The organism is Streptomyces sp. ISL-99, from assembly GCF_018614005.1.
In the GTDB taxonomy this organism is placed as follows: Bacteria; Actinomycetota; Actinomycetes; order Streptomycetales; family Streptomycetaceae; genus Streptomyces; species Streptomyces flavidovirens.
The window spans coordinates 56,252-167,341 of record NZ_JAGGPC010000029.1 but is presented as its reverse complement, the minus strand read 5'-3'; the positions used below and the strand labels follow the sequence as shown (position 1 = coordinate 167,341).

The window sequence follows — 111,090 nt, the reverse complement described above, 5'->3', positions numbered from 1 at the left end:
GTCTGCTGGACGACGGACAGGGCGGTCTCCAGGCCGACCATGCCCATGGCCGCCGCCGCCCACTCGCAGTCCTTGTCCTCGTGCGGGTGCGGGGCGTGGTCGGTGGCGACGCAGTCGATGGTGCCGTCGGCGAGGGCCTCACGCAGCGCCATGACGTCCGCCTCGGTGCGCAGCGGCGGGTTCACCTTGTAGACCGGGTTGTACGTACGGACCAGCTCGTCCGTGAGCAGGAGGTGGTGCGGGGTGACCTCGGCGGTGACGTTCCAGCCCTTGGACTTGGCCCAGCGGACGATCTCCACCGAACCTGCCGTGGACAGGTGGCAGATGTGCACGCGCGAGCCGACGTGGGCGGCGAGCAGCACATCGCGGGCGATGATCGACTCCTCGGCGACGGCGGGCCAGCCGCCGAGACCCAGCTCGGAGGAGACGATGCCCTCGTTCATCTGGGCGCCCTCGGTGAGGCGGGGCTCCTGGGCGTGCTGGGCGACGACGCCGTCGAATGCCTTCACGTACTCCAGCGCTCGGCGCATGATCACGGCGTCGTCGACGCACTTGCCGTCGTCGGAGAAGACCTTCACCCCGGCGGCGGAGTCGTGCATGGCGCCGAGCTCGGCGAGCTTCTTGCCCTCCAGGCCGACGGTGACGGCGCCGACGGGCTGCACGTCGCAGTAGCCGGACTCCTTGCCGAGGCGCCAGACCTGCTCGACGACGCCGGCGGTGTCGGCGACCGGGAAGGTGTTCGCCATGGCGTGGACGGCGGTGAAGCCGCCGACGGCGGCGGCCTTCGTACCGGTCAGGACTGTCTCGGAGTCCTCACGGCCGGGCTCGCGCAGGTGGGTGTGCAGGTCGACGAGGCCGGGCAGCAGGATCTTGCCCTCGGCCTCGACGACGGTCGCGCCCTCGGCGCTCAGCCCGGTGCCGACCGCCTCGATGGTCTCGCCGTCGATCAGGACGTCCTGCGGCTCGCCGCCCAGTACCTTCGCACCGCGGATCAGGATCTTGCTCATAGTTATTTGCTCTCCTCGGTGCGTGCGGGGGTCGGGCTGATGGCGGACTCGTTGCCGCCGAGAAGCAGGTACAGGACGGCCATCCGGGTCGAGACGCCGTTGGCGACCTGCTCGACGGCCGTGCAGCGGTCGGAGTCCGCGACCTGCGCGGTGATTTCCATGCCCCGGTTCATCGGGCCGGGGTGCATGACGATGGCGTGCTCGGGCATGCGGGCCATCCGGTCGCCGTCCAGGCCGTAGCGCCGCGAGTACTCGCGCTCGGTCGGGAAGAAGGCGGCGTTCATCCGCTCTCGCTGCACACGCAGCATCATCACCGCGTCGGACTTCGGCAGCACCTCGTCGAGGTTGTACGAGACCTGGCAGGGCCAGTGCTCGACGCCGATCGGGACCAGGGTGGGCGGCGCGACCAGCGTCACCTCGGCGCCGAGGGTGTGCAGCAGGTGGACGTTGGAGCGGGCGACCCGGCTGTGCAGTACGTCGCCGACGATCGTGATCCGGCGTCCGTCCAGGTCACGCCCTATTCCGGCGTCGGGACCGACGAGCCTGCGGCGCATCGTGAAGGCGTCGAGCAGCGCCTGGGTGGGGTGTTCGTGCGTACCGTCGCCCGCGTTGACGACCGCGCCGTCGATCCAGCCGGAGGTCGCGAGGCGGTAGGGCGCGCCGGAGGCGCCGTGCCGGATCACGACGGCGTCGGCGCCCATCGCCTCCAGGGTCAGCGCGGTGTCCTTGAGCGACTCGCCCTTGGAGACGGACGAGCCCTTGGCGGAGAAGTTGATGACATCGGCGGAGAGGCGCTTGGCGGCGGCCTCGAAGGAGATGCGGGTGCGGGTCGAGTCCTCGAAGAAGAGGTTGACGACCGTACGTCCGCGCAGGGTCGGCAGCTTCTTGATCGGCCGGTCCGCGACGCGGGCCATCTCCTCGGCGGTGTCGAGGATCAGCACGGCGTCGTCGCGGGTGAGGTCGGCGGCCGAGATGAGGTGACGCTTCATCTGGTGCTCCGTGGTTCGTGAGGGGCGCGTGTGTGGAGGCGGGCAGGAGGGCAGGCCGGAGCACGGTCCCGGCGGTCCGGGTCCGTACAGGAGGCCGCTACTGCTCGCCGACCGGAGCGGTCTGCTGGAGGCCGAGCAGCACGGCGTCGCGGCCGTCCTCCTCGGAGAGCTGGACCTTGACCGTCTCCCGCAACGACGTGGGGAGGTTCTTGCCGACGTAGTCGGCGCGGATCGGCAGTTCGCGGTGGCCGCGGTCGACGAGGACCGCGAGCTGTACGGCGCGGGGGCGGCCGATGTCGCCGAGCGCGTCGAGCGCGGCCCGGATCGTGCGGCCGGAGAACAGCACGTCGTCGACGAGGACGACGAGCCGGTCCTCGATGCCGTCGCCGGGGATCTCGGTACGGGCGAGGGCCCGCGCGGGGCGCATGCGCAGGTCGTCGCGGTACATGGTGATGTCGAGGGAGCCGACCGGCATTTTCCGGCCGGTGATCTCTTCGAGCCTGGCGGCCAGCCGACGGGCCAGGAAGACACCGCGGGTGGGAATGCCGAGGAGCACCACGTCGTCGGCACCCTTGGCGCGTTCGACGATCTCGTGGGCGATGCGGGTCAGTACCCGCTCGATGTCAGGGCCCTCAAGCACAGGGCGCGGAGCATCGGAATCAACCGTGTCCATTGGAAACGGACCTCCTTCTCCGCCTCACGGGACGGACCTTAAAGGACGTCGGAATTGCGTCACCACGGTACCAGCACTATTCGGCAACCCTTGCGATACCCCTCGACTAGGCGGTCTGGACCCATTCGGCTTGACGCATCCAAGTAACGCTGCGTAACCTCACAGTGAGTTACCAGTCTGCGTCCGGGGAGCCATATGTCCAGCGAATACGCAAAACAGCTCGGGGCCAAGCTCCGCGCCATCCGCACCCAGCAGGGCCTTTCCCTTCACGGTGTCGAGGAAAAGTCCCAGGGCCGCTGGAAGGCCGTCGTGGTCGGCTCGTACGAGCGCGGCGACCGCGCCGTGACCGTGCAGCGCCTCGCCGAGCTTGCGGACTTCTACGGCGTCCCGGTCCAGGAGCTCCTGCCGGGTACGACGCCCGGCGGCGCCGCCGAGCCGCCGCCGAAGCTCCGCCTTGACCTGGAGCGCCTCGCCCATGTCCCGGCCGAGAAGGCGGGCCCGCTCCAGCGTTACGCCGCGACGATCCAGTCGCAGCGCGGCGATTACAACGGCAAGGTCCTGTCGATCCGCCAGGACGACCTGCGCACGCTGGCCGTCATTTATGACCAGTCGCCCTCGGTCCTGACCGAGCAGCTGATCAGCTGGGGTGTGCTCGACGCGGACGCGCGCCGTGCGGTCGCTCACGAGGACGTCTAGTCCGAGCGCCACCAGCAGAAACGTAACGCCGGGACCGGCGGAAGCTTTCGGGCTTCCGCCGGTCCCGGCGTTTTCCGCGTGCTGAAAGGGCCCGCAGCACGCCGTGAAGCGTACTGCGGGCCCTTTCAGCCGTGGAACAGCCCAGCTCGGGCTACTCGCGACGCAGATTCGGCTTGAGCTCCTTGAAACGGCCGAGGAGGCCGTTCACGAAGGACGGTGAGTCGTCGGTGGAGAACTCCTTGGCGAGCTGTACCGCCTCGTCGATCACCACCGCGTCGGGCGTCTCGTCCATCCACACCAGCTCGTACGTGCCGAGCCGCAGGATGTTCCGGTCGACGACCGGCATCCTGTCGATCTCCCAGTCGACCGCGTACGTGGCCATGAGGTCCTCGATGCGGTCCGCGTACGTCGCGTAGCCCTCGACGAGTTGCATCGTGTACTCGCTGACCGGCGGCTGGCGGGTGTCGGTCCTGGCGTGCCGCATCCAGTCCGCGAGGACCGTCTGCACGGACTCACCGCGCTGGTCGGCCTCGAAGAGGATCTGGAAGGCGCGCTTGCGCGCCGTGTTCCGGGCAGCCACGGTTAGCTGTTCACCCGGCCGAGGTAATCGCTCGTGCGGGTGTCGACCTTGATCTTCTCACCGGTGGTGATGAAGAGCGGGACCTGGATCTCGTGGCCGGTCTCCAGCGTCGCGGGCTTGGTGCCGCCGGTGGAGCGGTCGCCCTGGACGCCCGGGTCGGTGTGCTGGATCGTGAGCTCGACGGCGGCCGGCAGCTCGACGTAGAGCACCGCGCCCTCGTGCTGCGCGACGGAGGCGGTGAAGCCCTCGACCAGGAAGTTGGCGGCGTCGCCGACGGCCTTGCGGTCGACCATGAGCTGGTCGTAGGTGTCCATGTCCATGAAGACGAAGTACTCGCCGTCCATGTACGAGAACTGCATGTCGCGCCGGTCAATGGTGGCCGTCTCGACCTTCACGCCGGCGTTGAACGTCTTGTCGACGACCTTGCCGGAGAGCACGTTCTTGAGCTTGGTGCGCACGAAGGCAGGGCCCTTGCCGGGCTTGACGTGCTGAAACTCGACGACGGACCAGAGCTGGCCTCCGTCGAGCTTGAGCACCATGCCATTCTTGAGGTCGTTCGTGGAAGCCACGGTTGCGGAATCTCCTGGACTGAAGGCTGGTGGGACTGCTGTGACCCGGGGGTCGCGCTGCGGCTCAGGTGCTACAGCGCGAGCAGCTCCTTGGTCGTGATGGTGAGTAGCTCGGGTCCGCCGTCCGCCTCGGGGCGCACGACGAGCGTGTCATCGATCCGGACACCGCCCCGGCCCGGGAGGTGGACCCCCGGTTCGACGGTGACCGGCACACAAGCGTCCAGTTTACCCATGGCCGCAGGTGCCAGCTGCGGGTCCTCCTCTATTTCGAGTCCGACACCGTGCCCGGTGCGTGGCGCGACGGCCTCGCCGTGGCCCGCGGCGGCCAGTACATGGCGTGCCGCGCGGTCCACTTCGCGGTACTCGGCGCCCGGTACGAGAGCCTCCCGGCCCGCCCGCTGAGCGGCGAATACGACGTCGTACAGCTCGATCTGCCACTCGGCGGGCGTCGTGCCGATGACGAAGGTACGGCCGATCTCGCAGCGGTAGCCGCGGTAATTGGCGCCGAGGCAGACGGAGAGAAAATCACCCTCCTCCACGCGCCGGTCCGACGGCCGGTGCCTGCCGAGGCCCGAGTTCGGCCCGGTGGCGACCGAGGTGGGGAAGGCCGTCCCGTCCGCGCCGTGGTCGACCAGGCGGCGCTCCAGTTCCAGCGCGAGGTGCCGCTCCGTGCGGCCCACCAGGATCGATTCGAGCAGCTCACCGAGGGCCTGGTCGGTGATCTCGGCCGCGATCCGCATGGACGCGATCTCTTCCTCGTCCTTGACGATGCGCAGCTGCTCGACAGCGCCGGCGAGATCGCCCAGGCGCAGCCGGGGGGCGACCGAGCCGAGCGCCCGGTGCCTGGCGACGGTGAGGTGGTTCTCCTCGACGGCGAGCGACTCCGCTCCGGCCGCAGCGGCCGTCCTTGCCGCCGCGACCACGGCGTCGCCGCCGGGCGCGGGCAGGACCATGATCCGCAGCTGTTCGTCGGTGCGGCCGTCGGCGGGGTCCGCGGTCGGCGCACCGGGGCAGATCAGCACGTCGGCCTCCCCGGCGGACGGCCCGAGCAGCAGCACGGCGCCGGGTGGCGCTCCGCCCGCGAGGTAGCGGACGTTGGCGGGACGGGAGACCAGTGCGGCGCCGCTGCCGGCAGCGGCGCACCGGTCGCGCAGTCGTCCACGACGGGCCGCATACAGCTCTGACATGTTTCGAGCGTACGAGCGCGGGCACCGTCCGGCCGGTTCAGCGCGTCCGACCGGGGCGGCGAGGCCGTCTGTACGAAGCCCCTCTGTACGAAAAGGCACGAGAAGGCGCCGCGCCGCTACCAGGCGGGCGGGCTGGCTATGGAGCGGGCGAGCACCTCGTCCAGTACGCGGGCTGTGGTCGGTACGTCGTACTGCGAGTTGTCGATGATCGGCAGCCCCGAGCCGTACCACCCGGCCATCCGGCCGTGGATACGGGCGACTTCCTCGTCGGACAGGCGCCGGTTGCCGCTGCGCTGGGCGTTGCGCTCCAGCACGATCTCCAGGCCGGGAAGGATGACCACGGGCAGCAGCCCGGGCCCCACATGGCGCTTCCAGCCGCCGAGCCCGACGACGGGACGGTCCGGGAAGACGGCGTCGTCGACGATGCACGAGATGCCGTTGGCCAGGAAGTTGCGGGCGGCGAAGCCGCAGGTGCGGCGGGCCAGGCGGTACTGGGCCTCCGACTGGTCGTTCCAGCCGGACTGCGGGTCGGCGAACCCGGAGCACACCCATTCGCGTACGTCGTCGAGGCTGATGTGCGCGGTCGGCACGCGGCGGTGCCGCGCCCAGTGCTTGGCGACGGTCGTCTTGCCCGCGCCCGCGGGGCCGATGAGCAGCACCGCGAGCGTCGTGCCGCCGGTGTCCGTGGGCGCGGCGGCGCGCGGCGGCGCGGGGACCGGGACCGGACCGCCGGGCGGCAGCTGGATGTGCCCGGTGGTCTCGCGGGACGGTGGCCGCTGGGCGTGCTGCGGGACCGGTCCGCTCCAGCCGGGAGCCGCCGGGGCGTGTCCCGGTGCCTGAGGCGCCTGGGGCGGGTGCGGGGGCTCTTGGGGCCCGGGGGGACCGGCGTGGGGCCCGGCGGGCCCGGCTTGGGGCCCGGCGGGCCCTGCAGGCGGCCCTGCGTGCGGTCCGGCGGGGTGCGGGGCGCCGTGCGCCCACCCTGCGGCGGGCCCGTGGGGCGGTGGCAGCGGAGCCCCCACTGCGTGCTGCATCCGGTGCGACTCCGTCTCGTACAGGCGACTCTTGGCGGACCAGGACGGCCCGGGCCTACCGAAAGGTACCTGCCCCCGCCGTTCTACTGTGAACGGCGGGGGCAGGTCCAGAGTGCCCGCTCAGCCGTCGAGTTCCTCGGCGAGAGCGCGCAGGGCGAGCCGGTACGAGCCGATGCCGAAGCCCGCGACCGTACCGCTGGCCACGGCGGCGACCACCGAGGTGTGCCGGAATTCCTCGCGTGTGTACGGGTTCGAGATGTGCACCTCGATCAGCGGCGCGGTGCGCTGGGCCGCCGCGTCCCTCATTCCGTACGAGTAATGCGTGAAGGCACCCGGGTTGAGAACGACCGGAATTGACCCGTCCGCGGCCTCGTGGAGCCAGCGGATCAGTTCGCCCTCGTCGTTCGTCTCGCGTACGTCCACGTCGAAGCCGAGTTCCTTGCCGAGCCGTCCGCATTCCTCGACGAGCCCGGCGTACGACGTCGCGCCGTACACGTCGGGTTCGCGCGAGCCGAGACGGCCCAGGTTGGGCCCGTTGAGAACGAACACCCGCCGGGCGGCAGTCACTTGGACACCTCGCCGTACGCGGCGAGCAGCACCGCCGGGTCGGGGCCTTCGAGCACGGTCGGCTTGGCGAGCCCGTCGAGGACGATGAAGCGCAGCAGGTTGCCGCGCGACTTCTTGTCGACCTTCATGTTCTCAAGGAGCTTGGGCCACTGGTCGGCGCGGTAGGTGAGCGGCAGCCCGACCGACTCCAGCACCGTGCGGTGCCGGTCGGCGGTCGCGTCGTCGAGACGGCCCGCGAGACGGCCCAGTTCGGCAGCGAAGACCATACCGATGGAAACGGCCGCGCCGTGGCGCCAGTTGTAGCGCTCGTTCTTCTCGATGGCGTGCGCGAGCGTGTGACCGTAATTCAGGATTTCGCGCAGACCGGATTCCTTCAGGTCGCTCGACACCACGTCGGCCTTGACCCGGATGGCGCGCTCGATCAGCTCGGCGGTACGCGGACCCTCGGGCGTACGGGCCGCCGCCGGGTCCTCCTCGATCAGGTCGAGGATCACCGGGTCGGCGATGAAGCCCGCCTTGATGACCTCGGCGAGACCGCTGATGTAGTCGTTGACCGGCAGCGAGTCGAGCGCCGCCAGGTCGCAGAGCACACCGGCCGGCGGGTGGAAGGCGCCGACGAGGTTCTTGCCCTCGGCGGTGTTGATGCCCGTCTTGCCACCGACGGCCGCGTCGACCATGCCCAGCACGGTGGTCGGTACGGCGATCCAGCGCACGCCGCGCAGCCAGGTGGCGGCGACGAAACCGGCCACATCGGTGGTGGCTCCGCCTCCGACGCCGACGATCACGTCCGTACGCGTGAAGTTGGTCTGCCCGAGAGCCTTCCAGCAGTACGCCGCGACCTCGACGGTCTTGGACTCCTCGGCGTTCGGCAGCTGGATCGCGATGGCCTCGTAGCCCTGGGCGGCGAGGTCCTCGCGGATCGCCTCACCGGTGCCGGCGAGCGCCTCGGGGTGCAGGACGGCTACGCGCTTGGCCCGGTCGCCGATCAGCCCGGGCAGCTCACCGAGCAGCTGCCGGCCGACCAGCACCTCGTAGGGCTCCGCGCCCTCGCTGCCGCCGATCTGGATACGGGTGACTGCCTGCTCCGTCATGCTTCCTTCACTTCGAGTGCGTCGAGGACCGCCTGCGCGACCTCTTCGGGGGTCCGGTCGTCCGTCTCGACCACCGCGTCGGCCACCTCGGCGTACAGATGCCGGCGCGCTTCCATCAGCTGCTTCCACTGCTGGCGCGGGTTGACTGCCAGCAGCGGGCGGGCGGTGTTGAGCCCGACGCGCTTGATCGCCTCGGTCACGTTCATGGAGAGGTAGACGACGGGCAGCCCGGCCAGGTCCGCCCGGGTGCCGTCGTCGAGCACCGCGCCGCCGCCGAGCGACAGCACGCCCGTGTGCCCGGCGAGCGCCGCCTTCACGGCCTCCCGCTCCAGCTCACGGAAGCGCGCCTCGCCCTCGTCGACGAAGATCTCGGCGATCGGCCGGCCCTCGGCCGCGACGATGTCGGCGTCGGTGTCCCGGTACGCCACTCCCAGCCGCTCGGCGAGCAGCGCACCCACCGTGGACTTGCCGACCCCCATGGGCCCGACAAGTACGACGACCGGCCCGCCTGTCGCACTCACCGGACGACCAGGTTGTCGAGGTAGCTCCGCACATTGCGCCGGGTCTCGCCCACGCTGTCGCCGCCGAACTTCTCCGCGACCGCGTCCGCGAGGACGAGCGCGACCATGGCCTCGGCCACGATCCCGGCGGCCGGAACGGCGCACACGTCGGAGCGCTGGTGGTGCGCGGCCGCGACCTCACCGGTGGCGGTGTCGATGGTGGCGAGCGCACGCGGCACGGTCGCGATGGGCTTCATCGCGGCCCGTACGCGCAGCAGCTCACCGGTGGACATGCCGCCCTCGGTACCGCCGGCGCGACCGGACGTACGACGTACGCCCTCGGCGGTCGGCACGATCTCGTCATGGGCCTTCGAGCCGGGCACGCGCGCGAGATCGAAGCCGTCACCGACCTCGACCCCCTTGATCGCCTGGATGCCCATCAGCGCGGCGGCGAGCCGGGCGTCGAGCCGGCGGTCCCAGTGCACGAACGAGCCGAGTCCGACGGGCACGTTGTACGCCAGCACCTCGACGACACCGCCCAGCGTGTCGCCGTCCTTGTGGGCCTGGTCGATCTCGGCCACCATCGCCTTCGACGCGTCGGCGTCCAGGCAGCGCACCGGGTCCTCGTCGAGCTTCGCCTCATCGGCGGGCACGGGCAGCACACCGTACGGCGCCTTGGCGGAGGCCAGCTCCACGACGTGCGACACGATCTCGACGCCGGTCGTCTGCTTCAGGTAGGACCGGGCGACGGTGCCGAGCGCGACACGGGCCGCGGTCTCGCGGGCACTCGCCCGCTCCAGGACCGGCCGGGCCTCGTCCAGGGCGTACTTCTGCATACCCGCGAGGTCGGCGTGTCCGGGGCGCGGGCGGGTCAGCGGCGCGTTACGCGCCAGCTTGGCCAGCTCCTCGGGGTCGACCGGGTCGGCCGACATGACCTGCTCCCACTTGGGCCACTCGGTGTTGCCCACCATGATCGCGACGGGGCCGCCCATGGTCAGGCCGTGCCGTACGCCGCCGAGGAAGGTCACCTCGTCCTGCTCGAACTTCATCCGCGCACCGCGCCCATAGCCGAGCCGCCGCCGGGCAAGCGCGTCCGCCACCATCTCCGTGGTGACGGGGACACCGGAGGGAAGGCCCTCCAGCGTCGCGACGAGTGCGGGGCCGTGGGATTCCCCCGCGGTCAGCCAGCGCAACCTGCTCAACGGTGCTCCTCATGCTCGCGCCTGGAACTGCGACGGCGCGACCGGGTGCGCGGCCCTGGCCCGCCACCCCTGATCCTCCCACGACCGGACCGGTGACCCGGCAGCCGGTCCATAAGACGGACGGCATTCTCATTTCGCGGGACGCGCCGGCCCGGTCTGCCGCGCCGCCGTCCGGCGCCACAGCTTGCGTACGCCGTACGTCAGCAGCATGAAGAGAACGGCCGCGCCGAGCGCGATACGGAGCCACTCGGGCAGGAAGTAAAACGCCAGCTTCAGCAGGTCGGGCGCTGCCAGGACCTGCCCCGTCGCCATGCCCATGATCGATCTTCCTCGCCCTGTGACCTCCGGTTCTCCGCGGATCCTACGAGGCGGCGAGCGCGTGTTCCCCGGCAGCCCGCATGACGGCGAGCGGCGCGGTGGGGCGGCCCGTCATCTGCCGCACTTGAAGCACGGCCTGGTGCACGAGCAGGTCGAGGCCGCCGACGACCGCGCCGCCGCGCGCGGACCACGCGGCGGCGAGTGCGGTCGGCCACGGCTCGTACAGCACGTCGAAAAGCGTGCCGGGGCTGTCCGGCACGGCCTCGGCGAGGGCGTCAGTGGTGCCGGCCGGGGTGGTGGCGACGACGAGCGGCGCGTCGAACGCCCGGTGCGCCTGCGCCCAGTCGGCGACGCGTACGTCGACTCCGAGCCGCTCGCCCCACTGCCGCATCTCGTCGGCGCGGGCGGAACTGCGGACGTACGCGGTGACCGGGCCGGTGCACAGGCGGGAGAGCGCGGCGAGGGCGGACGAGGCGGTGGCTCCGGCGCCGAGGATCGCGGCGGAGCCGACTTTCTCGATGCCGCGCTCGCGCAGGGCGGCGATCATGCCGGGGATGTCGGTGTTGTCGCCGGTCCGCCGGCCGTCCTCGGTGAAGACGACCGTATTCACCGCCTCGACCGATGCCGCCGTGTCGCTGATCTCGTCGAGCAGCGGGATGACGGCCCGCTTGAGCGGCATGGTCAGGGACAGACCCGCCCAGGACTCGTCGAGCTCCGCGAAGAAGCCGGGCAACCCGGCCTCGTCCACTTCGAAACGGTCGTACGACCAGTGGGCGAGGCCGAGTTCCCGGTACGCCGCGCGGTGCAGCACCGGGGAGAGGGAGTGGGCGATGGGCGACCCGAGGACCGCTGCCCTGCGGGCGTCAGTCGCTGCCCTGGCTTGCATCGAACTTTTCCTTCAGCGTCAGGAACTCGGCGTGCGTCTTGGCGAATTCGGTCTTGTTCAGGCCGTCGGTCGCCACGAAGTACAGCCAGCCGTCCTTCGTCGGATTCAGTGCGGCCGCGAGAGCTTCGTGGCCGGGGTTGCTGATGGGCCCGGGGGTGAGGCCCCTCTGCGTGTACGTGTTGTACGGATCCATGTTGCTGTTGATCTCGGATTCGCTGATCTTGATTTCGCTCTGACCCTTCAGGTAATTGAAGGCCGAGTCGAACTGGAGCAGCTGATTCGTTTCCGTATTGGTGGGCTTGAGGCGGTTGTACACGACCTCGCCCATCTTGCGGAAATCGTCGTGTGTCTTGCCTTCGACCTGCACAAGGCTGGCGACCGTGACGAGATCCAGCGGAGATTCGAGACCGAGCCTCTCGGCCTCCGCCTCGACGTTCGCGGCAGCGTATTGCCCTTTGGCCCGCGTGACCATTTCCTTGAGTACGGATTTCGGCGTCGACTTTCCGCCGATGTCGTAACGCGACGGATAAAGGAAGCCTTCCAGCGGGTCCTTGATGTCGGGGTCGTCATTGGCCCATTCGGGCAGCCCGAGATCCTTGAACTCCTTCTTGGCCACGTCCTCAGTGGTACCGCGATCGACCTTCAGCTTCTTGTCGATCTCCTCGTAGACCACGACATTCCGCTGGCCCTCCTTGACGATGAGGGCGTTCAGGTTCGACGGGTTGATCATGAGATCGACGGCCGCCTTGCCGGACATCTCCTTCTTCATCGGGTAGACGCCGGGCTGAATTCCCTGACTCTTCGGGTTCGCCGTCGCCGCCGAGACGAAGGCGCCCGAACTCTTGACCACACCCTTGCGGGCGAGAATGCTGCCGATCTGGCCCAGCCCCGCACCCTTGGGGATCTCGACCTCGACGGAACCGGTGCCGGTGCCCGAATAGTCGGCCGGGGCTCCGAACTGGTCCTGGTAGAACTGGTATCCGAAGTAGCTGATGCCGCCCACGCCGCCGGCCAGGACCACCACGACGAAGAGGCAGGCCGTGCCGTTGCGGCTTTTCTTCTTTTTGGACTTGCCGCCTCGGCGGTCGCCGCCGCGCCGGGACTCGCGTGGCTCGTCGGGGTCGTCGTCGCGGTCGCCGCTGCCCGTGAAGAACGGGTGCTCCTCGGGGGCTTCCGGCTCGGGTTCCCACTCGGGAGCCTGGTCCGGCTCGGGCGCCCGGCGCTGGTTCGGCGGCTGCGGCGGGGGATAGGCGTCCGGCGCGGCGTAGTAGTCGCTCTCGCCGGCGCCGTAGGCGGGCTGCTGGCCGGCGTACGGGTCGGCCGCCGGATTCATGCCGTACGGCACCGGCTCCTGCTGCTGGGCCGTGTCCCAGCCGACGTTGTGGCCGTACTGCTGCTGGTCCGGGTGCCCGGGCTGCTGCTCGTGCTGATGCGGGTGCTGGTGCTGCCGGCCGTCGTAATACGGCTGCTGCTGTTGCGGCTCCTGCTGGTAGTGCTGTGGCTGACCACCGTACGGAGCCTGCTGCCCTGCCCATCCCTGGTCCCCGTACAACGGGTCCTCGGGATGCCACGGTTCGTGGCCTGCGCCCCGGCCATACTCAGTCATCAAACCCCATAGTGTGCCGCGAGGCGGTGGCTGCTTCGCGCGTGGGGGCACGGCATCCGGTCCGCCTCTTCTTTGTGCGGCAGCTGTTCGAACACCGCCGCATCGCGCGGAACGTTACCGTATCGCGATCAGACAACCACTTCGACGCCCTCGCCCGGGGGAAGGCCGGAGACCCGTTCGGCCTCCAGAGCGTTCTGAAGGATGACAATTGCCGCCGCCTGGTCGATGACAGATCTGCCCTTCTTGGACTTCACGCCCGAAGCGCGCAGGCCCTGACTGGCCGTCACTGTGGTCATCCTCTCGTCGACCAGTCGCACCGGAACGGGCGCGATGCCGCCGGCGAGCTCCTGGGCGAACGCCCGGACCTTGACGGCCGCCGGCCCCTCGCCCCCGTTGAGGGAGCGAGGAAGGCCGACCACGACCTCGATCGGTTCGTACTCCTCGACGAGCTGCCTCAGCCGCCGGTGGGCGGCCGGGACGTCGCGTCCCGGCACGGTCTCCACCGGCGTGGCCAGCACCCCGTCGGGGTCGCACGAGGCGACCCCTATCCGGGCGTCCCCGACATCGATCGCGAGGCGACGGCCGCGTCGCATCAGGCGCTCTCGCCGACAGCGCGTTCGACGGCGGCCACGGCGTCGCCGATGGCCTCCGGGTTCTGGCCGCCGCCCTGGGCGACGTCCGGCTTGCCACCACCGCCGCCGCCGAGGGTCTTGGCGGCCGTACGGACCAGCTCGCCGGCCTTGAGACCGCGCTCGCGGGCGGCCTCGTTGGTGGCGATGACGGTCAGCGGGCGGCCGTTGGCGGTGGTGAACAGCGCCACGACCGTCGGGCGGTCACCCGGAATGCGGCCGCGTACGTCGAGGACGAGCCGGCGCAGGTCGTCGGCCGACGTGCCGTCCGGCACCTGGCCGGTGACGACCGCTACGCCCCGCACGTCCTTGGCACCGGCGGCGAGACCCGCGGCGGCCTGGAGGACCTTCTCCGCGCGGAACTTCTCGATCTCCTTCTCGGCGTCCTTGAGCTTGGCGAGCATCCCGGAGATCTTCTCCGGCAGCTCCTCCGGACGGCCCTTGACCAGCTCCTGGAGCTGGGCGACGACCGTGTGCTCACGAGCCAGGAAGTTGTACGCGTCGACGCCGACCAGGGCCTCGATGCGCCGCACGCCGGAGCCGATCGACGACTCGCCGAGCAGCTTCACCAGACCCAGCTGGGCGGTGTTGTGGACGTGCGTACCGCCGCACAGCTCCTTGGAGAAGTCGCCAATGGTCACGACGCGCACCCGCTCGCCGTACTTCTCGCCGAACTCCGCGATGGCGCCCTGCTTCTTGGCCTCGTCGATCGACATGACCTCGGCCTGGACGTCGAGTTCACGGGCGAGCACTTCGTTGATCTTGTGCTCCACGTCGGTGAGGACGGTGCCCGGTACGGCGTTCGGGGAGCCGAAGTCGAAGCGGAAGCGGCCCGGCGAGTTCTCCGAACCGGCCTGGGCGGCCGTCGGGCCGAGCGCGTCGCGCAGCGCCTGGTGCGTGAGGTGCGTGGCGCTGTGGGCGCGGGCGATGGCGCGGCGGCGCTTGAGGTCGATGGCGGCGTAGGCGGAGGCGCCCACGGTCACCTCACCGACCTGGACGGAGCCCTTGTGGACGGAGACGCCCGGGACCGGCTGTTGTACGTCGCGCACCTGGATGATGGCGCCCGTGTCCAGCTTGATGCGGCCGGTGTCGGCCTGCTGGCCGCCGCCCTCGGCGTAGAACGGCGTGCGGTCCAGGATTACCTCGACCTCGTCGCCCTCGGTGGCGGCCGGGGAGGGCAGCCCGTCGACGAGCAGGCCGACGATGGTCGACTCGCCCTCGGTGTGGGTGTAGCCGGTGAACTCCGTCGTGCCGGAGTTGTCGGCGACCTCGCGGTAGGCGGAGACGTCGGCGTGGCCGGTCTTCTTGGCCTTGGCGTCGGCCTTGGCCCGGTCCCGCTGCTCCTTCATCAGGCGGCGGAAACCGTCCTCGTCCACGGACAGGCCCTGTTCGGCGGCCATCTCCAGGGTGAGGTCGATCGGGAAGCCCCAGGTGTCGTGGAGCAGGAACGCCTTGTCGCCGGGGAGGACCTTGCCGCCGGCGGCCTTGGTCTCGCTCACGGCCGTGTCGAGGATGTTCGTGCCGCCCTTGAGGGCCTTCGTGAAAGCGGCCTCCTCGGCGAGGGCGACGGTCTCGATGCGCCCCCGCTCGGTCAGGAGCTCCGGGTACTGCTGGCCCATCGACGTAATCACGGTGTCGACGAGCTCGGCGACGACGGGACCGGTGGCGCCCAGGAGGCGCATGTTGCGGATGGCGCGGCGCATGATGCGGCGCAGCACGTAGCCGCGGCCCTCGTTGCCGGGGGTGACGCCGTCGCCGATGAGCATCACCGACGTACGCATGTGGTCGGTGACGACGCGCAGCGAGACGTCCGAGGCGTGGTCGGCGCCGTAGCGGACACCGGTCAGCTCGGTGGCCTTGTCGATGACCACCATCGAGGTGTCGATCTCGTAGAGGTTCTGTACGTCCTGGAGGATCATCGCCAGGCGTTCGAGACCGAGGCCGGTGTCGATGTTCTTCGACGGCAGGTCGCCGAGGATCGGGAAGTCTTCCTTGCCGTCGCCGGCGCCCCGCTCGTACTGCATGAAGACCAGGTTCCAGATCTCCACGTACCGCTCGTCGTTGACGGCCGGGCCGCCCTCGACGCCGAAGGCCGGGCCACGGTCGTAGTTGATCTCGGAGCACGGGCCGCACGGTCCGGGCACGCCCATGGACCAGAAGTTGTCCTTCTTGCCCAGGCGCTGGATGCGCTCGGCCGGTACGCCGATCTTGTCGCGCCAGATCTGCTCGGCCTCGTCGTCGTCGAGGTAGACCGTGATCCACAGACGCTCGGGGTCGAGGCCGTAGCCGCCGTCCGCCACGGAGCTGGTGAGCAGCTCCCAGGCGTACTCGATGGCGCCTTCCTTGAAGTAGTCACCGAACGAGAAGTTGCCGCACATCTGGAAGAACGTGCCGTGGCGGGTGGTCTTGCCGACCTCTTCGATGTCCGGCGTACGCACGCACTTCTGCACGCTGGTGACGCGCGGGGCGGGCGGCTTGACCTCGCCGAGGAAGTACGGCTTGAAGGGCACCATGCCCGCGGGGACCAGCAGCAGGGTCGGGTCGTCCGCGATGAGCGACGCCGAAGGCACGACGTTGTGTCCGCGCTCCTCGAAGAAGCGCAGCCAGCGGCGGCGGATTTCAGCCGACTCCATCAGTGGTCCTCATTCCGGTTGTACGAATGCTTGTTGTGGTCGAGAGCAGCGACGCGGCGGTGCTCGATGACTTTGGGGTCGTTGCGCGCTTCGAGGCCGAGGGCTTCGCCGAGTTCGGCTTCGCGCTGCGCCATTCCCGCCTTGACGTCGAGCGCGAAGTCCTTGAGCCGGTGACCTGCTTCGATCGCCTTGTCGGCGGCCTGCGCGGCGAGGCTCTCGGGCGTCAGCTGCTTGAGCTTGCGGTTGACCTTGGTGGTGGCCCACACGCCGGCGGCGGCGCCTGCCGTGAACCAGAACGTACGGCGGAACATTGCGGCTTCAGCCCTTCCGCTTCCTGCGCCGGGCGGACGGCACGGTCCGGCCGGCGATCACAGTGCGACGCGACGGCTGCTCCGCCGGAGCGTCCTTGCCGCGGCCGATCGCCCGGCGTACGCCGTACCCGAAGGCGGCGACCTTGACGAGCGGGCCGCCGAAGGTCGATGCGACGGTCGTCGAGAGCGCGGACGCGTTGGAGGTGACTTCCTGGACGTCGGTCGCGATGGCGTCGACCCGGTCGAGCTGGGTCTGCGCCGACCGCACCGTCGCGGAGGCGTCCGCCAGCAGCGGGACGGCCTGTTCGGTCACGTCCGCGACGAGTCTGGTCGTCGCCCTGAGCGTCTGAGCCAGTCTCACCAGCACCACCGCGAGGAATGAGACCAGAATCGCCCAGAAGACCGCCACCAGGATGCCGGCCACCTCTCCACCGGACACTTTGCACCGCTCCCTGCCATCGATAAAAGTCGTCTTGCGAGCCTATCGCGCCGGGACTCCGGGTCCGTACCGCATTACGGGCTCGGGGAGCGGGAGCTGTCCGGCCTGATTGTACGGAGTGCTTACGGATCGGTACGCTCCGTGTCCCATGCGACGCACTTCCCCTTCCGGGTCCCACTCCCCTGTTCACGGCGACCTCCCGGCGGAGCTGAATTCCTTCGTCGGGCGCCGCGCCGAACTGGCGGAGCTGGGCCGTCTGCTGGAGGACTCGCGGCTGGTGACCGTGACCGGTGTCGGCGGCGTCGGCAAGACCCGTTTCGCGCTGCGCACCGCGTGCGACCTGCGGGAACGGTACTGCGACGGGGTCCGGCTCGCCGAGCTGTCCGCTCTCACGGATCCCGGCCTCATGGAGCACGCGGTCGTCGAGGCGCTGGGCCTGACCGACCACACCAGCAAGCCGCCGCGCACGGTGCTGGTGGAGCATCTCGCGACGCGCCGGCTGCTGCTCGTACTCGACGGCTTCGAGCATCTCGTGGACGCCGTCGCCGCGCTGGTCAGGGAGCTGCTGCGGCGCGCTCCCGGCCTTACCGTGCTGGCCACAGGACGGCTTCCGCTGAGCGTCGACGGCGAACAGTCCTTCCCCCTGCCGCCGATGCCGGACCCGGACGCGGTACGGCTCTTCGTCGACCGGGCCGCCGCCGGGCAGCCCGGCTTCCGGCTGACGGACGCCAACAGCGCCGCCGTGCACGAGCTGTGCCGTCGCCTGGACGGGATTCCGCTCGCCCTGGAGCTGGCGACCGGGCGGCTGAGGGCCCTCTCCGTCGAGCAGGTGCTCGACCGGCTCGACAACCGTTTCCGCCTGCTGACCGGTTCCACCCGCGGCGCCCTCCCCCGCCACCAGACACTGCGTACCGCGATCGGCTGGAGCCACGAGCTGTGCACGCCTGAGCAGCGGTTGCTGTGGGCGCGGCTCTCGGTGTTCGCCGGGCCGTTCGACCTGGAAGCGGCCGAGTACGTCTGTGGCGGCCCGGAACTGCCGGACGAGGGCGTGCTCGGCCTCCTGGATGTGATCACGGATCTGATCACGCAGTCCGTCGTGGTCCGCGAGGACACCGCGGCAGGGGTCCGCTACCGGATGCTCGACACCGTCCGGGAGTACGGCGCCGAGTGGCTGGCGGCCATGGGCGACGCGGAGCGCGTGCACCGCAGGCACCGCGACTGGTACCTGGGACTCGCGACCTGGTGCGAGCTGGACTGGTTCAGTCCCCGGCAGGCGGAGGTGGCGGCGCGCGTCGACAGTGAACTGCCCAACCTGCGCCGGGCGATGGAGTACTCGCTGGAGCACCCGCAGGACGTGCATCTGAGCCAGTACCTGGCGGGCACGCTGTGGTTCTACTGGGTGGGCTGCGGTCGCCTGTCGGAGGGGCGGCACTGGCTCGACCGCGTACTGGAGTCGGAGAGCCGGCACGAGGCGCACCGGCTGAAGGCACTGTGGGTGCTCGGCTATGTGGCCGTGCTGCAGGGCGACGCCATCGGGGCGCTCGCCGCCCTCCAGGAGTGCCGCGAGGGCGCCGAGCTCAGCGCGAACGCCCTCGCGGCGGCGTACGCCGTGCACCGGTCGGGCTGCCTCGCGCTGGTCTCCGACGACATGCCGCGCGCCGAGGAGCTGCTGCGTGAGGCCCTCGCCCGCTACCAGGAGATCGGGGAGCTCAACAGCAACGTGCTGATGGCGCAGATCGAGCTGGCGATGGCGGTGGCCTTCCGCGGCGATCTGGCGCAGGCCGTCGCGATCTGCGAGGAGGTCACCGAGATCTGCGAGGACCACGGGGAGCGCTGGGCCCTCGCGTACGCGCTGTACGTCCGGGCCTATGCGGCGCATACGGACGGCCGGCTGAGCCGGGCCCGGGAACTGCTGCTGGAGTGCCTCGCGATCGACCACGCGTTCAACGATCTGCTCGGCGTGGTGCTGGCCCTGGAGCTGCTGGCGCTGGTCACCCTCGACGCCGGCGATCCGGCGGAGGCGGCCGTGCTCCAGGGCGCGGCCGAGCGGATCTGGCCGTCGGTGGGGCTGCCGCTGTTCGGGTCGGCGTACTACAACGCGCCGCACGCGCTGTGCGAGGAGCAGGCGCGCGAGCGGCTCGGCGACGGCCGGTACGAGACGTTCCGGTGCGAGGGCGCCTCGCTCGGCCTGGACGCGGCGGTGGCCAGGGCGCTCGAAGGGCCGCCCCGTCCGGCGCCTGCCCCGCCCCTGCCGCGCGCGGCCTCCGCGACGGCCAGGAGCAGTACCCCGAACACGCGCGAGCCCGCCGCCCCCCGTTCCGTACGGAACGAGAAGACGACGGGCTGAGGCACTTGCCCGACTACGGCCGCTCGATCAGCGGGCGTAGTACTCGACGACGAGCTGCTCGTCGCAGATGACCGGGATTTCCTTGCGGTTCGGGTCGCGGTCCAGGCGGAAGGCCAGGGCCTTCAGGTTCACCTGGAGGTAGCGCGGCGTCTCACCGTCGGTGTCGTAGCCACCCTCGCGGGCAACCTGGAAGGGGTGCTTCTCGCGGCTGCGCTCGCGGACCATCACGACGTCGTCGGGACGGACACGGAACGACGGCTTGTCGACCTTGCCACCGTTGACCTCGATGTGGCCGTGGACGACCATCTGACGGGCCTGGTAGATCGTGCGGGCGATGCCCGAACGAAGAATGAGGGCGTCGAGGCGGCGCTCGAGCTCGATGACCAGGGCCTCGCCGGTCTTGCCTTCGGCCTTCTTGGCGCGGTCGTAGGCACGGGCCATCTGCTTCTCGCTGATGTCGTACTGGGCGCGCAGACGCTGCTTCTCGAGCAGACGGACCTTGTAGTCCGAGTTCTGCTTGCGTCCACGGCCGTGCTCGCCCGGCGGGTACGGACGGGCCTCGAAGTACTTGACAGCCTTGGGCGTCAGCGCGATGCCGAGCGCACGGGACTTCTTGACCTTGGGACGCGACTGGTTAGGCACGTTCTCCAGACCTCCGTTGTAGGTTAGGTTAGGCTCACCTTACTCAAGGAGATCGCATGTCTCGTCCGGGGAACACCAGTCACGTCACGGACAACACAAAGAAGGCCGACATCAAAGGTGTCGACGCGACGGAGGTCCGATCAGATCGTGGTCAGCCGCGTCCCAGCGGACTTGAAATCGCGCGGATGCCGTCAGCAGCCGAGCGCACACGAACTCTCGTACAGAGTACCTCCTCCGCGGTGCTGCTTCTCCCGGGCCCTTTCCCGGTCCGTCCCGAGCAGCTGATGCCCGAGGAGCGGAGCCTGGGGCCCGACGGCGAGGTGCTGCTGGTGTTCCCCGCGGATTCACCGGCCGTACGGGCCGCCACGCACGCGCAGGACGACGAGCTGCCCGTGGTGCTGGAGATCACGGATGTCGCGCCGGTCTCGGTGCCCAACCGTATCCGGAGCCGTGCCTGGATCTCCGGCTGGCTCACCTGCGTACGCGGGGTGGCGGAGCCCGGGCGCATGCTGCTGCGGCTCGAGGTCGGCGAGGCGCGGGTGGACGATCTGTGGGGCACGGGAATGGTCGAGCCCGAGGCCTTCGCGTCGGCGGCGGCGGATCCGCTGGTGGAGTACGAAGCCGAGCTGCTCCAGCATCTGCACGCGGCGCACGGCGACCAGGTGCGGCAGTTGTGCGCTCTGGCCGGCGACCGGGCTGCGGGAACCCGTGCGGTGCCCGTGGCACTGGACCGCTTCGGACTGCGGGTGCGCTTCAGCGGCGGCGCCGGCCGACGCGTCTTCGACGCGCGGTTCGACTTCCGCGAACCGGTGCGCGACATCGCCGGGCTGCGCCGCGCCATGCATCAGCTTTTCGAGGCGGCCGCGTCGGGCTGAAGAAGTCGGGCTGAAGAAGCAGACGGGTCAGGGACGGGCATCGGCCTGACCGCCGTCGCCGCGCAGCCTGCCCCGCACCTTCTCGACGACGTCGGCGTAACGGGCTTCCGCGCCGTAACGCGTGGGCTCGTAGTAGTGGCGGCCCTGCACGGCGTCCGGAGCGTACTGCTGGGCGGCGATCGCGCCGGGCACATCGTGCGGATAGACGTACCCCTGGGCGTGGCCGAGCTTGGCCGCGCCCTTGTAGTGGCCGTCGCGCAGGTGCGCGGGGACCGGGCCCGCCATGCCCTTCCGTACGTCGGCCTGGGCGGCGAAGATCGCGTTCGTCGCGGCGTTGGACTTGGGCGCGAGGGCCAGCGCGATGGTCGCGTGGCTGAGGGTGAGAGCGGCCTCGGGGAAGCCGATCATGGCCACGGCCTGGGCGGCGGCGACGGCCGTCGGCAGCGCGGTCGGGTCGGCCAGGCCGATGTCCTCGCTGGCCGAGATCATCAGCCGGCGGGCGATGAACCGGGGGTCCTCCCCCGCCTCGATCATGCGGGCCAGGTAGTGCAGCGCCGCGTCGACGTCCGAGCCGCGGATGGACTTGATGAGGGCGCTCGCCACGTCGTAGTGCTGGTCGCCGTCACGGTCGTACTTCACCGCCGCGCGGTCGACCGTCTCCTCGACCGTTTCGAGCGTGATCTCGTCCTCGCCCTTGGAGATGGCCGCTCCCGCGGCCGCTTCCAGCGCGGTGAGCGCGCGCCTGGCGTCACCGCCCGCGATCCGCAGCAGATGAGCCTCGGCGTCGTCGGAGAGCGTGACCGCGCCGCCGAGACCGCGCTCCTCCGTGAGGGCCCGGTGCACCAGGGAGCGCAGACCGTCGTCGGTCAGCGACTCCAGCGTGAGCAGGAGGGAGCGGGAGAGGAGCGGGGAGATGATCGAGAAGTACGGGTTCTCGGTGGTCGCCGCGATGAGCGTGACCCAGCGGTTCTCGACGGCGGGCAGCAGCGAATCCTGCTGGGCCTTGCTGAAGCGGTGGATCTCGTCGAGGAAGAGGACGGTCTCCTTGCCGTAGCCACCGGAGGCGCGGCGGGCGCCGTCGATGACGGCCCGGACTTCCTTCACCCCGGCGGTGATCGCGGACAGCTCGACGAACCGCTTCTGAGTGGCCAGGCTGACGACGTACGCCAGAGTCGTCTTTCCGATGCCGGGCGGCCCCCAGAGGATCACCGAGGAGGGTCCGGCGGGCCCGCCGCTGCCCTCCCCGACCAGCCGGCGCAGCGGGGCCCCCGGCTTCAGCAGATGCTGCTGGCCGACGACCTCGTCGAGGGTGCGCGGACGCATCCGTACGGCGAGGGGGCTGCTCGACGGATCCTTGAGCTGGCGGTCTTCGGCGGCTGCGGTGAACAGGTCTGGCTCCACGCATGAAGCCTATGTCAGCCCACTGACAACGCCGTCGGAGCGGATACCGCTCAGCTGGTCCAGAACGTCCACCAGCGGGTCAGGATCAGCATGCCGATGATCCCGGTCCACAGGACCGGCGGCACCCAGTGGAACTCCGTCAGTGCGCTGCGCAGGCCGCTGGGGGCCGGGAGGATCCGGTGCTTGATGTTGTGCGTGGTGACGTAGCAGAACATCACGATCGTGGCGACCCAGGCCAGACAGCACCACAGGCACAGCGAGCCGATGTTGTACAGCGACTGGTACTGAAGCCAGGTGCAGAAGCCGACGCCGAAAAGAGTGCCCGCGTTCAGGCCGAGCCAGAACCAGCGGCGGTAGCGCGCGCCGGCCAGCAGGCCCACGCCGATGGCGACGACCATCGCGTAAGTGACGAGCCCCAGCATCGGGTTGGGGAAGCCGAAGGCCGAGGCCTGCTCGCTCTTCATGATGTTGCCGCACGCGACCACGGGGTTGAGGCTGCATCCCGGCTGGAAACCCGGGTCCTCCAGGAGCTTGAACTTGTCGATCGTGATGACCCAGGAGGCCAGCAGTCCGGCCAGACCCGTGATCACCAGCAGCAGGGCGAAGGGACGGCCGCTGCCGGTCGTGCCCTGCGGGCCTTCCTGCGCACCGTTGTAGGTGCGGTCGTCTACCGCTGCAGTCGTCATATCGCCGTTCCGTCGCTGAGTGGGCTGCCGGACAGGGTCATTCTGCCGCACCGCCACCCGTGTCCACCGTTCGATGGACATAAGGAGGTACGCACGGACGTCCCGCCGCGTGCCTTCCGGCAGAGCTGTTGACCGGCGCGAAGCAACGATTCGGGGCATCGGCCCGGCGCAGGAGGCCCCGTACCGGCCTGTCCGGAACCGGCCTGGCCCGGCAGGGGGAATCCGCACCCACGAAGTTGACCGTACGAGCGGTTGTCCGGGCGTGTACGGGCGGACCTCGAAACGGACGGGGGCCCGGCCGTCGTCGCAACGGCCGGGCCCCCGTCCCTGCGGACAGCTCTCAGGCCAGGCGGCGCCGGAGCTCCGCGGTGACCGCGTCCAGGGCGACCGGCACCTGCTCGCCGGTCTCCATGTCCTTCAGCTGGACCTGGCCGTCGGCCAGATCCCGCTCGCCGGCGACGATCGTGTAGCGGGCGCCCGAGCGGTTGGCGTTCTTCATGGCGCCCTTGAGGCCCTTGCCGCCGTACGCGAAGTCGGCCGCGACACCCGCCCTGCGCAGCTCGGTGACCGTACCGAACAGGACGCGGCGCGCCTCCTCGCCGAGCGGCACCGCGTACACGCTGGTGGTGGCGGGCAGGTCGAGCTCGACGCCCTCCGCCTCCAGCGCCAGCACCGTACGGTCCACGCCGAGCGCCCAGCCGACGGACGGCAGCGCGGGGCCGCCGATCATTTCGGACAGGCCGTCGTAGCGGCCGCCGCCGCCCACCGCGGACTGCGAGCCGAGACCGTCGTGGACGAACTCGAACGTCGTGCGCGTGTAGTAGTCGAGGCCGCGCACCAGCTTCTCGTCGTCCTCGTAGGCGACGCCCGCCGCGTTCAGCAGCTCGCGCACCTGCTCGTGGTACGCCTTGCACGCGTCGCACAGGTAGTCGCGCAGCATCGGCGCGCCCACGAGCTGCTTCTGGACCTCGGCGCGCTTGTCGTCGAGCACCCGCAGCGGGTTGATCTCGATGCGACGGCGGGTGTCCTCGTCCAGTTCGAGGTCGCGCAGGAAGCCCTGGAGGGCCTCCCGGTAGACGGGCCGGCACTCCTTGTCGCCCAGCGAGTTCAGCAGGATGCGGAACTGCGACAGGCCCAGCGAGCGGTACGCCTGGTCGGCCAGGATGATCAGCTCGGCGTCGAGGGCCGGGTCCTCCGCGCCGATCGCCTCGGCGCCGACCTGTGAGAAGTGGCGGTAACGGCCCTTCTGCGGGCGCTCGTAGCGGTAGTACGAGCCGGAGTACCAGAGCTTGACCGGCAGGTTGCCGCTCTTGTGCAGGTTGGCTTCCAGGGCGGCGCGCAGTACGGAAGCGGTGCCCTCGGGGCGCAGCGCCAGCTTGTCGCCGCCCTTGGTCTCGAAGGCGTACATCTCCTTGCTGACGATGTCGGTGGACTCGCCGACACCGCGCGAGAAGAGGGCGACGTCCTCGAAGCCGGGCGTCTCGATGTAGCCGTAGCCGGAGTTGCGCAGGGGCGCGGAGATCGCCTCACGCACCGCCAGGAACTTCGCGGAGTCCGGCGGGATGAGGTCGTACGTGCCCTTGGGGGCCTTGAAGGTGCTCACAGGAAGTCTCGTCACATTCCTCGTCGGGGAGCGGCGGCCAGACCGGTCAGATACGGGTTGGTGGCGCGCTCGCGGCCGATGGTCGTCTGGGGGCCGTGGCCGGACAGCACCACGGTCGAGTCGTCGAGCGGCAGGCACACACGGGCCAGCGACTCGAGCATCTCGGCATGGTCGCCGCCGGGCAGGTCGGTGCGTCCGACGGAGCCGGCGAACAGCAGGTCGCCCGAGAAGAAGACCGACGGGATGTCGGCCTGCTCGGGCATCCTGAAGGTCACCGACCCCTTGGTATGGCCGGGCGCGTGCGAGACGGTGAAGCCGAGGCCCGCCAGCTTCAGCTCCGCGCCGTCGTAAAGCTCCTTGACGTCGTCCGGCTCGCCGACGGTCAGCTCGCCCATCAGCGGCATGCCGATCGAGCGGCCGAGAGCCTTCTCGGGGTCGCTCATCATGTACCGGTCGGCGGGGTGGATCCACGCCGGTACGTCGTGCGCTCCGCACACCGGGACGACCGAGGCGACATGGTCGATGTGGCCGTGGGTGAGGACGACCGCGACGGGCTTGAGGCGATGCTTCGCGAGCGTTTCCTCGACGCCCGCGGTGGCCTGGTGACCCGGGTCGATGATCACGCACTCCTCGCCCGCGGCGGGGGCGACCACGTAACAGTTGGTCCCCCAGGCCCCGGCGGGGAACCCGGCAATAAGCACGATCGTCCTCAATATGTCGTCCGGCGGGAGATGCCGCTGCCGATTGCAGCAGATCAGAGCCTACCGGCGCCGCTCATCGCACAGCGAACCCATATACGGTACGGGCAAGCTCGGCTCGGCCGGACAGCAGTGCGGACAGCAGTGACAGACGAGACGTACGAGGAGAACACCGGTGGTCAGCAGCGATCAGCGGCGGCGCCAGCTCGCCCGGGAAAAGTTCGAACGCCAGCAGCAGCGCCGCGCCGAGGCCCGGCGCAAGGCGCGCCGCCGCAGCGCCGTGATCGCCTCGACGCTCGCCGTGGTGCTCGCGGCCGGGGCGACGGCGTTCGCGACGGGCGTGCTGGGCGGCGACGACAAGGACGACACCGTCGCCGACGCGTCGGCGAGTACCACGCCGTCGAAGGCGCCCGACCCGTGCGAGAAGCCCGCCCCGGGCTCGGTCAAGAAGCTGCCGTACAAGAAGGAGCCGGCGCTCACCGTCGACAAGTCGGCGTCGTACACGATGAAGCTGGACACCACCTGCGGCGACATCACGCTCGGCCTGGACCCGGCGAAGGCCCCGCGCACGGTGAACTCCTTCAACTTCCTCGCCTCGAAGGGCTATTTCGACCACACGAAGTGCCACCGGCTGACGACCAGCGGCATTTACGTGTTGCAGTGCGGCGACCCGACGGGGCAGGGCTCGGGTACCCCCGGCTACAAGCTCCCCGACGAGAACCTGAAGGACCCGAAGCTCAAGGGCGGCGTCTACCCGGCGGGCACGGTCGCGATGGCGAACGCGGGTCCGGGGACCGGCGGCAGCCAGTTCTTCCTCGTGTACCAGGACAGCAAGTTGCCGCCCAACTACACACCGTTCGGAACCATCAAGGGTGGTCAGGACGTGCTGAAGAAGATCGCTGACGCGGGTGAGGCGACCGGTCAGGGCGACGGGACGCCCAATGCCACCGTCGTCATCGACAAGGCGACCGTCACCAAGTAAATCCGGAAGTGCGGGATGCGGACAGCCGCCCTGCCGTTCGCCTATGTTGGCGGTGTGCAGGGCGTCTGTGGCCCCGCGAAAGAAACTGTGGACGATGCCCGGGGGTGAACAGCCCCTCGCAGGCGTCATGTGGAGGAGGCGCTGTGAGCAGCGACCCGTGGGGCCGCGTCGATGAGACCGGCACCGTGTACGTGCGTACGGCCGACGGCGAGAAGGTCGTCGGTTCCTGGCAGGCGGGATCTCCCGAGGAGGCCCTGGCCTACTTCGAGCGCAAGTACGAGGGCCTGGTTGTCGAGATCGGCCTCCTCGAACGGCGGGTGAAGACCACCGACCTGTCGGCCAAGGACGCCCATGCCGCGATCGACCATCTGCGTCAGCAGGTCGACGAGCACCACGCGGTCGGTGACCTCGACGCGCTGAGCAAGCGCCTCGACGCGCTGGTGGCGACGGTCGAGGCGCGCCGCGAGGAGCGCAAGGCGGAGAAGGCCAAGCAGACCGACGAGGCGAAGCACGCCAAGGAGGCGCTGGTCGTCGAGGCCGAGGAGCTGGCCCAGAGCGAGCAGTGGCGGGCCGCCGGTGAGCGGCTGCGGGCGCTCGTGGACATCTGGAAGGGCCTGCCGAGGCTCGACCGGAAGTCCGACGACGAGCTGTGGCACCGCTTCTCGCACGCCCGCTCGGCGTTCTCCAAGCGGCGCAAGGCCCACTTCGCCTCGCTGGACGCCCAGCGCGAGGAGGCCCGTAAGGCAAAGGAGAAGCTGGTCGCGGAGGCGGAGAGCCTTTCGGGGTCGACCGACTGGGCCGCTACGGCCGCCCGTTACCGCGACCTGATGACCGAGTGGAAGGCCGCGGGCCGCGCCCAGCGCGAGGCCGAGGACGGCCTGTGGAACCGCTTCCGCGGCGCTCAGGACGTCTTCTTCGCGGCGCGCAGCGCGGTGTTCGCGGAGCGGGACGCCGAGCAGGCCGACAACCTCAAGCTCAAGGAGGAGCTCGCGGCCGAGGCCGAGAAGCTCGTGCCGGTGAAGGACCTGAAGGCGGCCAGGGCCGCGTTCCGCTCCATCAACGAGCGCTGGGAGGCCATCGGCCACGTGCCGCGCGACGCCCGCCCGAAGGTCGAGGGCCGGATGCACGCGGTGGAGAAGGCGCTTCAGGAGACCGAGGAGAACGAGTGGCGTCGTACGAACCCTGAGGCGCGCGCCCGCGCCGCGGGTCTGACGGGCCAGCTCCAGGACGCCGTCGACAAGCTGCGGGGGCAGGTCGAGGCGGCCCGTGCGGCGGGCAACAACGCCAAGGCGGACAAGCTCGCCCGCGAGCTCGAAGGCCGGCAGGCGCTGCTCGACCAGGCGCTGAAGGGCCTGGAGGAGTTCGGCGGCTGACCACCCCGTACGTGCAGCGGCCCCGGTACACATCCGTACCGGGGCCGTTGTCGTATGGAACAGCAACCATGAATTGAGGAACCCCGACGGCGAGCAACCACCTCCGCGAGAGCGGCGGCGGCTTAGCCGCAAAGAGGGGCTACGGCCGGCGGGCCGAGGTGACGCGGTAGACGTCGTACACGCCCTCCACGCCGCGCACCGCCTTCAGGACGTGGCCCAGGTGCTTGGGGTCGCCCATCTCGAAGGTGAAGCGCGAGGTGGCCACCCGGTCGCGGGACGTCTGGACCGCCGCGGACAGGATGTTGACGTGCTGGTCGGACAGGACGCGGGTGACGTCCGAGAGCAGCCGGGACCGGTCCAGCGCCTCGACCTGGATGGCGACCAGGAACACCGACGACTGGGTCGGGGCCCATTCGACGTCGAGGATGCGCTCCGGCTCCTTCGACAGCGAATCGACGTTGACGCAGTCCGCGCGGTGCACCGATACGCCGCTGCCGCGCGTGACGAACCCGATGATGGGGTCGCCGGGTACGGGCGTACAGCAGCGGGCCAGCTTGACCCACACGTCGTCGACGCCCTTGACCACGACACCCGGGTCGGCGTTCGAGCGCCGCTTGCCGCGGCCGCGCGACGGCGGTGCGCTCTCGGCGATGTCCTCGGTGGCGGCCTCTTCGCCGCCGAGCGCCTGGACGAGCTTCTGGACGATGCTCTGCGCGGTGACGTGGCCCTCGCCGATCGCGGCGTACAGCGAGGAGATGTCGCTGTAGCGCATCTCATGCGCGAGCGTGACGAGCGAGTCGCCGGTGAGGATGCGCTGGATCGGCAGGTTCTGCTTGCGCATGGCCCGCGCGATGGCGTCCTTGCCCTGCTCTATGGCCTCGTCGCGGCGCTCCTTGGAGAACCAGGCGCGGATCTTGTTGCGGGCGCGCGGCGACTTGACGAAGCCGAGCCAGTCGCGGGACGGGCCGGCGCCGGCCGCCTTGGAGGTGAAGACCTCCACCAGGTCGCCGTTGTCGAGGGTCGATTCGAGCGGTACGAGCCGCCCGTTGACCCGCGCTCCTATGGTGCGGTGGCCGACCTCGGTGTGGACGGCGTACGCGAAGTCGACGGGTGTCGCACCGGCCGGCAGCGCTATGACGTCGCCCTTGGGCGTGAAGACGAAGACCTCGTTGCGGGAGAGGTCGAAGCGCAGGGACTCCAGGAACTCGCTGGGGTCCTCGGTCTCCTTCTGCCAGTCCAGGAGCTGGCGCAGCCACGCCATGTCGTTGACGGTGTCCTGGCCGCGGCCGGTGTTCTTGGGTACGTCGGTACGGACCTTGGAGGCGCCGGCGACGGCCTCCTGCTTGTACTTCCAGTGCGCGGCGATGCCGTACTCGGCACGGCGGTGCATGTCGAACGTACGGATCTGGAGTTCGACGGGCTTGCCGCTGGGGCCGATGACCGTCGTGTGCAGCGACTGGTACATGTTGAACTTCGGCATCGCGATGTAGTCCTTGAACCGGCCGGGGACCGGGTTCCATCGCGCGTGCACGGTGCCGAGGGCGGCGTAACAGTCGCGGACCGTGTCGACAAGGACACGAATCCCCACCAGGTCGTAGATCTCCGCGAAGTCACGGCCGCGGACGATCATCTTCTGGTAGACGCTGTAGTAGTGCTTCGGCCGGCCGGTGACGGTGGCCTTGATGCGGGCGGCGCGCAGGTCGGACTGGACCTCGTCGGTCACTATGGCGAGGTATTCGTCGCGCTTGGGCGCGCGCTCCGCGACGAGCCGCACGATCTCGTCGTACATCTTGGGGTAGAGGATCGCGAAGGCGAGGTCCTCCAGCTCCCACTTGATGGTGTTCATGCCCAGGCGGTGAGCCAGGGGCGCGTAGATCTCAAGCGTCTCGCGGGCCTTCTTCTCCTGCTTCTCCCGCTTGAGATAGCGCATGGTGCGCATGTTGTGCAGGCGGTCGGCGAGCTTGATGACCAGGACGCGCGGGTCCTTGGCCATGGCGACGACCATCTTGCGTACGGTCTCGGCCTGCGCGGCCTCGCCGAACTTGACCTTGTCGAGCTTGGTGACGCCGTCGACGAGCAGCGCGACCTGGTCGCCGAAGTCACGGCGCAGGGTGTCCAGGCCGTACTCGGTGTCCTCGACGGTGTCGTGCAGCAGGCCCGCCATGAGGGTCGCCGGGTCCATGCCGAGCTCGGCGAGGATCGTCGTCACGGCGAGCGGGTGCGTGATGTACGGGTCGCCGCTCTTGCGCTTCTGGCCGCGGTGCCAGCGCTCGGCGACCTGGTAGGCGCGCTCGATCTGGCGGAGCGTCGACGTCTCGATCTTCGGGTCGTTGCTGCGGACGGCCCGCAGCAGTGGTTCGAGGACCGGGTTGTACGGGCTGGAGCGCTGTACGCCCAGCCGGGCGAGCCGGGCCCGTACGCGGTTGGAGGAGCCGCCGCTGCCGGAGCGCGGGGTGGAGCCCTGGACCGGCTTGGGGGCGGACGCCGACGGCGTGGAGCCGCCGGCCCGCTCGGGGGCGTTCTTCGGCTTGCCGGTGGGCTCGGGGTTCTCAGCGGGGACGCCGCTCTTGGCGGGGGCGCCGCTGCTCGTGGGAGGGCCGCCCTTCGCGGGCGTGACCGGCGGGCCCGACGCGGGCGTGACCGGGCGCGCCGCGGCCTTGGCGGCCTGCTGCTGCTGGTCGGGCTGCGCGGCTGCGGACTCCCCCGGACGGGAGCTGGGGGAGAGTGGCTGGGCCTCGTCTGGCAAGAGCGCTCCTCGTGCGGGTCCGGGTCCCCCGGTCAGGCCCGGAAAGCCCATGGTAACGATGCCTGGCTTCCGGTTCGCCCCGGGCCTGATACCTGAGCCAACGCGAAAGGCGGGTCCCCGAATTCCTCGGAGACCCGCCCATCACGTACAGCCGTGCTGGTCAGACCGTGATCAAGGCCTCCAGCGGAGCCCCGTGGAGCGCCGGTTCCAGGCGGCTGCGGCCGCCCAGGAACCCGAGTTCCATGAGGACCGCGACCCCGGCGACCTGCGCACCGGCCCGCCGGATGAGCTCCAGCGAGGCCTCGGCGGTGCCGCCGGTGGCGAGGACGTCGTCGATGACGATGACGCGGTCGCCGTCGGCCAGGTCCTCGGCGTGGATCTCGATCTCGGCGGTGCCGTACTCCAGCTCGTACGCCTGCTTCAGCGTCGCACCCGGCAGCTTCCCCGCCTTGCGTACGGGGATGAAGCCGAGGCCGGCGCGGACGGCGACCGGCGCGGCCAGGATGAAGCCGCGGGCCTCCAGACCGACGATCTTCGTGGCGCCGCAGCGTACGCACAGCTCCGCGAGGGCGTCCGTCAGCGCCGTGAACGCCACCGGGTCCGCGAGCAGCGGGGTGATGTCCTTGAACATCACGCCGGGCTTCGGATAGTCCGGTACGTCACGGATGCGGCTGAGCAGCAGATCCTGCGTGGCTGTCGCCGTCATCGGCGCTTCCCCGACGGCTTGCCCCGGCCGGGGCGGCCACGGTCGGCCGGGCGCTGGCCGACGACCGCGCCGGCGGGCGCGGCGTCTTCCGGGAACCGGTCCTGCGGCTCGCCGGAAGCGTCGCCGGCGTCGTCCGCCGACTCGCCCCGCGCCTCGGCGGCTGCCCGCTTGGCGAGCACGCGCTTCTTCAGGGCCTTCATCTGCGGGTCGCGTTCCTTCAGGTCGGCGACGAGCGGAGTGGCGATGAAGATCGAGGAGTACGCACCGGCCGCCAGGCCGACGAAGAGCGACAGCGAGATGTCGTTGAGCATGCCGGCGCCCAGCACACCGCCGCCGATGAACAGCAGGCCCGCCACCGGGAGCAGCGCGACGACGGTGGTGTTGATGGAACGCACCAGGGTGCCGTTGAGGCTGCGGTTGGCGATCTCGCTGTACGTCCAGCGCGTCTGCTTGGTGATGTCCTTCGACCCCTCCTTGAGACCGTCGAAGACGACGACGGTGTCGTAGAGGGAGTAACCGAGGATCGTCAGCAGACCGATCACGGTGCCGGGTGTGACCTCGAAGCCGACCAGTGCGTACACACCGACGGTGATGGTGAGGTCGTGGACCAGGGCGATGAGGGCGGCCGCAGCCATGCGCCACTCGAAGGCGATGGCGAGGTAGATGACCACCAGCACCATGAAGATCGCGAGGCCGGTCCAGGCCTTGTTGGCGATCTGCTCGCCCCAGCTGGGTCCGACCAGCTCGGAGGTGATGTCGTCCGGCGCGACGCCGAGGTCCTTCGCGAGCTCGTCCTTGACCGGGTTGGCGGTGGCGGTGTCCAGACCACTGATCTGGATGCGCATGCCGCCGTTGCCGAGCTCCTGGACGATCGCCTCGTGCCCGGAGGCCTTTTCGGCGTCCTCCTGGACCTGGGCGACGGAGACACCCGTCTTGGCCGTCGTGAAGACCGCGCCGCCCTCGAACTCGATGCCCATGACCAGACCGCGCACCGCCAGGCCGACGATGGCCGTGATGGTGATCAGGATCGAGAGGCCGTACCAGATCTTCCGCTTGCCGACGAAGTCGTAACCGACCTCACCGTTGTAGAGGCGGGCGCCGAGACTGCCGAGTCGGGACATCTCAGGCCTCCTTCGGGTCGATGGGGGCGGTGACGCGACGGGTACGGCGCAGTGGAGGCTGTACGCCGAGCCGCTTCGGGTCCAGGCCGGACCATGGGTGGCCCTGGCCGAAGAACTTCGTACGCGCCAGCAGCGTCATCAGCGGCTTGGTGAAGAGGAACACCACGACCACGTCGAGCAGGGTGGTGAGGCCGAGTGTGAACGCGAAGCCCTGCACCTTGCCGACGGTCACGACGAACAGCACCGCGGCGGCGAGGAACGACACGAAGTCGGAGACCATGATCGTGCGCCGGGCACGCGGCCAGGCACGCTCCACAGCGGGCTTGAGCGTACGGCCGTCGCGGATCTCGTCACGGATGCGTTCGAAGTACACGATGAACGAGTCCGCGGTGATGCCGATGGCAACGATCGCACCACACACCGCGGGCAGGTTCAGTGCGAAGCCGATGCCCGGGCCGAGCAGCGTCATGATCGTGTAGGTCAGGATCGCGGAGACGATGAGGCTCACGATCGCGACGAACGCCAGGCCGCGGTAGTAGGCGAGCAGGTAGATGACGACCAGCGCGAGACCGATCGCACCGGCGATCAGACCGGCCTTGAGCTGCTCACCGCCGAGCGCGGCGGTGACGGTGGTGACGGTCTCCTCGCTGAAGGAGAGCGGCAGCGCGCCGTACGACAGGATGTTGGCCAGGTCCTGGGCGGACTCCTGGGTGAAGCTGCCGGAGATCTCCGCGTTGGCGCTCAGGGTCGTGTTGACCGAGGGGGCCGAGACGACCTCGCCGTCGAGGACGATGGCGAACTGGTTCTGCGGCGGCTGCTGCTGCGACAGCTGGCTGGTGATCTTCTGGAACTTCTTGGAGCCGGCGCTGGTGAACTCCATGTTCACCTTCCAGCCGCCACCGCGCTGGGTGTCGAGCGTGGCGCTGGCGTCGTCGACGTCCTTGCCGTTGACCTCGGCCGGGCCCAGGATGTACTTCTCCCACTCACCCGCGTTGTTCTTACCGCAGGCGACCATCGGGTCCTCGGGCTTGACGCCCAGGTTGGCCTGTACGCGCTCGGTCTTCTTGGTGCAGTCCAGAGCCGCGAACTTCTTTTCCAGCGCGGCGGTCGCGGGATCGGGCGACAGCGCGGCGTCCGGCTTGTCGCTCTTGTCCGGGCTCTTGGACGCGCTGCCCGTGGGGGTCGGCGTCGGGGCCTTCTTGAGCCCGTCCGTCACTGCGCGGCCCTGCGTGGTGGCACCGGCCGTCGGCGTGGCGGTCGGCGTGGACTTGGGGTCCTTGCCGCCCGCCGAGGGCTTCGGGGAAGGGGTGGCGTCGGGCGTCGGGGTACCGGCGGTGTACGTCACCACAGGGCGGAAGTAGAGCTGAGCGGTCGTACCGACCTGCTCCCGCGCCTGCTTCTCGTTCGTTCCCCTGGGGATGTTGACGATGATGTTCTCTTCGCCCTGAGTCTGAACCTCGGCCTCAGAGACACCCAGACCATTGACACGGCGGTCGATGATGCCGACCGCCGTGTCCATGTTGGTCTTGTTGATCGCGTTCGGCTTGCCCGGCTCGGGCTTGGCCTTGAGCGTGATGCTCGTGCCGCCGGCGAGGTCGATGCCCAGACGCGGCGTGAGCTCACCGGCCGCGAACATCCCGCCGGTGAGCGCGACCATGGCGATCAGGATCAGAGCCAGGGCGCGCCCTGGCCTGCCCGGAGCCCCCGCGGGCCTGCGGCCCTTCTTCGGTGCTGCCACCTTCTCGTTTCTCCCTGTCCAACCGCCCCCGCGCCGGGTGAGCGCCAAGGCGGCCACGAAGTATGTGGGGCCCAGCCCCGCGGAAGTCGACACGATCCGGGGACCGGGGTACGCCGGTGGGCGCGCCGCGGTCCCCCTACGTGACTACTTCGCGTCGCTCTCGCCGTCGGACTTCTTGTCCTTCGGCTCGTCGCCGGCCGCGTCGTGCGCCTTCTCCGCGTCGTCCCCCTCGGCCTTCTTGCCGAGGTCGATACGCGCGACGTCGTCCTCGTCCTTGTCCGCGCCCGCGGACTCGGTCAGCGAGGAGGCGTCGTCCGGGACGACCGGAGCGTCGATCTTGAGGTCACCGTCGCCGTGGACGATGCGGTTGTACTCCTCGTCGTCGAGGACGGCGCCGATGGAGTTCTTCGCGTAGACGGCGTGCACGCCCGGCGCGACCTCGAGGAGGACCGTGTCGTCGTTGACTTCCTTGACGGTGGCGTACATGCCCCCGATCGTCCGGACGCCGGTGCCGGGCTGCATTTCGTTGCGCATCTGCGCAGCCGCCTGCTGCTTCTTCTTGGCGGACCGGGTCATCAGGAACATGGCCCCGATGAGCACGATGAAGGGGAGGAGGGTCACGATATTCACGGGACGGAAATTCCTTCGCACGACCGCGCCGGGGAGCGGCCTGATCTACGGGGGGTGGGCACGCCGACCTGGAAGGGCGGCATCGGCGGAGTCTAAGCGAGTCCGCATCAATGGAACAACGCCCAGCATCGCACCGTGGTTCCTGACAGAGCGACCGTCCGCGCCGTCAGGTCCATCACGTCCCGAAGAGCCTCGTTTGTCCGTTTCCTCCGTTACCCTGCCGAGGCGGTACGAGCCCCAGGTGCGCCCAGGCGGCAGGCGTGGCCACCCGGCCCCTCGGCGTACGGGCCAGCAGGCCTTCCCGTACGAGGAAGGGCTCGGCCACCTCTTCGACCGTCTCCCGCTCCTCCCCCACCGCCACCGCCAGCGTGGACAGTCCCACGGGCCCGCCGCCGAACAGCTTGAGCAGCGCGCCGAGCACGGCCCGGTCGAGGCGGTCGAGGCCACGGGCGTCGACCTCGTACACCTTGAGAGCGGCGGCGGCGATGTCACGGTCGATCACGCCGTCGGCCTTGACCTGGGCGTAGTCACGGACGCGGCGCAGCAGGCGGTTGGCGATACGGGGCGTACCGCGGGAGCGTCCGGCGATCTCGGCGGCGCCCTCCGCGTCTATCTCCAGATCGAGGAGGCGGGCTGAGCGGTGGATGACACGCTCCAGCTCGGCGGGTTCGTAGAACTCCATGTGGCCGGTGAAGCCGAAGCGGTCGCGCAGCGGGGGCGGCAGCAGTCCGGCCCTGGTGGTGGCGCCGACCAGGGTGAAGGGGGGCAGCTCCAGCGGGATGGCGGTGGCGCCGGGCCCCTTGCCGACGATCACGTCGACGCGGAAGTCCTCCATGGCCATGTAGAGCATCTCTTCGGCCGGCCGGGACATCCGGTGGATCTCGTCGAGGAAGAGCACCTCGCCCTCCTGGAGGGAGGAGAGGATCGCGGCGAGGTCTCCGGCGTGCTGGATGGCGGGGCCCGAGGTGATGCGGATCGGGGCGTTCATCTCGGCCGCGATGATCATCGAGAGGGTTGTCTTGCCGAGGCCGGGGGCGCCGGACAGCAGCACGTGGTCGGCGGTGGCGCCGCGCGCGCGGGCCGCCCGCAGGACCAGGTCGAGCTGCTCGCGGACCTTCTCCTGGCCCACGAACTCGTCGAGGTCCTTGGGGCGCAGCGCCGCCTCGACGGCCTGGTCCTCGCCGTCGGAGCCGGAGTCGACCAGCCGCTGGTCGATGTCGGGTCCGGTGTCGTCCCAGTTCATTTACGGATCTCTCGAATCAGCGGGCGCGGTTGAGGGTCTGGAGCGCGGCGCGCAGCAGCTGCGGCACGGGCGGCCGGCTGCCCTCGGCGAGGGCCGCCTCTGCCTGCGGGGCCACCGCCGCGACCGCCTCCTCGGCCTCGCGCGACGCGTACCCGAGACCGATGAGCGCGGCCTGGAGCTGCTCGCCCCACGGTGCGGGCCCCGACGCGACGCGCTGGGCGCCGACGTGGCCACCGGCGCCGAGCGGCTCCCCCAGACGCCCCTTCAGTTCGAGGAGCAGCTTCTGGGCGCCCTTCTTCCCGATGCCCGGCACGGCGGTGAGCGCCTTCTCGTCACCCGTGGAGACGGCCAGGCGCAGCGCGTCGGGCGAGTGCACGGCGAGCATGGCCTGGGCGAGCCGGGGGCCGACGCCGCTGGCGGTCTGGAGCAGCTCGAAGACCTGCCGCTCGTCGTCGTCGGCGAAGCCGTAGAGGGTCAGCGAGTCCTCGCGTACGACCAGGGAGGTCGCGAGCTTCGCGTCCTGGCCCATGCGCAGCGTGGACAGCGTGTTCGGCGTGCACTGCACGGCCATGCCGATGCCGCCGACCTCGATGACCGCCGTGGTGGGGGCGAGTGCGGCGACCGGGCCGCTGACGAACGCGATCATCGCGTGACCTTCCGTACGGGGATGCGGGGCACGCGGGCCGCGGCGTGCGCCTGCTGGAGGCGGTTGACCGCGGGGGCGCGCCAGATGTGACAGATGGCGAGCGCGAGGGCGTCGGCGGCGTCGGCCGGTTTGGGCGGTGCGTCCAGCCGCAGCAGCCGGGTCACCATGGCACCGACCTGGTCCTTCTCGGCCCGGCCCATTCCGGTGACCGCCGCTTTGACCTCACTGGGCGTATGCAGGGCGACGGGCAGCCCGCGCCGCGCCGCGCAGAGCATGGCGACCGCGCTGGCCTGGGCCGTACCCATGACCGTACGGACGTTGTGCTGGCTGAACACCCGCTCCACGGCGACGAATTCGGGCCGGTACTCGTCGAGCCACGCCTCTATGCCGCGCTCGATGGCGACCAGTCGCTCCCCCAGCTCGGCGTCCGACGGCGTACGGACGACTCCGACCCCGAGCATCCTCAGGGGGCGGCCCGCGACGCCTTCGACCACGCCGACGCCGCACCGGGTCAGCCCCGGGTCCACGCCCAGTACGCGCATCGCGTCCCGCCCCCTCACTCTTTCGACTGATCAGCACAGTAGCGGCTGGCTCTGACAACGCACGGACGGGCCGCCGGGAGCGTGTCCCGTCGGCCCGTCCGTACGACGTGCTGATCAGCCCTCAGGCCGCGTCGACCTTCTCCATGACCTCGTCGGAGACGTCGAAGTTGGCGAAGACGTTCTGTACGTCGTCGCTGTCCTCCAGCGCGTCGATGAGCTTGAAGATCTTCCGCGCGCCCTCTTCGTCGAGCTCGACCTGCATGGTCGGGACGAAGTTGGCGTCCGCCGAGTCGTAGTCGATGCCCGCCTCCTGGAGCGCGGTGCGGACCGCGACCAGGTCGGTTGCCTCGCTCAGGACCTCGAAGGACTCACCGAGGTCGTTGACCTCCTCGGCGCCCGCGTCGAGCACCGCGCCGAGCACGTCGTCCTCGGTCAGCTCGCCCTTGGGGACGACCACGACGCCCTTGCGGTTGAAGAGGTACGAGACGGAGCCCGGGTCGGCCATCGAGCCGCCGTTGCGGGTCATGGCGACCCGCACGTCGGAGGCGGCACGGTTGCGGTTGTCGGTGAGACACTCGATGAGCACCGCGACACCGTTGGGGCCGTAACCCTCGTACATGATGGTCTCGTAGTCGACGCCGCCCGCCTCGAGACCGCCACCGCGCTTGACCGCGGAGTCGATGTTCTTGTTGGGGACGGAGCTCTTCTTCGCCTTCTGGATGGCGTCGAAGAGGGTCGGGTTGCCGTCGATGTCGGCGCCGCCGGTGCGCGCCGCGACCTCGATGTTCTTGATCAGCTTCGCGAAGAGCTTGCCGCGCTTGGCATCGATCACGGCCTTCTTGTGCTTCGTCGTAGCCCATTTAGAGTGGCCGGACATCCGCCTGTCTCCTTCGCGTCACCAAATACTGCTGCGTTCGGCAGAGATCCTACCGGGATCCCGTCAGCGTACGGCGCGCACCATCTCGGTGAAGAGCCGGTGCACCCGGTGGTCGCCCGTCAGTTCGGGGTGGAACGACGTGGCGAGGGCGTTGCCCTGGCGTACGGCGACGATGTGCCCGTCGTGCTCCGCGAGCACCTCGGCCTGGGCGCCGACCGACTCCACCCACGGGGCGCGGATGAAGACGCCCTCGACGGGGCCGTCCTCGATGCCCGCGATCTCGACCTTCGCCTCGAACGACTCGTTCTGCCGTCCGAAGGCGTTGCGGCGCACGATCATGTCGATGCCGCCGAACGTCTCCTGGCCCGAGCGCGGGTCCAGGATCTTGTCGGCGAGCATGATCAGGCCGGCGCACGTGCCGTAGACGGGCATGCCGTCCTTGATGCGCTCGCGCAGCGGCTCCTGCATGCCGAAGAGCACGGCCAGCTTGGACATGGTGGTGGACTCGCCGCCGGGGATGACCAGGCCGTCGAGCTCGTCGAGCTCCTCGGGGCGCCGGACCGGCCTGGCCGTGGCGTCCGCCACGGCCAGGGCGATCAGGTGCTCCCGTACGTCGCCCTGGAGAGCCAGGACTCCGATCACAGGGTTGCTCATGTCCGGCACTACCAGCCGCGGTTGGCGTAGCGCTCGGACTCGGGGAGGGTGTCGCAGTTGATGCCGACCATGGCCTCGCCCAGGTTCCGGGACGCGTCCGCGATGATCTTCGGGTCGTCGTAGAAGGTGGTGGCCTTCACGATCGCGGCGGCGCGGGCGGCCGGGTCGCCGGACTTGAAGATGCCGGAGCCGACGAAGACGCCCTCGGCGCCGAGCTGGCGCATCAGCGCGGCGTCGGCGGGGGTGGCGACACCGCCCGCGGAGAACAGCACGACCGGAAGCTTTCCGAGCTCGGCGACCTCCTTGACGATCTCGTACGGGGCGCGGAGCTCCTTGGCGGCGGCGTACAGCTCGTTGTTGTCGAAGCCGCGCAGCTTGGCGATCTCGTTCTTGATCTGGCGCAGGTGACGCACGGCCTCGACGACGTTGCCGGTGCCGGCCTCGCCCTTCGAGCGGATCATGGCCGCGCCCTCGGCGATACGGCGCAGGGCCTCGCCCAGGTTGGTGGCACCACAGACGAAGGGGGTGGTGAAGGCCCACTTGTCGGAGTGGTTGACCTCGTCGGCCGGGGTCAGGACCTCGGACTCGTCGATGTAGTCGACGCCGAGGGACTGGAGGACCTGGGCCTCGACGAAGTGGCCGATGCGGGACTTGGCCATGACCGGGATCGAGACGGCCTCGATGATCTCTTCGATCATGTTGGGGTCGGACATCCGGGCCACGCCGCCGTCCTTGCGGATGTCGGCGGGCACGCGCTCCAGCGCCATGACGGCCACGGCGCCCGCGTCCTCGGCGATCTTCGCCTGCTCGGCGTTGACGACGTCCATGATCACGCCGCCCTTGAGCTGCTCAGCCATGCCGCGCTTCACGCGCGCGGTGCCGGTCTCGGGGGCCTGGAAGTTGCTGGTGCTGGACACGGATGGACCTCACTCGGAGAAAGTAGGTTCTTGCTGCCTTTCAGAGAACATCGCCGGACCAGTCCACTGCAAGGGCCAATGTTCAGCCGGTGGATCGTTTTGCTAGCTGCCGGGGCGGTCGGCCAGTGCCACGGGGGGCTCATCGTCCATCTCGAACGCCAACGGGAACGGGGCGTGGCCGGCCAGCCGGAACCACCGGACCTTGCGGTGGCGGCGCAGGGCGCGGGCGGCGCGTACGGAGTCGTTGTGGAAGCGCCGCGCCATGGGAACGCGCCGTACCGCCGCCGCGAGCTCCCCGGCGGCGTCCTCACCGCCGGGCGCCTCCTTGACCGCCTCGACCTGCGCCGGCTCCCCGAAAACCGCCCGCAGCGCCTGGCTGAGCTCGCTCTCGGCGACCTCGCGGTGGTCCTCCTCGGCCTGGCGGGCGGCGTGCGCGGCCTGGTACAGCAGGATCGAAGCGGCGGGATCGAGCACTCCGGAGGTCGCCAGCTCCTGAGTGACCGAGGCCCGGCGCAGCAGCTGGGCGTCGAGCGCGGCGCGGGAGGCGTCGATACGGGCATGCAGTCGGTCGAGCCGGCCCGCGGTCCAGCTGAGGTACAGCCCGATCGCGAGGAGGGCTACGACGATCCAGATGAGGGTTACGGTCACGGGCGGCCACGTTACCGGGGGCGGCGTGCGGGTCCGGTTGGGGTGCCGGGGGGCGGGCGAAGTGCGGGCAGCCGTTCGCCCCGGGTGGTTCGGCCGGGGGTCCGGGGGTTGCCCCCCGGGAAGGCACAGCATGCAGTCCCGAATGCCGCTCCCGTAGGGCCCGGCCCCCGGACCGATCAACAGCCCAGGTTCAGTCCCGGGCCAGCCCGAACCTCGCCCGTAGCCCGGTCCGCTCGTCCGTGTCCACCGACGCCGCGCCGTCCGTCACCGTCTCGTACACCGACAGGATGTCCGCCGCCACCGTCGACCAGTCGAAGCGCCGTACGTGCGCCGAGCCCCGCAGCCGCAGCTCCACCAGCCGCTCCGGGTCCCCCAGCAGCCGTACCGCCGCCGCCGCGAGCGCGTCCGCGTCCTCGTTGGCGAAGAGTTCGCCCGCCGCCCCCTGGTCGAGGACCTGCGCGAACGCGTCGAGGTCGCTCGCCAGCACCGCCGCTCCCGCCGACATCGCCTCGACCAGGATGATGCCGAAGCTCTCGCCGCCGGTGTTCGGGGCGACGTACAGGTCGACACTGCGCAGCAGCCGCGCCTTGTCCTCGTCGCTGACCATGCCGAGGAATTCGACGCGGTCCCGCATCTCCGTCGGCAGTGAGGCCACCGCCTCCTCCTCGTCGCCGCGCCCCGCCACCAGCAGCCGCGCGTCCGGGCGCTCGGCCAGGATCTTCGGGAGGGCGCGCATCAGGACGGGCAGGCCCTTGCGGGGCTCGTCGATGCGGCCGATGAAGCCGATGGTCTGCCCCTGCCACTCCGCCTTCGCGTCCGCCTTGGCGAAGAAGTCGACGTCGACGCCGTTGGGGATGACCACCGCGTCCCCGCCGAGGTGCTCGACGAGCGTGCGCCGCGCGTACTCGCTCACCGCGATGCGGGCGCTGATCTTCTCCAGCGCGGGCTGCAGGATCGGGTAGGCGGCGATCATCGCGCGGGACTTGGGGTTGGAGGTGTGGAAGGTGGCGACGATCGGCCCCTGCGCCGCCCAGCACGCGAGCAGGCCCAGCGAGGGCGAGGTCGGCTCGTGGATGTGGATGACGTCGAACGTGCCGTCGTGCAGCCACCGCCGTACCCGCGCGGCGGAGAGGAACCCGAAGTTCAGGCGGGCTACCGAGCCGTTGTACGGCACCGGGACGGCCCGGCCCGCGGACACGACGTACGGCGGCAGCGGCGTCTCGTCGTCGGCCGGCGCCAGGACCGACACCTCGTGCCCGAGCCCGATCAGATGCTCGGCCAGGTCCCGGATGTGGAACTGGACGCCACCCGGTACGTCCCACGAGTACGGGCAGACAATGCCGATCTTCACGAGGTCTCCTGACGCGGCTCGAGGTCGTCGAGCCACAGTCGTTGCAGCATGTGCCAGTCCTGCGGGTGCTCCGCGATACCGGTGGCGAAGGCATCCGCCAGCGCCTGCGTCATGACAGACGTCTTCTCGGCGCGCGTACCTGTCTCCGGTACGTCGACGGGCGGGTGGACCCGCCCCCGCATCACCGGTGAGTCGTCGTACCAGAGGGTCACCGGCAGCAGCAGCGCCCCGGTCTGCTGCGCCAGCAGCGCGGGCCCGCCGGGCATCCGCGCCGTGTCGCCGAAGAACTTCACCTCGGTGCCCGAGGCGGACAGGTCGCGGTCGGCGACCAGGCAGACGAGGCCACCGGCCCGCAGCCGCCGCGCCAGCGTCCCGAAGGCGCTGCCGCCCTGGTGCGGCAGGACCTCCATCCCGAGGCCCTCCCGGTACGCGACGAACCGGTCGTACAGCGTCTCGGGCTTGAGCCGCTCGGCGACGGTGGTGAACGGGACTTCCAGCTTGGTGGTGACCCAGGCGCCCGCGAGATCCCAGTTGGCCAGGTGCGGCAGCGCGACGATGACGCCGCGCCCGGTGGCGAGGGTGTCGGTCACGCGGTCTATGTCCTGGACCTCTACGCCGTTCTTGATGCGCTCCGGGCTCCACGCGGGCAGCCGGAAGGATTCCATCCAGTAGCGCATGTACGAGCGCATCCCAGCCCTGGACAGCTCGGCGAGACGCTCGGGGCCCGCGTCCGGGACGACGCGGGCGAGATTGGACTCCAGACGCAGCACACTCGCGCCGCGCCGCTTCCAGACGGTGTCCGCGATCCTGCGCCCGAGGGCGACGGACACCGGTTCGGGCAGTTTCTTGACGGTGGCCCAGCCGAGGCCGTACAGGGTGTCCGTCAGCCGTTCCCTGGCGCCGCTCACGACGTGGCCTCACTCCCCGGCGCGGAGGCGGCGTCCGCCTCCGCAGCTTCCTTGCGTACGGTCACGACTCGCTGCCCGAGGGTCACCAGACTGCCGACGGCCACGGCCCACAGGGCGATGGGCAGCAGTACGTCGATGCCCGGCACCCCGAAGTCGTGCAGTCCGGCGAGGCCGGCGGCGACGAGCGTGATCACGAGCCGTTCGGCGCGCTCCACCAGGCCGTTGACCGCGACGGGCAGGCCGATCGATTCGCCCCGTGCCTTCGTGTACGAGACGACCTGGCCGCTGGCGAGGCAGAAGATGGCGACGGCGCACAGCACGTTGTCGTTGCCGGTGCCCGCGTACCAGAGCGCGATCCCGCCGAAGACCGCCGAGTCGGCGACGCGGTCGAGCGTCGAGTCCAGGAAGGCGCCCCAGCGGCTGGAGACCCCCGCCTGCCGCGCCATATTGCCGTCGACGAGGTCGGAGAAGACGAAGAGCGTGATGACGATCGTGCCCCAGAAGAACTCTCCCCGGGGGAAGAAGACCAGCGCACCCGCCATCACTCCGGCCGTACCGATGAGCGTCACCGCGTCGGGGCTCACCCCGCGACGGAGCAGAAACGCGGCGAACGGTGTGAGGACACGCGTAAAGAATGCACGCGCGTACTTGTTCAGCATGGCCTTCCCGAGGGTCGGTGCGCCGTGCGGCCCCTATGGCTACCGGCTGGCCCATCGTATCGACGACCGGCCTCCGGCACCGCCGGGGCATCACCGGGCCGTGACGGGGCTCCTGCCGCCTGTCGGTCGCGCACTACGTATGGACGCGCCGTGGCTGGAGTGGAAAGCTCGAATGACCGCGGGCGTCACTGGTGTCGCCTCGTCACTGCGGCTCCCACATGTCCGCGCCCCCTCTCCTCACCGTGCTCGAACTGGGAGGCAAGGATCATGGGCGAAAAGACGCAAACACACCCCGGAGCCGCCGGCAGGGCAGCAGCGGCCGACCGGCCCTCGTCCGTACGCAACGTTGTGCTGGTCGGCCACAGCGGCTCCGGAAAGACCACCCTGGCCGAGGCCCTCGCGCTGGCAACGGGAGCGGTCAACAGGGCGGGCCGCGTCGAGGACGGCGCGACCGTCTCCGACTACGACGAGATCGAGCACCGGCAGCAACGCTCGGTGCAGCTGTCGCTGCTCCCCGTCGAATGGGGCGGCATAAAGATCAATCTGATCGACACTCCCGGATACGCCGACTTCGTCGGGGAACTGCGGGCCGGTCTGCGAGCGGCGGACGCGGCCCTTTTCGTCGTCTCGGGCTCGGACGGCGTGGACGGCGCGACCCGGATGCTGTGGGAGGAGTGCGCCGCGGTCGGCATGCCGCGGGCCATCGTCTTCACCCACCTCGAAGCGGCCAGGTCCGACTTCGACGAGATGACCCGGATCTGCGCGCAGACCTTCGGCGGCGACGACCCCGACGCCGTACTGCCGCTGTATCTGCCGCTGTACGGACCCCAGGGACCCGACAGCCACGCCCCCGTCGAGGGGCTCGTCGGCCTGCTGTCGCAACGGGTCTTCGACTACTCCTCCGGCGAGCGCAAGGAGACACCGCCGGACGAGGAGCAGCTGCCCAGGATCGCGGCCGCCCGCGACCGGCTGATCGAGGGGATCATCGCCGAGAGCGAGGACGAGACCCTCATGGACCGCTACCTCGCCGGCGAGGAGATCGACTACAAGACGCTCGTCGAAGACCTGGAACGGGCCGTGGCACGCGGCACCTTCCACCCGGTCCTCGCCGCCGCGCCGGCGACGGAGGGCAACCGCGAGGGCATCGGCACGATCGAGCTGCTGGAGCTGATCACGGGCGGTTTCCCGACCCCCGCCGAGCGCGAGGCGCCCGCCGTCACCACACCGGACGGCCGTCCGTGCCCGCCGGTCACCTGCGACCCGGACGGGCCGCTGGTCGCCGAGGTCGTCAAGACGGCGTCCGACCCGTACGTCGGGCGGGTCAGCCTGGTGCGGGTCTTCTCCGGCACGCTGCGGCCCGACGAGACGGTGCACGTGTCGGGGCACGGCCTCACGGACCGGGGCCACGAGGACCACGATGTGGAGGAGCGGATCGGCGCCCTGTCCTCGCCCTTCGGCAAGCAGCAGCGCACCATGAACCGCTGCATCGCGGGTGACATCGCCAGCGTCGGGAAACTGATGCGGGCCGAGACCGGGGACACCCTGTCCTCGAAGGACGACCCGCTGCTGATGGAACCGTGGACCATGCCCGACCCGCTGCTGCCGCTCGCCATCCAGGCCCACAGCAAGGCCGACGAGGACAAGCTCTCCCAGGGGCTCGCGCGGCTGGTCGCCGAGGATCCGACGATGCGCCTCGTGCAGAACCAGGACACCCGCCAGCTCGTGCTGTGGTGCCTGGGCGAGGCCCACCGGGACGTGGCGCTGGAGCGGCTGCGCAGCCGGTACGGGGTGCGGGTGGACGTCGTACCGCACAAGGTGTCGCTGCGCGAGACGTTCGGGGCGCAGGCGTTCGGCCGCGGGCGGCACGTGAAGCAGTCCGGTGGCCACGGCCAGTACGCCATCTGCGAGATCGAAGTGGAGCCGCTGCCGCCGGGGAGCGGCATCGAGTTCGTCGACAAGGTCGTCGGAGGCGCGGTACCACGCCAGTTCATCCCGTCCGTAGAGAAGGGAGTACGCGCCCAGGCGGGGCGCGGGGTCGCGGCCGGCTACCCGCTCGTGGACGTACGCGTCACGCTGACCGACGGGAAGTCCCACTCGGTCGACTCCTCCGACGCGGCGTTCCAGACGGCGGGCGCGCTGGCACTGCGCGAAGCCGCGGCCGAGGCGAAGCTCCACCTCCTGGAGCCGGTCGCCGAGGTGCTGGTGCTGGTGCCGGACCAGTACGTGGGGCCGGTGATGAGCGACCTGTCGGGACGGCGGGGGCGCGTGGTCGGAACCGAGCAGGCGGGGCACGGGCGCACGCTCGTACGGGCCGAGGTGCCGGAGATCGAACTCGGACGGTACGCCCTGGACCTGAGGTCGGTCTCGCACGGCACCGGACGGTTCAGCCGCTCGTACGCCCGCCACGAACCCATGCCGCCCCAGCTGTCAGGCAAGATCCGCGAACAGGCGGAAAACGGATCATAATTGACAGGCCGCCCGCCCAATTTACTTGCGGCGGGCGGCATTTCACCGCCCCACCACGGGCAGAGTCACCCTGGATCATCCCTGGACACGGCGGATACGCTGAACGCTCCGGGGCGCCCCGGCTCACAAGGTGTGCGGGGCACGGCAGTTGGGCAGGGGCCGCAGGAGCGGTTGCGTGCGGCGATGGGGGCAGCAGTGGCGGATGACGGGTTCGACTTCTCACCGGGGGCGCAGGTCCCGCTCCAGGGCTCCGCGGGCCAGACGGCGGCGACGCAGGCGCTCGCCTCCGCGGCGTACCGCGACAGCCCGGTCACCGAGATCCTCAACGCCAACAGCGAATGGCACAAGTCCGAGGTGAAGAAGGGCAAGCTCTCCCTCCTCGAACCGAACCTGGGCGAGGCCTTCTCCCGCGCCGTACAGGTGCGCATGCTCGGCGGGGCCCGCAAGGCGCTCATCCAGTCCTTCGGCACCGAACCGCAGACCATCGTCGAGCACTGCCTCGCCGCGACCCGCATCCGCAAGGAACGGGACGCCAAGCTCACCGGCATCATGGCGCTGTTCGGCCTGCTCTTCCTGCCGGGACTGCTCGTCTGGCTGGGCGTCTTCCAGCTGCGCCGTACGATCGCGGGCTCCAAGGACAAGCGGGCCGGCGCCCTCGCCACCACCGCGCTGGTCGCCCTCGGCGGTCTCCTCGTGCTCGCCCTCATCAAGCTGCCCTTCGGCGGATTCTGGGCGATCTACCTGCGGGCGATGCTCGTCGCGCCCATCATCGGCTGGCTGTGGGCCAAGCGGATCAGCGAGTCCACGGCCCAGGACATGCGGACCCGCTGGGAGAGCCTGCTGTCGGGCGGCGGCGTGGGCGCCAAGATCCCCGAAGCCGTACCGCGCGACCCCAACGAGTCCGCCGCCGAGCAGCTGCGCCAGTCGCTCGCCAAGCTCACCGCCGAGCAGTACAGCAACTCGGTCTTCTACGCGGGACCCAAGGGAATACTCGGCATGGGCACCCGCTGGGGCAGCTGGCAGCTCGCCGAAGAGCTCGTACCACGCGAAGCCGGCAAGGAGATCCACGGATTCCGCAGCTGGGACGTCGTACGCGCCATCCACGACCAGCTGCGCATGCTGGAGCGCGGCCCCCTGCACACCGGCGGCTTCCCCAAGCCCTCCGTACGGCACTGGATCGTCGCCCCGATCGGTGAGAACGCGGCAGAGGTGACCAGGCCCGGTGGCCAGGACGTCGACGCGTACCAGATCAAGGGCCACGAGATACAGCGGATCTGCAACGAGCAGCAGTTCGGCGCCGGAAACCGCCACTATCTGGGTGTTCAGTTCACCCTCTGGGACGGCCAGTTGATCATCACCATGCTGATCACCGTCACCGTGCTGCACGAGACGCTGCGCATCGAGGTCACGGGCCACGCCCTGGGCCCGGTCCACTCCCTCTTCACCACCAAGCCCGCGGCCAAGACGGTGACCGTCAGCAAGCCGGTCAAGTTCTGGGAGACGGTGGACAAGAAGCTGCCGCTCGTCGACGCCAACGAAGTGGTACGCCTCGCCGTCCGCGCACCGTTCACCTGGTTCCCGCCGCTTCTCGACTACTTCGGCGGCAAGATCGTGCTCCCCGAGCCCTTCGGCCTGCGGCACGCCTGGGCCGAGAAGCCCTGGCGGCACCGCTTCATGGCCGACGACGCGATGCGCGCGGCCACGCCCGTACTGCGCGTGGTCCACGCGGCGGCCATCCGCGTGCTGGACGACCACGGCGTGGACACCGACCGCTTCAGCAACCGCTCGCTGATCCTCAGCGGCCTGGTCCAGGACGCCGCACCGAGGAAGGCCGACGTGTACGACGCGTGACGCGGCCGGGGGCAGCCCGGTCAGTTCGCTGCGGGCCAGGCGTCGGCCAGCATCTTGCGGGTGTCCCCCAGCAGCTGCGGCAGCACCTTCGTGTGCCCCACGACCGGCATGAAGTTCGTGTCCCCGCCCCAGCGCGGCACCACGTGCTGGTGCAGATGCGCCGCGATGCCCGCCCCGGCGACGGCGCCCTGGTTCATCCCGATGTTGAACCCCTGCGCCCCGGAGGCGGTACGCAGCGCCGTCATCGCGCGCTTGGTGAAGGAAGCGAGCTCGGCGGTCTCGGCATCGTCCAGGTCCGTGTAGTCGGCGACGTGGCGGTACGGGACGACCATCAGGTGCCCGCCGGTGTACGGGTAGAGGTTCAGCACCGCGTACACCCGCTCACCGCGCGCGATGACAAGCCCGTCCTCGTCGGACTTCGCCGGAATCGAGCAGAACGGGCAGCCGTCCCCGGCCCCCGGACCGGTCGGCTTGTTCTCCCCCTGGATGTACGCCATCCGGTGGGGCGTCCACAGGCGCTGGAACGCGTCCGGCGTCCCCACTCCGATCTGCTGCTCCGGCTCAATCGTCATGCGAGCCAGCATATTCGCTGTGGGTGGGAGGGGATGCGGCGAGGGGCGGCCCCGAAAAGGGACCGCCCCTGAAGCCCCGCGGCGGCGGGGAGTACACATCGTCCGAGCCGACGAACTTCTCCGGGTCGGGGCCACCCCCGCTCACGCGGGGAACAAGTCACACCTGTACGCGGCTCTCCACGACATCAACGAGCTTCGCCAGCGCCTCGTCACGCGGAACACCGTTCTCCTGCGAGCCGTCGCGGTAGCGGAACGAGACCGTGCCGGCGTTCATGTCATCGTCTCCGACGATGATCATGAACGGCGTCTTCTGCTTCTGCGCGGTCCTGATCTTCTTCTGCATCCGGTCAGAGGACGCGTCCACCTCGACCCGCAGGCCCTTCTTCTTCGCCTCGGCGGCGAACTCCAGGAGGTACGGGACGTGCGCGTCGCCGACCGGGATGCCGACCGCCTGGACCGGGGCCAGCCACGGGGGCATGGCACCCGCGTAGTGCTCCAGCAGCACGGCGAAGAAGCGCTCGATGCTTCCGAAGAGGGCCCTGTGGATCATGACCGGGCGCTGCTTGGTGCCGTCAGCAGCCGTGTACTCCAGGTTGAACCGCTCCGGCAGATTGAAGTCGAGCTGGACGGTCGACATCTGCCAGGTCCGGCCGATCGCGTCCCGCGCCTGGACCGAGATCTTCGGGCCGTAGAAGGCCGCGCCGCCCGGGTCGGGGGTCAGCGGCAGACCCTGCTTCTCGGCGACCTGCTGGAGGACCGCGGTGGCCTCCTCCCAGACCTCGTCCGAGCCCACGAACTTGTTCTCGTCCTTGGTGGACAGCTCCAGGTAGAAGTCGGTCAGGCCGTAGTCGCGCAGCAGCCCGAGGACGAAGGTGAGCGTACGGTCGAGCTCCTCCGCCATCTGCTCCTTGGTGCAGTAGATGTGCGCGTCGTCCTGGGTGAAGCCGCGGGCCCGGGTCAGGCCGTGCACGACGCCCGACTTCTCGTACCGGTACACGGTCCCGAACTCGAAGAGGCGCAGCGGCAGTTCACGGTAGGACCGGCCCCGCGCGTCGAAGATCAGGTTGTGCATCGGGCAGTTCATGGGCTTGAGGTAGTAGTCCGTGCCCTCGTCGAGCTGCATGGGCGGGTACATGCCGTCGGCGTACCAGTCCAGGTGCCCCGAGGTCTCGAAGAGCTTCCCCTTGGTCGCGTGCGGGGTGTAGACGAACTCGTACCCCTCCTCCTCGTGCCGGCGGCGCGAGTAGTCCTCCATGACCCGGCGGATGATGCCGCCCTTGGGGTGGAAGACCGCGAGGCCGGAGCCGATCTGCTCGGGGATGGAGAAGAGGTCCAGCTCGCTGCCGAGCTTGCGGTGGTCGCGCTTCTCGGCCTCGGCGAGGAACTCCAGGTGCGCCTTCAGCTCGTCCTTCGACGGCCACGCGGTGCCGTAGATGCGCTGGAGCATGGGGTTCTTCTCGCTGCCGCGCCAGTAGGCGGCGGCGTTGCGCATCAGCTTGAAGGCGGGGATGTTCCGGGTGGTGGGCAGGTGCGGACCCCGGCAGAGGTCCTTCCAGCACAGGTCCCCGGTCTTGGCGTCGAGGTTGTCGTAGATGGTCAGCTCGCCGCCGCCCACCTCGACGTTCGCGCCGTCGGCGCCATCCTGAACAGAGGCGGAGCCCTTGATGCCGATGAGCTCCAGCTTGTACGGCTCGTCGGCCAGCTCCTCGCGCGCGGCCTCGTCGGTGACCACGCGGCGCGAGAAGCGCTGCCCGCGCTTCTGGATCTCCTGCATCTTCTTCTCAATGGCCTTGAGATCCTCGGGCGTGAACGGCTTCTCGACGTCGAAGTCGTAGTAGAAGCCGTCCTTGACCGGCGGACCGATGCCGAGCTTCGCCTCGGGGAAGAGCTCCTGCACGGCCTGTGCCATGACGTGCGCGGTCGAGTGGCGCAGGATGTTCAGGCCGTCCTCGGAGGAGATCTCGACCGGCTCGACCTCCTCGCCGTCCGCGACGACGTACGCCAGGTCCTTCAGCTCGCCGGCCACACGCGCGGCGACGACGGTGCGCTCGCCGGGGAAGAGTTCCGCCGCCGTAGTGCCCGTCGTCACCACGCGCTCTTCCCGCTCGGAATCGCGTTGGATGAACACACGGACGTCCGACACCGGTCACTCCTGTCTGAGGGGGTGCGCATAAAAGATTGCGCGCGTAGTGCCTTACTGTACCGAGCCCCGCGCCCCCATCGCGAAACGGTTAATCCCCGCCGCACGCCTCCTCGAAAAAGTCCAGGTTCTCCTGGAGGGACTTCATCAGCCGGTCCCGCTCGGCGTCGTCCACCTGCACGGGCACCACGCTCCGCGCGCCCGAGAGCCGCCGGAAGCCGCCCCGGCTCTCCAGCTGTCCGTGGACCCGGATCGGCAGCCCGACCAGGTGGGCGTGGCCCGCTGTCCGGTACGCCTCCTCGTCGAGCACCATCCGTACGTGCGGCACCTCCGCGCCCGCCAGGACCCGCAGCCGCACCGTGCCGGACCCGCCGGGCCCCGAGCGGCGCATCCGTACGACCGTGCCCGTGATCCGTACCGTCACGGACGGCTCGCCGAGCGTGTAGCGCGCGCCCGCCTCGCGCAGCGCCGGCAGGTCGCCCGGCGAGAACTCCACCGCCTCCGGATGCGCCGCGCACCCCTGCGGCACACCGGCGGCCGGTGACCACTCCAGGCCGATCCGCGTGCCCTCCGAGCCGTGCACCAGCGCGATCACCGCGTCCGTCAGCTCGCGGCTCACCCCCGCCTCGACCGCCGAGTCGAAGGCATCCATCCCCCCGGTCGCCCGCTGGTAGTCGACGGCCTCGCGCGCGGCGTGCAGGGCGTGGTGCAGCCGTACGACGGCCCGGCGCCCGGCCTCCACCGGTACGAACGCCGTGAGTGCGCGCCCGCCGGGGGCCGGCCCGACCAGTACGCCCTCCAGGGACGCCTGGGCCTGCCTCCGGTGCCGGGCGCCGTAGTATCCGGCGCGCCCGCGCGCTGCGAGCGCCGCGGCGAGCAGCATCTGGCGCGCCGCCGAGCGCAGTTGCTCCTGCGCGGTCCACGAGGCGGCTCCTGAAGGGCCTTCCGGTACGTCGCGCACCCACCTGATCTCGTCGCTCGGCACGGCGAGGGAGACGAGCACCTCACGGGCGGAGGGCGCGGGGCAGCGGGCGAGCGCGGTCAGTGCCTCGCCGAGGAGGTCGTCGCTGTCGGGGAACGCCCTGCTCTCCGGTACGAGCAGACTCGTACCGGATCCGGAAGGGCCGGGCGGTGTCCAGCGCGCGTAGCGGCCCGCCGCTCCCCCGCGCCGCCGCCAGCCGTGCCGGGCGAGCAGTACGGCGAGTACGGCGGGGTCCACGCGGGCGGGGTCGGGCCCCTCGCCGGCGTCCCAGACGCCGGGGCCCGCCGCGAAGCCGCTGTCGGGCTCCGTGCTCGGGTGTGGTCGTACGGGCTCGTCGATCGGCCGGTGCTGCATCAGGGTCTCCCTCCCACCCCGACCCGGGTCATGATCTCGCAGAGTGCTCGGTCGTCGAATATCCGCGAGGTCGGGATCCGCACAGTTGTCCTGCGCCTGCCCGTCACCGGGTGTCCGGCCAGGTTGATCCAGTAGCAGCAGTGCCGCAGGTCGAGGCGGTCGTGGCCGGCGCGCAGCCAGTCCTCCTGGGTCCGCGGTACGAGCATCACGACCAGGATCTTGTGTACCGCCACCGGGCTGCGGGCGAGCTTCTCCAGATGCGCGTTGTCGAGCGTGAAAGAGAAGGCGCCCCCCGCTGGGTGCGGCGGGATCTGGTAGGTGCATTTGAGCTGCACCTTGATGGTGACTTCGTCATCGACGGTGTGCTCGGGAGCGTTGTGACTCACGTGCCAGTCGATGCCGTTGTCCGGAAACGGCTGTGAGAGCGAGCATCCCGCGGCCGCCGCGACCGCGTGCAGATAGCCCACCTGAAGAGTCTCCATGCAGGCGGTGGTGGCGAGTCCGCCGCGCAGCGGTGCGATCCGCTCGGGCAGCAGCCCGCCCGGTTCGGGCTGCGTGAGCGCCATGGCAGACGTGTGCCTTCCGGGCTGTGCCGATCATTTCCCCGCGACGGTCCGTCAACCTCCCGTGCCGTCACCTGTGTTGTCTCCGTTCTGTCTGGCCCGCAAACGGCGTACCGCACAAACGACCCGGGTATCACCGGTTCGGGCAGGGGACGCACGCCATCTGCCAAGGGAGCAAGAGGAGTTCGACATGACGTGCTGGTACGAAGGACCCCTGGCCGCGTTCGACACCGAGACGACGGGCGTGGATGTCGAGGAGGACCGCATCGTTTCGGCCGCGCTGGTCGTGCAGGACGCGCCGGGCGGGCGGGTACGGGCGACGCGCTGGCTGGTGAATCCAGGGATTCCGGTGCCCCCGGAGGCGACGGAGATCCACGGCCTGACGGACGATCACCTGCAGCGCAACGGCCGCTGGCCCGCGCCGGTGGTGGAGGAGATAGCCAGGGGCCTCGCCGAGCAGAGCATCGCCCGCCGGCCGCTGGTGGTGATGAACGCGCCGTTCGATCTGACGCTGCTGGACCGTGAGCTGAGGCGCCACCGGGCGTCGTCGCTGGCGCGCTACCTGGACAGCCGTCCGCTGTGCGTGCTGGATCCGCGCGTGCTGGACAAGCATCTGGACCGCTACCGCAAGGGCCGCCGTACGCTCACCGACCTGTGCGCGCAGTACGAGGTGGAGTTGGACGGCGCGCACGACGCGGTCGCCGACGCGACGGCCTCACTGGAGGTCGTACGCGCACTGGGCCGCCGATTCGCCACGCGTCTGGAGCGGCTTTCGCCGGCCGAGCTGCACACCCTTCAGGCGGTGTGGCACGCGGCGCAGGCGCGCGGTCTGCAGGCGTGGTTCGCGCGCAACGGGTCGGAGGAGGCGGTGAATCCGGCGTGGCCGCTGCGCCCCGAGATTCCTGCGGCCGCCGCCTGAGCGGGCGGCGTACGGGAACGCGAAAAAGCCGGTCCGTCGGTGACGGACCGGCCTTCCCCGGGTGGGCGATACTGGTTTCGAACCAGTGACCTCTTCGGTGTGAACGAAGCGCTCTCCCACTGAGCTAATCGCCCGGGAACGGACTGAACCATACAACCCCGCACGGGGTCGGTTCAAACCGCGAGGGCGGCCGCGAGCGCGCGCCGCCCGCCCCGCATCATCAGCGCGTGATTGGCGATGAGCAACGGGCGCCCGACTACGGCGAACCGGCGCACCAGCGCCTTGCGCACATTCACTTCCTGCTCATAGACGGCGCGCGTGCCGCCGCTGCCGCGGGGCCGCACGGTCCAGCGCGCCCAGCCGTCCATGTCGCCGGTCATGGCCACTTCCAGTACGCCGGTTTCCGGTGCGCGCAGCTTCTCGTGAACGGTGACTTCGAGTGCGTACGGCAGGAAGGAACGCACCCGGACGATGCCGGTGCTGTCGTCGAGGCGCGTGACCCGTCGCACCTGTGGCCACCACCCGGGGTACGCGTCGATCTGTTCCAGGGCGGTGTAGACCGCGCCGGGCGGGGCGGGCAGGTCCCACACGCTGCGGAAGCGGTAATGACTCCAGTCCATGCCCTGAAGTCTGCGCGCGCCACGCGGGTCCATGCGTACTCACCGGTGATCTGAGTATCCGCACCCATGCCGCGGCGTGTGTCGGGCGCCACACTCCTGACCATGGAGAACGCACCACCGCCCGCCGAGGAATTGGTGATCCTCGACCGCGAACTGGGCCACATCGAAGCCCGTCGCGCCCAGTTGCTGGCGCGCAGGGCCTGGCTGCTGAGTGTCATGCAGCAGGCCGCCGCGCCGCAGAACCCCTTCTCGCCGCCCGCTCCGGCCTTCGGCGCGGACCACGCGCCGCAGACCCCGCGCGCCCCACGGGACGCCTCGCCGCGCAGTGCGCAGAACGTGCTGCTGACCCTCGGCGGCATCCTGCTGACGATCGCAGCGGTCGCGTTCACGCTGGTCAGCTGGGGCCACATGGGCATCGGCGGCCGCGCGGCGGTGCTGGGCGCCGTGACGGCCCTGGCGCTGGCCGCGCCGGCTCTGCTGCTGCGCCGCGGGCTCGTCTCGACCGCCGAGTCGGTGGCCGCGCTCGGCCTCGCCCTCACGGTGCTCGACGCGTATGCCGTGCACCGCGTGGCGGCGCCGGACACGGACGGTCTCGCGTACACGGCGATCAGCTCGGCGGCGCTGGCGGCGCTCTGGGCTGCGTACGGTCTGGGCTTCGGCCGGCTGCGGCTGCCGCTGCCCGCCGCGCTGATCACCGCTCAACTCCCGCTCGTCCTCTGGGCGCTGGCCGCCGGCGCGGGTCCGCTGACGCTCACCGGTGCCCTGCTGGCGACGGCCGCGTTCGACGTCGCCGTGGCCCTGTGGGGCACGGGGCGGGTGCGCCCGTTGGCATGCGCCGGAGCGTGGCTGACGGGTGCGGGGGCGCTGCTCAGTGCCGGCGCCATGTCGCTGGCGGCGGCCGGCTCCTCCGACGCGCTGCGTCCCGGCGCGCTGCTGCTGGCGATCGCAGCCCTGGCCCTCTTCGCCGCCTGGCGGACCCCGGCCGGCGCGCCACAGCCCGCCGCGCCGGCAGCGGGCGAAACACCCACCCCCCAGACGGCGACACCGTCACCGGAGAACGGGGCCCCCGCGCCGCACCCGACCGCGCCGACGCCCCACGAGGCACCCGCGCCGGACAACCACGCCCCCTCGCCGCGCACTGGCGCGTCGTACCCGGACAGCGGGGCCCCCGCGCCGCACGGCCCGGCGCCGTCGCAGGCCGCCGGATGGTCGCCGCATGCCGTCGCGTCCTCCGCCGTGGCCGGGCTCGCCGTGCTGGCCGCCGTCGGCGGCGTGCTGCGTCCCGCCGTTCCGGGCGCGTGGGCGGTGCCCGTGTACGTGCTGTGCGCCGTGGCCCTGCTGGCCGTCGTACGGGCGGGTCTGCCGCGGGCCATGGCGCTGGGTCTGGCCGGTTCGTCCGGTGCCGTGCTGGCCGCGGGCACCCTGTGGGCGCTGCCGCCGGTCGCGGTGAGCCTGCTGGGCCCCGCCGCCTGGGTGGAGCGCGCCTGGTCCGGTGCCCCGGCCGGCGTCCGTGCGGCGCTGTCCTCCGAAGCTCCGTGGTCCTGGACGGCCGCGGCCCCGCTGGTACTGCTGACCGTGGCCGCCGTCGCCGTCGCGGCGGGGCGCCGCCCGACCGCTCCCGGCTCCGCCTGGCGGAGCCGGGCGGCCTGTGCGGCCCTGGCCCTGGCGTGGGCGGCGGCGTACGCCACCCCGGCGGCGCTGGGCTTCGGCTACCCGGCGGCCGTAACGCTGTACGTGCTGCTGACCGCCGCGCCCCTTGCCCTGGCGGTACGCCCGTCCCTCACCGGCGCCGCCACGGCACCCGGCGCGCCGCTCGCGCTCACCGCGCTCGCCTGCGCTCTCGCGTCGGCGGTCTCCGTCTCGCTGCTGTCCCTGGCCGCGCAGGCCGCCACCCTCGCCGTGCTCGGCGTCCTTCTGCCGCTGTTCGGTGCGGCCGCCGTGCTCGCGAAGGGATCCGTCACACCACCGGTGGCCGCCGTGGCGGCCACCGTGTACGCGACCGGGCTGACCGGGGCCGTCGCCGCCTCCTGCGAGCTCGCGCCGCACCAGGCCGCCCTGGTAATCCTCGCCGTCCCCACGGCGGCCGCCGCGCTCGCCGCCCGTATCCGCGGGCACATCACCGCCCTGCCCCTGGAGGTCGCGGGCGCCGGGGCCGGGCTGCTCGCGATCGGGCTCGCGGCGGGCCACGCGCCGGTCCTCGCCCTGGTCCTGGCCCTGTGCGGAGTCATCGCGGCGGGCACGGCCGTACGGGCCGACCGGCGCCCGGTCGGTTACGCGGCGGCCGTGTTCTTCGTGCTGGCCACCTGGGCCCGCCTCGGCGCCTCGGACGTGGTCACGCCCGAGGCGTACACGCTGCCCGTCACCGTCCCGGCGCTGGTGACCGGCGTACTGCGGCGGCGCCGCGACCCCGCGGCCTCGTCCTGGACGGCGTACGGCCCCGGTCTCGCCGCGACCCTCCTGCCGAGCCTGATCGCCGCCTGGGGCGATCAGCACTGGCTGCGCCCGCTGCTCCTCGGGGCGGCGGCCCTGGCCGTGACCCTCACGGGCGCCAGGCACCGGCTCCAGGCGCCGCTGGTGCTGGGGTCGGCGGCGCTCGTCCTGGTCACGCTGCACGAGCTCGCGCCGTACGTCGTCCAAGTGGTCGGAGCTCTCCCTCGCTGGCTGCCGCCGGCCGTCGCGGGCCTGCTGCTGCTGGCGGTCGGCGCGACGTACGAGCAGCGCCTGCGCGACGCGCGCCGGCTGCGGGAGACCCTGGGCCGGATGCGCTGAGGAGCGCCGTTCCCGGCCCCCGGGAACGGCGAAGGCCCGGAAGACTTTCGTCTTCCGGGCCTTCGGTCCGGGTGGGCGATACTGGGTTCGAACCAGTGACCTCTTCGGTGTGAACGAAGCGCTCTCCCACTGAGCTAATCGCCCCGGCGCTCCGCAAACATTACCCCATGTCAGCGGGTCCCCCGAACCGTTTACCGGTCACTGCTCGATGTTCCACGGCATCGCGAGGCCGAACTTCCAGACGTAGATCCCGACCAGTACGGCGACGATCACCAGTCCGATCGTGGTGAGGATCATGTTGCGTCGGCGGACCTTGGGATCGAGCGCCTTCTGGGCCGCCTCGGTGACTTTCCGTTTCGTCCAGCGCAGCACCAGTTGCGCCCACACGAACTCCGTCGCCCAGATCGCCATGCCGCCGAAGATCACCAGCCAGCCGGGCCCCGGCAGTGGCAGCATGACGATGCCCGCCGCCACGACCGCCAGGCCGATGACGAACACGCCGACCTGCCAGCTCAGGTGGAGCGTCCGGTGACGCTTGATGATCTGCGGCGCCCGCGAACCCAGCTCTCGCTCGTCCCCGGTGACGCCCCCCGTGGCGGGCACTGTGGCCGCCGGATCGACGACCTCTTCCCGCTCGTTACTCTCCGCATTCATAAGGCCCAACCTACCGGACAGAATCGCGTGGCCGGAATGGTCGTACAGCCTCAAGCATTACTCCGCCGCAAGGGGTACCTGAAGAGCCGCAAAAAGGTCAGAGGGGTTTACAACGACACCGTAGGTGGCATGTCGATTTCGCCGACGTGCGAATCCCCGAGCGCACACTGAGCGAAAGGCCCTGGCGCTTATGAACACCACGGTCAGCTGCGAGCTGCACCTGCGCCTCGTAGTGTCGAGCGAGTCATCACTGCCTGTACCCGCGGGCCTGCGGTATGACACGGCCGATCCCTACGCCGTGCATGCCACCTTCCACACCGGAGCCGAGGAGACCGTCGAGTGGGTGTTCGCCCGCGATCTCCTCGCCGAGGGCCTTCACCGGCCCACCGGTACCGGCGACGTCAGAGTCTGGCCGTCCCGCAGTCATGGCCAGGGCGTCGTGTGCATCGCTCTGAGCTCCCCGGAAGGAGAAGCCTTGCTCGAAGCCCCGGCGCGGGCCCTGGAGTCGTTCCTGAAGCGGACGGACGCCGCGGTACCACCGGGCACCGAGCATCGTCACTTCGATCTCGACACGGAACTCTCACACATCCTGGCGGAGAACTGAGCCAGGCCGAGAGCCACCCAACGCCGTCCGACTCGGGGCGACGGCGCGGGGCGGACAACTGCATACGGAACACGGTATACATCGGCGCCGTCTCCTCGGATTCCACCGCGGGGACGGCGCCGGTGCGCCGCGCGCACGAGCCGCTAAAGTCGACCGGCATCTGCGGGCGCCCGCCCGCAGCAGGCCAGGGAGCGAATCGTGCTGATCCCCCACGACACCAGGCGCGCCCTCGACGTCGTCGTCGATCTCGTGAACACGGCGCCGGAGAGTGACCAGGACGACCGGCTCGCCGGCCTTGAGGCGCTGTACGGCTTCGTACGGCTCCATCACGTCAGCGACGTCGGAACGCTCACCGAGGCGGATCTCAGGGCCGTACGGGACGTGCGAGGGCGCTTCGCGGACGTGTTCGCGGCGCCCGACCCCCGCACCTGCGCGGAGCTGATCAACCAGCTCGTGGCGGCGGCCGGCACCACGCCGCGGCTGACCGATCACGACGGCTTCGACTGGCACGTGCACTACTTCGCGCCGGGCGCCTCGGTCGCCGACCATCTCGCGGCGGACTGCGGGATGGCGCTGGCGTTCATCGTGGTCTCCGGCGAGCAGGAACGACTGCGCCGCTGCGAGGCGCCGGACTGCCGGCGGGCCTTCGTCGACCTGTCGCGCAACCGGTCCCGCCGCTACTGCGACAGCCGCACCTGCGGGAACCGGCTGCACGTGGCGGCGTACCGGGCACGGCGTAAGGAAGCCGCGGGCTGAGGCACCGCAGGGAACGCGGGCCTCACAGCAGGAAGAGGTCGTGCATCGCGGCCATCAGCAGCAGGAAGCCGATCACCCCGAGGAAGATCATCAGGGGTGGCTGGGAAAGCGCGAAGAGGCAGCCGCGCGGTTCTTCGGTGGGTGCGGGGGCTTCGCCCCGGGATGTGTCCAGCATCTCGGGCCGATCATGACGCAGCCCGGGCACCTCCGACGACCAACACGCCCACCTGCGGCGGGAGTTCCGCAGATCTTGGCCGTGCGTGATCTGCGAGTGATCGGTTCGGCGTCCAAGTTGCCAGGTTTCGGTTTCAGATGCCGTGCTTCTTCAGGATCGCTTCGATGTCGCTGAAGTCCTCGTCCGCCCCGGTGGCCTTCGGCTGCGGCTTCGCCCCCTTGGGCTGAGGCTGCTGCTGCCGCGCGGCCGCCGGGAGGCCCGCGCCGGGCGACGGCGCGGACGCCCGCGGGGCGACCGCTTCGCGCTGCGCCGCCCGCGCGGCCCTGCGCTCCTTGCGGGTGCCGCCGCTGCGGCGCTCCACCACCCGGGTCGTCATGAAGAGCAGCCAGGAAAGGCCGAGCAGGCCGAAGCCCGCCCAGACCTCCGGCTTGAAGGCGATGCCCGAAACCCACTCGACGACGCCGGCCATCACCAGGCCGACCGGCACCAGCGAGTAGGCGGCGATACGTGTCGCGGCCAGGAACCGCTTGCGGTAGGCGGTGATCGCGGCGATGCCCAGACCGGCCGCCGACGCCGCGGAACAGATCGTCTCTGCCAGCATCCGGTCCTCCAGCCCCAGGGGTGTACGTTCCCCTCCATCCTGCACCGGACGGTGCCGCCCGGGCCACGCCGCCGTACGACCTCAGGGACATATCCGGGGGAGCCCTCCTCCCCAGGTCCCGGTTTCCCGGGTCTCCCGGTTTCCCGATTCCCGGTTGGGGGCCTGCCTGCCGGGCTGGGAGACTGGGCCCATGACCGACTCCTCTCCCGCCCGCCCCGTCGTCCTCGACATCTGGTGCGAGCTCCAGTGCCCCGACTGCCACGCCGCGCTGGACGACGTGCGCGCCCTGCGCGAGCGTTACGGCGACCGGCTCGACGTACGCCTGCGCCACTTCCCCCTGGAGAAGCACAAGCACGCCTACGCCGCCGCGCAGGCCGCCGAAGAGGCCGTCGACCAGGGCAAGGGATGGCCGTACGTGGAAGCGGTCCTCGCCCGTACCGAGGAGCTGGCGGCGAAGGGCGAGCCCCTCCTGCTGGAGGTCGCGGCCGGACTGGGTCTTGACGCCGAGGAGTTCGACACCGCCCTGATCGACGGCAGGCACCTCCTGATCGTCGACGCCGACCAGGCCGAGGGCAAGGCCATCGGCGTCACGGGCACGCCGACGTACGTCATCGACGGCGAGCGGCTGGACGGCGGCAAGAGCCAGGAAGGGCTGCGCGAGCGCATCGAGGAGATCGTCGACCGGCTGCTCGCCTGACCCGCGCAGGTCTCAGAGCAGTTGCTTGTAGAGGTGGTACGACACCGGCTCGTAGCCCAGTGATGCGTACAGCCGCAGGGCCGGGGTGTTGTCCGCGTAGACGTTGAGGCCTATGCGTTCGGTCCCGGCCGCCAGCGCCTCACGCTCGGCGAGCAGCAGCAGCGCGCGCCCCAGCCCCTGCCCCCGGTGCTCCTCGGCCACCTCGACGTCGAAGACGTACGCCCCGCTCTCGCCGGGATGCGGATGGCGCAGTGCCAGCCACAGCGTGCCCACCACCGCGCCGCCGCGGACGAGAGCGCCCAGGTAGGTGTCGGGGGTGTCGATTCCGCCGGCGAGAGCGGCCCGGTGGTCGGCTTCGGCCTTGGCGCGCGCCGCCTCCTCAAAGTAGCCGCGCGCGGTCAGGGACCGTACGAAACCTGCCTTGGTGCGGTCGAGCCAGGTCTCGAACTCGGCTTGGCTCATCGGCCTGCCCACGACGCCTTCGGGCAGCGCGGGGGGCCGGGCGGGCAGCGGTTTGGTCATATTGCGGCCGCGTTCGGTGTAGCCGAGCGCGGCGGCCATGCGCCGCGCGGCCGCCGCCCCGGCCGGGACGGAGATCTCCACGCGACGGCATCCCCAGCCGCGCAGCACCTCCTCGGCCGCGAGCGCGGCGACCGTCGCCCTCCCCCGGCGCCGGTCGGCCTCGTCGACGCGCAGCCCGTCGATACGGCCGACGCCGGGCCCGTGGCGAGGGTCCGTGGACAGCTCGACGGCACCTACCGGGCGGCTGTTCACGCACACGTCGTACGTGCGCGACCTGGCGCCGTCGACGCCCTGCTGAAGCGGCGCTGCCGGCCGCAGAGTTGTGGTCATCAGGGGAGTTGTACCCGCCTGACGGCCACCCGTCATCAGAAATTCCGGGCGCTTTACGGGTCCAGGTCCGAGGCTGCCCGCTCGTCGAAGACGCGCATGGCCTTGGCCGTCACCGGGCCCGGCGCGCCCGGCAGTTGGCGGCCGTCGATCCGGTGCACCGCCTGCACATCGCGCAGCGTGGAGGTCAGGAAGACCTCGTCGGCCCGCTCCAGTACGTCCAGGGGCAGGTCGGCCTCCTCGGCGCCCGTCCATTCGACGGCCAGGGCGCGCGTGATGCCGGCGAGGCAGCCGGAGGAGACCGGCGGGGTGAGCAGCCGCCCTTCGAGTACGACGAAGACATTGGAGCCCGTGCCCTCGCAGAGCTGCCCGACGGTGTTCGCGAACAGCGCCTCGGAGGCGCCTTGTTCGCGGGCGCGGGCCAGGGCGACGACATTCTCGGCGTACGACGTCGTCTTGAGGCCGGTGAGTGCGCCGCGCTCGTTGCGGGTCCAGGGGACGGTGATCACCGCGGTGCTGTCGGGGCGGCGGCCGGCCTCCCCCAGGGCGACGATCAGGGTGGGGCCGGTGTCCCCGCGCTCGGAGCCGAGCGGCGAGAGGCCGCCGGTGTAGGTGATCCGCAGCCGGCCGAGCTTCATGGGGTTGGCGTCCACGACGGCGGCGCAGGCGCGGCGTACCTCGTCGAGATCGGGCTCGGGCAGCCCGAGACCGCGCGCCGAGCGGGCGAGCCGCTCCAGGTGCCGGGTGAGGGCGAAGGTCCGTCCCGCGGTCGCTTTCACCGTCTCGAAGATGCCGTCCCCCACGGTGAGACCGTGATCGAGTACGGACACCCTGGCGGTCGCCGCATCCTGCAGCCCGCCGTCGACCCAAAGTTTCATGACGCGGTCCTTCCCATCTCCCGGTACGTGCCCGACGCTACCGCGAGGAGCCTGGCGGCCTTCAGTTCGGTCTCCTCCCACTCGCGCTCGGGGTCGGAGCCCCAGGTGATGCCCGCGCCCGTACCGAACCTGAGGACCGGACCGCCGGGGACGGTGCGGTCGATCCAGAAGGTACGTATGCCGACGGCCAGCTCGCCGGTGCCCCGGTCGGCGTCGACCCAGCCGATGCCTCCGCAGTACGGACCGCGCGGTGCGGCCTCCAGCGCCTCGATGATCGTGAGGGCGCTGGACTTGGGCGCCCCCGTCACCGAGCCGGGCGGGAACGTCGCCGCGAGCAGCTCGGCCCAGCCGGCGCGCGGCGCGAGGTCGGCGCGCACGGTGGAGACGAGGTGGACGAGGCCGGGGTGTGGTTCGACCACGCAGAGCTCCGGAACGGTCACGGAGCCGGGGACGGCGACCCGCCCCAGGTCGTTGCGGACCAGGTCGACGATCATGACGTTCTCGGCGTGGTCCTTCTCCAGGAGATCACCGGCCGTGCGCCCGGTGCCCTTGATCGGCCCCGACTCGACGGTCCGTCCGTCGCGCCGCAGGTAGAGCTCGGGGGACGCGGTGGCTATCTCGACGCCGTGCGCGGGCAGCCGGATCGTTCCTGCGTACGGCGCCGGATTGCCCCGGGCCAGCAGGGCGGTGAGCGCGTCGACGTCGGCGCAGGCACCCGCCCGGTCGGGCAGGGGCGCGGTCAGTACGCGGCAGAGGTTGGCCTGGTAGACCTCGCCGGCCGCGATGTGCTCGCGGATGCGGCGTACACCGGCCGTGTACGCGGCGCGGTCCATCGACGACACCCAGTCACCGGCGGCGGGCCCGCGCCAGGCGCCGGGTACGGGGGCGGGGACCGGCTCGGCGCGTACGTCGCCGAAGCGGGCGCAGACGAGCCCGCCCTCGAAGTCCGCGGTGACGGCCCAGAAGCCGGCGGAGTCGAGTGCGGCGGGATCGCTGGTCACATCGCGCAGATCGGAGGCGACAAGGCCGCCGAAGCGGGCCAAAGGGGGAAGGTCGTGCACGGCCCCGAGTCTAGAGCGGACCGCGATGACCTGCGCCGGGGCGGAGGCAGCGCAGCACGCTGCACAAACGCGTTTTTGTACTGGCCCCGGAATCCGCTAGAGTTCAACACGTCGCCGGGACACGGAACGCCCCGGTAAGACAAGCGGACGTGGCTCAGTTGGTAGAGCATCACCTTGCCAAGGTGAGGGTCGCGAGTTCGAATCTCGTCGTCCGCTCGGTGTGGGGGATCTTCCCGACCCCCTGTATGCACTCCTGGTGGAGTGGCCGAGAGGCGAGGCAACGGCCTGCAAAGCCGTCTACACGGGTTCAAATCCCGTCTCCACCTCCAAGGACGATTAGCTCAGCGGGAGAGCGCTTCCCTGACACGGAAGAGGTCACTGGTTCAATCCCAGTATCGTCCACTGGATCCCCGGAAACGGGTGTCCGTCCCGCGCGATTAGCTCAGCGGGAGAGCGCTTCCCTGACACGGAAGAGGTCACTGGTTCAATCCCAGTATCGCGCACGCAGTTCGCAGGATGACGCAGTATGCAGGATGACGCAGTGTGCGGGACCGCAAGATCAACTGAATGACCCCTCGCGCGATTAGCTCAGCGGGAGAGCGCTTCCCTGACACGGAAGAGGTCACTGGTTCAATCCCAGTATCGCGCACCACCGGTAAGCAGCCCCGGCCGTGACCACGGCCGGGGCTGCTTCGTGTGCGTGTGCGTGGTCAGGACGAGAAGAGCATCCGGCCGAAGCCCTTCTGACGGTGTCCGCCGTGGTGGCCGCCGTGGTGACCGCCGTGGTGTCCGTGCTGCGGGGCGCCCCAGGCGGGTGCGGGCGCTGCGGGGTAAGCCTGCGGGGCCGGCGGCGGGGGCGGGGCCTGCTGCGTCCACTGCGACTCGAGGCGGGTCAGTGATTCCAGTTCGCCGTAGTCGAGAAAGATCCCGCGGCAACCACTGCACTGCTCGATCTGGACACCGTTGCGGTTGTACGTGTGCATGGGCGTGTGGCACTTGGGGCACTGCATGGTCGGGTCAACTCCTCGCCGTCGGTTCGGCATCGCCGGAATGCATGCCCGGCGACGGTCCGTTCACCCTACGACGTGGCTTCGCACTCCAACTCGGGCGGCAGCGAGGCGATACGGGCGCAGGCCTCGATCATCATTTCCTCCACCTCGTCCAGCGGCCGGTTCTCGGCGGCGGACTTGGCGAGGGCGAGGGCGGCGGTCTGGACGGTCAGGGCGCGGGCGGGGACGTCGAGTTGGGGCCAGGGGTCACCGTCGGGGCGTACGGCCGTTCCGCCCGCGGACCGGTACGCGCCGAGGAAGCGGACCCAGACGTCGGGCGCGAGCAGGCCCGCGGCGTACCAGGCGGCGGGGCGGGCCAGGTCCCAGGCGGGGTCGCCGATGCCCATGTCGTCCACGTCGATCAGCAGCCAGCGGTCCGTGCTCGGGGCGCCGGTGCTCGGGGCGTCGGCGCTCGGGGCGTCGGCCGAGTGCCGGACCAGCTGGCCGAGGTGGAGGTCGCCGTGGCACAGAGCCGCGCGGCGGGGCGGCGGCGGGGCTTCGTCGCGGGCCCAGGCCGGCAGTCCGGCCCAGGCGCGGAGTACGGCTGTCGTGGCGGTGGCGGTGGCGGTGGCGGGGTGCGGGTCTGCCGCCGCCCGCATGCGCGCGATGGCGCGGGCCGCCTTCGCCGGGCCGCGCATGGGCGGGAGCGGCGCGGGGAGTTGGAGCGCGCCGGGTGCGATCGCGTGCAGCCGGGCGAGGAGGGTCGCGGCGTCCTCCCAGGGGGCGGCGTCCGGGTCCTCGGGGTCGACGGGTGTGCCGTACGGCCACAGGGTGAGGGGCCGGCCGTGCAGCACGGTGGTGAAGGGGCCCCCTTGCTCGGCAGTGGGTACGGGCAGAGGGGGCAGGAGGATGCCGGCGAGGAGTGGATGTCCGGCGACGGCGATACGTGCGGTGAGGGCAGCGGGGTCCGTGTCGGGTGCGTGGGACTTGGCGACGACGTCGCCGTGACGTACGACCGTGCCGTCCGGCCTGTCGGCCAGGATGTCGGGGCGGGGGCATGGGCAGGGGCAGGTGGGGGGCGTGGTCCGGTGGCCGCGGGGCGTCCGGGCGGGCCGGGGAGTGGCGTCGTGCGCGACCGCGGTCAGCGCTTGCGCGACGGATACGGTCACGGTCCCCCCGGGGTGTGCGGTGCGGTGCCGCCCGGCAGCCTAGGCGCTGCGCTGGGCCTTTCCCCACCCCGCCCCTTCCCGGCTGTGACATGTGCGGCTCCGCCGCGTGAGGGCAAGCCCCAGACCCCGGACGCCCTCCGGGCGTGTCCTCAAACGCCGGACAGGCTGGTTATGCCCGCGCAGCGGGGCACGCGCCTCCCCAGCGGGGCACATTCCCACTCAGCTGCACCATCCAGCCCCTCCGGCGTTTGAGGAGTGGGGGTTGGGGCAGCGCCCCACGCGGCGGAGCCGCACATGTCACAGCCGGGAAGGGGCGGGGCGGGGAACAGGCCCGCCGCAGGCACCCCCGGCGTCAATGGCGCGCTGCCACCCGGTAGGGAAAAAGGCGTTGCCCGGACAGCTCCCCAGCTGTCCGGGCAAACGCAGCCGTCCGCCGCACCCCCGTCCCCACGGGGTTTTGAAATGGCCGGATGTCCTGGCCCGGTCCGCTCTACCGGGCCGTGGGCGCCGCTCAGCGCCCGAGCATCACGCCCACGGACGACGCCTGTGTGACCACTGCTTCCCAGCCTCCGAAGAGGAGGACGAGCAGCGCCGCGAAAGGAAGGACCATGGCCGTCGCCACCAGGGGGTGGCGCGTGCCTGACGGGCGGCCGCCGAACGAGGCGAATGCCCTGCGTCCCTGCGTACGGATCATCGTCCGCGATGCCGTGTCCGCCATGGTCCCTCTCCTGTCGCAAGTTGGCAGCGGCGGGTGTCTGACCTCGGGGGACGAGTGCTTCACCCGCCGCTTGACCTCAACACTAGGCGCGCGTCACGACCGGGGCGTCATGCCCGCGTACTGATTGCCGGGCCTCCCGGAGGATGAGCCGCCACCCGGCGGCGTACTCCCCAGGGTGGAGAGACGGCGCTGCCTCTTGGGGTCTTCCCCGAGGGGACGCTACTGGCGTGGGGGTTGTTCTGAGGCGTCCTCCCTCGGGACCGGCTGTTCGACCAGGGCGAGCACCCTGGTCGCCATGAAGCGCGCCGTGCGTACCACAGAGCCGCTTCGGGTGACTTCGCTCACTTCGACCACTCCCCTGCGGACCGCGGTTTCCACCCGTCGGCCTGCCCGGGAGGCCACCACCTCGTACGTACGCGTCGTGTCTCCCGCGTCGACCACTATCTCCACGCGATCGCCCTTCATTGATCCAATCCCCCTTCTGCGACGGACCTTTGAGATCTCGCACGGGCCGGGGACGGCGGATCGGCCGCCCCCTGACCACTCTTCAAGTTTCCCACCCGGCACTGACAATCGATCGATTCGCGAGGGCGCGGCCTATGAGCACACCGGGCCGCAGGTACGTAAGCTGTGCGACGTCGGACGGACCGGTCAGCAGCGGCGTGGGGGAGGCCCCACCAGAGGTAGGGGACGGACATGGCGATGATGCGGCTCCGGCGCGAGGACCCGCGTGTCGTCGGCTCGTTCAGGCTTCACCGGCGGCTCGGGGCGGGCGGCATGGGCGTCGTCTACCTGGGCTCGGACCGCCGCGGCCAGCGCGTCGCTCTGAAGGTGATCCGGCCGGACCTGGCGGAGGATCAGGAGTTCAGGTCGCGCTTCGCGCGCGAGGTGTCCGCCGCGCGGCGGATCCGGGGCGGCTGTACGGCACGGCTGGTGGCGGCCGACCTGGAGGCGGACCGGCCGTGGTTCGCGACCCAGTACGTACCGGGGCCCTCACTGCACGACAAGGTGGCCGAAGAGGGTCCGCTGACGGCCTGCGACGTGGCTGCCATCGGTGCGGCGCTGTCGGAGGGGCTGGTGGCCGTGCACGAGGCCGGTGTGGTCCACCGCGACCTCAAGCCGTCGAACATCCTGCTGTCGCCCAAGGGCCCGCGCATCATCGACTTCGGCATCGCCTGGGCGACCGGTGCGAGCACCCTCACGCATGTGGGAACGGCGGTGGGCTCCCCCGGCTTCCTGGCCCCCGAGCAGGTGCGCGGCGCGGCGGTCACGCCGGCCACGGACGTGTTCGCCCTCGGGGCCACGCTGGCGTACGCCGCGACGGCCGACTCCCCCTTCGGGCAAGGCAGTTCGGAGGTGATGCTGTACCGCGTGGTGCACGAGGAACCGCAGCTCTACGGCGTGCCCGACGCCCTCGCGCCGCTGGTGCGGGCTTGTCTCGCCAAGGATCCGGAGGAACGGCCCAGCACGCTGCAGCTCTCCATGCGGCTCAAGGAGATCGCGGCGCGGGAGGCCCAGGGTGTCGGCGAGGCGCGGCCGCACTCGGCGCGCGCCGATCACGACCGGCCCACCGGGCGGCTCACCGATCGGTACGTCGAGCAGGACACCGAGCGGGGGCGCGCGGCGGGTACGCCCGCGCCGCGCGCGCAGGCTCCGCGCGCGTCGATGCCGCGGTCGGGTTCACGCCCGTCGGCCGGGCGCAGTACCACGCGTTCAGGCGGTCGTACGAACGGGCGGCCCGGAACCAGGACGGGGGCCAGAACGACATCGGCCGGGCGGCGTCTGGCGAACCCGAGGCTGCTCCGGCAGCGCCTCGTCGTCTTCGTCGTGGTGACGCTGCTGGTTGCGCTGGGCATCACGGCGGCGCAGGGGTGTCAAGGTCCGGCCAGGAGCCTCGGCGTAACACATGAGGTGGAGCGGCAGCCGGCCCAGGAGGGCCCGCGGGCCCTCTGAGCCCCGGCGGCTCGCACCGGGGCGGCCACGATCACTGAGCCGACTGCACTGCGATCACTGAGCCGACCGGTCTCACCGGGGCGGCCGGTCTCACCGGGCGGTCGGCCTCACCGGGCGGTCGGCCTCACCGGGCGGTCGGCCTCACCGCGGCGGCGCGGTCTCGCTGGGGAGGCCGGTCTCCAGTTCAGGACTGCGGGCGGCCAGTCGCCACCGCGTAGAACGCGACCGCGGCTGCCGCGCCGACATTCAGCGAATCGACGCCGTGTGCCATCGGGATACGGACCCACTCGTCGGCGGCGACGAGCGCCTGCCTGGACAGACCGTCACCCTCCGCCCCGAGCATCAGCGCCACCCGGTCGAGACGGTGCGGGGCCGCCTCGTCGATGGCCGAGGCCTTCTCGTCGGGGGTGAGGGCGAGGAGCTTGAAGCCCGCCTCCCGTACCTTCTCCAGGTCCTTGGGCCAGGACTCCAGGCGGGCGTACGGCACCGAGAAGACGGCCCCCATGGAGACCTTGACCGACCTGCGGTAGAGCGGGTCGGCGCTGTCCGGGGAGAGCAGCACGGCGTCCATGCCGAGGGCGGCGGCGCTGCGGAAGATCGCGCCGATGTTGGTGTGGTCGTTGACCGCCTCCATGACGACGACCCGGCGGGCCGTCGCGAGCAGGTCCTCGGCGGTCGGGAGGGGCCTGCGCTGCATCGAGGCGAGGGCGCCGCGGTGCACGTGGTAGCCGGTGACGCGCTCGGCGAGGTCCGGGCTCACGGCGTACACCGGGGCCGGGACCTCGTCGATGACGTCGCGCATGACGTCGACCCACTTGGCGGAGAGCAGCATCGACCGCATCTCGTAACCGGCGTGCCTGGCACGCCTGATGACCTTCTCGCCCTCGGCGATGAAGAGACCCTCGACGGGCTCGCGCCTGCGCCGGAGCTCGACGTCGGTCAGGCCCGTGTAGTCGCGCAGGCGCGGGTCGTCGGGGTCGTCGATGGTGATGAGATCGGCCACAGGGTGATACTGCCTTGTCGTGGGTGCGGTGCCAACGGGCGGGGCGGGGGCTGGGTTACCGGAGGTTACGAGTTCCGGTTACGGGGGGCTGTGCGTCATATGCGCCTTGCTCGGCCTTAGTTTGTTTGCTTCGGTCCTACGTTGACCACGTCGCCGATGACGATGACGGCCGGCGGGCGTACGTCCTCGGCCCTGGCCTTCTCCGCGACCGTCGCGAGCGTCGCGTCCACGCGGCGCTGGGCGGCCATCGTGCCTTCCTGGATGATCGCCACGGGCGTCTCGGGTGAGCGGCCGTACGTCGTCAGGGCCGCGGCGATCGCGCCGATCCGCTCGACGGCCATGAGGAGTACGAGCGTGCCGCGCAGGCCCGCGACCGCCTTCCAGTCGACGAGGGAACGCGGGTCCTCGGGGGCGACGTGGCCGCTGATCACCGTGAACTCGTGCGCGACGCCGCGGTGGGTGACGGGGATCCCGGCCGCGCCGGGGACGCTGATGGAGCTGGAGATGCCGGGGACCACGGTGCACGGGATGCCGGCCTCGGCGAGCGCCTGCGCCTCCTCCATGCCGCGGCCGAAGACGAAGGGGTCGCCGCCCTTGAGACGTACGACCGCCTTGCCCGCCTTTGCGTGCTCGATGAGCGCGTTGTTGATGGCCTCCTGGGCCATGAAGCGGCCGTACGGGATCTTCGCGGCGTCGATCACCTCCACGTGCGGCGGGAGTTCGTCGAGGAGGTCGCGCGGACCGAGGCGGTCGGCGATGACGACGTCGGCCTCGGCGAGGAGGCGGCGGCCGCGGACCGTGATCAGGTCCGGGTCGCCGGGGCCGCCGCCGACGAGGGCGACGCCGGCGGTGCGGGTGCGGTGGTGAGGGGCGACGAGGGTGCCGTCGCGCAGGCCCTCGACGATGGCGTCGCGTACGGCGGCCGTGCGGCGGGGGTCGGGGCCGCCGCTGGTGAGGACGGCCACCGTCACGCCTTCGGAGCGGCCGGTGGCGGGGGTCCAGGCGGTGGCGGCGTCGGCGTCGTCGGAGCGGACGCACCAGGTGCGGGTGCGTTCGGCTTCGGCGGAGGCGGCGGCGTTGGCGGCGGTGTCGGTGGACGCGATCAGGGCGTACCAGGCGTCGGCCAGGTCCCCTTCGGCGTACGGGCGGCGCTCCCAGCGGATCTCACCCGCTTCTGCCATCGCCTCTACGGAGGGGGTGGCGGACGGCGAAACGAGGACGATGTCGGCGCCGGTCGCGATGAGCGCGGGGAGGCGGCGCTGGGCGACCTGACCGCCGCCGATGACGACGACGCGCCGGCCGGCGAGGCGGAGTCCGACGGGGTAGGCGGGGTACGGGTCGCCTGCGGCGGCGTGCGGCGCGGTCATGGCGTGCGGCTCCTCGGGGCGGGGAGGTGGGTGCGGCTTGCGGCTTCGCCGCTCTGTGGCTTCGCGGCCTGGCTTGGGGCCTTGGCTTGGGTGCCTTGGCTTTGGGCGTTGGCCTGGGGCCTTGCGCCGCTGCGACGGTGAAGCGGCTGGTGGGGCGGGGTTCGGTGCCCCCGCGAATACCTTACGGGCCGGGGACGGCGAGGTCACTGGGGGCGGGGGCGGCCGTGGAGCGGGGGCCATTGGTCGGGGCCGCGTCGCGGCGGGCGTGGGGTCGGGGCCGCGTCCCGGGGGCGGGGCCACGTACCAGGGGCGTTGGGTCGGGGACGCGTCGGGGCGTCTCCTCGGGTGCCGAACGTTCGGGTACTGCTGCGTATGTGCGGACTCGTTGCGTTCGACACCCTGCGGGGAGCGCCCCGACACGTCCCCTCCCGGCACCTCGGGCAGTGATCCCGGGGCGCTGCGGGCCCGCTCGGCCCCTGTGTCCCGCACACGGTCAGATTGCGCGGGGACGGGGCAGAAGGCCGTGCCCCCGCGCATGAGCGGGGGCACGGCCTGCGGCTGCGTGCGGGCTACTTCTCGGTTACTCCGGCCGAGTCGAACGTGGCCACCTCGTGCATCGCCCTCGCCGCGCTCTGGACGACCGGGAGCGCCAGCAGCGCGCCCGTGCCCTCGCCCAGGCGGAGGTCCAGGTCCACCAGCGGACGCAGACCCAGCTTGTTGAGGGCGGCCACGTGGCCCGGCTCCGCGCTGCGGTGGCCCGCGATGCAGGCCGCCAGCGACTCGGGGGCGATCGCGCGGGCCACCAGCGCCGCCGCTCCCGCGCTCACGCCGTCCAGGATCACCGGCGTACGCAGTGACGCTCCGCCGAGCACGAAACCGACCAGCGCCGCGTGTTCCAGGCCGCCGACCGCCGCCAGGACACCGATCGGATCCGCCGGGTCCGGCTGATGGAGCTCCAGGGCACGGCGTACGACGTCCACCTTGCGGGCGTGCATCTCGTCGTTGATGCCCGTACCGCGGCCAGTGATCTCAGCCGGATCCTGGCCCGTGTACACGGCGATCAGAGCGGCCGACACCGTGGTGTTGGCGATGCCCATCTCGCCGGTGACCAGCGCCTTGTTGCCCGCCGCCACCAGATCGCGCGCCGTCTCGATGCCCACCTCGATCGCGGCGAGCACCTCCTCGTGGGTGAGGGCCTGGCCTGTCGTGAAGTCGGCCGTGCCCGCGCGCACCTTGCGGGGCAACAGGCCCGGGGTGGAGGGCAGTTCGCCCGCCACACCGACGTCCACCACGCAGACCTCCGCCCCGACCTGGCTCGCGAAGGCGTTGCAGACCGCACCGCCGCCGAGGATGTTGGCGACCATTTGGGAGGTCACCTCCTGGGGCCAAGCCGTGACGCCCTGGGCGTGTACGCCGTGGTCGCCCGCGAAGATCGCGACCGCCGCCGGTTCCGGGATCGGGGGCGGGCACATCCGGGACAGGCCGCTCAGCTGCGCAGAAATGATCTCCAGCATGCCCAGCGCGCCCGCCGGCTTCGTCATCCGCTTCTGGCGTTCCCACGCCTCGCCGAGCGCCTTGGCGTCCAGGGGGCGGATGTTGGAGACGGTTTCCTGGAGGAGGTCGTGCGGCTCCTCGCCCGGCAGGGCGCGTCGGCCGTACGTCTCCTCGTGGACGACCCAGGAGAGCGGTCGGCGCTTGGACCAGCCCGCCTGCATCAGCTCGGGTTCTTCTGGGAACTCGTCGACGTAGCCGACGCAGAGGTACGCGACTACTTCGAGGTGCTCGGGCAGGCCCAGGGCGCGGACCATCTCGCGCTCGTCGAAGAAGCTGACCCAGCCGACGCCCAGCCCTTCGGCGCGGGCCGCGAGCCAGAGGTTCTCGACTGCGAGCGCGGAGGAATACGGCGCCATCTGCGGCTGCGTGTGGCGGCCCAGGGTGTGGCGGCCGCCGCGGGTCGGGTCGGCGGTGACGACGATGTTCACTGGGGTGTCGAGGATGGCCTCGATCTTCAGTTCCTTGAACTGCTTGGCCCGGCCCTTGGGCAGCGACTTGGCGTACGCGTCGCGCTGGCGGACGGCGAGTTCGTGCATGGTCCGGCGGGTCTCGGCGGAGCGGATGACCACGAAGTCCCAGGGCTGGGAGTGGCCGACGCTCGGCGCGGTGTGCGCTGCTTCGAGGACGCGGAGCAGAACCTCGTGCGGGATGGGGTCGCTGCGGAAGCCGTTACGGATGTCCCGGCGCTCCCGCATGACCCGAAGGACAGTTTCGCGCTCGGCGTCGTCGTATCCGGGGGCGGGGGCGGTGGTGGCGGTGGCGGTCTCGGTCTCGGAAACCACCGGCTCGGGCTCGGGCTCGGGAATCGCTTCCGGCTCGGGGGCAGCGGCGGCTGCCGGCACGGGTTCGGCCACCGGTTCCGGACCCTGCTGTACGGGCAGCTCGGCGGCGGGGCCACCGTCGCGCGGCGCGGGTACGAGGACGGGCGCAGGGGCTGCGGCCACGGGCTCGGCGGCAGGCTCGGCGAGCTGCTCCGGGACGGGGGCGGCGTCCGGCTGGGACTCCGGCTCCGGCTGCGGTTGCGGCTCCGGTTCCGGCTCGATGACCGCTGCGGCCGGTTCGGGCACGGGCTCCTGCTCGACCACCGGCTCGGCGACCGTGACCGCGACGGGCTCGGGTTCCGGTACAGGAACCGGAGCCTCGGCGGGTTGCGGAGCGGGAGCGGGCGCGGGGGCTACCTCCGCTTCCGGCGCTGCCTCAGGCTCGGGTGCTGACTCGGGCTCCGGCGCCGTCTCCGGCACCGGTGGTGCCTCGGGCTCCGGTGCTGCCTCGGCGGCAACAGCGGCCGGGGTCGCTTTCGCTACCGGCTCGGGGACGGGCTCGGCGGCCGGCTGTTCGACCGGCGCCGGAGCGAGATGCGGCTCGGTCGGGCGGGAACCCTCGACCGGGACAAACTGGCCGACGGTCTGAGGCCCCTGAGGCTCCTGAGGCGCCAGCGGCTGCTGTGGCTGGGCCTGCTCCGGTTCGGCCTGCTGCTGCTCGGCCTGCTGCTGCTCGGGCGGCTCCGGTTCCGTCTGCTCGGCTTCGTGGGCAACAGTCTCGGGAGCGGCGGGCTCCGCAGCAACGGTCTCGGGAGCAGCGGGCTCCGAAGCAACCGGCTCGGCGGCGGCGACCGGCTCGGCGGCCACCGGCTCCGGTGCGGCCGGGGCGGTCACCGCCTCCTCCGCCACAGGCGCGGGCGCCGGAACGGGCTCAGGTGTGGGCTCAGGCGCCACCTGGGCCTGTGATTCCGGAGCTACAGCCTCCCGAACGACTGTTTCTGCGGGAATCTCCTGAGACACCTGAGACTCCTGTGGCTGAGGCCATGGCATAGCAGCCTGTGACGGAATCATGCCGAGCTGCGGCCCGGGCAGCGCAGCCGCCTCTTCACTCGGAATGTCCAGGTACTCGGGGCCGGTGACCGGCGGCGGGCCAGGCTGCCGTACGGGCGCCGGATTCTGCGGCATCGTCGCCGCGCTGGTCGCACCAGCCGCGGGTCCGCGGTCGGCCAGCGATCGTACGACGCCGCCGGTCGCGTCGGGCACCGGCGGACCGAGGTGCAGCGGACGGCGTGCGGGTGTGGGCGCCTGGGCCGCCGCGGGCGCCGGCTGCGGAGTCCGTACGACGCTGAGGTCGATGGAACCGGAGTCGCGGCCACCGGTCTCGTGCGCGCCGGGCCCGTCCATCTGAGGGTGGGGCTGAGGCAAGGGCTGCGGCTGAGGCTGCGCCTGGGCGGCCTGGGCCGCCTCGGGGCGCTGCGGCGCGCTCTGCCCGTCGGGGGCGGATACCGCCTGCGGCTCGGGAGCTTCCGCCGGCTGGGGTGCCTGTGGCGCCTGCGGCGCCTCGGACGTCTGCACCGCCTGCTGAGGCTGGGGCTGGGGCTGCGCCACCTGCTGTATCGGCGGAGCCGCCTGCTGCGCCGGCACGACCTGAGGGTCGCTCCACGCGCCCTGCGCGCCCGGCATCAGCAGCAGGTCGTCGTCCTCAGCTGCGCTCTCGGAGGGTTCGAGGAAGGCGTACGCGTCCGGAGCGGCGATGCCCGGCTGCGCCACCATGCCTGCGTCCTCCGGCAGTCCCTCGCCCGGGACCCGGCCGGTGTCAGTCATGCGTACCCCTCGCCCATCGCTTGTGCTCCTTCGGCCCTTCGCCCCGGACGCCCGCTCGCGGCACGTTCGGCACCCGTTCAACGGAAGAACGAGCGTCCCTGTCACGCGGCACGAATGCCCCGCGGACACCATGCATTCTCGCGGCCGTTCGCCGCCAGGGCAGGAAGTCCCGCCACGGCCCGGTGTGGGCTGCGCCACGTTGCGCGCCCCCGGCCGCGCCGTACCACATAGAGCTCCAAAACGGGCCCCATTTCCGGACATTGGCGCACGAAGCGTCGAACGCCCAGCTGCGGTACAACGATCGGCCAGCCTACCCCGCGCCGCGCAGCGGCATCATCATGGGGCGCATTCCGACTGCCCGTTCCGCCAGGCGGCCGCTCCCCCTCATCGAGACGCTTCGCGCCGCTCATGGACGCCGGAGAGCAGGAAGACCACCGAGCGGTCGCGTTCCGACCAGGCGTCGGTGTCGAGTTCGACGGACTGGAGCAGCGCGCATTCGACGGCGTAACCGCCTTCGGCGAGTGCCCTGCCGATCGCCTCCGCCTCGTCGCGCGTGGACGCGTGCGTCACGATGCGCTCGGGCCTGCGGTCCGCGCACGCCGAGACGACGGGCACTCCCCCGCCTCCGATGCGTACGACATCGGGTTCGGGCAGGTCCTCCAGGATGTACGGCGCCCGCCCGTGCACGACATGGAGCTGAACGCCGAAACGCCGTGCGGCAGCTGTCGTACGGCCACACGCGTCCGGGTCGGCGTCGACAGCGATGACCGCCGCGCCGAACCTGGCCGCCTCGACGGCGAGCGCCCCGCTGCCCGATCCGATGTCCCAGACCAGGTCGCCGGTACGCGGCCCGAGACGGGCCAGCTGGGCGGCCCTGAGCCCGGCGGACTCACCCTCCCCGAGCCCTTGCGCAAGCCCTTGCCCGGGCGCCTGACCAGGTCGCTCGCCCGGCCGCCCGTCGCCGTACTCCTCGGCGGGCAGCGCCCAGCCCCGTACGGCGGGCGGATAGCCGGGGTCCCGGCCGCCGATCCAGCCGCCGCCCGTGCCGTCGGGGCCGGCGGGTCCGGCGCTGCCGCCGATGACTATGACGACATTGGGGTCGCGCCAGGCATGGTCGGCGGCCTTGTCGGACGTCAGGACGGTGACCTGCTCGCGGTCCGTGCCCAGTTCCTCGCAGATGACGAAGGTGCGGTGGACTCCTTCGAGCAGCAGGGCGAGTTCGGCGGGGCCGGCGCCCGGCGACGTGAGGACCGCGACCTTGGTGTGCGCCCGGCACACATTGACGGCGCGGCGCAGCGTGCGGCGGTGGGCGACGACGATCTGGGCGTCGTCCCAGGGCATCCCGGCGCGGGCGAACGCCGTGGCCACCGACGAGACGGCGGGCACGACTTCGACCTCCAGGCCGTGCTGGGGCGCGCGCAGCGTCCGTACGACCCCGAAGAAGCCGGGGTCTCCGTCGGCGAGGACGACGGCCGTGCCCCGGTGGCCCGCGATGCGGCGGGCGGCGAGGTCGACGCTGCCGAGGCGGATGCGCTCGGCGCCCGGCGGCACTTCGGGGAGCGCCAGGTGGTGCGCGGCGCCCGCGACGAGGGTGGCGGCCGCGAGGGCGGACCTGGCCGCGGCGGTGAGCGGCGATCCGTCCCAGCCGATCACCGTGACCCGGTCGGCCATCCTGTCAGTCTCCTGGAGTTGTCGCTGGTTGGTGCGATGGGGGTGTGGCCGGGGCGGTGCGAGCAGGGTGAGCGTATCTGGTACAGACCAGGACGACCTCGGGCGGGCGGTCAGTTCCAGTCGTTGTACGCCCCGTAACCGCCCGCGTCGGCCATCCGGTCGGCCACACCTTCGAGATCCTCGGGCAGCAGGCTCCATACGATCAAATCGGTGCGGATGTCGGTCCATCCGCCGTCCGTGCCGTTCTCGGTCCGCGTCCGGGCTATCCAGGCGTTGCGCAGGACGCCCTCGCTGATGCAGCCGATTTTCTGCGCGACCTGCTGGGAGGCGGTGTTGTCGGCGGCGGTGCGCAGTTCCAGGCGCTCGAACCGCTGGTCACGGAAGATCCACTGGGCGACGGCCAGCACCGCCTCGGTGGCGTAACCCTCGCCGCGCGCCCAGGGGGCCGTCACGTAGGAGACTTCAGTGGCGCGGGTGCGCCAGTCGGTGTGCTGGAGGTGGACGGTCCCGACGAGCCGCTGGGTGAGGAATTCGGTCACGGCGAAGGCGATCCCGCGGCCCTGGGTGCGCTCAGCAGGAGCGATCCTGCGGACCCAGCGCTCGGCGTCGAGCGTGGTGTAGGGGTGCGGGGCGGAGGTCCAGGCGATGACCAGCTCGTCGCTCATCATCTCGGTGAGCGGCGCGATGTCGGATTCGTCGAAGGGGCGCAACACCAGCCGGTCCGTGCTGATGGAGATGTCCGGGAAGGTGGTAGTCATGCGCAGCTCCATGCCGTGGACCGTCGTGAAGGACGTAAAGGCACAGCATGCAGCATCATCCCTGCCGTGTGCATGGGCGGGTGGCGGGGCTCCGGGCACGCGAAGGCCCCGCGCAGCCGCTGCGGACTGGCGGGGCCTTCGCTCACAAGGACCGTACGGGCGTCAGGGCTTGACAGCACCGAAGGCCGGCACGACCGAGCCGGCGTACTTGTCCTCGATGAACTTCTTGACCTCGGCGGAGTTGAGGAGCTTGGCGAGCTTCTGGACGCGCTCGTCCTTCTCGTTGCCCTTCTTGACCGCGAGGAAGTTGGCGTACGGGTTGCCTTCGGCCTTCTCGATCACCAGCGAGTCCTTCGCGGGCTTGAGGTCTGCCTCGATGGCGTAGTTGCCGTTGATGACCGCCGCGTCGACGTCGTTCAGGGCGCGGGGCAGCGTGGCCGCCTCCAGCTCCTTGAACTCAAGGCCCTTCTTGTCCTTGATGTCGGACAGCTTGGCGTCCTGGCCCGCGCCGTCCTTGAGCGTGATGAGGCCGTTGTCGGCGAGCAGCTTGAGCGCGCGGCCCTCGTTGGTGGTGTCGTTGGGCACCGCGACCGTCTGGCCGGGCTTGATGTCCTTGATGTCCTTGGCCTTCTTGGAGTAGAGGGCCAGCGGCTCCAGGTGGACGTCGGCGACGGGCACGATGGTGGTGCCCTTCTTCTTGTTGAAGTCGTCGAGGTACGGCTTGTGCTGGAAGAAGTTGGCGTCGACCTCGCCGCTCTGGGTGGCGGTGTTCGGCAGGACGTAGTCCGTGAACTCCTTGACCTCCAGCTTCAGGCCGGCCTTCGCCGCGAGGTTGTCCTTAACGTAGTTGAGGATGTCGGCGTGCGGCGTCGGGGACGCGGCGACGACGAGCGCCTTGGACGGGTCGGCCTTGCCGCCCGGCTCGGTCTTGGCGCCCGGGTCGGAGGCCGTGCCGCAGGCGGTGAGGCCGAGGGCGAGGGCGGCGGAGGCGGCGGCAGCCGCGGTGATCTTGATGTTCTTACGCACGAAAAGTGCCTCTTTCTGGTGTTGCGGTGGTGTCGCCCGGACAAGGAGTGCGGGCTTGCTCGGCACAGGAAGTGCCTGGGGACGGGAAGTTCTAGGAGGCGGTACGGCCGCGACGCGCCAGGAGCCGGATCGCGCCGTCGCCGATGAGCTGCACGATGGTCACGAGCGCGATCAGAATGACCACGGTGACCAGCATGAACTCGGTCTCGAAGCGCTGGTATCCGTACGTGACGGCCTTGCTGCCGAGGCCTTCGCCGCCGACCGCGCCCGCCATCGCCGAGTAGCCGACGAGCACGATCACGGTGGTGGTGATGCCGGAGATCAGGGACGGCAGAGACTGCGGCAGCAGCACCTTGAACACGACGGTCGGTACGCCGCCGCCCATCGCCTGGACCGCCTCGACCAGGCCGTGGTCGACCTCGCGGATCGCCGTCTCGACGAGCCGGGCGAAGAACGGGATGGCGCCGATGGCGAGCGGCACGATCATCGCGCTGGGGCCGATGAACGTACCGACGACCAGCGTCGTGAAGGGAATGAGTGCGATCAGCAGGATGATGAACGGCAGTGACCGGCCGATGTTCACGATCACGCCGATGACCTTGTTGACGGCCACGTTCTGGAGCAGTCCGCCCTTGTCCGTGAGGACGAGCAGGATGCCGAGCGGCAGGCCGCCGATGACCGACACCAGGGTCGACCACAGCACCATGTAGAGGGTGTCGATGGTGCCCTGCGTCAGCAGCGGCTGCATCTCCGACCAGTTCACTTGGCACCTTCCTTCACCAGGGCGGGGGTGGCGGCCTGCGCCGGTACGCCGGCGTAGCCCGCTGCGGCCTGGTCGTCGTCGACGACTTCGACCTGGAGCCCCTGCTCGCGCAGGAAGCCGACGGGGACGACGTTCTCCTCGTACCGGCCGGGCAGCTCGATGCGCATCCGGCCGATCTGGTTGCCGCCGACGGTGTCCATCGCGGCGCCCAGGATCGAGATGTCGATGTTGTACGTACGGGAGAGCTGGGAGATCACCGGCTGCGTCGCGGCCTCACCGTGGAAGGTGACGTCGATGACGGTGCGGCCCGGGCCCGACGCCTGCCCGCCGACCGGGAAGAGCTCGTGCGCGAGCTCGGATCCCGGTGTCGCCAGGAGCTCGCTCACCGTGCCGGACTCGACGATCCGGCCCTTCTTCATCAGCGCGGCCGAGTCGCAGATCGTCTTGACGACGTCCATCTCGTGCGTGATGAGCAGGACGGTCAGGCCGAGCTGCTGGTTGAGGTCGCGCAGGAGCTGGAGGATCGAGCGGGTGGTCTCGGGGTCGAGGGCCGAGGTGGCCTCGTCGGAGAGCAGCACCTTGGGGTCGCCGGCCAGGGCGCGGGCGATGCCGACGCGCTGCTTCTGGCCGCCGGAGAGCTGGGCGGGGTAGGCCTTGGCCTTGTCGGCGAGGCCGACGAGGTCGAGCAGTTCCAGGGCCTTGCGGGAGCGCTCCTGCCCCGACACGCCGAGGATTTCGAGCGGCAGCTCGACGTTGTCCTTCACGGTGCGCGAGGAGAGCAGGTTGAAGTGCTGGAAGACCATGCCGATGCGGCTGCGCGCCTGGCGCAGCTCCTTGCCGGCGCGCCGACCGCGGCCGGCGAGTGCGGTGAGGTCCTGGCCGTCGACGGTCACCGTGCCGGCGGTGGGCCGCTCCAGCAGGTTGACGCAGCGGATGAGGGAGGACTTCCCGGCGCCGCTCTGGCCGATGACTCCGTACACCTCGCCCTCGCGGACGTGCAGGTCGACGCCGTCCAGGGCGGTGACTTCGCGGCCACGCGCCGGGTAGACCTTGGTGAGGCCTGTAGTGGTGATCACAGGGGTTCCGTCACTGTCGAGTGCGCGGCGAAGTGTCCGCCGGGCACGGGGCATTCGTCTTGTGGACGTGGCACGGCTGGGTCGGTGGGTACCGGAGACAACGCGTGCGCGGGGCAGGCGGGCCCGGTCCGTGGAGTACGTACGCACTCGGGTGGACGCGGGGCGCGGCTGTCGGGTCTCGCTTCGGGGCGCGAGGCTCAGGCAGGGGCCCTCAGAAGGCGCACATTCGACACATACAACGAGCACCGGGCGTCATCGTCGCCTCGGTCGCAAGGGTGCGGCTGCTCGTCGTGGTCATGCGATGAGTAAACCAGACGTGAGTACGCACCGATCAGCGTCGTCCGAATAGCGGACGCTTCTGTCTCGCCATGGGGTCCTGCCGGTCGCGGTCAGTCAGCGACGACGATCTCCACACCGCCGTGCGTGGCCTGCGCCGACACCGCCGAGAGGTCACTCACGACGACGTCCGCGACCAGCTCGGAGGCGTCGTGGGTTGTGGCCAAAGCCACGGTTTTCATGCCCGCCGCGCGGCCGGCCCGGAGCCCGGCGGGAGCGTCCTCGAAGACCACGCAGCGCGCCGGGTCCACCCCGAGCCTGCGGGCCGCCAGCAGGTAGGGCTCCGGGTCGGGCTTGCCGCGCGTGATGTCGTCCGCGGCGATCATCGCCTTGGGGCGGATGCCGGCCTCGGCCAGACGCGCCTCGGCGAGCCTGCGGGTGGCGGAGGTGACGACGGCCCAGCGGTCGGCGGGCAGGCTCGCGAGCAGCGCGGCGGTTCCGGGGAGCAGCATGACTCCGCCGGGTGCGGTCACGTCCTCGACCTCGAGCTGTTCGATACGGGCCACCGCTCCCGGCACCACGTCCGCGCGCAGCAGATCGGCGGCGATCTCGGCGGCGGGGCGTCCGTGCAGCTCGACGGCCGCGCATTCCTCCGCCGATATGCCGTACTCCGCCGCCAAGGGGGTCCCCCCAGGCATTCAGCTCTGGGGGAGGGTCCAGCGCGGATCACCGACTCCATGGAGGAGAGGAGCGTTCCGTCGTTGTCGAACAGGAGGGCTTCGGCGTCGATCTTCATGGGGACCGACCCTACGCCCACCCGTTGTCGCGGACGTAAACGGTCGTAATACGCTCGTCGTCATGCTTGACGCCCTGACGGTCGCGGTCTCCGTGGCCGCGCTCGTACTCGCCGCGTGGTGCGGTTACGCCGCCTTCCGCGATCAGCCCACCAAGGACTGGCACTTCATCGGCATGGCCGTGGTGACTGTGCTCGCGCTCGCCCAGCTGGTGGTCGGCGTCGTGCAACTGGGGCGCGGCGAGAAGCCGGACGAGGGAGCGGTGATCTTCGTTTCGTATCTCGTCGGGGCGCTCGCCGCGGTGCCCGCGGCCGGTTTCCTGTCGCTGGCCGAGCGGACTCGCTGGGGCTCGGTGACGGTCGCGGCCGGTGCGGTCGTACTGGCTGTGCTCGAAGTCCGGCTCCACGACATCTGGGGAGGCTGAGCATGGGTGAGTCCATGAGCGACTCCGTCGCCGGGCGCACGAGGCTGGTCAAGGGGCCCGGGCTGCTGCTGGTGTGGCTGTACGGCGTCATGTCGGTCGGCGCGGTTTCCCGGTCGGTCTACCAGATCGCCACGGAGTACGACCGGGCGCCGCTCGCCTACACCCTGTCGGCCGTGGCTGCCGTGGTGTACGCGTTCATCACGTACACGCTGGTGCGGGGCGGGGAGACGGCTCGCCGGGCTGCGCTGGTGTGCTGTGCGGCGGAGCTTGTGGGTGTGCTGGTGGTGGGGACATGGACGGTGATCGAGCCGTCGGCGTTCCCTGACGCGACGGTGTGGTCGGCGTTCGGGAAGGGGTACCTGTTCATTCCGGTGCTGCTTCCGGTCACCGGCGTGGTGTGGCTGCGGAAGGCAGGGCGGCGCGGGTAGGGCGGACGCCTGCGGCGGGCACTTCCCCACCCCGCCCCTTCCCGAACTGGGGCTCCGCCCCAGACCCCGCTCCTCAAACGCCGGAGGGGCTGAAAGTTGCCCAGGGGGTAACCATTCAGCCCGTCCGGCGTTTGAGGGCACGCCGTAGGGCGTCCGGGGGTCTGGGGGCTTGCCCCCGGTTCGGGAAGGGGCGGGTCGGGGAAAAGCTCCGCAGGGCCCCCGCCCCCTACGCGCTCGCCGCGTACGCCTGGGTCACCGGCTCCTTCTGGAGGGTCACCAGGGCGAAGCCGGGGGCGACCTGTTCCGTGGCGACCGGTGCGTAGCCGTGGCTGCGGTACAGCCGCAGGTTGCCCTCGCTGCGGTGACCGGTGAAGAGCTGGAAGCGCTTGGCCGCCGGCTCCCCGGCGAAGTACTCCTCGATCGCGTCGAGCAGCCGCCCGCCGAGCCCGTGCCGCCGCATCCGGGGATGGACGATGAGCTTGGCGATCCGAGCCGTACCCGCCTCGTCGACCGCCGCACGCACCGACGCGACCACCTCGTCGCCGAGCCGCGCCACCAGCGCGTGGCTGCGCCCGAGTTCGGCCCGCAGGTCGTCGAGGGTCTGCGTGAGCGGCTCGATGCGGTAGTCGCCGTACAGCTCGGCCTCGCTCTGGTAGCACAGGTACTGCAACTTGAGGATCTGCTCGGCATCCTGCGCCGTTGCCGCTGAGATGGTCACGCTCATGCCCATGTGTGCATGCCTCCCGCTCGCCTGATACGCCGGTTGCTTATCGCTCCATTCCCCTTTGCCCAGGAGCTGCAACCTCCGCCGGCAGCATTCTGCGCAGGCATCCCAGGCAACGGGAACGCATGGGCCCCAAACTGCCTTGTGACATTCCCAACTCCCCTGCGATTTCCCGGTACGTGGGGTCCGTCGGCGACAGCATCGCGTCCAGCAGCCGCCGGCACCGGCCGGGCAGCCTGCCCACCGCCGCCCGCAGCACGCGGCGCCGCTCGGCACTCAGGGCGGCGCGTTCCGGGCAGGCGGTGTCCGTCGTCGCGGCCGGCGGGGAGGGGTACGGCAGTTCGCGCCGCGTCGCGCGCCGGGCCAGGCTCGCCTCGGTCCGTACGGCGTGCAGCAGCCAGCCCGCCGGGTCGGGCGGCGGGCCCGACCCGTCGAGGAGTTCGAGGAGCCGCAGCCATACGGCCTGTTCCAGGTCGCCGGGCTCGACTCCCCCGCCCGCGGCCTCCGCCACGGCTTCGGCGGCGAGCAGGGGGCGCAGCGAACTGAACAGGGCGGACGGCGACGCGGCCGTGGGCGGGGCGGCAGGCACGGGGAGGGTCATGCCAGGCGGGACGTGGCGCCGGCGGCCGGCGGTTGCCGCGCGGCGTCACAGTCACCCGTCCGTGGTCACCGGCCGCACCACCGGGCCGTCAGCGGTGGCGTGCGAAGTCCGCCGCCGCCAGCAGTGCCGTGTCCGGGTTGTCGGAGAAGATCCCGTCGATGCCCTGCTCGAAGTACAGCTTGAAGGCCCCGAAAGCGTCTCCGTACGCCGCCGGGTCGGTGCCACGCCTGAAGTCCGCGGGCAGGAAGGTGTTCTCGTTGCGCATCGTGTAGGGGTGGAGGACCAGGCCCTGCGCGTGCGCGTCCCGTACCAGCGTCGTCGGTTTGCCCAGCTTGCCCGCCGCATCCTTGGGGATGATCAGGTTCAGGGTGGGGCCGATGCCCTGGGCGAAACCGGCGATCCACTTCAGGCCCTCGGGCTTGACCAGGTCGGCGACGGTACGCCGGTCACCCGCCTGGACGAAGTCCCAGGGCCGGGTGTCCGCGGCGTCCAGCAGGACGACACGCGGCGCGGCGACCAGTTCGGCCATCCGCCGCATGCTGCTGGGCTCGAAGGACTGGAGGAAGTTCGGCGCGTTCTTCTTGTGGCGGCCGTACTTGCGCAGCAGCTCGGCGAGGGGCTCTTCGAGGCCGAGCCCGAGGCCGCGGAAGTACGTGGGGTGCTTGGTCTCGACGTGGAGCCAGATCCGCCGGCCGCGCGCCCTTCCCTCCTGCTCGGCCCAGCGCAGTACCTCTTCGAAGGTGGGTATCGTCCACCGGCCGTCGTACAGCGTGTTCTCCTGCCGGGTGCCCGGTATCCGCTCCTTGGCGCGCAGCGTCTTGAGCTCGGCGAGCGTGAAGTCCTCGGTGAACCAGCCGGTCAGGGAGACGCCGTCGACGGACTTGGTCGTCTTGCGGGAGGCGAACTCGGGGTGCGCCGCGACGTCCGTGGTGCCGGTGATGTCGTTCTCGTGACGGCAGACGAGGTGCCCGTCCTTGGTCGGCACGAGGTCCTGCTCGATGACGTGCGCGCCCATGTCCAGGGCGAGCTGGTACGAGGCGATGGTGTGCTCGGGGCGGTAGCCGCTGGCTCCCCGGTGCGCGACGACGGTCGGTATGGGCAGGTCACGGTACGAGCCGTGGCCCTTGCCCGCGGCGGCGCCCGCGGTGCCCGGCAGCCCGAGGGTGACCCCGCCCGCGCCGAGCACGGCCGCGCCGAGAACCATGCGCCGCCCGGGGTTTGCCTGTCCGCCCTGTGTCATGAACGCTCCTCTGTGATGTTTCAATTTCCCGCGAAAGACCCGCGAAAGCGAAGGCCCGATCGTAGGTGCCTACGCCTTACGCGGACGAGACTCTGGGCGGAACGCAGTGGAAACACACGTCAACACTGCGTATCGAAGTGATGAACCCGGTGTGCGGTCGGCCGGACACCGCGAGTATCGTCCTCACCTGCACAGACTCATCCAGACCCGGCCGCCCCGCCCCACTCGGCCACGACACCGGAGGAACCGTTGTCCCGTCTCGCGCTCATCAAGGCAGTGCTCGGACCGATCCTGCGCCTGATGTTCCGCCCACAGGTGGAGGGCGCCCAGAACATTCCCGGGACCGGTCCGGTCATCCTGGCGGGCAACCATCTGACGTTCATCGACTCGATGATCATGCCGATCTGCTGCGACCGGCAGGTCTACTACATCGGCAAGGACGAGTACGTCACCGGCAAGGGGCTCAAGGGCCGGCTGATGGCCTGGTTCTTCACCAGCTGCGGCATGATCCCGGTGGACCGGGACGGCGGGCGCGGCGGTGTCGCGGCGCTGATGACCGGCCGCCGGGTGCTCGAAGAGGGCAAGATCTTCTCGATCTACCCGGAGGGCACCCGCTCCCCCGACGGCCGCCTCTACCGCGGCCGTACGGGCATCGCCCGCCTCACGCTGATGACCGGCGCCCCGGTGGTGCCGTTCGCGATGATCGGTACGGACAAGCTCCAGCCGGGCGGCGCCGGCCTGCCGCGTCCGGGCAAGGTGACGGTGCGCTTCGGTGAGCCGATGGAGTTCTCCCGCTACGAGGGCATGGACCGCGACCGGTACGTGCTGCGCGCGGTGACGGACTCCGTGATGGCGGAGGTCATGCGGCTGTCCGGCCAGGAGTATGTGGACATGTACGCAACCAAGGCGAAGGCTGCCTAGGCGACCCGGGCGCAGGCGTAACGCGGAGGGGCCGTGCCACCGATGGGTGGCACGGCCCCTCCGCCGTACGCCCTCCCGCCGTACGCCGTCCCTCAGGGCTCGTCCGCGACGATGCCCACCGCCAGCTTCTGGCCCCGCAGCATGAACCACGCGGCGGCCGCCGTCGCGAACAGCACCACCGAGCCCACCCACGCCGCCGCCTGGAAGCCGTCGGTGAACGCGTCCTGCGCCATGGAGATCAGCGCGGCGGCCTGATCGGGCGGGAGCGCCGCCGCCGACTCCACAGCCCCGCCGAGCGAGTCGTGCGCCGCGTCCGCCACATCGCCGGGAATGCCCGCCGGCGCCGTGAAGCCGCGGTAGATGCCGGTCACGATCGAGCCGAGCAGTGCGATGCCGAGCGCCGCGCCCAGTTCGTACGCCGTCTCGGAGACGGCCGACGCGGCTCCCGCCTGCTCCTTGGGGACGCTGGAGAGGATGACGTCCGCCGTCACGGTGAAGGCCAGCCCCGCTCCGATGCCACCGACGATCATGGCGGAGACCAGAATGACCACGCCGGTGTCCGCCGTGACCACGGTGCAGCTCGCCAGCCCGATCCCGAGCGCCACCAGGCCACCGGAGACCGCGCTGCGGACCGAGACCCTGCGCGCCACGTAACCGGCCGCCAGGCCCGCGACGACCGCGCCGGCCGCGGCGGGCAGCTCGATGAGACCCGACTCCAGAGGCGAGCGCTCCTGGACGAGTTGCAGGAACTGCGAGAGGAAGAAGACCAGGCCGGACAGGCCCAGGATGGTCAGCAGGTCGGCGAGCACCGCGCCGGAGAACCCGCGGTGGTGGAACAGGCGCATGTCGAGCAGCGGCGACGGAAGCGTGAGCTGACGCCGTACGAACCAGAAGAGCGCCGCCACACCGACCACCGCCGTGAGCCCGATGTCCCAGCGGAAGCCGTGCGCCGCCGCCTCCTTGACGGCGTACACGACACAGACCATGCCGACGAGCGAGAGGCCGACGCTGAGCAGGTCCCACGGGCCGGGGGCCGGGTTCTTGGACTCGGGCAGCAGCTTGATGCCGACGAGGACCAGAATCACCATCACGGGCACGTTGATGAGGAAGACCGAGCCCCACCAGAAGTTCTCCAGGAGGAAGCCGCCGACGACCGGGCCGACGGCCGCGCCCGCCGAGGCCGCGGCGCCCCAGACACCGATGGCGAAGCTGCGTTCCTCGGGGTCGTGGAAGATGTTGCGGATCAGCGCGAGCGTGGACGGCATCAGCGTCGCACCGGCCACACCGAGCAGGGCGCGGGCGAGGATCATCATTTCGGGGCTGGTGGCGTACGCGTTGAGCACGGAGACCGCTCCGAACGCGACGGCGCCGGTCAGCAGCAGCTTCTTGCGGCCGATCCGGTCGCCGAGGCTGCCCATCGATACGAGAAGTCCGGCGATGACGAACGAGTAGACGTCGCCGATCCACAGCAACTGGGTGCCGGAGGGCTGGAGGTCCTCGCTGAGGAAGGGTGTCGCGAGGCCGAGTACGGTCGCGTCGACGGCGACCAGGAGCACGGCGAGGACGAGAACGCCGAGGGCCAGCCAGCGGCCGGGGTGGTGGATGGCCTCCCGCGCCATCGGGTGCCGGCCGCTACTGGTCATTGCTCCACGTTCCGACGTGCTCCGCCGAGCAGCAACTCGACGATCATGTACTGGAAGTCCTTGGCCGCCACCCGGCCGTCCTGGACGGCCCACGCTCCGGTGCCGATGAGCCCGTACAGGGCCTCGGTCAGCCAGGCCGGGGTGAGGTCGATCCTGAACTCGCCCTGCTGCTGTCCGCGCCGGAAATGCGCGGAGACGCGCGCGTCCAGACGGCCCCATCCCTCGTTGACGTGGGCGCCCTCGAAGAGCTGGTTCTCGGTGACGAGGAAGGCGAGCAGACCGGCGGCGGGCTCGATCTCCGCGATCAGGCGGCGCAGTCCTTCCTCGGCGGTCCCCTCGTCGAGCCGGGCGGCGTCGAGCGCCGCCTCGAACTCGCGGATTCCGAGTTCTTCGAGCGCCTTGACGAGGGCGTCACGCCCCGCGAAGTGGCGATGCAGGGTGGCCCGGCCGATGCCGGCCGATTTGGCGACCTCGTCCATGGTCGCGGTCGCCTTGCGGGAGAGGAGGGCGGCCGCGGTGCGGAGCACCTGCTCGCGATCGACAGTCATGAGACAACCATAACCCGGATGAGACATGAATGTCTCGAAATCCGGATCGGCTCCTCAGCTCAGCTCAGCTCCAGGGCAGTTCCGAGCGATGCTTCCAGTACGCCGCCGACTCCTCCGGCAGCTCCGCGAGGCGAGCCAGCTGCCCCTCGTCGAGGTCCACCACCGCGGCGTGCAGGTTCGCCGACAGCTGGAGCACGGTCGCGGCGCCCGACAGGACGACGCCCGCCCACGGCAGCCGCAGGATCGCCGCCAGAGCGACCGCGTCGCAGGTGAACCCCGTCTCCTCGGCGACGGCTCGCAGCGCGGGCGGGGCCGCGGAACCGGCGAGCCGGCCGTTCGCCAGGGCTTCCTTCACGATCACGGTGAGGCCCGCGTCGCGCGCCTCGGCCAGCGCTTGCGCCGCCGAGGTCTCCAGCAGGTTGTACGTCGCCTGGACCGTACGGAACAGCGGCTCGCCGTCCACCGTCACGGCGAGCGCCGCCCGGATGGCATCGGCCTGGGCGGGGCCGCTCGTGGAGATGCCGACGCTGACGCCACCGGCGGCGAACTCCGCCAGGAGGGCGTGCAGCGCGGGGTCGGTGAGCGCCGGGCTGTCCGGGGTGACGGAGTGGATCTGGTACAGGTCGAGACGCTCGCCCAGCAGGGCGTCGGTCTCCGCGCGCTGCCGCTCGAAGGCCTCCACGCTGTGGTCCTTGACCTCGTGGACCTCGGCGTCGGTACGCCAGTCGGCCGTGTACGTGTAGCCCCACTTGCTGCCGATCACCACGTCCTGGATCCCGGGCCTGGCGCGCAGCCACTGCGCGAGGAACTCCTCGGCGCGGCCGTAGGACCGCGCGACGTCGAAATACCGGACGCCCTGCGCGTAGGCGGCGTCCAGCAGTTCGTGGGCGCGCTCGCGCAGGGCGTCGGGGCTGCGGCCGCCGGGCAGATCACGGTCCCGGCCGGGCGTGATGTACGCCGGACGGCCGAGGGCCGCGAGGCCGAGTCCGAAGTGGGCGGTGGCAGTGGTCACCGCCGCCAGCCGGGCAAAGGGCATCGTGGCCTCCCCGCGGGTTCGGTCGAGTACGGTCCCTCACTACCGTACTCAACCGCACCGCGCGGTTCAGTTCTTGGCGGTGGCCCAGGCGTGCTGGATCGCCAAGTCGGCCTTGACCTCGTCGAGCTGGACCGCGACCGCGGAGGGCGCGGTGCCGCCGCGCCCGTTGCGGGATGCCAGGGCGCCGGCGACGTTCAGGACCGTACGCACCTCGGGGGTGAGGTGCGGGGAGATCTTGGCGAACTGCTCGTCGGTGAGCTGGTCGAGCTCGATGCCCTGCTGCTCGCACTCCTTGACGCACTCACCGGCGACCTCGTGGGCGACGCGGAACGGCACGCCCTGCCGGACCAGCCACTCGGCGATGTCGGTGGCGAGCGAGAAGCCGGCCGGCGCCAGTTCCTCCATGCGCTCGCGGTTGACGGTGAGCGTGGCCATCATGCCGGTGAAGGCGGGCAGCAGGACTTCGAGCGTGTCGCAGGAGTCGAAGACCGGCTCCTTGTCCTCCTGAAGGTCGCGGTTGTACGCGAGGGGCAGCGCCTTCAGGGTCGCCATCAGGCCGGTGAGGTTGCCGATGAGGCGGCCGGACTTGCCGCGGGCGAGTTCGGCGATGTCCGGGTTCTTCTTCTGCGGCATGATCGACGAGCCGGTGGAGAAGGCGTCGTGGAGGGTGACGAAGGAGAACTCCTTCGTGTTCCAGATGATGATCTCTTCCGCGATCCGGGACAGGTTGACGCCGATCATCGCGGTGATGAAGGCGAACTCGGCGACGAAGTCGCGCGACGCCGTGCCGTCGATGGAGTTGCCCGAGGAGCCGTGCTCGAAGCCGAGGTCGGCCGCCACCGCCTCCGGGTCCAGGCCGAGGGACGAACCCGCCAGGGCCCCGGAACCGTACGGCGAGACGGCCGTCCGCTCGTCCCACTGCCGCAGCCGCTCGGCGTCCCGCGAGAGGGACTGGGTGTGGGCCAGGACGTGGTGGGCGAAGAGGACCGGCTGGGCGTGCTGGAGGTGCGTACGGCCGGGCATGGCCACGTCCGCGTGGGCCTCCGCGAGGCCGACGAGCGCGTCCTGGAGCTCGGCGAGCAGGCCGCCGATGATGCGGGCGTGGTCGCGCAGGTACATCCGGAAGAGCGTGGCGACCTGGTCGTTGCGGGAGCGGCCCGCGCGCAGCTTGCCACCGAGGTCGGCGCCGAGGCGTTCCAGGAGGCCGCGCTCCAGGGCGGTGTGGACGTCCTCGTCGGCGATGGTGCCGACGAACGAGCCGTCCGCGACATCGGCCGCCAGCTGGTCGAGACCGGCGTGCATGCGTGCCAGCTCGTCCTCGGTGAGCAGCCCCGCCTTGTGGAGCACGCGCGCGTGGGCACGCGAACCGGCGATGTCGTACGGCGCGAGGCGCCAGTCGAAGTGGACGGACGCGGAGAGCTTGGCCAGGGCCTCGGCCGGTCCGTCGGCGAAACGGCCGCCCCAGAGCCGGACGTCACCGTTGTTGCTGCTCACAGCTACTGCTCCTCAAGGGTGGGGATGTGCGACCGCCTCCGCGCCACGGGGGACGAGGAGGCGGCTGTCGAACGAGTTCTGCTTACGCGAGGTCACGCTTGGCCGCGATCTTCGACGACAGGCCGAAGATCTCGATGAAGCCCTGCGCCTTGGACTGGTCGAACGTGTCGCCCGAGTCGTACGTCGCCAGGTTGAAGTCGTACAGCGACTCGTCGGACTTCCGGCCGGTGACGACGGCTCGGCCGCCGTGCAGGGTCATCCGGATGTCGCCGGTGACGTGCTGGTTGGCCTCGTTGATGAAACCGTCCAGGGCGCGCTTGAGCGGGGAGAACCACAGGCCGTCGTAGACCATCTCGCCCCAGCGCTGCTCGACCTGCCGCTTGTAGCGGGCCAGTTCGCGCTCGACGGTGACGTTCTCCAGCTCCTGGTGGGCGGTGATCAGTGCGATCGCGCCCGGGGCCTCGTACACCTCACGGGACTTGATGCCCACGAGCCGGTCCTCGACCATGTCGATCCGGCCGATGCCCTGGGCGCCCGCTCGCTCGTTGAGCTGCTGGATCGCCTGGAGGACGGTGACGGGCTTGCCGTCGATGGCGACCGGGACGCCCTCCTTGAAGGAGATGACGACCTCGTCGGCCTCGCGCGGGAGCGCCGGGTTCGAGGTGTACTCGTAGATGTCCTCGATCGGGGCGTTCCAGATGTCCTCCAGGAAGCCCGTCTCGACGGCGCGCCCGAAGACGTTCTGGTCGATGGAGTACGGGGACTTCTTGGTGGTCGCGATCGGGAGGTTCTTCTCCTCGCAGAAGGCGATCGCCTTGTCGCGGGTCATCGCGTAGTCGCGGACCGGGGCGATGCACTTCAGGTCGGGGCCGAGCGCGGAGATGCCGGCCTCGAAGCGGACCTGGTCGTTGCCCTTGCCGGTGCAGCCGTGGGCGACGATCGAGGCGCCGTGCTTGTTCGCGGCGGCGACCAGGTGCTTGACGATGGTCGGCCGCGAGAGGGCGGAGACCAGCGGGTAGCGGTCCATGTAGAGGGCGTTGGCCTTGATCGCCGGGAGGCAGTACTCCTCGGCGAACTCGTCCTTGGCGTCCGCGACCTCGGCCTCGACGGCACCGCAGGCGAGCGCGCGCTTGCGGATGACGTCCAGGTCCTCGCCGCCCTGGCCGACGTCCACGGCAACGGCGATGACCTCGGCGCCCGTCTCCTCGGCGATCCAGCCGATGGCGACGGAGGTGTCCAGGCCGCCCGAGTAGGCGAGTACGACGCGCTCGGTCACGGGTTTCTCCTTACGATGCATGCGGTAGTAGGCATAACTATGCAGCACTCCGTATGTTTCGTCAACCTGCTCCCCGAGGTGCCGGGGCGGGCGGGCGTAAAAGCACAAATGCGAATCAAGACCTAGCCTGGAATGGCGTACGGCGAGCATGCCCCCAGGGCATGGCGCCGGCGTCGGATGGCTGATGACGCGCCCCGCGTTTGAGTGCGCGCAGGGGCGAATGTCCAGCCAAGACCCCTCAGGTTCAGGTTCCTGCTGCCTTCGCGCACGGCTGCGCCCGCGTGGGTCGGCACATCGAGAGGAACGCGAAAGGAGGTGTACCGAAATGCGCACCTACGAGCGTCCGACCCTGACTCCGATGGGTTCGTTCGGGAAGGTGACCGGCGGACGAGCCGTCAAGAGGACACGTGCTCCTGACATTCTCCACCGCCACCGCCTGATCGGCTGAGGTCACCTGAGAGAAATTGGAACCTGGTGGCGGTGCTGGATGCCGCCGCCAGGCTCGTCCAGTGAAAGCGGGGCCCCATGGCCGGATTGACCCGACTGGCAGCGGTTCCCTCATGGTTCGTCGTTCTTCCCGACTGCGTAGCGGCGGAACCCATTGAGCGAGCCTCGCGGTGCGGCCGGAGGAGAAGGACACCCCCTGGGAGTATAAGCCGCTGATCCGGGCGGCGATGCGCGGCATCGTCCCTCCGGCGAGCCTGACGCGGCAGACCAAATCGGGGGGAATCTGCGACCTGAACGTCGCGCTGCGCACGAACCGGGCGGACCTGCTCGCCCTGTGGGACGACTCCCGGCTGGGCCGGCTGGGACTGATCGACGCGGCGGAACTGCGCAGGCGCTGCACCCGGCCCCTCGACCCGAACCATCCCCACGATCTGCACGGCGGGCTCTACCAGAGCGTGGCCTGCGAAGTCTGGCTGCGCACCTGGGAAGCGGCCGCCGCCCACCTGACCGCGGGAGCGACGCCATGACACTCAAGCTGGAGCTGAACCCCACCGGCGCCCAGGTCTTGTGGATCCTGCTGCGCGGTGGCTCCTCGGAGCAGGCGGTGCGGGACCTGACCGATAGCTGCGACGTCGATGCCGAGAGCGCGCGCGACGACGTACGGGGCCTGGTCGAGGCACTCGACTCGTCCGGCCTGGTGGAGCGGTAGGAGAAGGAGAGCCCCGGTGACCTTTCCGCAAACCCTCTCTCACGAACCGCGCGGTGTGCCCCTGGGGCGCCGGGCCGAAGTGCGGCTGGTCGTCGGCCTTGCCCGGCTGCTGGCGCGTCACCCTCCGCGACGCATCCGGGCGGTGCTCCGCCGCGTCAGCCGTGGTGCCCGTCCGGCGCGTTACGACGAGGCCCTGGCCGCCCGCGAGACCGTGGTGGCCGTCAGCCTCGCCTGCGCCGCGCCGGAGGGCTGTCTGCCCCGGTCACTGGCCACCGCCATGCTGTGCCGCCTGCACGGACGGTGGCCGGTCTGGTGCGTGGGGGCGCGGCGGGTGGCACCGTTCGCGGCGCACGCCTGGGTGGAGGCCGCAGGTGTTCCCGTCGGCGAGGACGCCCCGGCCGACTACTTCCGGGCCTTCTTCACGGTGCCATGAGCGGCACGGGTGGCGACGGCGTGCCCGGCGGCGGACACCTCACCGCACCGCGGGAGGTCCTGCGCGTACTGCGCGGGCACCGGCGGTGGATCGCGGGCGCGGTGACGCTGACGCTGATCGCTTCGGCACTGGGTCTGGCCCAGCCCCTGGTGGTCAGGCGAGTGATCGACTCGTCCGGAGCGGGGACGTCCGTCGCCGGGTCCGTCGGCCTGCTGGTCGCGCTGTTCGTCACCCAGGCGCTGGTCGAGGCGGTGGCCGGTTACGTCCTGGCGCGCACCGGCGAAGGGGTCGTACTGGGCGTACGCCTCAACCTCATCGACCATCTGCTGCGGCTGCCCATGAGGACGTACGACCGGCATCGGATCGGCGACCTGATCTCGCGGGCCGGCACCGACAGCACAGCCCTGCGCCTGCTCATCGCCCAGGGCTTCACCGACGCGGTCACCGGCAGCATCGGCCTGGCCGGTGTGGTCGCCCTGATGATCTGGCTCGACTGGGCCCTCTTCCTCGTCGTCATCGCCATGATCGTCTTCGGCGGGCTGGTCGTCGCCTCGGTGCTGCGCGGGATCGCCCGCGCCTCGCTCCACGCCCAGCAGGCCACCGGATCGATGACCGCGGAACTGGAGCGGGCCCTGGGGGCCATCCGCACCGTACGGGCCAGTCGCGCCGAACGGCGGGAGGCGGACCGTATCGGAGCGCAGGCCCGGTCGGCCTTCTCCGCGGGCGTACGGGTGGGGAAGCTGGACGCGGTGATCACACCGGCGATCGAACTGACGGTCCACGGCTCGTTCCTCGTGGTCCTGCTCATCGGCGGCGTACGGGTCGCGGACCAGGGCGGCTCGGTCGCCGACCTGGCCGCCTTCCTGCTCTGCATGCTCTATCTGGTGGGGCCGGTCGGCGCGGTCTTCCAGGCGGTGAGCACCATGCAGCAGGGCGCGGGAGCGCTGCGGCGGATCGCCGAGATCCTCGACCTGCCGCAGGAGCCGGACAGCGGGCGCCGGTACGACGTCACCTCCCCGGGAACCGAGGTGACCCGCCCACCGGTACTGGAGTTCAGGGATGTCTGGTTCGGCTACGACCCGCGGCGTCCCGTGCTGCGCGGGGTGTCGTTCGAGGTGCCACCACGCGGTCATGTCGCCCTGATCGGCAGCTCCGGCGTCGGCAAATCGACGGTCTTCGCGCTGGCGGAGCGCTTCTACGACCCCGATGACGGCCTTGTCCTGTTCGAGGGCCGCGACGTACGGACCCTCGGCCGCGCCCAGCACCGCGCCCGGATCGGGCTCGTCGAGCAGCACGCCCCGGTCATGTACGGCACGCTGCGGGAGAACCTGCTGTACGCCGCCCCCGAGGCCGGGGCCGACGAACTGGACCGGGTGGTGGAACTGGCCCAGCTGACGGAGCTGGCGTCCCGGCTGCCGCGCGGCCTCGACACCGACGCCGGGGGAGCACGGTATGGCGCTCTCCGGCGGCGAACGCATGCGCATCGCCATCGCCAGGTCCCTGCTCACCCGGCCCAGCCTGCTGCTCGGGTGAGATTGTCGCCACGGGCAGCCACGAGGAACTGCTGGACACCAGTGACCACTACCGGTCTCTGTGCCGTGCCCAGCAGGTGGAGGGGACCGAGGGAGCCGGCCGGCGCCCGTGAACCGTGCCCGGCGCCGCGGGCCCCTCCCCCCGAATGCACCTCGCCGAGGGGCGGCCGCTCGTCCGTACGCCGAAGGTGGAAACGCGGGCAGCGGGCCACCGGAAAGCCGTAAGGAGCAGTGGACAGCCATGACGCGACCGAAGATCCTCGTGGTCGGCGCGGGTTTCGCCGGCGTCGAGTGCCTCCAGCGGCTGGAACGGAAACTGGCTCCCCGCGAGGCCGAGCTGGTGCTCGTGTCACCGTCCGACTACCAGCTCTACCTGCCGCTGCTGCCGCATGTGGCGGCCGGAGTTCTCACCCCGCAGTCCGTCGCGGTGTCGCTGCGCCGCCGGCTGCGCCGCACCCGGATCTGCCCCGGCGGCGCCATCGGCATCGACGGCAGGGCCAAGGTGTGCGTCATCAGGAAGATCACGGGAGAGGTGATCGCCGAACCGTACGACCAGCTCGTCCTCGTGGCCGGGAGCACCACCCGCACCTTCGACATCCCCGGCCTGCGGGAGCACGGACGCGGCATGAAGTCCCTGGCCGAGGCGGCGCATCTGCGCGACCACGTCATCGCCCAGCTCGACATCGCCGCCGCCACGACGGACCGGGCCGAACGGGAGGCGCGGCTGCGGTTCGTGGTCGTCGGCGGAGGCTACGCCGGCACCGAGACCGCCGCCTGCCTGCAGCGCCTCACCTCCGCGGCGGTCGAGCGCTACCCGAATCTGGACCGGGCGCAGATCAAGTGGCATCTGGTGGACGTGGCCCCGCGGCTGCTGCCCGAACTCGGCGAGAAGCTGGGCGAGAAGGCCATGGCAATGCTGCGCTACCGGGGCATCGAGTTTTCCCTGGGCACCTCGGTCGCCTCCGTCGACGCGACGTCCGTCAAGCTCACCGACGGTCGTACGCTGCCGTCGCACACCCTGATCTGGACCGCCGGAGTCGCCGCGAGCCCCCTGGTGGCCACACTGGGAGCGGAGACAGTACGCGGCCGTCTCGTCGCCACGCCCCAGTTGACCGTCCCCGGCTTCGACGGCCTGTTCGCGGCGGGCGACGCGGCCGCTGTGCCCGACGTCGCGAAGGGCGGCGACGCGATGTGCCCGCCGACCGCGCAGCACGCCCAGCGTCAGGGCAAGGCCCTCGCCGACAACATCGTCGCCCGGCTGCGTGGCATGCCGCTGAAGCCGTACGTGCACAAGGACCTCGGCCTGGTCGTGGACCTCGGCGGCCGGGACGCGGTCTCCAAGCCCCTGGGCGTGGAGCTGCACGGCCTCCCCGCCCAGGCGGTGGCCCGCGGCTACCACCTGCTGGCGCTGCCCACCATGACCGCCAGGGCCCGGGTCATGACCAACTGGACGCTCAACGCCGTCGCGGGCGACGACTTCGTCCGTACGGACTTCCAGGCCCGGCGGGCGGGCACCCTCCAGGACTTCGAGAACACTTCCGTGTACCTCACCCCGGAGCAGGTCCGCGAACACAGCAGGCCGCTGGCGGCCAAGTCCTAGGTGTATGGCCTTAGGGCGTTTCGCGAGGTGAACTCTCCGCTAAGGGCGGTCAGTCGGCGTGCATAATCCGTGGCATGGGAAAGCTTTACGAACGAATAGACGGCAGGATCCGCAAGTTCATCGAGGATCAGCCGGTCTTCTTCACGGCCACGGCTCCGCTGGCCGCCGACGGACACGTCAACGTGTCCCCCAAGGGAAGGGCCGGGACGCTCGTCGTACTGGACGAGATGACCCTGGCGTACCTGGACTTCGGCGGCAGCACCGCGGAAACCGTCGCGCACGTACGGGAGAACGGGCGCGTCACCCTGATGTGGTGCGCCTTCACCGGACCGCCCAAGGTGCTGCGGGTGCACGGGCAGGGCGAGGCCGTGTTCCGGGACGACCCGCGGTGGGCCGGGCTCATCACGCGGTTCGAGGACGTCGACGGGCCGAGCGCCCGCGCCATCGTCGTGGTCCACGCGCGGCGCATCAGCGACAGCTGCGGTTTCGCCGTCCCCTTCATGGAGTACCGGGAGGAACGGACGCAGCACGCCGAGTACTTCGCCCGCAAGACGGACGACGAGTTCGCGGCGTACTGCGCGAAGAAGGAGTACATCGGCGTGAGCCTGGACGGCCTGCCCGCGCTGCCGCTGCCGCTGCCCGCGCGGGCGGACTGAGCCGAGTACCCGGCCCGGCTAGCGGTCGTTCTGGGCCAGCCGCAGCAGGTGGTCGGCCAGGGCCTGGCCGCCCGCCGGGTCGCGGCTGATCAGGAGCAGCGTGTCGTCGCCCGCGATCGTGCCCAGGATGGCGTTCAGCTCCGCCTGGTCGATGGCCGAGGCCAGGAACTGGGCGGCCCCCGGCGGCGTACGGAGAACGACGAGGTTGGCCGAGGCCTCGGCGGAGATGAGCAGTTCGCCGGAGAGGCGCCGCATGCGCTCCTCCTTGGCGGACTCGCCGAGCGGCGCGTGCGGCGTGCGGAAGCCGCCCTCGCTCGGTACGGCGTAGATCAGCTCGCCGCCCGTGTTGCGGATCTTCACGGCGCCCAGTTCGTCGAGGTCGCGGGAGAGCGTCGCCTGGGTGACGCTCAGCCCGTCGTCGGCGAGGAGCTTGGCCAGCTGGCTCTGCGAGCGCACCGGCTGCCGGTTCAGGATGTCCACGATCCGGCGGTGCCTGGCGGTGCGGGTCTGCGGTACGGCAGGCCCGCCGTGCTCGTGGTCCTGCGCCTGCGCCTCGGTCATCGGTGTCATTCTCCGGATCGTCGGTCCCCGTGTGCGGTGTCGAGAACGCCGGGCAGGGCCCGGAGGAACGTCTCCACCTCTTCGTCCCCGATGACGAACGCCGGCATGAGCCGTACGACATCGGGGGCGGGCGCGTTCACCAGGAGACCGGCGTCCTGAGCCGCCTGCTGCACCTGGGGAGCAAGAGACTCGGTGAGCACGATACCCAGGAGAAGACCCGCACCACGGACGTGGGAGACCAGCGGGTGCCCGAGTGACTCGATTCCGTCGCGCAGCTTCTCTCCCATCCGCTTGACGTGGTCGAGGAGTCCGTCGGCCGCGATGGTGTCCAGTACGGCCAGTCCGGCGGCGCACGCGACGGGGTTCCCGCCGAACGTCGTGCCGTGCTGGCCGGGCTTGAGGAGGTCCGCGGCAGGGCCGAAGGCGAGCGTCGCGCCGATCGGCAGGCCGCCGCCGAGGCCCTTGGCGAGGGTGACGATGTCGGGCTCGACGGCGTCGTGACCCTGGTACTCGAACCAGTGGCCGGTCCGTCCGATACCCGTCTGCACCTCGTCGAGGACGAGCAGGGTGCCGGTGGCGCGGGTGATCTCGCGGGCGGCCCGCAGGTAGTCCTCGGGCGGGACGACGACGCCGAGCTCGCCCTGGATCGGCTCGATGATCAGCAGTGCGGTGTCGGTGGTGACGGCGGCGCGCAGGGAGTCGACGTCACCGAACGGTACGTGCGTGACGTCGCCGGGGAGCGGCAGGAAGGGGGCCCGCTTGCCGGTCTGGCCGGTGAGGGCGAGGGCGCCCATGGTCCGGCCGTGGAACCCGCCTTCGGTGGCGACCATGTGCGTACGGCCGGTGAGGCGCCCGATCTTGAAGGCGGCTTCGTTCGCCTCGGCGCCCGAGTTGGAGAAGAAGACGCGGCCGGGGCGGCCGGAGATCTGGATCAGCCGCTCGGCGAGGGCCACGGGCGGCTCGGCGACGTACAGGTTGGAGACATGGCCGAGGGAGGCGACCTGGCGGGACACGGCCTCGACGATCGCGGGGTGGGCGTGGCCCAGCGCGTTCACGGCGATGCCTCCGACGAAGTCGGCGTATTCCTTGCCGTCGGCGTCCCAGACCTTCGCCCCCTGGCCGCGTACGAGCGACAGCTTGGGCGTGCCGTAGTTGTCCGTCATGACGCCCTGCCAGCGCTGCGTCAGCTCCTGGTTCGCGGTCACTTCGTCGTTCCCCCTTCGTGCTGGTCGGGCACGACCATCGTGCCGATGCCCTCGTCGGTGAAGATCTCCAGCAGGATCGAGTGCTGCACACGGCCGTCGATCACGCGGGCGGTGTTGACCCCGTTGCGTACGGCGTGCAGGCAGCCCTCCATCTTGGGGACCATGCCGCTGGAGAGCTCGGGCAGCAGCCTCTCCAGCTCCTTGGCGGTGAGCCGGCTGATCACTTCGTCGCTGTGGGGCCAGTCCTCGTAAAGACCCTCGACGTCGGTGAGCACCATCAGCGTCTCCGCTCCGAGCGCGGCGGCCAGCGCGGCCGCGGCGGTGTCGGCGTTGACGTTGAACACGTGGTGGTCGTCGGCGCTGCGGGCGATGGACGAGACGACCGGGATACGTCCGTCGTCGAGCAGGGCCTGGATGGCGCCGGTGTCGATGGCGGTGATCTCGCCGACCCGCCCGATGTCGACGGACTCGCCGTCGATCTGCGGGTAGTGCTGGGTGGCGGTGATGGTGTGCGCGTCCTCACCGGTCATGCCGACGGCGAGCGGCCCGTGCTGGTTGAGCAGCCCGACGAGCTCACGCTGCACCTGGCCCGCCAGCACCATGCGTACGACGTCCATGGCCTCGGGCGTGGTGACCCGCAGCCCCGCCTTGAACTCGCTCACCAGGCCGTGCCGGTCGAGCTGCGCGCTGATCTGCGGGCCGCCGCCGTGCACGACGACCGGCTTGAGACCGGCGTGCCGCAGGAAGACGACGTCCTGGGCGAAAGCGGCTTTGAGATCCTCGTCGATCATGGCGTTGCCGCCGAACTTGATGACGACGGTCCGGCCGTGGTGGCGGGTGAGCCAGGGCAGCGCCTCGACGAGGATCTGCGCCTTGGGCAGTGCGGTGTGCTTTCGAGTGCTCATGAGCTGTACGCGCTGTTCTCGTGGACGTAGTCGGCGGTGAGGTCGTTGGCCCAGATGACCGCGGACTCGGTGCCGGCCGCGAGGTCGGCGGTGATCCTGACCTCCCGGTAGCGCATGTCGACCAGGTCGCGGTCATCGCCGACGCTGCCGTTCTTGCAGACCCAGACGCCGTTGATGGCGACGTTGAGCTTGTCGGGGTCGAAGGCGGCCTTGGTGGTGCCGATCGCGGACAGCACCCGGCCCCAGTTGGGGTCCTCGCCGTGGATGGCGCACTTGAGGAGGTTGTTACGGGCGATGGAGCGGCCCACCTCGACGGCGTCGTCCTCGGTCGCCGCGTTGACGACCTCGATGCGGATGTCCTTGCTGGCCCCCTCAGCGTCACCGATGAGCTGGCGGGCGAGGTCGTCGCAGACGGTGCGTACGGCCGCGGCGAACTCGTCGTATCCGGGGGTCACTTCGGACGCGCCGGAGGCCAGCAGCAGCACGGTGTCGTTCGTCGACATGCAGCCGTCGGAGTCGACGCGGTCGAAGGTGACGCGGGTGGCGTCGCGCAGCGCCTTGTCGAGTACGTCCGCTTCGACGTCGGCGTCGGTGGTCAGCACGACGAGCATGGTGGCGAGGCCGGGTGCGAGCATGCCCGCGCCCTTGGCCATGCCGCCGACGGTCCAGCCCTCGCCGCCCGCGACGGCCGTCTTGTGGACGGTGTCGGTGGTCTTGATGGCTATGGCGGCCTTCTCGCCGCCGTGCGCGGAGAGCTCGGTGGCGGCCTTCTCGATGCCGGGGAGGAGCTTGTCCATGGGGAGGGTGATGCCGATGAGGCCGGTGGAGGCGACGGCGATCTCACCGGCGCTGTGGCCGCCCGGCAGACCCCCCTTGTCCAAAACCTGTGCGGCCTTCTCGGCGGTGGCGTGGGCGTCCTGGAAGCCCTTGGGCCCCGTACAGGCGTTGGCGCCACCGGAGTTGAGGACGACTGCGGAGATCCGGCCGCCCTTGACGACCTGCTCGGACCACAGGACCGGCGCAGCCTTCACACGGTTGGTGGTGAAGACGCCCGCGGCGGCGAGGCGGGGCCCGTTGTTGACCACGAGGGCCAGGTCGAGGCCGCCGCTGTCCTTGATCCCCGCGGCGATGCCCGCCGCGGTGAATCCCTTCGGTGCCGTGACGCTCACGGTGCCACTCCTGTCGTGGAAAGACCGGTGTCCTCGGGGAGTCCGAGGGCGATGTTCATGCTCTGCACCGCGCCGCCGGCGGTGCCCTTGGTGAGGTTGTCGATGGCGCTGATCGCGATGACGCGGCCCGCGGCCTCGTCGTACGCGACCTGGATCTGGACGGCGTTGGAGCCGTACACGGAGGCGGTCGCGGGCCACTGCCCCTCGGGCAGGAGGTGCACGAACGGCTCGTCGGCGTACGCCTTCTCGTAGGCCTCCCGTACGCCCGCCGCCGTCACGCCCGGCTTCGCCTTGGCGCTGCACGTGGCGAGGATGCCGCGGGACATGGGGGCCAGCGTCGGCGTGAAGGAGACGGTGACCCGCTCCCCCGCGGCGGCGCTGAGGTTCTGGATCATCTCGGGGGTGTGGCGGTGGCCGCCGCCGACGCCGTACGGCGACATGGAGCCCATCACCTCGCTGCCGAGCAGATGCGGCTTGAGCGCCTTGCCCGCGCCGGAGGTGCCGGTGGCGGCGACGATCACGGCATCGGGCTCCGCGAGCTGCGCGGCGTACGCCGGGAAGAGCGCGAGCGAGACGGCGGTGGGGTAGCAGCCGGGGACGGCGACCCGCTTGGAGCCTTCGAGCGCGGCGCGGGCGCCGGGGAGCTCGGGGAGGCCGTACGGCCAGGTCCCGGCGTGCGGCGAACCGTAGAACTGATCCCAGTCGGCGGCGTTCTGGAGCCGGAAGTCGGCGCCCATGTCGATGACGAGCACCTCGTCGCCGATTTGCTCGGCGACGGCGGCGGACTGGCCGTGCGGAAGCGCGAGAAAGACGACACCGTGCCCGGCGAGTACCTCGGCGGTGGTCGGCTCCAGCACCCGACCGGCCAGCGGGAGCAGATGCGGCTGGAGGGAACCCAGGTGTTGCCCCGCGTTCGAGTGGCCGGTCAGGGCGCCGATCTCGACGCCGGGGTGGGCGAGGAGCAGCCGGAGCAGTTCACCGCCCGCGTATCCACTCGCCCCTGCCACTGCTGCACGTACCGCCATCGAATCCTCCTCGTCGATGGCATGACTATACGCAACACCGCAGTTTTATGCAACGAGTGGAGTAGGGCCGGCCATCCAGAACGCGCGCCTGTGCCGAAACCGTGGAAACGTCGACCCGAGTGCATGACCGAACCCTGTCGGTACGGCCGGCCCACCGAGCCGCTGGACATTTGGAGAGCGCGTTGTTGGTGCCCACCGCCACGGCCTTCGCGGCCAGGTCGCTCGCCACCGCCATCCTCGCCGTCGGCCTGCCGGCCCGGCGGGACCGCGTCCGGCGGCGACCGGACCGTACCGGCCACTGAAGTGGCGCGGCCCGCCCCTGCCTGCGAGACGGTGCTGGCCACGGTGGTGGTGGAGTCGGTGAAGCGCACGTCCTCGGAGGCGATGAGCCACAACACCGCGGCGACGCGTCGCGTACTGGAAGCCCTTGAGGCCGACGGCGTCGCCCCGCGCGACGCGGGCACTCTGCGTCTCACCCTGACGCCCGTTCTTGAGCCGGACGGCTCAGGCGGCTCCGTAGTGACCGGATACCGAGTGCGCCGGACCCTCGCCGTCACCATCCGCGCCGGCGACCGGGCGACCGCCATCCTCGACAAGGCGGTGGCCGCGGCGGACGGCGCGGCCCGCGTCACGTCGGTGTCCTGCGCGCCCTCTGACCCGGCAGGCAGTGGCGGCCGAACGGGTGGGCGATAGCCTGAGCCGCATGGAGCAGCTCGACGGAGTGGAGATCGTCGCCTTCACGGACGCCGAGGCGTTCGAGAGCTGGCTGGCCGAGCACCACACCCGCCACGAAGGCGTGTGGATCAAGGTGGCCAAGAAGAAGTCCGGCATTCCGACGGTCACCGACGACGAGCTGGTCGACATCGGGCTCTGCTACGGCTGGATCTCCGGGCAACGGCGGTCTTACAACGAGCAGGCTGCGGGGCGGATGCGCGAACCCGGGCTGGCCGAGGTGCGCAGGGCGCAGGAGGACGGGCGCTGGGCGGGGGCGTACGAGTCGCAGAAGACAGCGACGGTGCCCCCGGACCTCGCGGCGGCCCTCGATGCGAACCCCGAGGCGAAGACGGCGTTCGAGGCGTTGGACAGAACCGGGCGTTACCTGGTGATCCTGCCGTTGCTCCAGGCGCTCACGCCGGAAAACAGGCGGGTCCGGCTCGAAAAGGCCCTGCGCATGCTGGTGAATACATCCGCGTGAGACGTCCGCGTGAGTACGTCCGCGTGAGTACGTCTACGGATGCGTCACGCCGCCGAGATCGACAGGCTGGCCCCATGAACGAACACGAGCGCACCCCCCGAGGCCCCGTGCGGCCCGTCCGCGACCGCCGGACCGCGGAAAGGGTGATGAAGGCGATTCTCATAGTGGCGGCCGTTGTGGCCGCCAGCGTGGTGCCGTACATATGTCTCCTCATCGGCGTCTACGCCCTCGCGAATTGACCTGGCCCCCCAATTTCCTGCCCGCGTACAGGACGGGCCGGGTGGCACCGGGACCGCGAGCGGCCCGCGAGCACCGGCCAGAATCTGTCCTACATGCGGCCTAACCTCGGCGTACCAGCCCCGCAACCAAGGAGCAGCGGATGAGCTACGTCGACAGCAACCAGCCGGACTCCACGCCCACTTGGATCGACCTCGACGTCCCGGACCTCGACCGTGCGAAGGAGTTCTACGGCGCGCTGTTCGGCTGGAACTTCGAGACCGACGCCGCCGGGACCCGGACCGGCGGCCACACCACGTGCCTGCTGCGCGGCCGGGCCGTGGCCGGCTTCAGGCCCGCCCCCGCCACCGCCACCGCCACCGACCCCGCCCCCGCCCCCGGCTTCTGGCGCATGTACTTCGCCACGCGGGACTGCGACGCCACGGCCAAGCGCGTCGTCGACGCGGGCGGCGCCGTGGCGCAGGGGCCGCTGGAGTTCGGTGACCGGGCGCGGATCGCCCTGGTGTCCGACTCCGTGGGCGCCGGGTTCGGCCTCTGGCAGGGCCGCACCCGTCCGGGCTGCCGGATCGTGAACGAGCCCGGCTCGCTCGTACGCAACGATCTGAGTACGCCCCGGCCGGGACCCGCGCGGGACTTCTACACGGCGCTCTTCGGTTTCACCCTCGACGGCAACGAAGACCTCCCCGGCTTCGACTTCACCTTCCTGCGCCGGCCGGACGGCCACGAAGTCGGCGGGATCTTCGGCGACCCCTCCGCCACCGTCTCCGCATGGCAGACCACCTTCGAGGTCGCGGACACCGACGCACTGGCCGGGCGTGCCGTCGCGGCGGGCGGCACCGCCGGTGAGCCCACGGACTCCCCGTACGGACGGTACGCAGAGATCACCGATCCCTTCGGCACCGCCTTCAGCGTGATCGCCAGGCCCCCGGCCGGGCCGGAGCGACCGGAGTGAGGGGAGCGGGCGCTCGGCTAGCCTGAGGGCACAATGAACCATTTGACGACGTCACTGGGCGAGTACGACCTCGTTCGCTTCCCCGAGGACCCCCGCGACAGGCTCCGCGCCTGGGACGCGGCCGACGAGTACCTGCTGCGGCATCTCGAAGGAACCGGCGACACTCCTCCGGCGGACCTGTCCGGCACCGTCGTCGTGGTCGGCGACCGCTGGGGCGCCCTGGTCACCGCGCTCGCCGGCTGCCGTCCCACGCAGATCACCGACTCGTTCCTCGCCCAGCAGGCGACCCGGGTGAACCTGGAACGCAACGGGGCCGACCCGTCGGCGGTACGGCTCCTGTCCACCCAGGAAGCCCCGCCGGAGCGGATCGACGTACTCCTGATCCGCGTGCCCAAGAGCCTCGCGCTCCTTGAGGACCAGCTCCACCGGCTCGCTCCGCACGTCCACGCGGGCACCGTCGTCGTCGGCACGGGGATGTCCAAGGAGATCCACACCTCGACGCTCAGGCTGTTCGAGCGGATCCTCGGTACGACGCGGACGTCGCTGGCGGTGAAGAAGGCACGGCTCATCTTCTCTACGCCGGACCCGGGCCTCGCCGGTGGCAGCAACCCGTGGCCGCGCAGTTACGCACTGCCGTCCGACGTCGGTGCGGTGTCCGGCATCACCGTGACCAACCACGCCGGCATCTTCTGCGCCGAGCGCCTCGACATCGGCACGCGCTTCTTTCTGCGCCACCTCCCGCGGCGCCGCGGCCCCGAGCGCGTCGTGGACCTCGGGTGCGGCAACGGTGTGGTGGGTACGGCGGTCGCCCTGGCCAACCCCGAGGCCGAGATCGTGTTCACCGACGAGTCGTTCCAGGCGGTGGCGTCGGCGGAGGCCACCTTCCGGGCGAACGCCGGGCCGGAGCGGAAGGCCGAGTTCCGCGTGGGCGACGGTCTGTCGGGGGTGCCGGAGGGGACGGTGGACCTCGTACTGAACAACCCGCCGTTCCACAGCCACCAGGCGACGACGGACGCGACGGCCCGGCGCATGTTCACCGGGGCGCGCGACGCGCTGCGGCCCGGCGGGGAGTTGTGGGTCATCGGCAACCGGCACCTCGGCTACCACGTGATGCTGCGCCGGATCTTCGGCAACAGCGAACTGGTCGCGAGCGATCCGAAGTTCGTGGTCCTGCGGTCGGTGAAGAGGTAGCGACGCGGGGCGGCGGTGCCCGCGTGGGCGATCGGAGCCCCTGCGGGGCTTTCCCCACCCCGCCCGCAGGGGCTACTGCGTGCCCAGCAGGCCCTCGCACGCGCCGCGTAGGCGTCGTACTCCCTCCGTGATTTCCGCCGGGCCCGCCACCCCCGCGAAGCTCAGCCGGATGTGCCCCGCGGACGGCTCCGCGCTGAAGTACGGGCGGCCGGGTGCGATCGCGACGCCCGCCCGCAGCGCCGCCGAGGCCACGGCGTTCTCGTACGCGCCGTCGGGCAGGCGCAGCCACAGGTGGTAGCCGCCCGCCGGGATGTGCGGGAGGGCGAGCTCGGGGAGGCCCAGGCGCAGGGCGGCGGCCAGGGTGTCCCGGCGGCCCCGCAACTCCCCCGCGACCGTGCGCAGATGGCGCGGCCAGGCCGGGGAGCCCACCAACTCCACCGCGGCCTCCTGGAGCGGCCGGGGCACGAAGAAGCTCTCGACCACCTGGATGGCGCGCAGCCGCTCCAGCACCGGGCCGCGCGCCGCCAGGGCGCACACCCGGAAGCTGGGCGAGGTCGCCTTGGTGAGCGAGGAGACGTGTACGACGACGCCGTCGTGGTCGTCGGTGGCGAGCGGCCGGGGCAGCGGCCCGGCGTCGTCGTGGACGAGGCGCCGCACGAAGTCGTCCTCGATGACGAAGGCCCCGGCCTCGCGGGCGATGCGCAGCACCTCGGGGCGTCGCTCGGCGGAGAGCACCGCGCCGGTCGGATTCTGGAAGAGCGGCTGGCAGACGAAGACGCGGCCGCCGGTGGCCTTGAAGGCCGCGGCGAGGAGTTCGGGGCGTACACCGTCGGAGTCCACCGGCACCGGCACCGGGCGCAGTCCCGCCGCCCGCGCGATCGCCAGCATGCCAGGGTACGTCGGCGACTCGACCAGCACCGGTGCGCCGGGCGGCGCGAGGGCGCGCAGGGCGGTCGTCAGCGCGTTCTGGCCACCGGCGGCGATGAGCACTTCAGCGGCCGTGATGGCGCCGCCGATCCCCCGGGCGAACCATTCGCGCAGCTCGGGGATGCCGTCGGTGGGCGGCCGGCCCCAGGCGCCGGGGCGGCGGCCGGCCCTGGCGAGGGCGGCTGCCATGGCCCGCTCGGGCTGGAGGGAGGCGTGGAGGTAGCCGCTGTTGAACTCGATGACGCCGGGCGGCGGGGCGGCGAGCGTGACCAGGACGCCGGACGCGTCGACCGAGCGCGGTACGAGTTCGGTGGCGCCGTCGGCGCTCAGCGCGACCTCCTGCCATGAGGTGTCACCGGCCGCCGCCGTGTCCGTACGGGGCTGCGTACGGAAGGCTCCCGCGCCGGGCCGGGTGACGACCAGGCCCTCGGCGGCGAGCTGGGCGAGGGCGCGGGCGACCGTCACCGGGCTCACGCGGTAGCGCTCGATCAGCGCCCGGCTCGACGGGAGCTTTCCACCAGGAGAGTAGTGGTTGAGCTCGCGCTTAAGAGATTCAGCCAGCTCCGCGACACTGCTACGCTCATGCATGACAGCACACAATAGCGCTACTCGCACCAGGACAGTAGCGGTGAGCAGCACCTCCGGCGGCCCGGCGACCAGGACGGCCCGCAGCGGAACCCTCCTCGCCGCGCTGGGAGTCACCGCCTTCTCGCTCACCTTCCCGGCCACCGCCTGGGGCCTCGAAGGCTTCGGCCCCTGGTCGCTGGTGGCCGTACGCAGCGCCCTCGCCGCACTCGTCGCCGGCGCCGCCCTGCTCGTCCTGCGGATACCGGTACCGGCCCGCCGCCACTGGGCGGGACTCGCCGTGGTCGGCGGCGGGGTGGTCCTCGGCTTTCCGATGCTGACCACGCTCGCCCTCCAGACCTCCACCACCTCGCACGCCGCTGTCGTGGTCGGCCTGCTGCCGCTGACCACCGCCGCCCTCTCGGCGCTGCGCACCGGAGCACGCCCGTCCCGCGCGTTCTGGCTGGCGGCCCTCGCCGGCGCCGCCGTGGTGATCGCGTTCACGGTGCAGCAGAGCGGCGGCGCGCTGTCCACCGGCGATCTGTACCTCTTCGGCGCGCTGCTGGTCTGCGCGGCGGGCTACACCGAGGGCGGCAGGCTGGCGCGCGAGATGCCGGGCTGGCAGGTCATCGGCTGGGCGCTGGTGCTGTGCCTCCCGCTCGCCGTCCCGGCAGCGGCTGTGGCGCTCAGCTTCGAGCCGGTGCACTTCACGGCGCACAGCGTCACCGGGCTCCTGTGGGTCGCGATCGGCTCGCAGTTCCTCGGCCTGGTCGTCTGGTACCGCGGCATGGCCGAGATCGGGGTGTCCAAGGCCAGCCAGATCCAGCTCGCCCAGCCCCTGCTGACCCTGTTCTGGTCCGTCGCCCTGCTCGGGGAGCACCTCTCCCCCGCGGCCCCGCTCGCGGCCGTCGGCGTACTCGTCTGCATCGCGGTCACCCAGCGCGCGCGGACCTGAACGGCGCAGCAGCGAGGCGCCAACTCGGGCCCGCGGTCTTAGACTGGCCATACGTAGAGTCGGCCACAGAAGGGCACTCCCGATGCAAGCGAGCGTGGGCGACCAGCTGCTGGTGCACGGCAGGACCGTGGGCCACGAGGACAAGGTCGCGAAGATCGTCGAGGTGCTGGGTTCCGAGGGCACCCCGCCGTACCGTGTGCGCTTCGACGACGGACACGAGGCGCTGGTCTCGCCGGGCCCCGACTCCGTCGTACGGCACACGGAGCACGGCGGAACACCGCAATAGCCGCAGGCCGGTCAGTGAGGCGGCCGCACCCGGGCCGGGTAGTGGTCCGCCACCACCCGGTCCATCGCCCCGATGCGGTCGGCCGCGACCTCCTTCGCCGAGAAGAAGACATGGCCCCGCACTTCCGGGTGGTCCGCGGCGAAGGTCAGATGGCGGGAGAGTTCGGCCGGGTCCTGCCAGGCCGCGGGCTGGGCCGGGTCTCCGGCCTTGTAGAGCGCCTCACCGGCGTAGAGATCGACGCCGGTGCCGCGCACGGTCTTCGACCACCACGGCACCAGCTCCGCGTAGTCGGCGGCCTCGAAGCCGATGTTCCAGTAGATCTGCGGCACGATGTAGTCGATCCACCCCTCCTTCACCCACTTGCGGGTGTCGGCGTGCAGATCGTCGTACGTCTGCACCCCGGCCCGGGTCTGTGAGCCCAGCGGGTCGGTCGAGGCGTTGCGCCACACCCCGAAGGGGCTGATCCCGAAGCGGACCTTCTTGCCCTTCTTCTTGACCGCTTTGATCCGGTCGGCCGTCTCACTCACCAGCCGGTCGGTGTTGTCGCGCCGCCAGGCCGCCTTGTCCGGGAACCCCGTGCCGTAGCGGGCGTACGCCTCGTCGTCGTCGAAGACCTGTCCCGCCACCGGATACGGGTAGAAGTAGTCGTCCCAGTGCACGGCGTCGATGTCGTAGCGCTGCACGGCGTCCAGCATGGCGTCCTGCACGAAGCGCCTGACCTCCGGAAGTCCGGGGTTGTAGTACAGCTTGCCGCCGTACGGCAGCACCCACTCCGGATGCACGCGCGCCGGATGTGATGCCACCAGCCGCGACGGGTCGGTGTGATTCGCGACTCGGTACGGGTTGAACCAGGCGTGCAGTTCGAGATCCCGCCGGTGCGCCTCCTCCACCGCAGTCCCCAGCGGGTCCCATCCCGGGTCCCGGCCCTGTACGCCGGTGAGGTACTGGGACCACGGCTCGTACGGCGAGGGCCACATCGCGTCGGCGGTCGGCCGCACCTGGAACATCACCGCGTTCAGCCTGCGCCGTACCGCCGTGTCCAGATGGGCCAGCAGCTCGGCCTTCTGCTGGTCGGCGGTCAGGCCGGCCTTGGAGGGCCAGTCACGGTTGGCGACGCTCGCCAGCCACATCCCCCGCATCTCGCGCTTCCGGGCCCTGCGCCGCCTCGTGGGGACGGCCGCCGCGTCCCCGCTGACCGTCAGCACGGACAGCGCTCCGGCCGCAGCCGCCAACAACCCTCTTCGACCGATCTGACCCATATGTCGCCCCTTACTGGGTGTATACGTCCCGTCGTATCCGCAGAGCATGCCCGCCCCGCCCCCTCACGCACACGTAGGTCCGGAGTAACGTCGGGGCCGAGGCGGGCACCGGTCACGAGCCGGGGGCCTGCCGAACTGTTGATCAGCGAAAGGCACGATGTGACGGACTCCATGGCGGATGTGCAGCGCGTCGGAGTAGTGGGCTGCGGCCAGATGGGCGCGGGCATTGCCGAGGTGTGTGCCCGCAGCGGCCTCGAGGTGAAGGTCGCCGAGACCACGGGCGAGGCCCTGGAGATCGGCCGCACCCGGCTCTACAACTCCCTCTCGAAGGCCGCCGAGCGCGGCAAGATCACCGAGGAGGAGCGCGACGAGACGCTCGCCCGCCTCAGCTTCACGACCGACCTCGGCGAGTTCGCGGACCGCGACCTCGTCATCGAGGCCGTCGTCGAGAACGAATCGATCAAGACGGAGATCTTCCAGGTCCTCGACCAGGTCGTGACCCGCCCGGACGCGATTCTCGCCTCCAACACCTCCTCGATCCCCCTGGTGAGGCTGGCCGTCGCGACCTCCCGCCCGGACCAGGTCATCGGCATCCACTTCTTCAACCCGGCCCCGGTGCAGAAGCTCGTCGAGCTGATCCCGGCGCTGACCACTTCCGAGGAGACCATCAAGCGCGCCGAGGGCGTGGTGCAGAACGTGCTCGGCAAGCACGCGATCCGCGCCCAGGACCGCTCGGGCTTCGTCGTCAACGCGCTCCTCATCCCGTACCTCCTCTCGGCGATCCGGATGTTCGAGTCCGGCATCGCGAGCCGCGAGGACATCGACAACGGCATGGAGCTGGGCTGCGCCCACCCGATGGGCCCGCTCAAGCTCGCGGACCTCATCGGCCTGGACACGGTCGCCTCGGTCGCCGACTCGATGTACGCCGAGTTCAAGGAGCCGCTGTACGCCGCTCCCCCGCTGCTCCAGCGGATGGTGGACGCGGGCAGGCTGGGACGCAAGACGGGATCCGGTTTCTACCCGTACTCCTGAGTCCTTCCGAGCCGCGATTCGCACGGAGTGTGCGGGGCGTACACGCATATGCCCCGCACACACGCTCCCGCCATGGCCACAGGGCGAGTTGGCTCTGTGGCACATGCACGAGGCCGTCGGACGGCCCTGTTGAAAAAGGAGCGGACCGTGAGTATCGACACCGATCAGACCGTGGTCGTCGAGGAGTACGCCGAGTTACGTCGCTGCCTCGACGTGGGGCTCACCAGGATCGACGGACATCTGGCGCTGCTGGCCCACCGGGACGACCAGGCCGACAGCGATCTGGCCGGCCTGGCCGCGCGGGTGACGGCCCTGGAGCACAACCGCTGGCCGCTGCCGGCCATCTCGGCACTCACCGCGGCCGGAGCGCTCGCGGTGACCGTCTGGCAGGCCGTCGGCCGCTAACCGAGCCGCAGGTGGTGGAGCATCAGCAGCCCGGCCGCCATGTTGGCGGCCGGGACTTCACCGCGGGCCACCATGTCGGGTACCAGTTTGAGCGGGACCCACTCGCGCCGTGAGGACTCGAAGTCGTCCTCGGGATGGCCGGTGTACGTCGCCTCCTCCGCCCAGTAGAGGTGGTGCCGGGCGTCGGTGAGTCCGTTGGACGGCTCGACGGTGAGGAGGTGGCGCAGCGGCCCGGGCCGCCAGCCGGTCTCCTCCTCCATCTCGCGGGCCGCGGCCGTCTCGACGTCCTCGCCGTCCTCGACCACACCCGCGGCGAGCTCCCAGCCCCAGCTGTTGGTGATGAAGCGGTGCCTCCAGAGCATCAGCACCTCGTTGGCCTCGTTGACCACCGTCGCCACGGCCACCGGGCGCAGCCGTATGACGAAGTGGTCGAGGTGCCGGCCGTCGGGGAGTTCGACGTCCGCGAGGTTGATCCGGAACCAACGGTTCTTGTACACAGTCTGTTCGCTTAAGTTCGTCCACTGCACTGTTTTGCCACCTTCCGACAAGTAGATGGCAACATCGCAGCAGGAGGACGGTCAGAGCGGAACGCGCAAAGCCCCGTCGATCAGTTCGGCCGCCTCTTCGGCGCCGGCGCACCCGCTTCCCACCAGGTGCTCGCGGACCGCCCGCAGGCGGTCGCGCATCCGCTGCGACTCCATCCCCTGGGCGCGCTGCGCCATCTCCGTGGCGATCTCCACCGCCCGGTCGGCCTTGCCCTGCCGCAGCTCGATGTGGGTGAGCATGGCGAGCCGGTGCACGCGGCCCCTGTCGTGCGCGGGTGAGCCGACCGCCGCGTCCGCGTGCTCACGCGCGGCGGGCAGATCCCCGAGGCTCAGAAGAGCCTCGGCCACTTGTACGTTCACCAGTCCCGGCTGTACGTACCCCGTCTCGTCCGGCTCGCTGCCCGGTCTGATGGAATCCGCCTCGGATTCAGCACGCCGGATGCAGGACAACGCTCCCTTGCTGTCGCCGAGATGGGCGTACGCCTTCGCCTGCATCGCGTGCAGATCGGCGGCCAGCGCCGGGGTGATCTGCGAACCCGCCGTGCGCAGGGCCGCCTCCGCGAAGGCCACCGCCTGCCGGTATTCGGCCATGAACAGTGACTGGTTGACCAGCAGCGCGATGATGTACGCGCCGAGCCCACGGTCCCCGCTGGCCTTCGCGAGCCGCAGGGCCTGGTGGAAGTACCGCTGGGCGAGCCCCTGGGCGTCCGAGTCGTACGCGCAGATGCCCGCCACCGCCACCAGGCCGCCCGTGGCACGGTGCAGGTGGCGGCCCATGGCGTTGGAGTAACTGCCGCGCAGCAGAGGGGCGGTCTCGGCGTTGAGGAAGCCGACGACCCGCGCCC

The 111,090-nt window shown here is 70.9% G+C and carries 110 protein-coding genes, 7 tRNA genes and 1 pseudogene (2 of these 118 only partly in view); 37 read left to right on the top strand and 81 right to left on the bottom strand.

The window, feature by feature from the left end; all coding sequences use genetic code 11:
• The 3 genes from J7E91_RS18420 to pyrR form a co-directional block, all read right to left on the bottom strand.
• On the bottom strand, positions 1-1,007 hold the 5' portion of the coding sequence (locus J7E91_RS18420) for a dihydroorotase (RefSeq protein ID WP_214905794.1). Its footprint begins 280 nt before the window's first position; only the first 1,007 of its 1,287 coding nucleotides appear in the window; it begins with the start codon at positions 1,005-1,007; its stop codon lies beyond the left edge, outside the window.
• Between the two features lie 2 nt (positions 1,008-1,009).
• On the bottom strand, positions 1,010-1,996 hold the full coding sequence (locus J7E91_RS18415) for an aspartate carbamoyltransferase catalytic subunit (protein WP_214905791.1): 987 nt from the start codon (positions 1,994-1,996) through the stop codon (positions 1,010-1,012).
• Positions 1,997-2,093: 97 nt separating this feature from the next.
• Positions 2,094-2,669 carry a bifunctional pyr operon transcriptional regulator/uracil phosphoribosyltransferase PyrR gene (gene pyrR / locus J7E91_RS18410; protein WP_214905788.1) on the bottom strand — a complete coding sequence of 192 codons (576 nt, stop codon included), beginning with the start codon at positions 2,667-2,669 and terminating at the stop codon, positions 2,094-2,096.
• Between the two features lie 195 nt (positions 2,670-2,864).
• Between pyrR and bldD the strand changes: the two genes are divergently transcribed.
• Complete coding sequence (bldD, locus tag J7E91_RS18405) at positions 2,865-3,365, top strand: transcriptional regulator BldD (RefSeq protein ID WP_028814075.1); 501 nt, start codon at positions 2,865-2,867, stop codon at positions 3,363-3,365.
• Between the two features lie 151 nt (positions 3,366-3,516).
• Here the strand turns inward: bldD and nusB are convergent, their stop codons facing one another.
• The 15 genes from nusB to J7E91_RS18330 form a co-directional block, all read right to left on the bottom strand.
• Positions 3,517-3,945 (bottom strand): transcription antitermination factor NusB, encoded by a 429-nt coding sequence (nusB, locus tag J7E91_RS18400; RefSeq protein ID WP_028814076.1) that lies wholly within the window; start codon positions 3,943-3,945, stop codon positions 3,517-3,519.
• Positions 3,946-3,947: 2 nt separating this feature from the next.
• Positions 3,948-4,514, bottom strand: a complete 567-nt coding sequence (efp, locus tag J7E91_RS18395) for an elongation factor P (RefSeq protein ID WP_214905775.1) — start codon at positions 4,512-4,514, stop codon at positions 3,948-3,950.
• Positions 4,515-4,585: 71 nt separating this feature from the next.
• Positions 4,586-5,701 (bottom strand): aminopeptidase P family protein, encoded by a 1,116-nt coding sequence (locus tag J7E91_RS18390; protein ID WP_214905772.1) that lies wholly within the window; start codon positions 5,699-5,701, stop codon positions 4,586-4,588.
• 116 nt (positions 5,702-5,817) lie between these two features.
• Complete coding sequence (locus tag J7E91_RS18385; protein ID WP_214905769.1) at positions 5,818-6,732, bottom strand: Pro-rich N-terminal domain-containing protein; 915 nt, start codon at positions 6,730-6,732, stop codon at positions 5,818-5,820.
• Positions 6,733-6,852: 120 nt separating this feature from the next.
• Positions 6,853-7,299, bottom strand: a complete 447-nt coding sequence (locus J7E91_RS18380) for a type II 3-dehydroquinate dehydratase (RefSeq protein ID WP_214905766.1) — start codon at positions 7,297-7,299, stop codon at positions 6,853-6,855.
• Positions 7,296-8,390, bottom strand: a complete 1,095-nt coding sequence (gene aroB / locus J7E91_RS18375) for a 3-dehydroquinate synthase (protein ID WP_214905763.1) — start codon at positions 8,388-8,390, stop codon at positions 7,296-7,298. Before aroB ends, J7E91_RS18380 begins: the two co-directional genes overlap by 4 nt.
• Positions 8,387-8,869, bottom strand: coding sequence for a shikimate kinase (locus J7E91_RS18370; RefSeq protein ID WP_214906026.1), 483 nt, complete (start codon positions 8,867-8,869; stop codon positions 8,387-8,389). The genes aroB and J7E91_RS18370 overlap by 4 nt, the downstream gene beginning before the upstream one ends.
• Positions 8,870-8,907: 38 nt before the next feature.
• Entirely contained in the window at positions 8,908-10,092 is a 1,185-nt protein-coding gene (gene aroC, locus J7E91_RS18365; protein WP_214905759.1) for a chorismate synthase, read from the bottom strand.
• A gap of 129 nt (positions 10,093-10,221) precedes the next feature.
• Positions 10,222-10,410, bottom strand: coding sequence for a hypothetical protein (locus J7E91_RS18360; protein WP_214905756.1), 189 nt, complete (start codon positions 10,408-10,410; stop codon positions 10,222-10,224).
• A 43-nt stretch (positions 10,411-10,453) separates the two neighbouring features.
• Complete coding sequence (locus tag J7E91_RS18355) at positions 10,454-11,296, bottom strand: shikimate dehydrogenase (protein ID WP_214905753.1); 843 nt, start codon at positions 11,294-11,296, stop codon at positions 10,454-10,456.
• Positions 11,274-12,902 (bottom strand): endolytic transglycosylase MltG, encoded by a 1,629-nt coding sequence (gene mltG, locus J7E91_RS18350; RefSeq protein WP_214905750.1) that lies wholly within the window; start codon positions 12,900-12,902, stop codon positions 11,274-11,276. The genes J7E91_RS18355 and mltG overlap by 23 nt, the downstream gene beginning before the upstream one ends.
• 128 nt (positions 12,903-13,030) lie before the next feature.
• Positions 13,031-13,495 carry a Holliday junction resolvase RuvX gene (gene ruvX, locus J7E91_RS18345; protein WP_214905747.1) on the bottom strand — a complete coding sequence of 155 codons (465 nt, stop codon included), beginning with the start codon at positions 13,493-13,495 and terminating at the stop codon, positions 13,031-13,033.
• Positions 13,495-16,164: an alanine--tRNA ligase gene (alaS, locus tag J7E91_RS18340; RefSeq protein WP_214905731.1), complete on the bottom strand. Its 2,670-nt coding sequence runs from the start codon at positions 16,162-16,164 to the stop codon at positions 13,495-13,497. Before alaS ends, ruvX begins: the two co-directional genes overlap by 1 nt.
• Positions 16,164-16,475 (bottom strand): DUF6167 family protein, encoded by a 312-nt coding sequence (locus J7E91_RS18335; RefSeq protein WP_214905729.1) that lies wholly within the window; start codon positions 16,473-16,475, stop codon positions 16,164-16,166. The genes alaS and J7E91_RS18335 overlap by 1 nt, the downstream gene beginning before the upstream one ends.
• 7 nt (positions 16,476-16,482) lie before the next feature.
• The gene (locus J7E91_RS18330) at positions 16,483-16,914 is read right to left on the bottom strand and encodes a DUF948 domain-containing protein (RefSeq protein ID WP_028814089.1); all 432 of its coding nucleotides are present in this window, start codon (positions 16,912-16,914) and stop codon (positions 16,483-16,485) included.
• Between the two features lie 148 nt (positions 16,915-17,062).
• On the opposite strand from J7E91_RS18330, the gene J7E91_RS18325 reads away from it, so the two are divergent.
• Entirely contained in the window at positions 17,063-19,261 is a 2,199-nt protein-coding gene (locus J7E91_RS18325) for a regulator (protein WP_251015847.1), read from the top strand.
• Positions 19,262-19,288: 27 nt separating this feature from the next.
• Here the strand turns inward: J7E91_RS18325 and rpsD are convergent, their stop codons facing one another.
• Positions 19,289-19,903: a 30S ribosomal protein S4 gene (gene rpsD, locus J7E91_RS18320; protein ID WP_028814090.1), complete on the bottom strand. Its 615-nt coding sequence runs from the start codon at positions 19,901-19,903 to the stop codon at positions 19,289-19,291.
• Positions 19,904-20,088: 185 nt separating this feature from the next.
• Between rpsD and J7E91_RS18315 the strand changes: the two genes are divergently transcribed.
• Complete coding sequence (locus J7E91_RS18315) at positions 20,089-20,778, top strand: DUF2470 domain-containing protein (RefSeq protein ID WP_214905726.1); 690 nt, start codon at positions 20,089-20,091, stop codon at positions 20,776-20,778.
• A 27-nt stretch (positions 20,779-20,805) separates the two neighbouring features.
• On the opposite strand, the gene J7E91_RS18310 is transcribed toward J7E91_RS18315, so the two are convergent.
• The 4 genes from J7E91_RS18310 to J7E91_RS18295 all read right to left on the bottom strand — a co-directional run bounded on the left by J7E91_RS18310 (position 20,806) and on the right by J7E91_RS18295 (position 25,169).
• On the bottom strand, positions 20,806-22,179 hold the full coding sequence (locus J7E91_RS18310) for a replication-associated recombination protein A (protein WP_214905723.1): 1,374 nt from the start codon (positions 22,177-22,179) through the stop codon (positions 20,806-20,808).
• A gap of 50 nt (positions 22,180-22,229) precedes the next feature.
• Complete coding sequence (locus J7E91_RS18305) at positions 22,230-22,865, bottom strand: vitamin K epoxide reductase family protein (RefSeq protein ID WP_214905720.1); 636 nt, start codon at positions 22,863-22,865, stop codon at positions 22,230-22,232.
• A gap of 340 nt (positions 22,866-23,205) precedes the next feature.
• Positions 23,206-24,468, bottom strand: coding sequence for a histidine--tRNA ligase (hisS, locus tag J7E91_RS18300; RefSeq protein ID WP_214905718.1), 1,263 nt, complete (start codon positions 24,466-24,468; stop codon positions 23,206-23,208).
• 11 nt (positions 24,469-24,479) lie between these two features.
• Positions 24,480-25,169 carry an MBL fold metallo-hydrolase gene (locus tag J7E91_RS18295; RefSeq protein ID WP_214905715.1) on the bottom strand — a complete coding sequence of 230 codons (690 nt, stop codon included), beginning with the start codon at positions 25,167-25,169 and terminating at the stop codon, positions 24,480-24,482.
• Positions 25,170-25,341: 172 nt separating this feature from the next.
• Here J7E91_RS18295 and J7E91_RS18290 point away from each other — a divergent pair, with 172 nt between their 5' ends.
• Together J7E91_RS18290 and J7E91_RS18285 are read left to right on the top strand one after the other, a co-directional pair.
• Positions 25,342-26,148: a peptidylprolyl isomerase gene (locus J7E91_RS18290; protein WP_214905712.1), complete on the top strand. Its 807-nt coding sequence runs from the start codon at positions 25,342-25,344 to the stop codon at positions 26,146-26,148.
• Positions 26,149-26,291: 143 nt separating this feature from the next.
• On the top strand, positions 26,292-27,521 hold the full coding sequence (locus J7E91_RS18285) for a DUF349 domain-containing protein (RefSeq protein WP_214905709.1): 1,230 nt from the start codon (positions 26,292-26,294) through the stop codon (positions 27,519-27,521).
• A gap of 139 nt (positions 27,522-27,660) precedes the next feature.
• Here the strand turns inward: J7E91_RS18285 and J7E91_RS18280 are convergent, their stop codons facing one another.
• The 15 genes from J7E91_RS18280 to pgsA form a co-directional block, all read right to left on the bottom strand.
• On the bottom strand, positions 27,661-30,267 hold the full coding sequence (locus J7E91_RS18280; protein WP_214905707.1) for a bifunctional (p)ppGpp synthetase/guanosine-3',5'-bis(diphosphate) 3'-pyrophosphohydrolase: 2,607 nt from the start codon (positions 30,265-30,267) through the stop codon (positions 27,661-27,663).
• A 160-nt stretch (positions 30,268-30,427) separates the two neighbouring features.
• Positions 30,428-30,973: an adenine phosphoribosyltransferase gene (locus J7E91_RS18275; RefSeq protein ID WP_214905704.1), complete on the bottom strand. Its 546-nt coding sequence runs from the start codon at positions 30,971-30,973 to the stop codon at positions 30,428-30,430.
• Positions 30,970-32,094, bottom strand: coding sequence for a protein translocase subunit SecF (gene secF, locus J7E91_RS18270; RefSeq protein ID WP_214905701.1), 1,125 nt, complete (start codon positions 32,092-32,094; stop codon positions 30,970-30,972). Before secF ends, J7E91_RS18275 begins: the two co-directional genes overlap by 4 nt.
• Before the next feature lies 1 nt (position 32,095).
• On the bottom strand, positions 32,096-33,832 hold the full coding sequence (gene secD / locus J7E91_RS18265) for a protein translocase subunit SecD (protein WP_214905699.1): 1,737 nt from the start codon (positions 33,830-33,832) through the stop codon (positions 32,096-32,098).
• A gap of 144 nt (positions 33,833-33,976) precedes the next feature.
• Positions 33,977-34,462, bottom strand: coding sequence for a preprotein translocase subunit YajC (gene yajC / locus J7E91_RS18260; RefSeq protein WP_214905696.1), 486 nt, complete (start codon positions 34,460-34,462; stop codon positions 33,977-33,979).
• Between the two features lie 175 nt (positions 34,463-34,637).
• Positions 34,638-35,705 (bottom strand): Holliday junction branch migration DNA helicase RuvB, encoded by a 1,068-nt coding sequence (ruvB, locus tag J7E91_RS18255; RefSeq protein WP_214905693.1) that lies wholly within the window; start codon positions 35,703-35,705, stop codon positions 34,638-34,640.
• Between the two features lie 16 nt (positions 35,706-35,721).
• Positions 35,722-36,351 carry a Holliday junction branch migration protein RuvA gene (gene ruvA, locus J7E91_RS18250; protein ID WP_214905690.1) on the bottom strand — a complete coding sequence of 210 codons (630 nt, stop codon included), beginning with the start codon at positions 36,349-36,351 and terminating at the stop codon, positions 35,722-35,724.
• A complete protein-coding gene (gene ruvC, locus J7E91_RS18245) occupies positions 36,348-36,893 on the bottom strand; it encodes a crossover junction endodeoxyribonuclease RuvC (RefSeq protein ID WP_214905687.1) in 546 nt (181 codons plus the stop codon). Before ruvC ends, ruvA begins: the two co-directional genes overlap by 4 nt.
• Positions 36,894-37,014: 121 nt before the next feature.
• The gene (locus J7E91_RS18240; protein WP_028814106.1) at positions 37,015-37,770 is read right to left on the bottom strand and encodes a YebC/PmpR family DNA-binding transcriptional regulator; all 756 of its coding nucleotides are present in this window, start codon (positions 37,768-37,770) and stop codon (positions 37,015-37,017) included.
• A 63-nt stretch (positions 37,771-37,833) separates the two neighbouring features.
• The gene (gene pdxT / locus J7E91_RS18235; protein ID WP_214905684.1) at positions 37,834-38,424 is read right to left on the bottom strand and encodes a pyridoxal 5'-phosphate synthase glutaminase subunit PdxT; all 591 of its coding nucleotides are present in this window, start codon (positions 38,422-38,424) and stop codon (positions 37,834-37,836) included.
• Between the two features lie 8 nt (positions 38,425-38,432).
• A complete protein-coding gene (gene pdxS, locus J7E91_RS18230) occupies positions 38,433-39,341 on the bottom strand; it encodes a pyridoxal 5'-phosphate synthase lyase subunit PdxS (protein ID WP_028814108.1) in 909 nt (302 codons plus the stop codon).
• A gap of 102 nt (positions 39,342-39,443) precedes the next feature.
• On the bottom strand, positions 39,444-39,989 hold the full coding sequence (locus J7E91_RS18225) for a hypothetical protein (RefSeq protein WP_214905681.1): 546 nt from the start codon (positions 39,987-39,989) through the stop codon (positions 39,444-39,446).
• 190 nt (positions 39,990-40,179) lie between these two features.
• Positions 40,180-41,340, bottom strand: coding sequence for a glycosyltransferase family 4 protein (locus J7E91_RS18220; protein ID WP_214905678.1), 1,161 nt, complete (start codon positions 41,338-41,340; stop codon positions 40,180-40,182).
• Positions 41,337-42,248 carry a phosphatidylinositol mannoside acyltransferase gene (locus J7E91_RS18215; protein ID WP_214905675.1) on the bottom strand — a complete coding sequence of 304 codons (912 nt, stop codon included), beginning with the start codon at positions 42,246-42,248 and terminating at the stop codon, positions 41,337-41,339. The genes J7E91_RS18220 and J7E91_RS18215 overlap by 4 nt, the downstream gene beginning before the upstream one ends.
• Positions 42,245-42,907, bottom strand: a complete 663-nt coding sequence (gene pgsA / locus J7E91_RS18210; protein ID WP_214905672.1) for a phosphatidylinositol phosphate synthase — start codon at positions 42,905-42,907, stop codon at positions 42,245-42,247. Before pgsA ends, J7E91_RS18215 begins: the two co-directional genes overlap by 4 nt.
• A gap of 267 nt (positions 42,908-43,174) precedes the next feature.
• On the opposite strand from pgsA, the gene J7E91_RS18205 reads away from it, so the two are divergent.
• The gene (locus J7E91_RS18205) at positions 43,175-45,373 is read left to right on the top strand and encodes an elongation factor G-like protein EF-G2 (protein WP_214905670.1); all 2,199 of its coding nucleotides are present in this window, start codon (positions 43,175-43,177) and stop codon (positions 45,371-45,373) included.
• 183 nt (positions 45,374-45,556) lie between these two features.
• Positions 45,557-47,224 carry a hypothetical protein gene (locus J7E91_RS18200; protein WP_214905666.1) on the top strand — a complete coding sequence of 556 codons (1,668 nt, stop codon included), beginning with the start codon at positions 45,557-45,559 and terminating at the stop codon, positions 47,222-47,224.
• A gap of 20 nt (positions 47,225-47,244) precedes the next feature.
• Here J7E91_RS18200 and J7E91_RS18195 read toward each other — a convergent pair whose 3' ends face one another.
• From J7E91_RS18195 to J7E91_RS18180, 4 genes are all read right to left on the bottom strand, one after another.
• Positions 47,245-47,808 (bottom strand): HIT domain-containing protein, encoded by a 564-nt coding sequence (locus J7E91_RS18195; RefSeq protein WP_214905662.1) that lies wholly within the window; start codon positions 47,806-47,808, stop codon positions 47,245-47,247.
• Positions 47,809-47,953: 145 nt separating this feature from the next.
• Positions 47,954-49,939 (bottom strand): threonine--tRNA ligase, encoded by a 1,986-nt coding sequence (gene thrS / locus J7E91_RS18190; RefSeq protein WP_214905659.1) that lies wholly within the window; start codon positions 49,937-49,939, stop codon positions 47,954-47,956.
• A gap of 88 nt (positions 49,940-50,027) precedes the next feature.
• Positions 50,028-51,272 carry a hypothetical protein gene (locus tag J7E91_RS18185; RefSeq protein WP_214905656.1) on the bottom strand — a complete coding sequence of 415 codons (1,245 nt, stop codon included), beginning with the start codon at positions 51,270-51,272 and terminating at the stop codon, positions 50,028-50,030.
• Positions 51,272-51,838, bottom strand: coding sequence for a DUF4365 domain-containing protein (locus J7E91_RS18180; RefSeq protein WP_214905653.1), 567 nt, complete (start codon positions 51,836-51,838; stop codon positions 51,272-51,274). Before J7E91_RS18180 ends, J7E91_RS18185 begins: the two co-directional genes overlap by 1 nt.
• Positions 51,839-52,025: 187 nt before the next feature.
• On the opposite strand from J7E91_RS18180, the gene J7E91_RS18175 reads away from it, so the two are divergent.
• Positions 52,026-52,754, top strand: a complete 729-nt coding sequence (locus tag J7E91_RS18175) for a 3'-5' exonuclease (RefSeq protein WP_214905650.1) — start codon at positions 52,026-52,028, stop codon at positions 52,752-52,754.
• A gap of 62 nt (positions 52,755-52,816) precedes the next feature.
• Here J7E91_RS18175 and J7E91_RS18170 read toward each other — a convergent pair.
• Together J7E91_RS18170 and J7E91_RS18165 are read right to left on the bottom strand one after the other, a co-directional pair.
• Positions 52,817-52,888 (bottom strand) — tRNA-Val (locus tag J7E91_RS18170).
• 39 nt (positions 52,889-52,927) lie between these two features.
• Positions 52,928-53,374 (bottom strand): SRPBCC family protein, encoded by a 447-nt coding sequence (locus tag J7E91_RS18165; protein ID WP_214905635.1) that lies wholly within the window; start codon positions 53,372-53,374, stop codon positions 52,928-52,930.
• A 102-nt stretch (positions 53,375-53,476) separates the two neighbouring features.
• Here J7E91_RS18165 and J7E91_RS18160 point away from each other — a divergent pair, with 102 nt between their 5' ends.
• Complete coding sequence (locus J7E91_RS18160; RefSeq protein ID WP_214905632.1) at positions 53,477-56,143, top strand: SCO7613 C-terminal domain-containing membrane protein; 2,667 nt, start codon at positions 53,477-53,479, stop codon at positions 56,141-56,143.
• A gap of 72 nt (positions 56,144-56,215) precedes the next feature.
• Here J7E91_RS18160 and J7E91_RS18155 read toward each other — a convergent pair.
• Together J7E91_RS18155 and J7E91_RS18150 are read right to left on the bottom strand one after the other, a co-directional pair.
• Positions 56,216-56,287, bottom strand: a tRNA-Val gene (locus tag J7E91_RS18155).
• A gap of 54 nt (positions 56,288-56,341) precedes the next feature.
• Positions 56,342-56,797 carry a TIGR02611 family protein gene (locus J7E91_RS18150; RefSeq protein WP_214905629.1) on the bottom strand — a complete coding sequence of 152 codons (456 nt, stop codon included), beginning with the start codon at positions 56,795-56,797 and terminating at the stop codon, positions 56,342-56,344.
• A gap of 190 nt (positions 56,798-56,987) precedes the next feature.
• Here J7E91_RS18150 and J7E91_RS18145 point away from each other — a divergent pair, with 190 nt between their 5' ends.
• Positions 56,988-57,401, top strand: a complete 414-nt coding sequence (locus J7E91_RS18145) for an SsgA family sporulation/cell division regulator (RefSeq protein ID WP_003987206.1) — start codon at positions 56,988-56,990, stop codon at positions 57,399-57,401.
• Between the two features lie 198 nt (positions 57,402-57,599).
• Entirely contained in the window at positions 57,600-58,157 is a 558-nt protein-coding gene (locus J7E91_RS18140; protein ID WP_214905626.1) for a CGNR zinc finger domain-containing protein, read from the top strand.
• A 22-nt stretch (positions 58,158-58,179) separates the two neighbouring features.
• On the opposite strand, the gene J7E91_RS18135 is transcribed toward J7E91_RS18140, so the two are convergent.
• Positions 58,180-58,332 carry a hypothetical protein gene (locus tag J7E91_RS18135; RefSeq protein ID WP_167368049.1) on the bottom strand — a complete coding sequence of 51 codons (153 nt, stop codon included), beginning with the start codon at positions 58,330-58,332 and terminating at the stop codon, positions 58,180-58,182.
• 133 nt (positions 58,333-58,465) lie between these two features.
• Positions 58,466-58,933, bottom strand: coding sequence for a hypothetical protein (locus J7E91_RS18130; protein ID WP_214905623.1), 468 nt, complete (start codon positions 58,931-58,933; stop codon positions 58,466-58,468).
• Positions 58,934-59,123: 190 nt separating this feature from the next.
• Between J7E91_RS18130 and J7E91_RS18125 the strand changes: the two genes are divergently transcribed.
• Positions 59,124-59,630: a DsbA family protein gene (locus J7E91_RS18125; RefSeq protein ID WP_214905621.1), complete on the top strand. Its 507-nt coding sequence runs from the start codon at positions 59,124-59,126 to the stop codon at positions 59,628-59,630.
• A gap of 12 nt (positions 59,631-59,642) precedes the next feature.
• On the opposite strand, the gene J7E91_RS18120 is transcribed toward J7E91_RS18125, so the two are convergent.
• The 3 genes from J7E91_RS18120 to J7E91_RS18110 are packed head-to-tail and all read right to left on the bottom strand — an operon-like array spanning position 59,643 to position 62,418.
• The gene (locus J7E91_RS18120; RefSeq protein WP_214905618.1) at positions 59,643-60,482 is read right to left on the bottom strand and encodes a GNAT family N-acetyltransferase; all 840 of its coding nucleotides are present in this window, start codon (positions 60,480-60,482) and stop codon (positions 59,643-59,645) included.
• Positions 60,483-60,535: 53 nt separating this feature from the next.
• Positions 60,536-61,357 (bottom strand): aminotransferase class IV, encoded by an 822-nt coding sequence (locus J7E91_RS18115; RefSeq protein ID WP_214905615.1) that lies wholly within the window; start codon positions 61,355-61,357, stop codon positions 60,536-60,538.
• The gene (locus tag J7E91_RS18110) at positions 61,354-62,418 is read right to left on the bottom strand and encodes a chorismate-binding protein (RefSeq protein WP_214905612.1); all 1,065 of its coding nucleotides are present in this window, start codon (positions 62,416-62,418) and stop codon (positions 61,354-61,356) included. Before J7E91_RS18110 ends, J7E91_RS18115 begins: the two co-directional genes overlap by 4 nt.
• Before the next feature lie 143 nt (positions 62,419-62,561).
• Here J7E91_RS18110 and J7E91_RS18105 point away from each other — a divergent pair.
• The 5 genes from J7E91_RS18105 (at position 62,562) to J7E91_RS18085 (ending at position 63,070) form a co-directional block, all read left to right on the top strand.
• Positions 62,562-62,634 (top strand) — tRNA-Gly (locus J7E91_RS18105).
• Positions 62,635-62,673: 39 nt separating this feature from the next.
• Positions 62,674-62,747: transfer RNA gene (locus J7E91_RS18100), tRNA-Cys, on the top strand.
• A 1-nt stretch (position 62,748) separates the two neighbouring features.
• Positions 62,749-62,820, top strand: a tRNA-Val gene (locus J7E91_RS18095).
• 29 nt (positions 62,821-62,849) lie between these two features.
• Positions 62,850-62,921 (top strand) — tRNA-Val (locus J7E91_RS18090).
• 74 nt (positions 62,922-62,995) lie between these two features.
• Positions 62,996-63,070 (top strand) — tRNA-Val (locus tag J7E91_RS18085).
• A gap of 58 nt (positions 63,071-63,128) precedes the next feature.
• Here J7E91_RS18085 and J7E91_RS18080 read toward each other — a convergent pair.
• From J7E91_RS18080 to J7E91_RS18065, 4 genes are all read right to left on the bottom strand, one after another.
• Positions 63,129-63,428, bottom strand: coding sequence for a zf-TFIIB domain-containing protein (locus J7E91_RS18080; protein ID WP_214905609.1), 300 nt, complete (start codon positions 63,426-63,428; stop codon positions 63,129-63,131).
• 68 nt (positions 63,429-63,496) lie between these two features.
• Entirely contained in the window at positions 63,497-64,576 is a 1,080-nt protein-coding gene (locus J7E91_RS18075; RefSeq protein WP_214905606.1) for an aminoglycoside phosphotransferase family protein, read from the bottom strand.
• Positions 64,577-65,087: 511 nt separating this feature from the next.
• Complete coding sequence (locus J7E91_RS18070) at positions 65,088-65,294, bottom strand: hypothetical protein (protein ID WP_214905603.1); 207 nt, start codon at positions 65,292-65,294, stop codon at positions 65,088-65,090.
• Positions 65,295-65,513: 219 nt separating this feature from the next.
• Positions 65,514-65,759 carry a hypothetical protein gene (locus tag J7E91_RS18065; protein ID WP_214905599.1) on the bottom strand — a complete coding sequence of 82 codons (246 nt, stop codon included), beginning with the start codon at positions 65,757-65,759 and terminating at the stop codon, positions 65,514-65,516.
• Between the two features lie 231 nt (positions 65,760-65,990).
• Here J7E91_RS18065 and J7E91_RS18060 point away from each other — a divergent pair, with 231 nt between their 5' ends.
• Complete coding sequence (locus tag J7E91_RS18060; protein ID WP_214905597.1) at positions 65,991-67,247, top strand: serine/threonine-protein kinase; 1,257 nt, start codon at positions 65,991-65,993, stop codon at positions 67,245-67,247.
• Between the two features lie 184 nt (positions 67,248-67,431).
• Here the strand turns inward: J7E91_RS18060 and J7E91_RS18055 are convergent, their stop codons facing one another.
• The 9 genes and pseudogenes from J7E91_RS18055 to J7E91_RS18015 all read right to left on the bottom strand — a co-directional run bounded on the left by J7E91_RS18055 (position 67,432) and on the right by J7E91_RS18015 (position 80,122).
• Entirely contained in the window at positions 67,432-68,250 is an 819-nt protein-coding gene (locus tag J7E91_RS18055) for an RNA methyltransferase (RefSeq protein ID WP_214905594.1), read from the bottom strand.
• A 116-nt stretch (positions 68,251-68,366) separates the two neighbouring features.
• Entirely contained in the window at positions 68,367-69,617 is a 1,251-nt protein-coding gene (gene cobA, locus J7E91_RS18050) for a uroporphyrinogen-III C-methyltransferase (RefSeq protein WP_214905590.1), read from the bottom strand.
• 569 nt (positions 69,618-70,186) lie between these two features.
• Positions 70,187-73,756, bottom strand: a complete 3,570-nt coding sequence (cobT, locus tag J7E91_RS18045; protein WP_214905587.1) for a nicotinate-nucleotide--dimethylbenzimidazole phosphoribosyltransferase — start codon at positions 73,754-73,756, stop codon at positions 70,187-70,189.
• A 384-nt stretch (positions 73,757-74,140) separates the two neighbouring features.
• Positions 74,141-75,427 (bottom strand): precorrin-6y C5,15-methyltransferase (decarboxylating) subunit CbiE, encoded by a 1,287-nt coding sequence (gene cbiE / locus J7E91_RS18040; protein ID WP_214905584.1) that lies wholly within the window; start codon positions 75,425-75,427, stop codon positions 74,141-74,143.
• A 110-nt stretch (positions 75,428-75,537) separates the two neighbouring features.
• Complete coding sequence (locus J7E91_RS18035) at positions 75,538-76,185, bottom strand: GNAT family N-acetyltransferase (RefSeq protein ID WP_251015845.1); 648 nt, start codon at positions 76,183-76,185, stop codon at positions 75,538-75,540.
• A gap of 162 nt (positions 76,186-76,347) precedes the next feature.
• Positions 76,348-77,211 (bottom strand): MetQ/NlpA family ABC transporter substrate-binding protein, encoded by an 864-nt coding sequence (locus J7E91_RS18030; RefSeq protein ID WP_214905579.1) that lies wholly within the window; start codon positions 77,209-77,211, stop codon positions 76,348-76,350.
• 91 nt (positions 77,212-77,302) lie between these two features.
• Entirely contained in the window at positions 77,303-77,974 is a 672-nt protein-coding gene (locus J7E91_RS18025; RefSeq protein WP_028815387.1) for a methionine ABC transporter permease, read from the bottom strand.
• Positions 77,971-79,050: a methionine ABC transporter ATP-binding protein gene (locus tag J7E91_RS18020; RefSeq protein WP_214905576.1), complete on the bottom strand. Its 1,080-nt coding sequence runs from the start codon at positions 79,048-79,050 to the stop codon at positions 77,971-77,973. Before J7E91_RS18020 ends, J7E91_RS18025 begins: the two co-directional genes overlap by 4 nt.
• A gap of 389 nt (positions 79,051-79,439) precedes the next feature.
• Positions 79,440-80,122, bottom strand: a pseudogene (locus tag J7E91_RS18015) (HAD-IA family hydrolase).
• A 62-nt stretch (positions 80,123-80,184) separates the two neighbouring features.
• On the opposite strand from J7E91_RS18015, the gene J7E91_RS18010 reads away from it, so the two are divergent.
• Positions 80,185-80,544, top strand: coding sequence for a hypothetical protein (locus J7E91_RS18010; protein WP_214905573.1), 360 nt, complete (start codon positions 80,185-80,187; stop codon positions 80,542-80,544).
• A 2-nt stretch (positions 80,545-80,546) separates the two neighbouring features.
• Complete coding sequence (locus J7E91_RS18005; protein ID WP_251015843.1) at positions 80,547-80,972, top strand: hypothetical protein; 426 nt, start codon at positions 80,547-80,549, stop codon at positions 80,970-80,972.
• Between the two features lie 226 nt (positions 80,973-81,198).
• Here J7E91_RS18005 and J7E91_RS18000 read toward each other — a convergent pair whose 3' ends face one another.
• The 3 genes from J7E91_RS18000 to J7E91_RS17990 form a co-directional block, all read right to left on the bottom strand.
• On the bottom strand, positions 81,199-81,702 hold the full coding sequence (locus tag J7E91_RS18000) for a GNAT family N-acetyltransferase (RefSeq protein WP_214905571.1): 504 nt from the start codon (positions 81,700-81,702) through the stop codon (positions 81,199-81,201).
• A gap of 37 nt (positions 81,703-81,739) precedes the next feature.
• Positions 81,740-82,297: a sigma-70 family RNA polymerase sigma factor gene (locus J7E91_RS17995; RefSeq protein WP_214905568.1), complete on the bottom strand. Its 558-nt coding sequence runs from the start codon at positions 82,295-82,297 to the stop codon at positions 81,740-81,742.
• 88 nt (positions 82,298-82,385) lie between these two features.
• On the bottom strand, positions 82,386-83,537 hold the full coding sequence (locus J7E91_RS17990; protein ID WP_214905565.1) for a glycerophosphodiester phosphodiesterase: 1,152 nt from the start codon (positions 83,535-83,537) through the stop codon (positions 82,386-82,388).
• Positions 83,538-83,786: 249 nt separating this feature from the next.
• Here J7E91_RS17990 and J7E91_RS17985 point away from each other — a divergent pair, with 249 nt between their 5' ends.
• A complete protein-coding gene (locus J7E91_RS17985) occupies positions 83,787-84,458 on the top strand; it encodes a 1-acyl-sn-glycerol-3-phosphate acyltransferase (RefSeq protein WP_069929641.1) in 672 nt (223 codons plus the stop codon).
• Positions 84,459-84,550: 92 nt separating this feature from the next.
• Here J7E91_RS17985 and J7E91_RS17980 read toward each other — a convergent pair whose 3' ends face one another.
• From J7E91_RS17980 to J7E91_RS17960, 5 genes are all read right to left on the bottom strand, one after another.
• Positions 84,551-86,101 carry an MFS transporter gene (locus tag J7E91_RS17980; protein ID WP_214905562.1) on the bottom strand — a complete coding sequence of 517 codons (1,551 nt, stop codon included), beginning with the start codon at positions 86,099-86,101 and terminating at the stop codon, positions 84,551-84,553.
• Positions 86,098-86,649, bottom strand: coding sequence for a TetR/AcrR family transcriptional regulator (locus tag J7E91_RS17975; protein ID WP_214905558.1), 552 nt, complete (start codon positions 86,647-86,649; stop codon positions 86,098-86,100). The genes J7E91_RS17980 and J7E91_RS17975 overlap by 4 nt, the downstream gene beginning before the upstream one ends.
• A 64-nt stretch (positions 86,650-86,713) precedes the next feature.
• Positions 86,714-87,685 (bottom strand): aldo/keto reductase, encoded by a 972-nt coding sequence (locus tag J7E91_RS17970; protein WP_214905555.1) that lies wholly within the window; start codon positions 87,683-87,685, stop codon positions 86,714-86,716.
• Positions 87,686-87,751: 66 nt separating this feature from the next.
• Positions 87,752-89,179 carry an argininosuccinate lyase gene (argH, locus tag J7E91_RS17965; protein ID WP_214905552.1) on the bottom strand — a complete coding sequence of 476 codons (1,428 nt, stop codon included), beginning with the start codon at positions 89,177-89,179 and terminating at the stop codon, positions 87,752-87,754.
• Between the two features lie 82 nt (positions 89,180-89,261).
• Positions 89,262-90,455, bottom strand: coding sequence for an argininosuccinate synthase (locus J7E91_RS17960; RefSeq protein WP_028815400.1), 1,194 nt, complete (start codon positions 90,453-90,455; stop codon positions 89,262-89,264).
• Positions 90,456-90,603: 148 nt separating this feature from the next.
• Between J7E91_RS17960 and J7E91_RS37330 the strand changes: the two genes are divergently transcribed.
• The 7 genes from J7E91_RS37330 to J7E91_RS17930 all read left to right on the top strand — a co-directional run bounded on the left by J7E91_RS37330 (position 90,604) and on the right by J7E91_RS17930 (position 95,832).
• The gene (locus J7E91_RS37330) at positions 90,604-90,903 is read left to right on the top strand and encodes a keywimysin-related RiPP (protein WP_374224735.1); all 300 of its coding nucleotides are present in this window, start codon (positions 90,604-90,606) and stop codon (positions 90,901-90,903) included.
• A gap of 169 nt (positions 90,904-91,072) precedes the next feature.
• Positions 91,073-91,429 carry an asparagine synthase-related protein gene (locus J7E91_RS17955; RefSeq protein WP_214905549.1) on the top strand — a complete coding sequence of 119 codons (357 nt, stop codon included), beginning with the start codon at positions 91,073-91,075 and terminating at the stop codon, positions 91,427-91,429.
• On the top strand, positions 91,426-91,611 hold the full coding sequence (locus tag J7E91_RS17950; RefSeq protein ID WP_214905546.1) for a PqqD family peptide modification chaperone: 186 nt from the start codon (positions 91,426-91,428) through the stop codon (positions 91,609-91,611). Before J7E91_RS17955 ends, J7E91_RS17950 begins: the two co-directional genes overlap by 4 nt.
• A 16-nt stretch (positions 91,612-91,627) precedes the next feature.
• Positions 91,628-92,044 (top strand): lasso peptide biosynthesis B2 protein, encoded by a 417-nt coding sequence (locus J7E91_RS17945; protein WP_214905543.1) that lies wholly within the window; start codon positions 91,628-91,630, stop codon positions 92,042-92,044.
• Positions 92,041-93,801 carry an ABC transporter ATP-binding protein gene (locus J7E91_RS17940; protein WP_251015841.1) on the top strand — a complete coding sequence of 587 codons (1,761 nt, stop codon included), beginning with the start codon at positions 92,041-92,043 and terminating at the stop codon, positions 93,799-93,801. Before J7E91_RS17945 ends, J7E91_RS17940 begins: the two co-directional genes overlap by 4 nt.
• A 16-nt stretch (positions 93,802-93,817) precedes the next feature.
• Complete coding sequence (locus J7E91_RS17935; protein ID WP_214905529.1) at positions 93,818-95,176, top strand: NAD(P)/FAD-dependent oxidoreductase; 1,359 nt, start codon at positions 93,818-93,820, stop codon at positions 95,174-95,176.
• Between the two features lie 74 nt (positions 95,177-95,250).
• Positions 95,251-95,832, top strand: a complete 582-nt coding sequence (locus tag J7E91_RS17930; protein WP_214905527.1) for a pyridoxamine 5'-phosphate oxidase family protein — start codon at positions 95,251-95,253, stop codon at positions 95,830-95,832.
• A gap of 18 nt (positions 95,833-95,850) precedes the next feature.
• Here the strand turns inward: J7E91_RS17930 and J7E91_RS17925 are convergent, their stop codons facing one another.
• From J7E91_RS17925 to argC, 5 genes are read right to left on the bottom strand one after another with little or no spacing between them, the layout of a single operon-like run.
• Positions 95,851-96,393 carry an arginine repressor gene (locus tag J7E91_RS17925; protein WP_214906020.1) on the bottom strand — a complete coding sequence of 181 codons (543 nt, stop codon included), beginning with the start codon at positions 96,391-96,393 and terminating at the stop codon, positions 95,851-95,853.
• A 5-nt stretch (positions 96,394-96,398) separates the two neighbouring features.
• The gene (locus J7E91_RS17920) at positions 96,399-97,556 is read right to left on the bottom strand and encodes an acetylornithine transaminase (RefSeq protein ID WP_251015865.1); all 1,158 of its coding nucleotides are present in this window, start codon (positions 97,554-97,556) and stop codon (positions 96,399-96,401) included.
• Positions 97,557-97,594: 38 nt separating this feature from the next.
• Complete coding sequence (gene argB / locus J7E91_RS17915; protein WP_214905509.1) at positions 97,595-98,503, bottom strand: acetylglutamate kinase; 909 nt, start codon at positions 98,501-98,503, stop codon at positions 97,595-97,597.
• The gene (gene argJ / locus J7E91_RS17910) at positions 98,500-99,672 is read right to left on the bottom strand and encodes a bifunctional glutamate N-acetyltransferase/amino-acid acetyltransferase ArgJ (protein ID WP_214905506.1); all 1,173 of its coding nucleotides are present in this window, start codon (positions 99,670-99,672) and stop codon (positions 98,500-98,502) included. The genes argB and argJ overlap by 4 nt, the downstream gene beginning before the upstream one ends.
• Positions 99,669-100,697 carry an N-acetyl-gamma-glutamyl-phosphate reductase gene (gene argC, locus J7E91_RS17905; RefSeq protein WP_214905503.1) on the bottom strand — a complete coding sequence of 343 codons (1,029 nt, stop codon included), beginning with the start codon at positions 100,695-100,697 and terminating at the stop codon, positions 99,669-99,671. Before argC ends, argJ begins: the two co-directional genes overlap by 4 nt.
• Before the next feature lie 303 nt (positions 100,698-101,000).
• Here argC and J7E91_RS36775 point away from each other — a divergent pair, with 303 nt between their 5' ends.
• From J7E91_RS36775 to J7E91_RS17880, 5 genes are all read left to right on the top strand, one after another.
• Positions 101,001-101,390 (top strand): SIMPL domain-containing protein, encoded by a 390-nt coding sequence (locus J7E91_RS36775; RefSeq protein WP_214905499.1) that lies wholly within the window; start codon positions 101,001-101,003, stop codon positions 101,388-101,390.
• 10 nt (positions 101,391-101,400) lie between these two features.
• A complete protein-coding gene (locus tag J7E91_RS17895) occupies positions 101,401-101,892 on the top strand; it encodes a YdeI family protein (RefSeq protein ID WP_214905496.1) in 492 nt (163 codons plus the stop codon).
• A gap of 74 nt (positions 101,893-101,966) precedes the next feature.
• The gene (locus J7E91_RS17890; RefSeq protein ID WP_214905492.1) at positions 101,967-102,131 is read left to right on the top strand and encodes a hypothetical protein; all 165 of its coding nucleotides are present in this window, start codon (positions 101,967-101,969) and stop codon (positions 102,129-102,131) included.
• A 140-nt stretch (positions 102,132-102,271) separates the two neighbouring features.
• The gene (locus J7E91_RS17885; RefSeq protein ID WP_214905489.1) at positions 102,272-103,081 is read left to right on the top strand and encodes a VOC family protein; all 810 of its coding nucleotides are present in this window, start codon (positions 102,272-102,274) and stop codon (positions 103,079-103,081) included.
• Between the two features lie 33 nt (positions 103,082-103,114).
• Positions 103,115-104,272, top strand: coding sequence for a methyltransferase (locus tag J7E91_RS17880; protein ID WP_214905486.1), 1,158 nt, complete (start codon positions 103,115-103,117; stop codon positions 104,270-104,272).
• Between the two features lie 72 nt (positions 104,273-104,344).
• Here J7E91_RS17880 and J7E91_RS17875 read toward each other — a convergent pair whose 3' ends face one another.
• Positions 104,345-105,787, bottom strand: a complete 1,443-nt coding sequence (locus tag J7E91_RS17875) for a PLP-dependent aminotransferase family protein (protein ID WP_214905483.1) — start codon at positions 105,785-105,787, stop codon at positions 104,345-104,347.
• On the opposite strand from J7E91_RS17875, the gene J7E91_RS17870 reads away from it, so the two are divergent.
• Positions 105,786-106,718, top strand: coding sequence for a DMT family transporter (locus J7E91_RS17870; RefSeq protein ID WP_214905480.1), 933 nt, complete (start codon positions 105,786-105,788; stop codon positions 106,716-106,718). The genes J7E91_RS17875 and J7E91_RS17870 overlap by 2 nt on opposite strands.
• Positions 106,719-106,800: 82 nt before the next feature.
• The gene (locus J7E91_RS17865) at positions 106,801-107,004 is read left to right on the top strand and encodes a DUF1918 domain-containing protein (protein WP_214905477.1); all 204 of its coding nucleotides are present in this window, start codon (positions 106,801-106,803) and stop codon (positions 107,002-107,004) included.
• Between the two features lie 11 nt (positions 107,005-107,015).
• Here J7E91_RS17865 and J7E91_RS17860 read toward each other — a convergent pair whose 3' ends face one another.
• Positions 107,016-108,263: a glycoside hydrolase family 10 protein gene (locus J7E91_RS17860; RefSeq protein ID WP_214905474.1), complete on the bottom strand. Its 1,248-nt coding sequence runs from the start codon at positions 108,261-108,263 to the stop codon at positions 107,016-107,018.
• Between the two features lie 171 nt (positions 108,264-108,434).
• Here J7E91_RS17860 and J7E91_RS17855 point away from each other — a divergent pair, with 171 nt between their 5' ends.
• Entirely contained in the window at positions 108,435-109,295 is an 861-nt protein-coding gene (locus tag J7E91_RS17855) for a 3-hydroxybutyryl-CoA dehydrogenase (protein WP_214905471.1), read from the top strand.
• A 147-nt stretch (positions 109,296-109,442) separates the two neighbouring features.
• A complete protein-coding gene (locus J7E91_RS17850; protein ID WP_214905468.1) occupies positions 109,443-109,700 on the top strand; it encodes a hypothetical protein in 258 nt (85 codons plus the stop codon).
• Here J7E91_RS17850 and J7E91_RS17845 read toward each other — a convergent pair.
• Positions 109,697-110,227 (bottom strand): NUDIX hydrolase, encoded by a 531-nt coding sequence (locus J7E91_RS17845; RefSeq protein ID WP_214905465.1) that lies wholly within the window; start codon positions 110,225-110,227, stop codon positions 109,697-109,699. The genes J7E91_RS17850 and J7E91_RS17845 overlap by 4 nt on opposite strands.
• A 51-nt stretch (positions 110,228-110,278) precedes the next feature.
• On the bottom strand, positions 110,279-111,090 hold the 3' portion of the coding sequence (locus tag J7E91_RS17840) for a lipopolysaccharide assembly protein LapB (RefSeq protein ID WP_214905462.1). The gene runs 529 nt beyond the window's last position; the window shows 812 of its 1,341 coding nt (coding positions 530-1,341); its start codon lies off the right edge, out of view; the stop codon is at positions 110,279-110,281.

Bases quoted from the DNA above. Each gene is read 5' to 3' on its own strand.
- J7E91_RS18175 (WP_214905650.1), top strand. From the start codon at position 52,026: ATGACGTGCTGGTACGAAGGACCCCTGGCCGCGTTCGACACCGAGACG.
- J7E91_RS37330 (WP_374224735.1), top strand. From the start codon at position 90,604: ATGCCCCCAGGGCATGGCGCCGGCGTCGGATGGCTGATGACGCGCCCC.
- cbiE (WP_214905584.1), bottom strand. From the start codon at position 75,427: ATGGCCGACCGGGTCACGGTGATCGGCTGGGACGGATCGCCGCTCACC.
- ruvC (WP_214905687.1), bottom strand. From the start codon at position 36,893: ATGCGCGTACTGGGCGTGGACCCGGGGCTGACCCGGTGCGGCGTCGGC.
- J7E91_RS17970 (WP_214905555.1), bottom strand. From the start codon at position 87,685: ATGCCCTTTGCCCGGCTGGCGGCGGTGACCACTGCCACCGCCCACTTC.
- J7E91_RS18070 (WP_214905603.1), bottom strand. From the start codon at position 65,294: ATGGCGGACACGGCATCGCGGACGATGATCCGTACGCAGGGACGCAGG.
- J7E91_RS18240 (WP_028814106.1), bottom strand. From the start codon at position 37,770: ATGTCCGGCCACTCTAAATGGGCTACGACGAAGCACAAGAAGGCCGTG.
- J7E91_RS17885 (WP_214905489.1), top strand. From the start codon at position 102,272: ATGAGCTACGTCGACAGCAACCAGCCGGACTCCACGCCCACTTGGATC.
- J7E91_RS17925 (WP_214906020.1), bottom strand. From the start codon at position 96,393: ATGACCGAGGCGCAGGCGCAGGACCACGAGCACGGCGGGCCTGCCGTA.
- J7E91_RS18335 (WP_214905729.1), bottom strand. From the start codon at position 16,475: ATGTTCCGCCGTACGTTCTGGTTCACGGCAGGCGCCGCCGCCGGCGTG.
- J7E91_RS18360 (WP_214905756.1), bottom strand. From the start codon at position 10,410: ATGGGCATGGCGACGGGGCAGGTCCTGGCAGCGCCCGACCTGCTGAAG.
- pdxT (WP_214905684.1), bottom strand. From the start codon at position 38,424: ATGAGCAACCCTGTGATCGGAGTCCTGGCTCTCCAGGGCGACGTACGG.
- J7E91_RS18165 (WP_214905635.1), bottom strand. From the start codon at position 53,374: ATGGACTGGAGTCATTACCGCTTCCGCAGCGTGTGGGACCTGCCCGCC.
- J7E91_RS17860 (WP_214905474.1), bottom strand. From the start codon at position 108,263: ATGGGTCAGATCGGTCGAAGAGGGTTGTTGGCGGCTGCGGCCGGAGCG.
- J7E91_RS17855 (WP_214905471.1), top strand. From the start codon at position 108,435: ATGGCGGATGTGCAGCGCGTCGGAGTAGTGGGCTGCGGCCAGATGGGC.
- J7E91_RS17920 (WP_251015865.1), bottom strand. From the start codon at position 97,556: ATGACGGACAACTACGGCACGCCCAAGCTGTCGCTCGTACGCGGCCAG.
- J7E91_RS17875 (WP_214905483.1), bottom strand. From the start codon at position 105,787: ATGCATGAGCGTAGCAGTGTCGCGGAGCTGGCTGAATCTCTTAAGCGC.
- J7E91_RS18195 (WP_214905662.1), bottom strand. From the start codon at position 47,808: ATGCTGGCTCGCATGACGATTGAGCCGGAGCAGCAGATCGGAGTGGGG.
- J7E91_RS17975 (WP_214905558.1), bottom strand. From the start codon at position 86,649: ATGACTGTCGATCGCGAGCAGGTGCTCCGCACCGCGGCCGCCCTCCTC.
- J7E91_RS18130 (WP_214905623.1), bottom strand. From the start codon at position 58,933: ATGCTGGCAGAGACGATCTGTTCCGCGGCGTCGGCGGCCGGTCTGGGC.
- cobT (WP_214905587.1), bottom strand. From the start codon at position 73,756: ATGACTGACACCGGCCGGGTCCCGGGCGAGGGACTGCCGGAGGACGCA.
- J7E91_RS17895 (WP_214905496.1), top strand. From the start codon at position 101,401: ATGGAGCAGCTCGACGGAGTGGAGATCGTCGCCTTCACGGACGCCGAG.
- mltG (WP_214905750.1), bottom strand. From the start codon at position 12,902: ATGACTGAGTATGGCCGGGGCGCAGGCCACGAACCGTGGCATCCCGAG.
- pgsA (WP_214905672.1), bottom strand. From the start codon at position 42,907: ATGCTGAACAAGTACGCGCGTGCATTCTTTACGCGTGTCCTCACACCG.
- J7E91_RS18080 (WP_214905609.1), bottom strand. From the start codon at position 63,428: ATGCAGTGCCCCAAGTGCCACACGCCCATGCACACGTACAACCGCAAC.
- J7E91_RS18145 (WP_003987206.1), top strand. From the start codon at position 56,988: ATGAACACCACGGTCAGCTGCGAGCTGCACCTGCGCCTCGTAGTGTCG.
- J7E91_RS18415 (WP_214905791.1), bottom strand. From the start codon at position 1,996: ATGAAGCGTCACCTCATCTCGGCCGCCGACCTCACCCGCGACGACGCC.
- J7E91_RS18000 (WP_214905571.1), bottom strand. From the start codon at position 81,702: ATGGGCATGAGCGTGACCATCTCAGCGGCAACGGCGCAGGATGCCGAG.
- bldD (WP_028814075.1), top strand. From the start codon at position 2,865: ATGTCCAGCGAATACGCAAAACAGCTCGGGGCCAAGCTCCGCGCCATC.
- J7E91_RS17950 (WP_214905546.1), top strand. From the start codon at position 91,426: ATGACACTCAAGCTGGAGCTGAACCCCACCGGCGCCCAGGTCTTGTGG.
- J7E91_RS18305 (WP_214905720.1), bottom strand. From the start codon at position 22,865: ATGACGACTGCAGCGGTAGACGACCGCACCTACAACGGTGCGCAGGAA.
- J7E91_RS17995 (WP_214905568.1), bottom strand. From the start codon at position 82,297: ATGACCCTCCCCGTGCCTGCCGCCCCGCCCACGGCCGCGTCGCCGTCC.
- J7E91_RS18160 (WP_214905632.1), top strand. From the start codon at position 53,477: ATGGAGAACGCACCACCGCCCGCCGAGGAATTGGTGATCCTCGACCGC.
- J7E91_RS18385 (WP_214905769.1), bottom strand. From the start codon at position 6,732: ATGCAGCACGCAGTGGGGGCTCCGCTGCCACCGCCCCACGGGCCCGCC.
- pyrR (WP_214905788.1), bottom strand. From the start codon at position 2,669: ATGGACACGGTTGATTCCGATGCTCCGCGCCCTGTGCTTGAGGGCCCT.
- J7E91_RS18315 (WP_214905726.1), top strand. From the start codon at position 20,089: ATGCCGTCAGCAGCCGAGCGCACACGAACTCTCGTACAGAGTACCTCC.
- J7E91_RS18390 (WP_214905772.1), bottom strand. From the start codon at position 5,701: ATGTCAGAGCTGTATGCGGCCCGTCGTGGACGACTGCGCGACCGGTGC.
- J7E91_RS17935 (WP_214905529.1), top strand. From the start codon at position 93,818: ATGACGCGACCGAAGATCCTCGTGGTCGGCGCGGGTTTCGCCGGCGTC.
- J7E91_RS17880 (WP_214905486.1), top strand. From the start codon at position 103,115: ATGAACCATTTGACGACGTCACTGGGCGAGTACGACCTCGTTCGCTTC.
- J7E91_RS18200 (WP_214905666.1), top strand. From the start codon at position 45,557: ATGGGGGCAGCAGTGGCGGATGACGGGTTCGACTTCTCACCGGGGGCG.
- alaS (WP_214905731.1), bottom strand. From the start codon at position 16,164: ATGGAGTCGGCTGAAATCCGCCGCCGCTGGCTGCGCTTCTTCGAGGAG.
- J7E91_RS18035 (WP_251015845.1), bottom strand. From the start codon at position 76,185: ATGACTACCACCTTCCCGGACATCTCCATCAGCACGGACCGGCTGGTG.
- J7E91_RS18180 (WP_214905653.1), bottom strand. From the start codon at position 51,838: ATGGCGCTCACGCAGCCCGAACCGGGCGGGCTGCTGCCCGAGCGGATC.
- argC (WP_214905503.1), bottom strand. From the start codon at position 100,697: ATGGCGGTACGTGCAGCAGTGGCAGGGGCGAGTGGATACGCGGGCGGT.
- J7E91_RS18125 (WP_214905621.1), top strand. From the start codon at position 59,124: ATGACCGACTCCTCTCCCGCCCGCCCCGTCGTCCTCGACATCTGGTGC.
- argB (WP_214905509.1), bottom strand. From the start codon at position 98,503: ATGAGCACTCGAAAGCACACCGCACTGCCCAAGGCGCAGATCCTCGTC.
- J7E91_RS17870 (WP_214905480.1), top strand. From the start codon at position 105,786: ATGACAGCACACAATAGCGCTACTCGCACCAGGACAGTAGCGGTGAGC.
- J7E91_RS18115 (WP_214905615.1), bottom strand. From the start codon at position 61,357: ATGAAACTTTGGGTCGACGGCGGGCTGCAGGATGCGGCGACCGCCAGG.
- J7E91_RS18275 (WP_214905704.1), bottom strand. From the start codon at position 30,973: ATGACGGCGACAGCCACGCAGGATCTGCTGCTCAGCCGCATCCGTGAC.
- J7E91_RS18010 (WP_214905573.1), top strand. From the start codon at position 80,185: ATGCTTGACGCCCTGACGGTCGCGGTCTCCGTGGCCGCGCTCGTACTC.
- secF (WP_214905701.1), bottom strand. From the start codon at position 32,094: ATGTCCCGACTCGGCAGTCTCGGCGCCCGCCTCTACAACGGTGAGGTC.
- J7E91_RS17930 (WP_214905527.1), top strand. From the start codon at position 95,251: ATGGGAAAGCTTTACGAACGAATAGACGGCAGGATCCGCAAGTTCATC.
- J7E91_RS18185 (WP_214905656.1), bottom strand. From the start codon at position 51,272: ATGCAGCACCGGCCGATCGACGAGCCCGTACGACCACACCCGAGCACG.
- J7E91_RS18060 (WP_214905597.1), top strand. From the start codon at position 65,991: ATGGCGATGATGCGGCTCCGGCGCGAGGACCCGCGTGTCGTCGGCTCG.
- J7E91_RS18370 (WP_214906026.1), bottom strand. From the start codon at position 8,869: ATGGGGGTCGGCAAGTCCACGGTGGGTGCGCTGCTCGCCGAGCGGCTG.
- ruvX (WP_214905747.1), bottom strand. From the start codon at position 13,495: ATGCGACGCGGCCGTCGCCTCGCGATCGATGTCGGGGACGCCCGGATA.
- J7E91_RS18135 (WP_167368049.1), bottom strand. From the start codon at position 58,332: ATGCTGGACACATCCCGGGGCGAAGCCCCCGCACCCACCGAAGAACCG.
- J7E91_RS18205 (WP_214905670.1), top strand. From the start codon at position 43,175: ATGGGCGAAAAGACGCAAACACACCCCGGAGCCGCCGGCAGGGCAGCA.
- ruvA (WP_214905690.1), bottom strand. From the start codon at position 36,351: ATGATCGCGTTCGTCAGCGGCCCGGTCGCCGCACTCGCCCCCACCACG.
- cobA (WP_214905590.1), bottom strand. From the start codon at position 69,617: ATGACCGCGCCGCACGCCGCCGCAGGCGACCCGTACCCCGCCTACCCC.
- J7E91_RS18150 (WP_214905629.1), bottom strand. From the start codon at position 56,797: ATGAATGCGGAGAGTAACGAGCGGGAAGAGGTCGTCGATCCGGCGGCC.
- J7E91_RS18355 (WP_214905753.1), bottom strand. From the start codon at position 11,296: ATGCAAGCCAGGGCAGCGACTGACGCCCGCAGGGCAGCGGTCCTCGGG.
- J7E91_RS17865 (WP_214905477.1), top strand. From the start codon at position 106,801: ATGCAAGCGAGCGTGGGCGACCAGCTGCTGGTGCACGGCAGGACCGTG.
- J7E91_RS17940 (WP_251015841.1), top strand. From the start codon at position 92,041: ATGAGCGGCACGGGTGGCGACGGCGTGCCCGGCGGCGGACACCTCACC.
- J7E91_RS18065 (WP_214905599.1), bottom strand. From the start codon at position 65,759: ATGAAGGGCGATCGCGTGGAGATAGTGGTCGACGCGGGAGACACGACG.
- ruvB (WP_214905693.1), bottom strand. From the start codon at position 35,705: ATGAACTGGGACGACACCGGACCCGACATCGACCAGCGGCTGGTCGAC.
- J7E91_RS17980 (WP_214905562.1), bottom strand. From the start codon at position 86,101: ATGACCAGTAGCGGCCGGCACCCGATGGCGCGGGAGGCCATCCACCAC.
- J7E91_RS17890 (WP_214905492.1), top strand. From the start codon at position 101,967: ATGAACGAACACGAGCGCACCCCCCGAGGCCCCGTGCGGCCCGTCCGC.
- J7E91_RS18120 (WP_214905618.1), bottom strand. From the start codon at position 60,482: ATGACCACAACTCTGCGGCCGGCAGCGCCGCTTCAGCAGGGCGTCGAC.
- aroB (WP_214905763.1), bottom strand. From the start codon at position 8,390: ATGACGGAGCAGGCAGTCACCCGTATCCAGATCGGCGGCAGCGAGGGC.
- J7E91_RS18325 (WP_251015847.1), top strand. From the start codon at position 17,063: ATGCGACGCACTTCCCCTTCCGGGTCCCACTCCCCTGTTCACGGCGAC.
- J7E91_RS17990 (WP_214905565.1), bottom strand. From the start codon at position 83,537: ATGACACAGGGCGGACAGGCAAACCCCGGGCGGCGCATGGTTCTCGGC.
- J7E91_RS18005 (WP_251015843.1), top strand. From the start codon at position 80,547: ATGGGTGAGTCCATGAGCGACTCCGTCGCCGGGCGCACGAGGCTGGTC.